Raw genomic sequence first — 111,828 nt, 5'->3', positions numbered from 1 at the left:
TGCTGCCGCCGATCCTGTCGCGCTTCGCCGCCACCCACCCGCAGGTCGAGGTCGAGCTGATCTGCGAGCAGACCACCTTCCTGGACCGGCGCCTGGCGGCCGGCGAGGTCGACCTGGCGGTGATCACCCGCGGTCCGGGCCGCGACGGTGAGCTGCTGCGGCGCGAGCCGCTGGTCTGGTTCGGGTCGCCGGACCATGACCCGCATCTGGAGCAGCCGCTGCCGGTCGCCCTCTACGAGCCCGGCTGCGTCGCCCGCGACGTCACGCTGCAGGCGCTGGCGGTGACGCAGCGCCCCTACCGCATCGCCTATTCCAGCCCCAGCCTGGTCGGCCTGCTGGCCGTGGTCCAGGCCGGGCTGGCCGTGGCGGTGGTGGTTGGCTGCAGCCTGCCCGCCGGGATGCGGGTGCTGGGCGAGCGCGACGGACTGCCGCCCCTGCCGGCGCTGGAGATCGGGCTGGCCTGGGGCGCCCGGCCGCGGACTCCGGCCGTGGTCCGGCTGGCCGAGCAGATCCACAACGCCGTCGGCCGGCCCGAAGCCATTGCCGCGTGAGCGCCGGTCTTTGCACCGCCCACATCGCGGCACGATTGCCCCAGCCGCGGGTTGATGATGCAATCAGCGGGCTCGCTCCGCTGCTCAAGGGGGATCGGATGCGTCGTTTCACCGGGCTGATCGTGGTCGTCGTCGTGGTCGTGCTGGTCGCGATCTGGGGCGGCAGCGCCTACAACCGCTTCCTGGCCGGCGATGAGACCGTCAAGGCCGCCTGGTCCGAGGTAGTGAATCAGTACCAGCGCCGGGCCGACCTGGTGCCGAACCTGGTCAAGACCGTGCAGGGCTATGCCAACCAGGAGAAGGACGTGCTGACCCAGGTCACCGAGGCCCGGGCCAAGGTCGGCAGCATCCAGGTGACGCCGGAGACGCTGAACGACCCGGCGGCGCTGCAGAAGTTCCAGGCGGCGCAGGGCGAGCTGTCCTCGGCCCTGTCGCGGCTGCTGGTGGTGACGGAGAACTATCCGCAGCTGAAATCCGACGCCCTGTTCCAGGACCTGATGACCCAGCTGGAGGGCACCGAGAACCGGATCGCCACGGCCCGCAACCGCTCGATCCAGGCGGTGCAGGACTACAATGTCAGCGTCCGCCGCTTCCCCGGCACCCTGATCGCCGGCGTGCTCGGCTTCAGCGCCAAGCCGAATTTCAGCGTCGAGAACGAGGCCGCGATCTCCACCGCGCCCAAGGTCGATTTCGGCACCTCCCCGGCCCCGAAGCCCTGAGGATCGGCGATGTGGCGCGTCCTGGCCCTCGCGATCGGGTTGTTTCTCGCCCTGCCGGCGATGGCGCGGCCGGTCGCCGTGCCGCCGCTGACGACCCATATCCTCGACCTGACCGGCACACTGACGGCTGACCAGAGCCGCATGTTCGAGGCCAAGCTGGCCTGGATCGAGCTCAGCATCGGCGCCCAGATCGCCATCGTGATCATACCGACCACCGGGCCGGAGAGCATCGACGCCTATGCGCTGCGGGCCTTCAACACCTGGAAGCTCGGCCGACGCGACATCAATGACGGCGTGCTGCTGCTGGTCGCCAAAAGCGACCGCACCGTGCGGATCGAGGTCGGCTTCGGCCTGGAGCAGGCGATACCGGATGCTACCGCCGTCGCGATCATCCAGGACAGGATGGTGCCGGCCTTCCGTGCGGGCGACTTCGCCGGCGGTCTGGCGGCGGCCGTCTCCGCGCTGATTCCCCTGCTTCGGGGCGCCGGCCTGCCTGCCCCTCGCAAGGGCGCGGATGCGGGACGGACCGCCACCCCTGCGCTGCGGGAGGCGGCATGATCGTTGCCATCCTCCCGAGGACGGGACGCATCCTGGCCGCGCTGATGCTGGTTCTGCAACTGGCCTTCGCGGCGACGGCCATGGCGCAGCAGCCGGTCGCGGTGCCGCAGCTGAGCACGCGCGTGACCGACCTGACCGGCACCCTGTCCGCCGCCGAGCGGCAGGCTCTGGAGACCAAGCTCACGGAGGTCGAACGGCGCAAGGGCGCGCAGATCGCCATCCTGATCGTGCCGACCACCGGCGCCGACACCGTCGAGCAATATGCCAGGCGGGTGTTCGATCAGTCGCAGCTGGGCCGCAAGGGTGTCGATGACGGCGTGCTGCTGCTTGTCGCCAAGAACGACCGCACCGTCCGGATCGAGCCCGGCTACGGGCTGGAGGGCGCGATCCCGGACATCGCCGCCGGCCGCATCGTGCGCGAGCAGATCACCCCGGCCTTCCGCCAGGGCGACTTCGCCGGCGGCCTGGGTGCTGCGGTCGACAGCCTGATCCGGCTGATCGATGGCGAGCCGTTGCCGCCGCCCCCGCCGGAGAGCCGGGACGAGGCGCCGCAGGATGTCTTCCAGATCGTCATCCTGGCGATCCTGGTCGGGGCCGCGGTCCGCGCCGGGCTGCGCGGCATCGGGCTGCCGATGCCGCTGCCGGCCGGCGGCAGCGCGCTGGTGGCCGGCGGCCTCGGCTGGGGTCTGTCCGGGATGATCTTCTTCGGCGCGTTCTGCGCCATCGGCGCGGTGATTCTCGGCGGCATCGGCGGCAGATTCGGCGGGCCGGGCGGCGGCTTCAGCACCCGCCGCGGCTCGGGAGGCTTCGGCGGCGGGTTCGGAGGCGGCTTCGGCGGCGGATCGCGCGGCGGCTCCGGCGGAGGCGGATCGGGCGGCGGGTTCAGCGGCGGCGGCGGATCGAGCGGAGGCGGCGGTGCATCCGGGAGTTGGTAAGACGCTGCGGCGGCTGCGCCCGGTCGCCGAATGGCATGGCCAGCGCCTGCTGCGCCGGCATTTCGGCGCGGCGGTGATGGCCCGGCTGCACGAGGCGATCCGCGGCGCCGAGCGCCGGCATCTGGGCGAGATCGTGATCGCGGTCGAGGCCGCGGCCCCGCCGCATCTGCGCGACAGCCGGCTTCGGGCGCTGGAGGTGTTCGGCCGGCTGTGCGTCTGGGACACGGCACAGGCGACCGGCGTGCTGCTGTACCTGCTGCTGGCCGATCATAAGATCGAGATCGTCGCCGACCGCGGCGTCACCGCCCGGGTCGACGACGCGGTGTGGCCGCGGATCTGCGTCATGCTGCGCGACCGATTCCAGGCCGGGCGGTACGAGGAGGGCGTGCTGGAGGCGCTGGCCGCGATCGACGCCGAGCTGCTGCGGGCCTGGCCGGCATCGCCCGGCGAAGCGAACGCCGAGGAGCTGCCGGACGGGCCGGTTATCCTGTGAAGGGTTACAGGTTCGTGCAACGATGCTTGTGAAAGCCGCACCGCCTATGATACGCCCGGCCTAGCGATTCCGGGAGCAGCGACGCGTGACGGCGATCCAGTCGGACCGGCCGACGGTCCTTATCCTCAACGGCCCCAACCTCAACATGCTGGGCGTGCGCCAGCCCGAGATCTATGGCCGCGACACGCTGGCCGATATCGAGCAGGCCTGCACCGACGAGGCCGAGCAGGTCGAGCTCGAAATCGACTTCCGGCAATCGAACCACGAGGGCGAGCTTGTCACCTGGATCCAGGAGGCCCGCACCGCCCATGACGGCATCATCGTCAATGCCGGCGCCTACAGCCACACCTCGGTCGCCATCCTCGACGCGCTGAACGCGGCGGAACTTCCGGTGATCGAAGTCCATCTCTCCAATATCTTCCGCCGCGATGCGTTCCGGCACCATTCCTATGTCTCGCTGGCGGCGACCGGGGTGGTGTGCGGGCTGGGCGTGCATGGCTATCTTCTGGCCCTGCAGGCGATGGCGCGGCTCCTTGAAACCGACCGGTGAAGACCAGATGAGCACCTTCAGCCTCGATCCCGAATTCGTCCGCAGCCTGGCCAAGCTCCTGGACGAGACGGGCCTGACCGAGATCGAGTTCTCGGAAGGCGACCGCCGCATCCGGCTGAACCGCCAGCCCGCGCCGGTGACCACCTATGCCGCGCCGATGGCCGCCCCGGCCGCCGCTGCCGCCGCGCCGGCGGCCGCGCCCGCCACCCCGGCCGGCCCGCCGAAGAACGCCGTGACCTCGCCGATGGTCGGCACCGTCTACCTGTCGCCCGAGCCCGGCGCCGCCGCCTTCGTCAAGGTCGGCGACAAGGTGGCCGAGGGCGCCACGCTGCTGATCGTCGAGGCGATGAAGGTGATGAACCCGATCCGCAGCCCGCGGTCCGGCACCATCAGCGCGATCCTGGTCGAGGACGGCCAGCCGGTCGAGTTCGCCGAACCCCTCGTCGTGATCGACTGATGTTCGAGAAGGTCCTCATCGCCAATCGCGGCGAGATCGCGCTGCGCATCCATCGCGCCTGCCGCGAGATGGGCATCCGCACCGTGGTCGTGCATTCCACGGCCGACAGCGACGCCATGGCCGTACGCTTGGCCGACGAGGCGGTCTGCATCGGCCCGCCGGCGGCGCGCGACAGCTACCTGAACATCCCGGCCCTGCTCTCGGCCGCCACCATCACCGGCTGCGACGCGATCCATCCGGGCATCGGCTTCCTGGCCGAGAACGCCCGCTTCGCCGAGATGGTGGAGGAGCACGGCTTCGCCTTCATCGGCCCGACCGCGCAGCACATCCGGGTGATGGGCGACAAGATCGCCGCCAAGGACGCGGTCAAGGCCGCCGGCCTGCCGGTCGTGCCCGGCTCCGACGGCGCCGTCGACACGGTCGACGAGGCCCAGGCGCTGGCCCGCGGCATGGGCTATCCGGTGCTGGTCAAGGCCACGGCGGGCGGCGGCGGCAAGGGCATGAAGGTCGCCATGACCGATGCCGAGCTGCCCGAGGCCTACAGCATGGCCCGCAACGAGGCCCGTGCCGCCTTCGGCAACGACAGCGTCTATGTCGAGAAGTATCTCGATCATCCGCGCCACATCGAGATCCAGCTCTTGGCCGACACCCACGGCAACGTGGTGCATTTCGGCGAGCGCGACTGCTCGATCCAGCGCCGGCACCAGAAGGTGATCGAGGAGGCCCCCTCGCCCGCCCTGAACGCCGAGGAGCGCGCCTTCATCGGTGGGCTGGCGGCGGAGACGGCGCGCAAGCTGGGCTATCGCGGCGTCGGCACGATGGAGTTCCTGTACCAGGACGGGGAATTCTACTTCATCGAGATGAACACCCGGCTGCAGGTCGAGCACCCGATCACCGAGGAGATCTCGGGCATCGACCTGGTGCGCGAGCAGATCCGCGTCGCCACCGGCGCGCCGCTCGGCTACACCCAGGACGACATCGTCTTCCAGGGCCACGCCATCGAGTGCCGGATCAACGCCGAGGACCCGGAGACCTTCACCCCCTCCCCAGGCCGGATCGACGGCTACCACGCGCCGGGGGGCCTGGGCGTGCGGGTCGACAGCGCGATCTATGACGGCTATCGCATCCCGCCGCATTACGACAGCCTGATCGCCAAGCTGATCGTGCGCGGCAGCACCCGCAACGAATGCCTGATGCGGCTGCGGCGGGCGCTGGAGGAGTATGTCATCGACGGGGTCAAGACCACCCTGCCGCTGCATGCCAGGCTGATCGCCGAGCCGGACTTCATCAACGGCGACTATGACATCCGCTGGCTCGAGAAGCTGATGGCGAAATAGGGCAGCGGCCTGAATTCAGCCCAAATCCATTAATAAGAATATGCCGTGTCCCGGGCGCCGCGCCCGGGATGGCGATCGAGGGGATGCGATCGCTGTCGCAGGCTGGCCTGCGGGTCCGGTGCCGCCCCGTTATGCGAGGAGATGCATATGAGCGTGTTTCGTGCTTCGACGGCGGCGGCCCTGGTCGCGCTGATCACCGCCCCGGCCTTCGCGGCCGAGGTCCCGTCCGACCCGGTCGAGCGCTGCAAGGGCCTGCTGACCCTCGCCCCGGCCGACTCGCCGATGCACAATGCCGAGGTCGGCACGGTCGAATCCTTCGGCGAATCCGGCTGCAAGTTCACCGACCTGAAGATGGTCGAGCCGGCCGACAAGGTGGCCGCGGGCAAGACCCCGACCACGGTGACGATCGAAGAGATCAGCTTCGACAAGCTCGACTTCGCCAAGGCCTATGAGGGCAAGCCCTCGGACACGCTGACGGCGCAGGCGACCGGCATCTCGATCGACAACCCCGAGGTCAAGGCCGTTCTCGGCGAAGAGCCGTTCGACGTCGCGCTCGACTACGCGCTCGACGCCGCCACCAAGCAGTTCACGCTGACCGAGTTCCAGCTCAGCGGCGACGCGCTCGGCGAGATCTCGCTGGACGGCGCGCTGGACGGCATCGATGCGACCAACCCGGCCGCCGCAGCCGACCCGATGCAACTGATGGGCACGGCCTCGCTGCGCAAGATCAAGCTGCATTTCGAGAACAAGGGCATCATCGACAAGGTGATCGCCTTCGCGACCGCCCAGGGCGAGGACCCGAAGACCGCGATCGAGCAGGGCAAGAGCCAGGCCGTGCTCGGCATGGCGGCGCTGTCGGCGATCGGCGTGCCCGAGGCCGCGGTGAAGAGCCTGATGTCCTTCGCCCAGGACTTCCCGGCGCCGAAGGGACCGCTGACCATCTCGCTCGACCCGGTCGCGCCGGTGCCGCTGGCGCAGCTGGCCACGATCAAGCCGGGCGAGGCCGCGTCGATGGACCTGGTGAAGAGCCTGAACGTCGCCGTCACCTACTGACCGGCACGCGAGGCCTGATCTGAAGCGATGGCCGGGGCGGCGACTCCCCGGCCATCACCGTCTCAGGAGACCGGCATGAAGACCATGGCGATCCTGGCGCTGGTGGCGGCTGCCCTGTCGGTGGCCCAGCAGGCGGCGGCGGCCCCCGTCCCGGCCGGCCCGGTGGAGCGGTGCCGGGGCATCCTGCAGGCGATCCCGCCCCTGACCGGTGCCGCCACGAAGGCCGAGCGGATCGAGCCAGTCGGCAGCGACGGCTGCAGGTTCACCGGCGTGACCGGAGAATCCGGCCGGCGAAAGATCTCGATCGGACTGATCCTGGCCGAACGCCTCGATTTCGGACGAATTTACGACGGCCGGCTGCCCGATGCGGTCACGCTCCGCGTTCAGGACATCCTGCTCCGGGGCGATGGGATGCCTTCCAGCGTCGGTCCCTTCGATTTCATCACCGACTACGATCTCGATGTCCGGGCCAAAGTGTTCACGCTGCGGGAGCTGACGCTCCGGGGCGCATCCCTCGGCGAGCTCACTCTGAGCGGCGAGGTCGAGGGCTACAGCCTGCCGGCCCATGGCGGGTTCTGGCCCGTCGCGGATCAGGACGCGGTTAGGCTGCGCCAGATCCGGCTCCGTGCCGTCGACAGAGGCTTCATCGGAATGCTCCTGCTCGGCCAGACTTCGTCGGGACGGGACGTCCAGGCGGCCGTCGATGACGTCAAGAGCGACATGTCGGCGAATCTGGGGAGATGGCCCGGCTTCGGCGTCCCCAAGCCGGCGGTCGAGGCGCTGACGGCCTATGTCGGAGATCTTCCCTCGCCACGGCGCCCGATCATGATCAGCGCGGCGCCGGCGATGCCGATCCCGGTGAACTGGCTCGATCCGTTCGATCCCAGGCTCCGGCAGACGATGGAACGCCTGAACCTGGTCATCACCTACTGACCGCACCCCTAAGCCGAGACGGGTACCGCTATGACCCGCATCCGCCGTGCTGCCGCTGTTGCGGCCATCGTCACGGGCCTCGCCCCGATGGCAAAAGCCGGGCCGGTCCCAGCCGACTCCGCCGACCGCTGCCGCGGCCTCCTGGAGATCGCGGCGGCGGTGGCCCGGATCGCCACGCCGGCGGCCGCCGGCGTCGAGCCGCTGGGAGCCGATGGCTGCCGCTTCTCTGAGTTGCACATCGATCTCGGCCCCGGCCGCAGTTGGACCGTTGGCAGCCTGTCGGCCGACGGGCTGGACTTCGACCGGATCTACCAGGACCGCCGACTGGAAGCGGCCTCGCTGCGGGCCAAGGACGTCCGGCTGAAGGACTCTGCGGTGACGGCGGCGCTCGGCCCCGGCCCGGTCAAGCTCGATGCGGCCCTCGACTACCGCTGGGATGCCGCGACCGCGCAGGTCGAGGTCGCCTCGCTGTCGCTGTCCGGCCCCGGGCTGGGCGAAGTGGCATTCAGCAACCGGCGCGGCAATGTCCGGCCCGACATCCTCGCCTTCGACTTCGGCCCCTGGTTCCTCATCCACACCCTGATCGGCGCCGGCGATCTCGAGGCCCTGTCGTTGCGCTTCCGCGACGACGGCCTTGTCGACCGCATCCTCACGACGGCAGCGTGGGGCCTGGCGGAGAAGGATCCTGGCCCCAACGAGGAGCGCAAGGCCGCGCTGCAGCAGGTGATCGAGCGCCAGGTCGCGGCCATGACCGGCAGCGATTTCCCCGCGTCGATGGTGTCGCTGCTGGCCTTCGTGCGCGGCTTCCCGGCCCCGCGGCCGATCACGCTGACGGCGGCGCCGACCAGGAGAGTGCCGATGCCGGCGCTGGTCTTCGGCGAGGAGGCCGGAGATGCGGCGACGCCCGGGGAGCTGTTCCGGCGCCTGAACCTGACCGTGACCTACTGAAACGGAGAGACCCATGATCCGCATCCGGATCGCCGCCTTCGTCGCAGCCGCGGGCCTCGCCCTGCCGGCCCAGGCCGCCCCGGTTCCGACGGATCCGGTGCAGCGCTGCCGCGATCTGATCCCGATGATCAGCAAGGCGACCGCGGAGGACCCGACGGTCGGGAACGTGACGCCGCTCGGCGACACCGGCTGCCGCTACACCGACCTGCAGATCGCGATCAGCCAGTACCAGGGCTGGATGGTGGGATCGCTGACCGTCGACCGGATCGACTTCAAGCGCTTCTACACCGACCAGTTGCCGCGGACCCTGTCGGTCCACGCCGAGGGCATCCGCTTCTTCGCGCCGGCCATGCCGGCGGCGACCGCCTATCAGATGAAGCTGGTCCAGAGGCCGATCGAAATCTCGTTCGACTATGACTATGACTACGACGCCGATGTCCTGACCATCCGGGACGCTACCTTCCGCGGCGACCGGATCGGCCACATCACCGTCACGGCGGCGCTGCGCGGCCCGGATCTCGACCAGATCGCCGTGGACACGCTGCCGGGCGACAAGGCCCTCGCCGGGCTGTCGCTGCAGTCCCTGACCGTGGATTTCGACAACCAGGGCATGTTCGAAGGCTATGCCCTGCTGCCGATGCTGCTGGCGCTGCCGGACGGCGAGACCGACCCTGAGGGCACGGTCGCCGCGGCCAAGGCGCAGGCCATGGCCCAGCTGGCCATCCTGGTCACGGCGGGGGTGCCGAAGGATTCGGTGGCGGCGATCGGCCGCTTCATCCAATCCATGCCGCAACCGCGGGGACCGTTCCGGCTGTCGATCGCACCGCAGCCGGCGCTCGCCTTCTCGGAGATGGCGGAGGCGCAGTCGGGCGATCCCGCCAAGCTGCTGGCTTTGGCGAAGCGGCTGAACCTGACCGCCAGCTACTGAATCGCGGCCTCACGGCCGGACCAGCCCGAACACGCCGCGCACCAAATCCAGAACCTGCGCCGCCTGCTGCCGCGCCGCTTCCGTGCCGCGGCGCAGGACGGCGCGGACCTCGCCGGGATCGCGCGCGAGCTGCACCCTGCGCTCGCGGATCGGGCCCAGCAGTGCCTGCAGCACCTCCTCCAGCCGGCGCTTCACCGCCATGTCCGGCAGGCCGCCGGCGCGGTAGCGGCGCTTGAGATCGGCCACCGTCGCCGGATCGGGGTCGAAGGCATCGAGATAGGCGAAGACGACGTTGCCCTCGACCTTCCCCGGATCCTCGACCCGGAGATGCTGGGGATCGGTGTACATGCGGCGGATCTTGGCGCGGATCGTGTCGGCATCGTCGCGCAGGTCGATGGCATTGCCGGCGGACTTGCTGGCCTTGCCCTGGCCGTCCAGCCCCGGCAGCCGCGGCGTGGTCGACAGCAGGATGCGCGGCTCCGGCAGCACCGCGGCGCCGGCCAGCCGGTTGACGGTGCGCACGATCTCCACCGTCTGCTCCAGCATCGGCGCCTGGTCGGCCCCGACCGGCACCAGCGTCGCCGCCACGGCGGTGATATCGGCCGCCTGGCTGACCGGATAGCACAGGAACCCCGCCGGCAGGTCGCGGGCGAAGCCGCGCTGGCGGATCTCGTCGCGCACCGTCGGGTTGCGCTCCAGCCGCGCCACGGTGACCAGGTTGAGGTACAGCATCGCCAGCTCGGCCATCTCCGGCACCGCCGATTGCAGCACGATGGCGCTGCGCGCCGGGTCGAGGCCGATGGCGAGGTAGTCGAGCGCCACCTCAATCACGTTGCGGCTGACCCGGCCGGGATCGGCGGCGTTGTCGGTCAGGGCCTGCAGGTCGGCGATCAGCACGAACTGCCGGCACAGGCGCTGCAGCCGCAGCCGGTTGGCCAGCGAGCCGGCGTAATGGCCGAGATGCAGCGGCCCGGTCGGCCGGTCGCCGGTCAGCACGACATCGGCTTCGCTGATCTCGGGCGCGGGTGGATGCGCCAGGGCAAGGTCGGACATGGGACGAATCCTTTCGAGCAGAGGAAAAAGCCGCTCGGATGGATCGCCGTCTCAGGACATGAAAAAGGCCGCTTCCATCGGAGCGGCCAGGGTGCAGGACGAAGCACGCGCAGCCGCCATCAGGCGCTGCGCCACCAATTCCGGAACAGGGTCGCGGGCTTCGTCATGGTCGGCACCATACAACAATCGGGCCACGCGGAAAAGACGGCGACGGGTGGACGCCGGCCCTGCCCTCCGCTATCGACGGGACATGAGCGCCGCCCATATTCCTGGGACCATGACCCGATCCCGGCCATGACCCGAGTCACGCCCCAGCTGCTGCTGCGCGCCTATGCCGCCGGGCTGTTCCCGATGGCGGAATCGGCGGACAGCCCGGAGCTGCACTGGTTCGACCCGCCGCGACGGGGCATCCTGCCGCTCGACCACGTGCATGTGCCGCGCCGCCTGGCCCGCACGGTCAAGGCCGGCCGCTTCAAGGTCACCGCCGACCACGCCTTCCATGCGGTGATCGCCGGCTGCGCCGCGCCCGCGCCCGACCGGCCAAGCACCTGGATCAACGACGAGATCGTCGCCCTCTACACCACGCTGCACCGGGCCGGCTTCGCCCACAGCGTTGAATGCTGGGACGGCGACACCCTCGTCGGCGGCCTCTACGGCGTGGCGCTGGGCGGCGCCTATTTCGGCGAGAGCATGTTCAGCCGCGCCACCGACGCCAGCAAGGTGGCGCTGGTCCATCTCGTCGCCCGGCTGCGCGCCGCCGGCTTCGCCCTGCTGGACACCCAGTTCGTGACCGACCACCTGGCCCGCTTCGGCACGGTCGAGATCGAGCGCGCCGAGTATCGCCGCCGCCTGGACGCCGCGCTGGTGCTGCGGCCGGACTGGGCCGGCGCCGACCCGGAGCCGGAGCTGGACTTGCTGCTGCATCGGCCGCCGGAGGAGCCATGACCACCCTGCCCCTGCACCGCCGGTCGGTGCCGGACGGCCCGATCGACGACGCGCTGATCGGCTTCATCGAGGCTCATCCGGTGCTGACCACCCCGTTCGATCCGCGCTGGGGCCTGTCGCGCCTCGTGACCGGCCCGGGCAGCATCATCGATGCAGTCGACGCCGGGGGGAGCCGGGTGGCGATCGCCGCCGTGGTCGACGCCTGCGTCAACGCGGCCAACTCGGCCAATCTCGTGCTGCTCTGCCTGCATCCCGGCATCGACCGCGACGCCCTCGCCGGCTTCCTGCTGGCGGAGGCCGAGGCGATCACCGCTGCGGGACCGCGCGGCCGGCTGGAGGTCGACGCCGAGGACCTGTTCCTGGATCGCGGGCCTGAGTTGGAGGCCCGCGGCTTCCGCGAGGCCTACCGCATGCATGCGATGCGCCGGCCCCTGGACGCCGCTCCGCCGCCGGTGCCGGCTTTGCCGGAGGGCCTGGTCTGGTCGCCGCCGACCGAGGCGACGATGCGCAGCCAGCATGAGGCGGTCAGCGCTGCCATGATGCCGGTGCCCGGCGCCAGCGTGCCGGATTTCGAGAGCTTCGCCGCCCGCGCCCGCGCGATGCCCGACCAGCACGGGCTGATCCTGCACGGCGACGCCGTCGCCGGCTTCCTGCGCGTGCATCCGCCCAAGACGGCGGGCGGCGAGGGCGACGTCGCCCTGATCGGGCGCCATCCGGAGCATCGCGGCGACGGGCTGGGCGACATCCTGGTGGCCGAGAGCCTGCGCCGGCTGCACGCGGCCGGGGCCAGCAGCGCCGCGCTGACCGTGGCGGCAGTGAACGACGCTGCCCTGGCCCTGTACCGCCGCCACGGCTTCGCGGTCGCCGAGACCATTCCGGTCTACGTCAAGGATTTCCCGGCCGCCGGATAGCGCTTTCCCGGCCGGCAGGCCATGGCGACAATGCGGCAGACGCTGCCGGAGTCGCCGTGATGAGCTTCGCCCTGTGGATGGTCCTGGCGGCCATCCTGCTGCCCTATCTGACCGTGGTGCCGGCCAAGGTGACGTCGCGGGTCGACAATCACGCCCCGCGCCGCGACATGGAGCGGCTGACCGGCTGGCAACAGCGGCTGGACTGGGCGCATCGCAACCATTTCGAGACGTTCCCGGCCTTCGCCGCAGCGGTGATCATCGCCGAGATGCGCGGCGCGCCACAGGGCTGGGCCGACTTGCTGGCCGGCCTCTTCATCCTGTTCCGGCTGGCCTATACCGGTGCCTATGCCGCCGACCGGCCGAGCCTGCGCTCGAACATCTGGTCGCTCGGCTTCCTCTGCGTGCTCGGCCTGTTTGCGCTGGCGGCTACTGCCGGCCCGGCGGCAGCGCCGGCGGGATGATCTTCATCTCTGGCAGCGGCAGCGGCGAGGCGTCCGGCACGTTCTCGTCGACCTCCTGCTGTGCCGCCGCGGCGGCCGGCGAGGTGTCGGTGCAGCTGACCACCCAGACGTCGTAGACCGGGTGGTCGAGCGCCGAGACGCCGGGCGAGGAGGCGAACATCCAGCCGCTGAACACCGTGGCCGCCGGCTTGCTGGGCGGGGTGTCGGTGATCTCGAGGAAGGCCGCGCTCTCCGGCGGGTCCTCCGGCGGCGCCTTGCGGCAGGCGCGGATGGTGATGCCGAGCGTGCCGAACTGCACCGTCTCGCCGACCTTGGCCTCGAGCGGCTGGGTCCGCGCCGTGATCTTGTCGAGACCGCGCAGCTCGGCGATCGGCTGGTCGATCGTGGCCGCGGCCTGGACGGCGCCCGGGAGGGACGCGGCGGCCAGCGCCGCGAGCGCGGGAAGCACGAGAAGGCTGCGCATGGTCCGGATCAATTCCCCAACATGCCGCCGGTGGGCTTGCCCTGCTGCGGCGCCTGCCCCTGGGCCGGGGCGGCGGAGCCACCACCGGTACCGGCCCCGCCGGCGCTGCCCTTGTCGCCGAGCTGGCCGATGCTGAAGATCACCTGGCCGAGCAGCTGCTCCAGGCTCGGATTCGACTGGGTGTATTCGATGGTGTCGCCGTCCTTCAGCCAGCCATTCGGGTCGTCCGGCCGGCCGCCGGGGCTGAGCGAGAGGCTGCGGCCGCCGAGCAGGCCGTCGCTGCTGATCGCCGCAGCGGTGTCCTGCGACAGCTTGACCGACGGGTCGATCGACAGCAGGACATCCGCCAGATAGCTCTCCGGGTTCAGGGTGATGCTGGTGACGGTGCCGACCTTGACGCCGCCGATCCGCACATCGGTGCCGGCGGCGACGCCGTCGGCCTGGTTGAACTGCGCCTTGAGCGTGTAGCCGGAGGCCGAGCTGAGATTGGCGCTGGTATAGGCGAATCCCAGGAAGACCAGGGCGACGGCCAGCACGACCGCACCCATGACCGTCTCGATGACGTTCCTGTGCATCGCTGTTCCTCAGACCCGCCCGGTCACGTCGGCGTCCAGGGCTCGTAGTCGCCGGTCGCCTTGGCGCGATGGCTGCCGCGCAGCGGATGGCCGGGCGGCAGATAGGCGTGGCCGGTGCCGGTCGGGTTGGCCTCGGGCGGCTGCTGCCAGGGGCGGCGGAACGGGCTGGTGTCGCCCGGCGGCTCCTGGAAGGTGTGGTGCAGCCAGCCATGCCATTCCGGCGGCACGCGGGTCGCCTCGGACTTGCCGCCGTCGAACACCACCCAGCGCCTCTCGCGGCCGCCCTGGGCGACCTTGCGGCTGCGGTAGTAGCGGCTGCCGAGGGCGTCCTGGCCGACCAGCTGGCCACGCCGCCAGGTGACGAAACGGAGATAGGCGCGGAGCCCGAATTCGGTCAGATCGAAGGCCATGGATTCCAAGGACATGCCGGATGACGGCCCCCGGCCGTCGAACGGCGCGGACTATGGCATCGCCGGCCCCGTCCGTCCAGCCCGCGTGCCGCCGCGGCCCGGGGCAATTTCAAGGCAGGCGATCTCCGGACGATCGGGCGCCGTCGGTCGTCGCCAGCCCGATGCCGGCCGCCACCGCGGCCAGCCCCGCCAGCAGCGGCCAGCCGAGCGGCTCGCCCAGCGCAAGGATGCCAAGCAGCGCTGCCACCACCGGGTTGATGGTGACCGAGATCGCCACCCGGGTCGGGGTGGTGCGGCCGAGGGCGAAGACCCAGAGGAAGAAGGTCAGCGCGCCGCCGATGACGCCGAGATACAGCACCGCGGCCCAGCCCGCCGAATCCAGCGCCGGCAGCGCCGCCGGCCCGGTCGCCAGCGCCAGCGCCGCCAGGCCGGCGGCGCCCGCGGCCATGCCGAGCGCGCTGAAGGCCAGGGACGAGGACCGCCGGACGAAAGGCCGCGACCACAGACTATAGAGAGTGCCGCATACCGCCGCCCCGACCATCAGCAGATCACCCCGCCAGGCGCCCGGCGGCGCACCCGCGAGGCCGGCGCCGAGCGCCAGCGCCACCCCGGCCATCGCCAGCAGCACGCCGGCCGCCTTGCGCGGGGTCAGCCGCTCCACCCCCAGCGCGGCGCCGGCGGCCAGGGTCAGCAGCGGCTGGGTCGACAGCGCCAGCGCCCCGCGGGCGGCGGTGGTGTGGGCCAGGGCGGCGTTGAACAGGAACGGGAAGGTGGCGAAGAACAGCAGGCCGAGCAGCGCCACCGCCGGCCAGTCGCGCCGCGGCGGCCAGGGCCCGCGCAGCACCGCCACCACCGGCAGCAGCAGCAGGCAGCCGATGCCGAAGCGGAACACTCCCAGCGTCGCCGGGTCCAGCCCGCCCATCAGGAAGCGCGTGGCCACCACCGAGGTGCCGCCGAGCGTGCTGGACGCCAGCGCCGCCGCCACACCCATGCCTTCGCGCGCCATCCCCACCCTCCTCCGCCGTGCAAGCGCAGGATAGGAACGGCTACCATCTTCACGGAAGCGCATAGCTATGATCTGCTGAATCACGAACTGTGATGGAGCGACGGATGCTCGACCCGGACCTGCTGCGCGCCTTCGTCGCCGTCGCCGATCATGGCTCCTTCACCCGCGGCGCGGCGGCGCTGAACCGGACGCAATCCGCAGTCAGCATGCAGATCCAGCGGCTGGAAGGCGCGGTCGGCGCCGCGGTGCTGGACCGCAGCCGCCGCGGCCTGCGCCTGACCCCGGCCGGCGAGGTGCTGCTGGGCTATGCCCGCCGCATCCTGTCGGTCTCGGCCGAGGCGATGGGCCGGCTGCGCGACCTGCAGGTCGAGGGCGTGGTGCGGCTCGGCGTGATGGAGGACTACGGCACAAGGCTGGTGCCGCCGCTCTTGGCCGGATTCGCCGCCGCCCATCCGCGCATCCAGGTCGAGATGGTGACCGGGCTGACGACGCCGATGCTGCCGCGGCTGGGCGAGCGCTTCGACCTCGTGCTGGCGATGCATGCGGCGGGCGACGGCGGCGGAACCTTCCTGCGGCGCGAGCAGGCGGTCTGGGCCGCGGGGCGCGACGTCGCCGTCGAGGAACGCACGCCCCTGCCCCTCGCCCTCTATCCGCAGGGCTGCCTGTTCCGGGCCTGGGCGATGGCGTCGCTCGACGCCGCCGGCCAGCCCTGGCGCCTCGCCTTCGTCAGCCACAGCCTGGCGGCCGTGACTGCGATCGCCGCCCAGGGCCTGGCCGTCACCGTGGTCAAAGCCGGGCTGCTGCCGCCGGAGCTGCGGCGCCTGAGCGACCGCGACGGCCTGCCACCGCTGCCCGAGGCCGATATCCGGCTGCACCGCGCCCCCGGCCTGGCGCCGGCCGGAGAGCTGCTGGCCCAGCATTTGGCCGACGGCCTGGCCCTGCCGGGTCACGCCGCCAGGGTGTGATGGTAATCACACTTAGCATAGTCCGGCGCCCAACCAGGATGCAGCCCCCGCCCAATCGGTTTGCACTGCAACAGGGGCGTTTATGGCGGAATTGCGACGAATTCCGGGATTCGAGGCGGAAGCTGGGCGGAGATGGCGCCCAAATGTCAGGCAATGCAGGCCATGCATTGCTGCGGTGCGATAGACAGGGGTGGATGCATGACTAAGGTAAGCGCATATATCGGCTCGTGCAAAGCAACGCACACCGCGCCGCGAACCTCTCGCTGGTCGCGGCACGTAAAGAAGGAAATGCTGAAGTGAACCTGATCAACAAGCTTGTCGCCGCCTGGGACCGTCGTCGTGCCTATGCTGCCCTGATGCAGCTCGATGACCGCCTGCTGGCCGATATCGGCATGAACCGCGGCACCATCTCGGAGCGCCTAACGCGCGCCGCCCGCGACATCAATGTCGCCCCGGCCCCCGTCGCCGTGCTGCGCCCGGCCGTGGCCGCCGCGAACGAAGATTCGGTCATCCGTCGCGCCGCGTGATCGGCTCGACCGGAGGCACCCGGTCCGTCTCCTCCCCCGGATCCGGGTCGCGAAAAACCCCGCCGAGCGCAAGCCGGCGGGGTTTTTCTTTGCCCATTCATCGGCCTTAACCGCCGCTCCGTCCGTCCGTGCCGAAATCGGACATCGCCGTCGACCGCGGACGCACCAGAGCGGGAACCTTGCGCGGTGGATGCGGCACCTCGGCGCCGGGCTTTGCCGCGTCGAAGGCCTGCCGCGACCGCTCGATCGCCGCGTTGTGCTCAATCGCCCAGGCGAACAGCAGCTTCAGCGGCTCGATCAGGGTCTGGCCGCGATCGGTCAGCGCATAATCCACCCGCGGCGGGATCGTCGGGAATACGGTGCGGGTCACCAGCCCGTCCCGCTCCAGCCCCCGCAAGGTCAGCGTCAGCATCCGCTGCGAGATGCCGCCGATGGTCCGGCGCAGCTCGTTGAAGCGCATCGGCCCGTCCGCCAGCAACCCGACCACCATCACCGTCCATTTGTCGCCGATCCGGGCCAGCACGTCGCTGATCGCCCGGCACTGGTTGTGGGCAGGGTCATGGCTGTTGCTCGGTTCCAAGAATGTGCCTCCTTGCGCGGCTCTCGGGCAGTCATCAATTTAGCTCCAGTCACTAAATGTGACTACCCCGAGGTCCGATCAACCCCGGGATGTTCCATCGGCCGGCCGGCCCATCCCCTGCCCCTCGACCATGAGGACCCGTTCTCGATGAGCCGAATTCTGTTCGTCACCTCCAGCCCGCGCGGCGCCGCCTCGCTGTCGACCAAGGTCGCGACTGCCCTGGTCGACCGGCTGCAGGCGCAGTCACCCGGCGCCTCGGTCGTTCACCGCGACCTGGCGGCGCAGCCGCTGCCCCATATCGGCGAAGACTTCCTGGCCGCCCAGGCGCAGCCGGCCGAGGCCCGCAGCCCGGCGCAGCAGGCGGCGCTGGCCCTGTCCGACACGCTGGTGCAGGAGCTGTTCGCCGCCGACACCATCGTCATCGCCTCGGCGATGATCAATTTCGGCCTCGCCTCGACGCTGAAGAGCTGGTTCGACTATCTGCTGCGCGCCGGCGTCACCTTCCGCTACGACGAGACCGGCGTGCACGGCCTGGTCAACGGCAAGACGGCGTATCTGGTCGAAGCCCGCGGCGGCGTCTATTCCGACGGCCCGGCCAAGGCCTTCGACTTCCAGGAGCCCTATCTGCGCCACCTGCTCGGCTTCATGGGCGTGACCGATATCGAGTCGATCGCGGTCGAGGGCGTCGCCTACGGCCCCGACGTGGCGGAGAAGGCCGTGGCGGGCGCGCTGGACAAGGTCTCGACGATCACGGCCCGGGCGGCGTGATTGCGGCTCCGGGATCGGCAGGAGGCCGGTCCCGGAGATCAGGGAGCAAGTTCCAGCCGACGCTTGATGCGTTGGACTTCTTCACGCAGACGGTCGATCTGTGCCTGAACATTGACGACGGTCTCGGCGTCGCCGGCCTGTTCGCGTCGGAGAGAGGCGATCCCCGATTCGATCGTCAGCAACCGCCGGCCATGCTCGGACTGCACCTCACGAAGCGAGTCGACCTGGGCCCGAATGTGGCGCAGGTGTTCCAGGATCACGCTTTCGACGTTCTGGTTCATAGCGCGATCCTACCACAAAGGCGTCGTCCGGGCAGGACCGTCGCAGGTTCCGTCCGGGCAGCCGATCCGATGCCAAACGCCACACCAGCGCGCTGGTGCCGCGTGTCTCCACCCAGAGCCCCCGGCCCGGTTTCGGCGCCTGCCCGGCCCGCACCACCTCCAGCTCGAAGGCGGCCGGGCCGGGCATGCCGAGCGCCGTCCAGCGGCGATAGGCGGCGTCGAGCCGCCGCACCGCCTCGGGCGAGCCGTAGCCGAGCAGCATTCCGGGCCGGCAGACCGCGACCGACCCGGCCGCCGCATCGACCAGGCCGAAGGATGATGCCGCCAGGTCATCGCCCGCCCCGTCGTCGAACACCGTGAAGCCGGGCTCGGTCTGGCCGAGGAACAGGCGGAAGGCATAGGCCGCGCCCGCGAAGCGGGCCGGATCCCGTGCCCCGAGCGACAGCGGCCGACGCGAAGTCGGCGTTGCGCCGATCCCGGGCCAGAACGGCAGCTCGTCGAACCGCCGGCGCTCGGCGCCCCGCTCCTGCCCCGGGCCGGTGAAGCGGACGAAGCGGCCGGGGACCGCCTCCAGTGCCCGGAACCGGTCGCCGTCCCGGCGCAGCACCGCCACATGGCAATCGCGGCCGGCGCCGCCTGCCAGCGCGATCGGCAGCAGCAGCCGGCCGCCCTCGGCCACCTGCTCGAACAGCGCCGCCGGCGGGTCCCAGACCGCGGCCGTGATCACGGCCCGGTCATAGGCCGCCCCGGCGGCGTGGCCGGCACTGCCGTCGCCCTCGACGATCGCAACATTGGCGATGCCCAGCGCCGCCAGGTCGCCCCGGCTGCGCCGTGCCAGATCCGCCAGGATCTCCACTCCGACAACGCTGCCGTCGCCGACCAGCCGGCCGATCACGGCGGCGAGCCAGCCCGAGCCGGAGCCGATCTCGAGCGCCCGATGCCCAGGCTCCAGCCCCAGCCGGTGCAGCAGCCACAGCACATAGCTGGGCTGGGAGTTGGTCGAATCGAGCGCCGCGTCGTCCGGCCCGAAATGAGCCAGCACCCGGTCGCTGTAGACGGCGGCGAGATGGCGCTCGGCGGCGAAATCCTCGACCGGCCCGGCCCGATCGGCCTGGAACCGATGCACGAAGCGATGCCGCGGCACGTCCCGCACCGCTCCCCGGAGCCGCTCCGGCAGGCCGTCCTCGCCACGGCGGCGGAAGGCCGTGTCGAGCATGGCCAGGAAGCGGGTGATGTGCGCCTCGATCTCCGGCTCCATGATCCCTCCGGTCCGGTTGCCTGCCGAGGAATGCGCAGGAGCCGACCAGCCGCGGACAAGAGATATTTTTCATCGCGCCTGTCCGCACCCGGCCACGGCGTGCGCATAGTGCAGCGGATGCAGGACACCTCGCCCCTCAAGCCGTGGATCACGCGTCAGGCCGTCAGCCGGACCGAGCAGGATCTCCGCCGCGCGCTCGCGGCGCTGTCGGAGCCGGACCTGCTGCGGCTGCAGGCGATCGCGCGGCTGCGCTGCCGCGGCCTGCCGGGGCTGGACTGGCAGGAGCTGCTGCACGAGGCCGTCCTGCGCGCCCTCGACGGCTCCCGCCCCTGGCCGCCCGACGTGGCGCTGATCGCCTTCCTGGCCGGCATCATGCGCAGCCTGCGCAGCGACCATTGGCGCCGCCACCGCGCCACGGCGGCCGCGCTGTCTGTGCAGGCGGCGGAGGTCGGCGATCAGGCGCCGGACCCGGAGCGCATCGCCGCCGCCACCCAGGCCCTGGCGGCGATCGACCGGCTGTTCGCCGACGACCCGGCGGCGCTGGCCGTCATCCTGGGGCTGAGCCAGGGCCTGTCGGCCGGGGAGATCCGACGGCGCGCGGGCCTGTCCGTGACCGAATACGAGTCCACGCGCAAGAGGATGAGGCGGGCGCTGCTGCGCCATGGCCTCATTGGGTCGCCATGACGCATCGCCCCGACCATGCGCTCGAAGATCTGCTGGACGCGCTGGAGGCCGAGCTCGCCGCCGCCCCCGAGGATGAGATCCGGCAGGCCGCCGCCAAGGCCGGGCGCAACGTCTCCTACAACGCCTGGGATGTCCGCGGCGTGATCCGGCGTGCCGAGGCCGCTTTGTCCCCGGCCGCTCCCGCTGCCCCTGTTCCACGGCCCTGGCTGCCGCCACCACGCTGGCACTGATCGGTCCAAGAGCGAAGTTCACAGGCCTGACCCGCGGCGACAAACCGTCTGGCGGAAGCGGTCCAAGCTGCTAGCCTGCGGCCGCAAACCCGACACACCGTCACCAACGGAGAGACTGCATGGAATACCGTCAGCTTGGCGGGTCCGGCCTCAAGGTTCCTGTGCTGAGCTTCGGCACCGGCACCTTCGGCGGCACCAACGAGTTCTTCCAGCGCTGGGGCAGCACCGATGTCGCCGAGGCCACCCGCCTGGTCGATCTGTGCCTCGAGGCCGGCGTCAACTTCTTCGACACCGCCGACGTCTACAGCCAGGGCGCGTCGGAGGAGATCCTGGGCCAGGCGCTGAAGGGCCGGCGCGACCAGGTGCTGATCTCGACCAAGGCCACCTTCGGCACGGGGCCGGGGCCGAACGACAAGGGGTCGTCGCGCTACCATCTGATCCGCGCCTGCGAGGCCAGCCTGAAGCGGCTGGGCACCGACCATATCGACCTGTATTTCATGCACGGCTTCGACGCGATCGCGCCGGTCGACGAGACGCTGCGGGCGCTCGACGACCTGACCCGCAGCGGCAAGATCGGCTATATCGGCGCCTCCAACTTTTCCGGCTGGCACCTGATGAAGGCGCTGGCGACGTCGGAGAAGTACGGGCTGGCGCGCTATGTCGCCTATCAGGGTTATTACTCGCTGATCGGCCGCGACTACGAGTGGGAGCTGATGCCGCTCGGCCTCGACCAGAAGGTCGGGCTGATGGTGTGGAGCCCGCTGGGCTGGGGCCGCCTGACCGGCAAGATCCGGCGTGGCCAGCCGGCCGGGGCGGGCCGCATCGCATCAGGCGGCAGCGCCGGCGGGCCGCCGGTCGACGACGAGTACCTGTACGACGTGGTCGACGCGCTCGACCGGGTGGCGCAGGAAACCAATAAGTCCGTCTCGCAGGTGGCGCTGAACTGGCTGCTGCAGCGGCCGACCGTCGCCAACATCGTGGTCGGCGCCCGCAACGAGGAGCAGCTGAAGCAGAATCTCGGCGCCGTCGGCTGGAACCTGACGCCGGAGCAAGTGGCGCTGCTGGACGATGCCAGCCACCGCACCCCGGCCTATCCCTACTGGCACCAGACCGGCTTCGACGAGCGCAACCCGAAGCCGACCGCCTGGGTGAAGCGGGAGGGGTGAGCGGGCGCGCTTTCCCTTTCTGTCATTGCCGGGCTTGACCCGGCAAATCCAGTGGGCGTCGACAGTCTCTGGATGTCCGGGTCAAGCCCACGGCTGTCCGCTTAAGCTTTTTGGGTTGCAGATCTAGGCGCTGACCTAAACTTTTATTGTCATTCCCGGGCTTGACCCGGCAATCCCAGGGGCCATCGAGAACTGCTTTGAAAGCCCCTGGATCCTCGGGTCAAGCCCGAGGATGACAATAAAATAGAATGCCGTCCTAGGATAAACACGCTGTGGTTGCGATTTTTCCATAACCGGACAGCCGTGGGTCAAGCCCGGGCATGACAGATGGGGGATGGGAGGCCGACCTATCTACGGCCGGCCGCCCCTACGACACCGCGGTCAGCTCCGGCCGGCCGGTGACGGTGCCGAACTCGCCGGGATGCAGCTCATGCGCGCCCGCCTGCTCGGCGCCGATGCCGAGGGCCGGGAACAGCAGCTCGGCGACGTTGTATGCCTCCTCCAGATGCGGGTAGCCGGAAGCGATGATGGTCTCGATGCCGAGGTCCTGGTATTCGCGCAGCCGCGCCGCCACGGTCGCCGGGTCGCCGACCAGAGCGGTGCCGGCGCCGCGCCGCACCAGGCCGATGCCGGCCCACAGGTTCGGCCCGACCAGCAGCTTGTCGCGCCGGCCGCCATGCAGCGCCGTCATCCGCTTCTGCCCGACCGAATCCGACCCGTCGGCCAGCTTCTTCTGGGCCTCGGCGATGGCGTCGTCGGAGACGTCGCGGATCAGCCGCTCCGCCACGCGCCAGGCCTCCTCCTCGGTCTCGCGCACGATCAGGTGGATGCGCATGCCGAAGCGGAGCGTGCGGCCGCGGGCCGCCGCGCGCGCCTTGGCCGCCTCGATCTTTCCGGCCACCTGGTCGAGCGGCTCACCCCAGGTCAGGTAGGTCTCGACCTGGTCGGCGGCGAGGTCGAGCGCCGCGTCGGAGGAGCCGCCGAACCACAGCGGCGGATGCGGCCGCTGCACCGGCGGGAAGGACAGCTTGCCACCCTTCACCTTCAGGAAGTCGCCGTCGAAATCGACCGTCTCGCCGGCCAGCAGGCGGCGCCAGATGGTCAGGAACTCCGCCGCCTGGGCATAGCGCGTGTCGTGGTCGAGGAAGACGCCGTCGCCGGCCAGCTCGGCCGGGTCGCCGCCGACCACGACGTTGAGCAGCAGCCGGCCGTTGCTGATCCGGTCCAGCGCCGCGGCCTGCCGGGCGAAGAAGGCGGGCGTCGCCACGCCGGGGCGGAGCGCCACCAGGAAGCGCAGCCGCTCGGTCGCCGTGGCCAGCGCCGTGGCGGTGATCCAGGCATCCTCGCAGCCGCGGCCCGTCGGCAGCAGCACGCCCTTGTAGCCCAGCCGGTCGACCGCGGTGGCGATCTCGCGCAGGTAGCGGAACTCGGCCGGGCGGTGCCGGTCCTGGGTGCCGAGATAGGGACCGTCGCCGCTGGTTGGGATGAACCAGAACAGGTCGAGCGGCTTGCGGGTGTCGGACATGGGATGAATTCCTGCTGTGGTCAGGCGCCGGTCCAGACGATGTCGCGGATCGCGATCGGCGCCGGGATCAGCCCCAGCGCGGCGAAGCGGTCGGCGATCTTCTGCTGCTGGGCCGCGATCTCCTCGGTCAGCGGAATGATCCGGAAGGTGGCGCGATCGACCGCGCGCTGCTCCGCCGCCAGGCTGATGCCGGTCTCGTCGGCGAACAGTTGCGCCACTTCGGCGTGGTGGGCATCGGCCCAGGCGCCGACCTCGCCCAGCGCCGCGACCAGGCTGCGCAGCGCGGCGGAATGGTCCGCAGCGAAGGCCTTGGAGGCGAGGAAGAAGGAGTTCTGCGGCTCGACATCGGCCGAGGTCGCCAGCACCCGCGCCTCTTCTTCAAGCTCGGCGATGGCATAGTACGGGTCCCAGATCGACCAGGCGTCCAGGCTGCCGCCGGCGAAGGCGGCGCGGGCATCGGCCGGGGCAAGGTAGACCGGCGTGATGTCCTGCCAGCCGAGCCCCGCCTTCTGCAGCGCCCCGACCAGGAAGTTGTGGGCGCTGGAGCCCTTGCCGACACCGACGCGCAGCCCCTTCACATCCGCGACGGACTTCGCCGCCGATTCCTTCGGGACGATCAGGGCCACGCCCTTGCCCTCGGTCGGCTGGGCCGCGGCGTAGACCAGCTCGGCCTGTGCCGCCTGGGCGAAGATCGGCGGGGTGTCGCCGGTGGCGCCGAAATCGATGCTGCCGGCGTTCAGCGCCTCCAGCAGCGGCGGGCCGAAGGCGAACTCGATCCATTCGACCGCGATGCCCTGCGGGGCGAAATGCTGATCCAGCGACTTGCGGGTCTTGGCGACCAGCAGAATGCCGTTCTTCTGGTAGCCGATACGGATGGCTTTCGGCGCCTCCTCCGCCCCGGCCGCGCGGCAGGCCAGAGGCGCGGCAGCGGCCAGGGCCAGGGTGGTCGACAGCAAGGTACGGCGGGAGAGCATGTCCGGTCCTCCGGGATGGGGCGGATAATTCTCAGCCGTTTGTGGAGTACGTCAACACGATTTTAGATACGGTATGTTGTTTATTTTATATAGCAGTATTTTTATGTATATAATGCAAATTCCGATACCCGCGCGATCCCTCCCCCGGTCATTGCCGGGCTTGACCCGGCAATCCAGAGAGCGTCGACATCCGCTGGATGCCCGGGTCAAGCCCGGGCATGACAGCAGGGAATTGCGGGGCGAACCCCGCCCCTGCCTGTGGTCACGCCGCCTCGGGCCGTTCCTCGGCGCAGCTTTCGGCGAGTTGCTCGGCCACGATCCGCACGGCCGGGGATGCGCCGGGCTGCAGCATGACGGCGAGCTCGCTGGGCGGGACCGCCGGGAACCCTTCCTCCGGCCGCAGGATGCGGAGGTCGTCGCGCACCGACCGCGCCACCAGGATGCCGATGCCGAAGCCGCAGGCGATCGCGGCCTGCACCGACGGCAGGTTCGAGCCGGTGAAGGCGATGCGCCAGCGCCGCCCGGCGCTTTCCAGCGAGTGGATCGCCCGGGCCCGGTAGATGCAGCCCTGGCCATAGGCGACCAGCGGCACCGGGTCGACCTCCGGCACGCCGTGGCGGCGGCTGGCGACCCAGACCAGCCGTTCGGGCCAGGCGGCGACGGCGGTGCCGAAGCCGGAATCGCGCTTGATCACGGCGATGTCGAGCTCGCCCTGGCCGAAGGCGCGGCGCAGCTCCGACCCCGCGTCGCAGCGGACGTCGAGCCGCAGCGCCGGGCGCAGCCGGGCCAGGCCGGACAGCGCCTCGGTCAGCCGCTCGGCCGCAAAGTCCTCGCCCAGCCCGACCCGAACCACCGCCAGCCCGTCCGGCCGGCGCAGCGCATCCTCGGCCTCGTCGCTCAGCGCCAGCAGGCGGCGGGCGTAGCCGAGCAGCCGCTCGCCCTCCTCGGTCGGCGCCACCCCCCGCCCCTGGCGGTGCAGCAGCGGCCGGCCGACCGAGTCCTCGAGCTTGCGAATCTGTTGGCTGACAGTGGATTGGGTGCGGTGCACCCGCTCGCCGGCACGGGTAAAGCCGCCGGCATCGACCACGGAGACGAAGCTGCGCAGCAGGTCGAGGTCGAGCATGGGACACCTATCGGCTTTTCCACTGTATCCCATTTAACCATTCAATTTCCAAATAGTCACGCCGGTCTCTATGGTGCAGCCGATCCGAAGGAGATCGACCATGCACGCCGCCTCGATCCCGGCCCCCGGCCGCAGCGCTCTGGTTCGCTGGGGAGCCCCCGCCCTGTTCGTGGTGCTGTGGGCCTCGGCCTTCACCGCCGCCAAGGTGGCGGTGACCTATGCCCCGCCCTTCCTGCTGCTGTCGACGCGGTTCCTGCTGGCCGGACTGGTGCTGGCCGGCCTGGCCCGGCTGTCGGGCCGGCGCTGGACCCTCGGCCCCGGCGCGGTGGCGCGCTTCGCCTTGCTCGGCATCGTCACCATGGCGGTCTACCTGGCCCTGTCCTATTTCGGGATACAGAGCGTGACCTCCGGCTTCGCGGCGCTGATCATCAGCATGAACCCGGTGCTGACCGCGGTGCTGGCGGCGCCGCTCCTGGGTGAGCGGCTGACCGGCACGAAGCTGGCCGGGCTGGCGCTCGGAATCGTCGGCGTCGGGATCGTGCTGCAGAGCCGTCTCGGCGGCGGCATCGAGGGGCCGGCCGGCGTGGCCTTCACCTTCGGCGCGCTGATCGCGCTGTCGGCCGGCACCATCCTGTACAAGCGGATCGCGCCGCCCTCGAACGGACCGTCCGGCGACCTCTGGTACGGCACCGCGGTCCAGACGCTGGCGGCCGGCATCGTGCTGCTGCCGCTGGGCTTGGCGCTGGAGCCGGTGTCGGCGATCCGCTGGACGCCGGAGCTCTTGGCCGGCTTCCTCTGGCTCGCCCTCGCCGTGTCGCTGTGCAGCTACCTGCTGTGGTTCGACATGCTGGACCGGCTCGGCGCCTCGACCGCCAGCGCGCTGCACTTCCTGGTGCCGCCGGTCGGGCTGCTGCTGGGCTGGGCGGTGCTGGGCGAGCATGTGCCGCCGCTCGACCTGCTCGGCGTGGTGCCGATCGCGCTCGGCATCCGCCTGGTCACCCGCCCCGCGCGGCGCACCACCTAACGGAGCGCCCGCAGGACCTCGCCCAGCACCCGCGTCGCCTCCAGCAGCCGGCGCTCGTCCGAGCCGCCGAAGCCGAGCAGCAGGCCGCTGCGCCGCGCCGGACCGGCATAGCAGGTGGACAGCGCCGTCGCCGTCAGGCCGCGCTCGCCCATGCGTCGGACCAGCTCGGTGTCGTCGCGCCCGTCGGGCAGCAGCACCGCGACATGCAGCCCGGCATCGGCGTTGTGAAGGACCAGACGGTCGCCGCAATGCCGCGCCAAACCGTCGAGCAGGGCCGCGCGCCGGGCCTGGTAGACACCGCGCATGCGGCGCAGATGCCGGGCGAAATGCCCCTCGGCCAGGAACTCGGCCAGCGCCGACTGGTAGAGCGTGGGCGGAAACAGGTCGAAGGCCAGCCGCGCGCGAACGGCATCCTCCACCAGCGACGACGGCACCACCAGGTAGCCGACCCGCAGCGCCGGAAACAACACCTTGCTGAAGGTGCCGATATAGATCACCCGGCCATGCGCATCCATGCCCTGCAGCGCGCCGAGCGGGCGGCTGACATAACGGTACTCGCTGTCATAGTCGTCCTCCAGCACCCAGGACTCCTCGCGCCGGGCCCAATCCAGCAACGCCAGCCGCCGCGCCGCGGTCATCGACATGCCGAGCGGATATTGATGCGAGGGTGTGACATAGGCGGCACGCACCCGGCCGGCGCGGTGCAGCGCTTCGATGTCCAGGCCCGCCTGATCGACCGGGACCGGCAGCAGCCGCGCCCCGCCGGCGGCCAGGGCCGCCCGCGCGCCGGCATAGCCCGGCTCCTCGATCGCCACGCCGTCGCCCGGTGCCAGCAGCATCGCGGCGGCGATGCGCAGCGCCGCCTGCGAGCCGGAGACGACCAGGATCTGCCCGGCATCGCATCGGACTCCTCGCGCGGCGCCAATATGGCCGGCGATCGCCGCGCGCAGCGCCGGCAGCCCCGCCGGATCGCCATAGGCCATGTGCGCCAGCGGCAGCCGCTGCGCATGCCGCGCCACCAGCCGCGCCCAGGCCGCATGTGGAAACCGGTCCAGCGCCGGCAGGCTGGTGCGGAACGGGGCCAGCCCGCCATAGTCGCGTTCCGGCGGGACCCGGGGCTCGGGCCGCGCCTCAGGTGGCGCCGGCCTCGATTCCAGCAGCTCGTCGGGCAGCGCCTGGCTGACATAGGTGCCCGACCCCGCCCGCCCATCGAGATAGCACTCGTGCAGCAGCTGCTCATAGGCCGCCAACACGGGCAGCCGCGAGACGCCCAGCTCGACCGCCAGGCCGCGGGTGGAGGGGATGCGCTGGCCCGGCCGCAGCGCGCCCGCCAGGATCGCCCCGCGGATGCCGTCATAGATCTGCCGGTGCAGCGGAAGGGTGCCGGACCGGTCGAGGGGCAGGTGCAGAGTGGTCATGGCATTTGCGGGCAAAGTGGTAATTTTCAGATGACCACTCTCTGCCTAGCGTGGCTCACCATCAAGATCAGGGAGAGCCCCATGCCGGCACCGCTCCACCCACGCTTCGCGAGCCTTCACCTCCTGCTAGCCGGCGCGCTCCTGCTTCCGCCGGCGGCACTGGCGCAGAATTCGGCCGCCCCGCCGGCCCCGCCTGATGGCCAGCACGATTTCGACTTCGAGATCGGCACCTGGAAGACGCAGATGAAAGTGCTGGCGGAGCCTCTCAGCGAGTCGCCGGACCAATGGCTCGAATTCGACGGCACCTCGACGGTCCGCAAGGTCTGGGACGGCCGCGCGAACCTGCTGGAGCTGGAAGCCGACAGCGCCGGCGGGCACCACATCGAGGGCCTGAGCCTACGCCTGTACAATCCGAAATCGGGGCAATGGAGCCTGCATTTCTCCAACGCTCGGGTCGGGAAGCTGACGCCGCCGGTGTATGGCGGGTTCAGCGATGGCCGCGGCATGTTCCAGGGCGAGGACTTCCTTGATGACGGCCGCGCCGTGCTGGTCCGCTTCGAGATCCTGCCCATGGCGCCCGATGTCTACCGTTTCGTGCAGTCCTTCTCCGCCGATGGCGGCCGGACCTGGGAGGAGAACTGGATCGCCACCGACACGCGGACGTCCCGCTGAGGCCTCGCCGGAGGTCAGGTGCGCATGACCTGGGTGATCGCCGCGTCCAGCAGCTCGACGCCCAGGTCGATCTCGGCATCGGTCGCCGTCAGCGGCGGCGCGATGCGCATGGTGCCGCCGGAGAGGCCGGCGCGGACGATGTTGGCGGACAGGCCGAGCTCCAGCGCCGTGTCGGTGACGGCGTCGGAGATCCAGGCGGCGTCGCGTCCGCCGGCATCGGTGAACTCCAGCCCCAGCAGCAGCCCGCGGCCGCGGACGTCGCCGATGCAGGGATGGCGCCGCTGCAGCCCGCGCAGGCCCTCCGCCAGCCGCGCCCCGGCCTCGCCCGCCCGGGCCGCCAGCCCGTCGCGCGCCACGATCTCGAGCACCTTCAGCCCGACCGCGGCGGGCAGCGGGTCGTTGACATGGGTGGTGTAGAACAGGAAGTCGCGCGCCTCGGCCTCGGCGGCGATCGCCTTGCTGGTCATCATCGCGGCCAGCGGCAGCCCGGCGCCGAGCGTCTTCGACAGCGTGAGGATATCCGGCACCACGCCGTCGCGCTCGAAGGCAAACATCGCGCCGGTGCGGCCGATGCCGGTCTGCGCCTCGTCCAGGATCAGCAGCATGCCGCGGGCCCGGCAATGCGCCTGCAGCGCCGCCAGATAGCCGGGCGGCAGGTCCAGCACGCCGCCGCTGCTGAGGATCGGCTCGGCGATGAAGGCGGCGAGGTTGCCGGTGCTCTGCCGGTCCAGCAGGTCGAAGGCATCATCCAGCTCCTGCCGCCAGTCGATGCCGGGGAAGCGCGGGCGATACGGGTTCGGCGCCGGGATCGCGAACTGGCCGGGCATCAGCGGGCCGGTGCCGCGCCGCCCGGCCTTGTAGGTGGCGGCCGCGGCGGCGCCGGTCATGCCGTGCCAGGACTGGGTGAAGCCGACGATCTCCCATTTGCCGGTGACCAGCTTGGCCAGCCGGATCGCCGCCTCGTTCGACTCGCCGCCGGTCGACAGCAGCATCACCTTCGGCAGGCCCGGCACCAGCCCGGCCAGGGCCTCGGCCAGGTCGACCACCGGCGCCGACAGCATCGACGAGAACAGGTGGTCGAGCCGCCCGACGCCGTCGCGCACCGTGGCCACGATCTCGGGGTGGGAATGGCCGAGGATGGCGCTCATCTGGCCGGAGGTGAAGTCCAGCACCCGGCGGCCGGCGGCATCCCAGAGGAACGCGCCCTCGGCCCGCACCGGCACGAAGGGCACGAAGTCGCCGCCATAGCGCAGCAGGTGGCGCCGGGCGCGGGTCCAGAAGGCGGTGTCGAGATCGGCGGGAATGGCGTCCATGGCGAAAGTCCCCCTGAAAGGCCTGTGCCATCCTCCGCCCCGGCCCGTCCTGCCGCAAACGCAGAGAATTCTCTGGACTCATGAGAAGGATTCACCATTCATCGGGCGATGAAGCGATCGCCCCTGCCGCTGCGCGCGCTCGCGGCCTTCGAGGCCGCCGCCCGCCTGGAGAGCTTCCGGGCGGCGGCGGCGGAGTTGGCGCTGACTCCGTCGGCGGTGAGCCATCAGGTTCGGATTCTGGAGGCGCGGCTGGGCCTGCGGCTGTTCGACCGGGTCGGCCGCGGCGTGGTGCTGTCGCCCGAGGGATCCGAGCTGTTCGGCCGGATCGGCGGCAGCTTCGACGCCCTGGCCGAGGCGGTCGAGACCGTCGCGCGGCGCGGCCGGCGCGCCCGCCGATCCGAGGTGGTGCTGCTGCGCACCCCGCCGTCACTGGCCGGAAGCTGGCTGCTGCCCCGCCTGCCCGCCTTCCTGGCCGAGCACCCGGAGATCGACATCCGGGTCCATGCCGATCTCCGCCTCGCCACCGAGACCGGCACCCGCTCCGAGGCGGACGGGGTCGACCTGGCGATCTGGTACGGCGATCACGCGCCCGCCGCGGCGGTGCCGCTGCTGACCGAGACGGTGCAACCGCTCTGCGCCCCGGCCCTGGCGGCCCGTGCCGACCTGCGCTCCCCGCGCGACCTGCCGGCGCTGCCGCTGATCGTCACCCGCGACAACCGCCTGTCCTGGGAGGGCTGGTTCCGCCGTCAGGGCGTGGCGCTGGACGACGGCTTCACCGGCACCATCCAGCTCGACCCGTCGCATGTCGCGATCGAGGCAGCGGTCAAGGGTCTGGGCGTGGTGCTGGAGGCCGACGTGCTGGCCGAGGACGCGTTGCGGGACGGCCGGCTGGTCGTCCCCTTCCCGGGGCTGGGCGTGACCTGGCCCGCCTATTGGCTGGGCGTCGCCCGCGGCTCGGCCGGAAGGGAGGGCGTGGCGATCGTGCGTGCCTGGCTGATGGAGAGCGCGGCGGCGGGCGGCTGATGCTTGAGCATCTGCCAACTATTCGCGTTGCCTCTCTCGCGTGGCGGGAGAGGTCGGACGTCCGAAGGACGGCCGGGTGAGGGCTGGCCCGGGCCTCGACAAAGGACCCTCACCCGGAGCCGCTTCGCGTCTCCGACCTCTCCGTAAACGGGAGAGGCACAGTGAGCTCTACGCCACCCGCAGCAGCGGCGCCGCCTTGGCCGGCGGGCGCAGCGCCTCCGGGATCCACTCGCCATGGGCGGCGAGCAGGTCGTCGACCAGCTTCCAGATCTGGTCGAGGTCCAGCTCCGCCGCCGTGTGCGGGTCCAGCATGGCGGCGTGGTAGATGTGGTCGCGGTTGCCGGTCATGAGCGCCTCGACCGCCAGCGACTGGACGTTGATGTTGGTCTGCATCAGCGCCGCCAGATGCGGCGGCAGCCGGCCGATGCCGATCGGCTGCACCCCGTTGCGGTCGACCAGGCAGGGCACCTCGACCGTGCAGTCTTCCGGCAGGTTCTCGATCAGCCCGCCATTCCGCACATTGCCGTAGATCACCGCCGGCTGGCCCGCCTCCTGGGCGCGGATGATGGTCGAGCCGTATTCGACGCTGCGCTTGATCTCCAGCGGCACCGACGGGTCCTGCAGCTGGGCCTTGAGCGCGCCCCATTTGTCGATCTGGCGCTCGCAGCGGGTGATGTACTCGTCGAGCGGGATGTTGAAGCGGTCGACGATCTCCTCGCGCCCCCGCTTGATGTACCAGGGCACGTATTCGCTGAAATGCTCGCTGGATTCGGTGACGAAGTAGCCGAGCCGCAGGAACATGTCGTAGCGGACCCGGTTCCACTCCGGCACCCGGCCCTCCTCCACCACCTTGCGGATCAGGGGCGTCAGGTCCTCGCCGTCGCGCTCGAACTTCAGGTAGAAGGCCATGTGGTTGATGCCGCCGCAGAGATAGCTGATCTCCTCGACCGGCACGCCGATATCCTCGGCGATCTCGGCGGCAGTGCCCTGCACGCTGTGGCACAGGCCGACGGTCTTGATCCTGGTGGCCCGGTTCAGCGCCCAGCAGTTCATCGCCATCGGGTTGGCGTATTGCAGATGGGTCACGTCGGGGCACAGCCGCTCCATGTCCCGGGCCTGCGCCAGCAGCACCGGCACGGTGCGCAGCGCCCGCATGATGCCGCCGATGCCGAGTGTGTCGGCGATGGTCTGGCGCAGCCCATAGGTCTTCGGCACCTCGAAATCGGTCACCGTGCAGGGCTTGTAGCCGCCGACCTGGATCATGGTGATGGCGTAGTCGGCGCCGTCCAGCGCCCGGGTGCGGTCGGTCGTCGCCTCGATCGTCGCCGGCGCCTTCAGCGTCTCGGCGATGCGCCGGGCCACGGTCTCGGAGGTGGCCAGCCGCTCAGGGTCGATGTCGTAGAGGGTGATGCGCGCATCCGCCAGCTCCGGATAGGACAGGATGTCGCCGATCAGGTTCTTGGCGAAGACCGTGCTGCCGGCGCCGATGAAGGTGATCTTGGGAGAAGTCATGCGGAGAGTCCCGGTTGGCGGATGGATTGAGAAAAGCGCGCTACTCGAACAGCGCGTTGACCTGGTCGTTCGCTTCCTTCAGCAGCGTCGCCACCGGAACGTCCTCGAGGAAGATCCGGTCGAAGGCCACGTTCATGGTCGACACGACCTGCGGCGAATAGTCGGTGATCGGGTACAGGAAGGTCTGGTCCGGCGTCGCCTCGCTGGTGAAGGCGGTGACGTCCTGGCCGCGGGCGGCGAAGGCGTCCTGCGCCATCTTCGCCGCCTCTGGGATCGCCGGGAAGACGACGCCGGCCTTGCCGATGATGCCCTGGCACTCCATTGATCCCAGAAACTTGACCCATTCCCAGGCCTCGTCCGAATGCTGGGTGCCGGTCCAGATCGAATCCCCCAGGCCGTTGAACATGCTCTTGCGGCCCTGCGGCCCTTTCGGCAGCGGCACGAAGCCGTAGGGGAAGGACACGTTCTGGGCATACCAGGTCGCGTTCCACGATCCGTCGGGGACGATCGCGCCCTTGCCGGCGCCGAGCAGCGCGGTGCCGCCGAGGCCGCCGACATCCTTCTGCGGCAGGGCATAGCCCTTCTTCAGCCACAGGTCGCGCAGCCAGGTCAGGGTCTCGGCCAGCACCGGGTCATCGTAGTAATACTTGGTGCTCCAGGGCCCGTCGGTGAACTTGAAGCCGGCGGAGACGGCCAGCCAGCTCCACTGCGTCTGGCCATAGGCGTCAGGCCCGATCTTGGGGGCGATCAGCCCGTACTGCACCACGCGCTTCGGGTCGAAACCGGGCTCGTCGCCGCGCTTGCCGTCGGCGTCGAGCGACAGCTTGGCCAGGATCTTCTCGAAGCTGCCCCCATCCTTCGGGTTCCAGGTCGCGGCGCGCAGTTCGTCGACCGTCACCCCGGCCTTGTCCAGCATGTCCTTGTTGTAGACCAGCGCCACCGTATCCCAGTCCTTGGGCATGCCGTAGAGCTTGCCGTCCCGGGTCCAGAGGTCGACCAGCCCGGGGCTGTAGATCTTGGTGTCGACCTTGTCGCGCTCGACCAACGGCGTCAGGTCCATGATCTGCTCGTTGGCGACGAATTCGGGGTATGAGCGCAGATGGTCGGCGAAGACGTCCGGCGCCTCGCCCGAGACGAACCCGGTCGACAGCGTGGTCCAGTAGTCGGTCCAGCCATACTGCGTCACCTTGACGGTGATGTCGGGATGCTTGGCGTGGAAGGCGTCGGCGCATTGCTGATAGTGCGGCGCCTGCAGCGCGTCCCACAGCCAGTAGTTCAGCGTGGTCTCGGCACGGGCGGCGGCGCCGGCCGCGGCCAGGGAAACGGTCGTTGCCGACAGAAGCAGGATCCTCGACAGGGTCACGCGCATCTCAGACCTCCTCCGATCTCGTTGTTGACACCGCGGGTCATTTCAGCCCGCTGAACTGCAGGGATTCGACGACGCGCCGGCCGAACAGCACCAGCAGGACGACCACCGGCACGATCGACAGCACCGTGGCGGCCGTCAGCCCGGTCCAATCCGGGTTGCCGCTCTGCTGCTGGGTCTTGAAGGCGGACAGCGCCACCGAGATGACCCGGACCTCGGCATCACGCCCGACCAGGAACGGCCAGAAGAAGTCGTTCCAGGCGTTGATCGACAGCAGGATCGCCAGCGTGGCGATGGCGCTCTTGTGCACCGGCAGCACCACGCTCCAGAAGGTCCGGAACGGCGAGGCGCCGTCGATCCGCGCCGCCTCCTCCAGCTCACGCGGAGTCGACAGGAAGAACTGGCGCAGGAAAAACACGGCGAAGGGCGACATCAGCAGCGTCGGCGCCACCATCCCCTGGAAGGTGTTCAGCCAGCCCAGCTGCCGGATCAGCACGAAGTTCGGGATGAACAGCACGATCGCCGGGATCATGGTGGCGGCGATGAACAGGTAGAAGATCACCGTCGACCCGATGAAGCGGATGCGGGCGAAGGCATAGGCGGCCAAGGCCGAGAAGAAGATCTGCCCGCCGACCGTCAGCAGCGTGAAGATCAGGCTGTTGCGCAGCGCGAGGGCGAAGTTGATCGGCGTCGATGGGGTCGCCGGATTGATCGGCGCCAGACCCAGGACGCGGCGGAAATTGTCCAGGGTCACCTCGACCGGCACCAGCAGCGTCGCCTGGTCGAACAGCGTCGCGCTCGGCACCAGCGCCGTCTTAAGCGTGATCCAGAGCGGGAACAGCGAGCAGACGATGAAGGCGGCCAGCACCACCCAGGCGACCATGCGGCCGAAGGACAGGCGCCGGACGGAGGGCAGCGGCAGGGCGAAGGTCGCGGTCATGATCCGTCCTTCACTCGAGATCCGAGCTGCCGGCGCGCAGCGCCCGCATCTGCAGCATGGTGATCAGGATCAGCACAGCGAACAGCGCCACCGACATCGCCGAGGCGTAGCCCATCTTCGAGAAGCGGAAGGCGCTTTCGTAGACGTACCAGATGATGGCGCTGGTCGAGTTTGCCGGCCCGCCCTGGGTGGTGACGGCGATGGTGTCGAACACCTGAAACGACCCGATCACGCTGGTCACCAGCACGAACACCAGCACCGGGCGCAACAGCGGCAGGGTGATGCGGCGGAACACCACCCACTCCCCCGCCCCTTCCAGCCGCGCCGCCTCGTACAGCGAGCGCGGGATCGCCTGCAGCCCGGCGTAGAACAGCAGCGCAGTGAGGCCGACATGGCGCCAGATGTTGATCCCGGCGATTGACATGATGGCGAGGTCCGGCGTCGCCAGGAAGGATTGGCGCGGCACGCCGATCAGCCCGAGGAAGGCGTTGGTCATGCCCAGCAGCGGATCCAGCAGCCACAGCCAGATCAGCGCGGCGATGACGTTGGACAGGAGATAGGGCGCGATCACCGCCGCCCGCACCGCCACCGATTTGCTCAGCCGGTCCATCATCACCGCCAGGGCCAGGCCCAGCACGGTCTGCAGCGGGATGTTGTACAGCACATAGGCGATGGTGATGCGGGCCGACTGCCAGAAGCGCGGGTCCCCGGCCAGCTTCACATAGTTGTCGAAACCGATGAATTTCGGCGCCCGCATCAGGTTCCAGTCGGTCAGGCTGATCTCGACCGCGCGCAGCGTCGGGTACAGGTAGAAGATCGCGAAGCCGATCAGCGCCGGCAGGATGAACAGCCAGCCGGTCAGGTTGCGCTGCAGCGCCGCCCGCAGCTTCGGGCGGGACCGCAGCCAGCCGGCGGCGGCCGCCGGCCTGCTCAATTCCGCTGCCACCATCCTCGACCATCCTCCCGGATCGGGCCCCGGCATCTCCTGGAAGCGGGGCTTCTGTCTGCGGATGACACGTGTCACTATCGTACTAACACGTGTTAGTTATAGTCAAACGAGATCCGGCCGGCTTGTCAAGCGCCGACCGGCATGGCACAGGGACGAGGCGCGCTCGACCGGCCGGGGGCCCGTGAAGCGGATGGACATGGAACGACGCAGGGTCACCAGCCACGATGTCGCCCGCCGGGCCGGGGTGTCGCGCGCCACCGTCTCGATGGTGCTGAACCGGTCGAAGGCGGTGGTGATCAGCGCCGAGACCCGGCAGCGCGTGCTGGAGGCCGCGGCGGCGCTGGGCTACCGGCCGAACTCGGCGGCGCGGATGCTGGTGCGCGGCGACACCGAGACCATCGGCCTGGTGGTGACCGACCCGCAGGTGCTGGCCGTCGACGGCTTCGTGCCGCAGCTGCTGTACGGCATCAGCCAGGCGACGAGCGAGAGCGGCTACCGCATCCTGTTGGAAGGGGTCGAACCCGGCGCCGGGCCGCACGCCTATGGTGAGCTGGTGGAGGGTCGCCGGATCGACGGGCTGATCGTGCTGAATCCGCCGACCGACGCGCCGCAGATCCATGCGCTGATCGATCAGGGCTTCCCGCTGGTGCTGCTCGGCTCGGTCCGCCATCCGCGCGAGCATGCGGTCAATTTCTCCACCCGCCGTGCCATCCGCCGCTCGATGGACCATCTGGTCGGGCTGGGACACCGGGCGATCGCCCATATTGGCTTCTCGCCGCCCGGCTTCGTCGCCACCGATGCGCGGCTGAACTCCTACCGCGAATCGCTGCGCGCCCACGGCATCGAGCCGGACGACCGGCTGGTCGCCTATGGCGCCTTCAGCGCCGAAAGCGGCCACCGGGCGATGCGCGAGTTGCTGGACCGCAAGCGACCGCGGCCGACCGCGGTCCTGGCCGGCAACGACACCATCGCGCTCGGCGCCCTGGCGGCGCTGACCGATGCCGGGCTGTCGGTGCCGGACGACATCGCCATCGTCGGCTTCGACGACCTGCCCTTCGCCGCCCTGCTGCGCCCGGCCCTGACCACGGTGCGCAACCCGGGGGTCGAACAGGGCCGCCAGGCGGCGCAGCTGCTGATTCGCCTGCTCAAGGGCGAGACGGTCGAGCAGCGCCGCATCGCCCTGCCGACCGAGCTGGTGATCCGCGATTCCTGCGGCGCCCGGCGGCGGGCGGTCAGAGGATGAAGTCCGACGCCGCCAGCTGCGTCAGGTCCCGAATCTTGATGGCGAGGTCGGCCACGCCATCGCCGTCGGCATCCGCCGAGACCAGGAGATCGCTGCCCACCGCCTCATAGCGCAGCTCGCCGGCCGCGCCGCTGAAGGCCGCCATGCCGATGAAGTCGAAGGCCTGGTCCCCCGCCGCCCCGAGATCCGCGTCGATGCGCGATAGGTCGATCCTGTCGCGGGACGTCAAATCGAGGATGGTGTCCTCCTGCCCCGGCAGGCTCTCGGCCAGCCGGTCGATCCGGATGATGTCGGCCCCCGGACCGCTCGACAGCCCGTCGGCGCCGAGCCCGCCGACCAGGACGTCGTCGCCGCCGCCGCCCTCCAGGCGGTCCGTGCCACCATGGCCGGATAGCAGGTCGTCGCCGCCCCAGGCTCGCAGCAGATTTCCTCCGTCCGTTCCGACGAGGATGTCGTGCCCGCCCGTGCCGCTCGCATCCTCGAAGTCCCGCACGGTCGTCTCGTAGAACACGTCCGGCTGATCCTTTGGGCCGACCAATGCGGTCCCGTTCTCGAGATGGACGAAGACGCCGCGGCCGAAGAAGGAGACCTCATCCTTGCCGTCGCCGCCGTCCAGCACGCTGCCCGGACCTTGCGCATAGATGCCGAGGGAGACGGAATCGTCGCCGGCCCCTCCCGTGAAAGTCAGATGCCCGATCCCGGCCTCGTCCCACAGGCTCACATGCTCGGATCCGGGTCCTCCATGGATCGTGTCTCCACCATCCTCGAGTTGGATGCTGACATTCCCCGTATTCCGCGGGTCCACCTCGATCAGATCCGATCCCGCATAGGCCTCGACGTAGTTCCAATAGTCGTTGGCCGGCACGACGAGATGATCGTCGCCGTCGGTTCCGTAGATGTTGAGATAGTCCCAGGTGCTGACGGCTTCTTGGAGCTCCGTCATGTGATGTCCTCCTTGCATGGCACCAAGTAAGTGTCTCCGACGGTCGGCCGTGACCGGTCAGAGGATGAAGTCGTCCTCCGCCATCGCGGTCACGCCCGTCACCGTGACGGCGAAGTCGGCGACCTTGTCGCCATTGGCATCCGCCGAGAGCCGCACGCCGTTCCACACGGCCTCATAACGCAACTCGCCGGCCGCGCCGTCGAAGCCGGCGGTGCCGATGAAGACGAAAGCCTGGTTGCCCGCCGTCGTCAGATCGGCGTCGATGCGCCACAGGTCGATCCGGTCCTTGACGCTGAACTTGGCGATGGTGTCCTCCTGGCCCGGCAGGCTGTCGGCGAGTTGATTGAACCGGATGACGTCGACGCCCCGGCCGCTGTCGAGCAGGTCGGCGCCGGTCCCTCCGACCAGCGTGTCGTTGCCCTCGCCGCCGGTCAGCTCGTCCGCGCCGCCGCGGCCGGACAGCAGGTCATGCCCGCCATAGCCTCGGAACAGCTCGTCGGCATCCGACCCGGCGAAGATGTCGTACCCCTCCGTGCCGTAGAGGCGCTCGAAATTGCGCACGGTCGCTTCGTAGAACAGGCCCGACCCGTCGTTGGGCGACAGATGCGCGATGCCGGTCTCCAGGTTGATGTACGCGGCGCGGCCGCGCGGCCAGAAATCGTCCACGCCGTCGCCGCCGTCCAGGACGTTGCCCGCGCCCGATCCGCCACCGCCGCCGGCAAAACCGACAGAATCGTCCCCGGCGCCGCCGGTGAAGGTGACGTTCTCGATCTTGCCGAGCGAATCGATGCCCAGATGGTCCTTGCCGGCCCCGCCGATGACCGTGTCGCCCCGTCCAGGAACGTGATGATGTTGTAGGTGGTGTTCTCTGGATCGACCTCGACCACATCCGCACCGGTCGACCCCTGAATGATATTGTATTCGCCGTTGTTGGGCACGATGATGTGGTCGTCACCCGCAGTTCCAGAGAATCTTGCCATTGCCGCACCCAGTCATAAGACATGGATCAGCAATATCTCACAGGGCTACGGGATGGTCATTTTCGTCATTTTAAGGAACTTATAAAATAATATTTGCCAATCAAGATAACATGACCGATCGATTACGATGAGGAGCAGCCCGGCCGGTCGAACAGCGTGGCCAGGCCGCAGGCCGAGGTCAGCATGCGGTCGCCGTCATGGCCGACGCCCTGGACCAGCAGCAGCTTCTGCCGGAACCCGTCCGGATGGCGGCCGCGCAGATACCGGACATAGGCCTCGCCGCGGGCGAGGCGGTAGGGGCCCTGCGCCTCCGCCATGCAGCTCTTGTCCAGCGCCGGATGGTTCGGATCGGTGTCGGCGGTGCCGAGCAGATAGGTGACGTCGCGGCCGAGATAGGCCTGCTCCAGCGCCGCCGGCGTCGCCGTCCCGGCATAGGCGGGCAGCTCGGCCATGCCGTATTTCCAGCGGTCGAATTTCGGGCAGGCGGCGGTGCCCGCGAAGGGGGCGAAGCCGCCCTCCCTGTCCGGCCGGTCGGCGCTGAAATAGGCGTAGGAGGACGGGTTGGCGACGACGTAGCGCACGGCGATGCCGACCGCGATCGGCACGGTCTCGCCCTTGCCGAGGATGGCGTAGCGCTGCACCACCTGGCCGCCGCCGGAATGTCCCGCCACCACGATCGTCGTCAGGTCCGGGAACACCTTGCGGTCGGCCAGCTTGGCCAGGATCGCGTCCAGCCCGGCGAAGGCGCTGATCGGTGCCGGGCCGCGGGCGTCGCCGCCGCCCTCCCAGCCCGTCGTGCCCCAGCGCAGGGTGTCGGCCGACAGATGATGGGCTTGCGCATCGACCTCCGAGAGGAACTGCGGCACCACCAGGATCGCCGCCTGGCCCGCCTCCCCCGCCGCCGCCAGCGCCTTCTCGGCCGAGGCGCGGTAGACATCGGCATTGCGCAGCCGGCCGTGGATGACGATCACCGCCCGGGTGACGCCCGGAAGCGGCCGCGACCAATCGCGCGAGACATACAGGGCCAATTCGCCGGTGCCGGCCGGCGTGGCCACCGTCAGGCGCTGGTCGGCCACCACCTTGACCGGCTTCTCCGGCGGGCTCTCATCGGCGGCCCGAAGCGGCGGCACCGACATGGTGGCCAGGGCTACTGCCGCGGCGAGGACACCGAGGACATATCGCAGGACCATGCCCGGGCCTTCCCGTAATCTCGAACCCTGCACGTGGAAAGGGCGGCGAACCGTCGGCCCGCCGCCCTTTGCTGTCACTCCGCCGGAGCGGGGACCGTGGCCTCTTCCGGCGCCGTCAGCGGGTCGCCGGCGAGGGCGGCCCGCAGCCGGTTCTCGTCGAGCGCGCCTTCCCAGCGGGCGACCACGACCGCGGCGACGGCGTTGCCGATGAAGTTGGTCAGCGCCCGGCATTCCGACATGAAGCGGTCGACACCGAGGATCAGCGCCATGCCGGCGATCGGCACGGTCGGCACCACCGACAGGGTCGCCGCCAGGGTGATGAAGCCTGAGCCGGTGACGCCGGCCGCGCCCTTGGAGCTGAGCATCGCCACCGCCAGCAGCAGGATCTCGTCGCCGAACGACAGATGCGTGTTCGTCGCCTGGGCGATGAACAGCGCCGCCATGGTCATGTAGATGTTGGTGCCGTCGAGGTTGAAGGAGTAGCCGGTCGGGATCACCAGACCGACCACCGGCTTGGCGCAGCCCGCCCGCTCCATCTTCTCCATCAGCGACGGCAGCGCCGCCTCGGACGAACTGGTGCCCAGCACCAGCAGCAGCTCGGCCTTGATGTAGCGGATCAGGGCCAGCACCGAGAAGCCGTTGTAGCGGGCGACGGCGCCGAGCACGACCACCACGAAGATGATCGAGGTCGCGTAGAAGGTGCCGACCAGGAAGGCCAGGTTGACCACCGATCCGATGCCGAACTTGCCGATGGTGAAGGCCATGGCGCCGAAGGCCCCGATCGGCGCCACCTTCATCAGGATGTGGACGACCTTGAACACCGCGGCCGACACCGACTTCAGGAAGTTCAGCACCGGCGCGCCCTTCTCGCCGGTCATGGCGAGGCCGACGCCGAACAGCACCGAGACGAACAGCACCTGCAGGATCTCGGGACCGGCCTTCAGGTCGGTGCCGACGAAGGCGCCGACCAGGCCTGTCGGAATGATGTTCATCAGGAAGCCGACGATCGACTGGTCATGCGCCTGGGTGGTGTATCGCTCCACCGCCTTCGGATCGAGCGTCGCCGGATCGATGTTCAGGCCCGACCCGGGCTGCACCAGGTTGGCGATCACCAGGCCGACGATCAGGGCCAGGGTCGAGAACACCAGGAAGTAGATCATCGCCTTGGCGCCGACCCGGCCGACCTTCTCCAGGTCGTGCATGCCGGCGATGCCGGTGACGACGGTCAGGAAGATGACCGGCGCGATGATCATCTTCACCAGCTTGATGAAGCCGTCGCCGAGCGGCTGCAGCGCCGTCCCGGTCTGCGGGTAGAAATGGCCGAGCAGGATGCCGATCAAGACCGCGATCAGCACCTGGACGTAGAGATGGCGGTAGAAGGGCACGGGTGGCCGCGGGGCGGCGTCGGCAGTGGCCATGGCACACACTCCTCGGGGCGCGGACCGCGATCACCGCGGCAACGCCGGCATGGGGTTTCCTGCCGCCCCGGGGGATGCCCCTTCTTACGGACGGCCTTCTGACATGTGCAATCGCTGTGCCAGCCGAGGCGGATTTGCGCAGTCTTCGCTATCCCTTTGAATGGGAAGGATCATTTCCGAATGCCCGGCGCTCACTCGGGTCGATGTGTGCGAAATCCCGCACAAGTGCCGATGGAGTCGGGCGGAGATCCGCACATCCCTTCGCCGCAGCCATTCCGGCCTTGCGGTGCTAGACTCGCCGGCATGACCGCCGTCGACCGTCCCCTGAGCGCCGCAGCCCCGGCCCGGCCCGCCGTCGCGGCGCCGGCCGCGCCGCATCGGTGGCGCAGCTGGGCGGTGTTCGCCGCGGTGGGCACCGCTCTGTTCGCCGCCGTGGTCTGGCTGGCCGGCCCGGTCGGGCGCGACCGGGCGCTGGACGAGATCGCGCGCTCGGCCGAGGCCGCCCTCGGCCTGCATGTGGCGATGCTGCGCAGCGAGCTGGAGAAGCAACGCTCACTCCCGTTCGTCCTGGCCCAGGACCCGGATGTGCGCGCCGCGCTGACCGCCGCCAACGACCGGCAGCGCCTGGACGGGATCAACGCCAAGTTCGAGGCGCTGAGCCGGGGCACGCGGGCGGCGGTGATCTATCTGCTGGACCGCGGCGGCACCGCGATCGCCGCCAGCAACTGGCGCGAGCCGATCAGCTTCGTCGGCCAGCACTACGCCTTCCGCGGCTATTACCAGCAGGCGGTCGAGACCGGCGGGGCCGAGTTCTTCGCCATGGGCACGATGAGCCGCAAGCCCGGCTCGTACCTGTCGCGCCGGATCGACGGGCCGAACGGGCTGCTGGGCGTGATCGTGGTCAAGGTCGAATTCGACGAGATGGAGGAGGCCTGGGGCCGCTTCGCCGAGACCGCCTTCGTCACCGATGAGCGCAACGTGGTGCTGCTGACCGACATGCCGGAGTGGCGCTTCCGCAGCTTCGGCCCGCTGCCGGAGGAAGAGCGCGCGGCGGTGCGCGAGAGCCTGCAATACGGCGGGGCGCCGCTCGATCCGCTGCCGATCGCGCCGGATTCGGCCTCGCCCCGGCCCGAGGCGGTGACCGCGACCCTGCCGGGCGCGCGGATGGCCGGGCGCTTCCTGGCCCTCGCCGCCCCGGTACCGACCACCGGCTGGACCCTGCACCTGCTGGCGCCGACCTCGCCTTCCGTCGGCCGCGCCATGATGGATACAAGGCTGATCGCCGGGCTGGTGACGCTGCTGGCCCTGGCCGCCGCGGCCGCCCTGCTGTACCGCCGCAACCGCGCCCTGACCAACACGGCGCGGCAGGCGGCGGCGCAGGCGGAGCTGGAGCGCCGCGTCGCCGAGCGCACCCGGGCGCTGAACGACGCCAATCTGCGCCTGACCGAGGAGATGGAGGAGCGGCGCCGCGGCGAGCAGCGCCGGCAGCAGTTGCAGGAGGAGCTGACCCAGGCCAACCGCCTGGCGATCCTCGGCCAGGTCGCGGCCAGCGTGGCGCATGAGATCAACCAGCCGGTGGCCGCGATCCGCGCCTATGCCGACAACGCCTCGGTGTTCCTGGAGCGCGACAAGCCCGCTTCGGTGCGCGAGAACCTGTCGACCATCGCCGGGCTGACCGACCGTGTCGGCACCATCACCCAGCATCTGCGCGCCTTCTCGCGCAAGGCGACCAACCGGATCGAGGCGACCTCCTGCGCCGATGCGGTCGAGGGCGCGCTGCTGCTGACCCGGCCGCGCATCCGCCGCCAATCGGTGCGGCTGGTGCAGGACCTGCCCCCGACCGATATCCGGGTGGTGGCGGAGCGGGTGCGGCTGGAGCAGATCCTGGTCAACCTGCTGCAGAACGCGCTCGACGCCGTCGACGGCCGGCCCGGCCCGGAAGTGCGCATCGCCGTGGACGCCGGAGACGAGGAGGTTAGGATCTCGGTTTCCGACACCGGCAAAGGCCTCGACCCCGATACGATGAAGGCGCTCTTCATCCCCTTCGCCACCTCCAAGCCGGCCGGGCTGGGCCTCGGCCTGGTGATCTGCCAGGACATCGCGCGGGACTTCGGCGGCAGCATCGCCGCGAACAACCGGGACGGCGGCGGGGCTGTCTTCACTGTCACTTTGAAACGGGCGCCATGAGCGCGGCGGGGCAAGTGGTCTTCGTCGATGACGAGGCCGAGATCCGGCACGCCAATGTCCAGAGCCTGGAGCTGGCCGGCTTCGAGGTCACGGCGCTGGACTCCGCCCGCGCCGCCCTGGACACGGTCGACCGCGACTTCCCGGGCGCCGTGGTCACCGACATCCGCATGCCCGAGACCGACGGCCTGGCGCTGTTCGACCGGCTGCGCGAGCTCGACCCCGACCTGCCGGTGATCCTGATCACCGGGCATGGCGACATCGCCATGGCGGTCGGCGCCATGCGGGACGGCGCCTATGACTTCCTGGCCAAGCCCTATCCGGCCGAACGGCTGGTCGACAGCGTCCGCCGGGCGGTGGAGAAGCGGCGTCTGGTGATCGAGAACCGCCGGCTGAAGGCGCAGCTCGAAGAGGCCGACGACCTTGCCTTCCTCGGCGACACGCCGGCGATGGAGCGGCTGCGCGACGCCGTGCGCAACGTCGCCGATGCCGATGTCGACGTGTTGGTGCTGGGCGAGACCGGGTCGGGCAAGGAGGTGGTGGCCGAGGCGCTGCACCGCTGGAGCCGGCGGCGATCGAAACCGCTGGTGGCGCTGAACTGCGGCGCGCTGCCGGAGAGCGTGATCGAGAGCGAGCTGTTCGGCCACGAGGCCGGTGCCTTCACCGGGGCGCAGAAGCGCCGCATCGGCCGGATCGAGCATGCCGATGGTGGCACCCTGTTCCTGGACGAGGTCGAGAGCATGCCGGCGGCGCTGCAGGTGAAGCTGCTGCGGGTGCTGGAGGAGCGGGCGGTCGAGCCGCTCGGCACCAATGAGCGCCGGCCGCTGGACCTGCGCGTCGTCGCCGCCACCAAGACCGACCTCGCCGCGGCATCGCAGGAAGGGAAGTTCCGGGCCGATCTCTACTACCGGCTCAACGTGGTGACGCTGCGGATCCCGCCATTGCGCGAGCGCCGGGCCGACATCCCGCTGCTGTTCGCGCACTTTCTGGCCCGCGCCGTCGAGCGCTTCCGCCGCGACCCGCCGCCGCTCGGCGACGCCGTGCGGCGCCACCTGCTGGACCATGACTGGCCGGGCAATGTGCGGGAGCTGGCGCATTTCGCCGACCGGGTGGCGCTCGGCCTCGGCGGGATCGACGCCCCGGCCCCGGCGGAGAGTCCGGCCAGCCTGCCGGAGCGGGTCGAGCGCTACGAGGCCGCTTTGCTGCGCGAGGCGCTGGCGGCGCAAAAGGGTGACGTCCGGGCCACCACCGAGGCCCTCGGCCTGCCTCGCAAGACCTTCTACGACAAGCTCACCCGCCACGGCATCGACCCGAACGAATACCGGGCCGAGCCGATCGGGAAAAGGGCGGGGTGAAAGGGCGGGAGTGTAGGTACGGATCAAGCGGTCGGCGGCAGATCCCGTAGCAGCCCGGCGAGATCGCGAACTCCGTGCAGCACACGAGCGATGATCGGCGGTCGGCTTTCGCAATCACAAATCAGGACGTAGGGAAAACCTGGCAGGGTCAAGAACCGATATCGCCGTCCCGCGAGATCAGGCCGGTGCGCACCAATATCAGGATGCGCGCCGATACGCCTCGCCCCACCCGTTGCCGTATCCCGTAGAGCTTGGGCGGCCGCAGGATTATCCGCTGCGATCCAGGCGGACCGCTTCCAAAAGGTCACGGCGCGCCCGTGTCGAGAATTCCGCTGCTTTCACCGTTTGGCGTCAGCGATGATCTGGTCGGCTTCCGCCATGACCTCGTCGAGCGAAACCGTACCTTCCCGGTCGATTTCCTCCTCGACCTCCCGCAACATCGCCCTGAAGGCGTGGCGGCGCTCCTCGGCCTCCTGCAACAGGCGCAGGCCGGATCGCACCACCTCGCTGACGTTGTTGTAGCGCCCCTCCTCCACGCATTGACGGGCGAAGCGCTCCAGCTCCGCAGTCAGATGAACGTTGGTTGCCATGGCCGAGTCTATGTCAAAGCTTGCCATAAGATGCGATCGAAACGGCCCTTGTACAAGCGGCGCGGATCACCGCCTCACGGCAGCTTGACGAAATCCGCGTCGATCGTGGTCTCGACCTTGCCGCTCACCGTCCGGGTGTAGTGCAGCGACAGCTTGCCGGGCGCAGTCAGGGTGCGGCGGTAGGCCTGGACCTCGGTCTGACCGCCGGACTTCGCCGTCAGCTCGGTGGTCAGCACCGATCCCTCCAGCCGCGCCTTGGCCTGGGCGCCGCTGTCCAGCTTGGCCGACCAGACATTCGGCGACTTGCCGGGCGCGAAGATTGCGGTGTTCTCGCGCATCTTGAGCTGGTCGTCATTGTCCGCGCCGTCGCGCGGTCCCTCGGCGCTGCGCCAGCGCAGGAACAGGCCGCCATCCGCCGAGGCGTCGATCACCAGCGCCGCGGCGCGGCGGGTATCGCTCTCGCCCTGGCTGGCGCCGACCCAGGAGCCGCGGAACGCCTCGATCCCGGTGACTGCTGCCGCCGGCGCCGCGGCCGGAGCAGCCACCGCAACGGGCGGCTTCGTCTCGCCGGATGCCGGAACGCAGGCGCCCAGCGCCGTGATCGCAGCCACCCCCAGGATGGCGTGCCGCAGCCTCATCGTGTCCCCCTTCCCGTCCCCACAGGATCGATTCGGCGGCCATCATCGCCGATGCGCCGCGCCTGCCGCACGGGAAATCGGCCCCGCACACAGGAAAACGGCCGTCCTGAGGATCGGACGGCCGTTTATTCAGAAACTGCGGAGAGGATCAGGCGCGGATCACGTTCGTGGCCGGCGTGTCGAGGCCGAGCGCGGCGGCGGCAGTGGCGACGATGTCCTGCGCCGACAGCGCCGCCTCGGCATATTGCAGCTCCGGCTTCTCATGGTCCTGGAACCGGTCCGGCAGCGTCATCGGCCGCATCTTCAGCCCGTGGTCCAGCAGGCCGGCGCGGGCCAGGTGGTGCAGGACGATGCTGCCGAAGCCGCCTTCTGCCCCCTCCTCCACCGTGATCAGCACGGCGTGGTGGCGGGCCAACTGGCCGACCAGATCGGTGTCGAGCGGCTTGGCGAAACGGGCGTCGGCGACGGTGGTCGACAGGCCCATCCCGCCCAGCACCTCGGCCGCCGCCAGGCATTCCTGCAGCCGGGTGCCGTAGCTGAGCAGCGCGATGGTGGTGCCCTCGCGCAGCACACGGCCCTTGCCGAGCGCCAGCGGCTGGCCGCGGGCCGGCAGCTCGACGCCGACGCCGTCGCCGCGCGGGTAGCGGAAGGCCGAGGGCCGGTCGTCCAGCGCGGCGGCGGTCGCCACCATATGCACCAGCTCGGCCTCGTCGGCCGCGGCCATCAGCACCATGCCGGGCAGGCAGCCGAGATAGGGGATGTCGAAGGCGCCGGCATGGGTGGCGCCGTCGGCACCGACCAGCCCGGCGCGGTCGATTGCAAAGCGCACCGGCAGGTGCTGGATCGCCACGTCGTGCACCACCTGATCGTAGGCGCGCTGCAGGAAGGTCGAGTAGATCGCGCAGAACGGCTTGAAGCCTTCGGTCGCCATGCCCGCAGCGAAGGTCACCGCATGCTGCTCGGCGATGCCGACGTCGAAGGTGCGGTTCGGGAAGCGCTGGGCAAACTTGTCCAGGCCGGTGCCGGACGGCATGGCGGCGGTGACGGCGACGATGCGCTCATCCGCCTCGGCCTCCTGGATCAGCGCCTGGGCGAAGACGCCGGTGTAGCTCGGCGCATTGCTCTTCGGCTTGGCCTGGGCGCCGGTGATGACGTCGAAGCGGCTGACGCCGTGATACTTGTCCGGCGCCGCCTCGGCCGGGCCGTAGCCCTTGCCCTTCTGGGTGACGACATGGACCAGCACCGGGCCGTCATCGGCGTCGCGGACATTCTCGAGCACCGGCAGCAGGTGGTCGAGATTATGTCCGTCGATCGGGCCGACATAGTAGAAGCCCAGCTCCTCGAACATGGTGCCGCCGGTGACGAAGCCGCGGGCGTATTCCTCGGCCCGCTTGGCGGCGCGCGCCACCGGCTTCGGGAACACCGCGGTGACGTCGCGCATCAGGTGGCGCAGCGAGCGGTAGGAGCGCGAGGAGATCAGCCGCGACAGATAGGCGCTCATGGCGCCGACCGGCGGGGCGATCGACATGTCGTTGTCGTTGAGGATGACGACCAGGCGGCTCTTCAGCGCGCCGGCGTTGTTCATCGCCTCATAGGCCATACCGGCGCTCATCGCGCCGTCGCCGATCACGGCGACGACTCGGAAGTCCTCGCCCTTCAGGTCGCGCGCGACGGCCATGCCGAGGCCGGCTGAGATCGAGGTCGAGCTGTGCGCGGCGCCGAACGGGTCGTACTCGCTCTCCGACCGCTTGGTGAAGCCGGACAGGCCGCCGCCCTGGCGCAGGGTGCGGATGCGGTCGCGCCGACCGGTCAGGATCTTGTGCGGATAGGCTTGGTGGCCGACATCCCAGATCAGCTTGTCCCGAGGAGTGTCGAACACCCGGTGCAGGGCAACGGTGAGCTCGACCACACCGAGTCCGGCACCGAGATGACCGCCCGTGGTCGAGACCGCGTCGATGGTCTCGGCCCTGAGCTCGTCAGCAACCTGCTTCACGTCGGAAGCCGGCAGGAGTCGGAGGTCTTCGGGGGTGTGGATGGTGTCGAGCAACGGCGTGACTGGCTTCATTCAGCTTCGCTTTCGGCAGGATTGGTCCGGCGGTTCGAGCGGCTTCGGCATCGGTCTCTCTCCCACCGTGACGGCAGACCTTCGGCCGAAGCACCCATCATTTTCCTGCCCCGTAGTCGTTCCAGCACTATAGAGGAGCGGTGGCGCGATCAAGAAAATCCGGTGACAAGGGCATGACCGGATGCCGATTTGCCACACCCTGAAGCCGCTGCGCCACGTCTTGGTCCGGACTGCGGCGGAGCCGGCCCGGACGGGCCGCGAGCCGTCATTGACAAGCCTGCTCCGTCCCCTTAGAACCCCGGACCGAGCGGCGCTGCCGCTCGACGGAGGGGTGGCCGAGCGGCTGAAGGCAACGGTTTGCTAAACCGTCCACGGGAGAAATCCCGTGCCCGGGTTCGAATCCCGGTCCCTCCGCCACCCTACGCCTAGCGGCTTCGGGTGGCAGGCCACGGCGGCATATCGCCGACTCCGACCAACAGCATGACGCCGCGTATGGGTTCGCGGTCCGGCGGCTTCCCCGCGTCAATGCGTGGCCGCCATCCGATTTCAGATCCGGTCCGCATCGGACCTTCGCCGCCGCGCCGTTGCGTAAACACCTAATCATCTAACCGGTTAGAAAGTTAGATTTCCCCCTCCATTCGGGGGGTGCCGTTGCTGGCCCCCGGTGATCGTATGGCGATCCCACCGCGGCGATGCCGCGGCCCGGGACGCGCCCACTCCCGATGCGCGCGCATCGGTCCCGCCACTCCCGCCGATCCGGTTCGGCGGGATGCTCCGGATCGCGGCGCACGCCGTTTGCGGACCGGGAGTGGGCGTCGACCTTTTGGCGATTGCAACGGAACGGATCTCACCCATGGCCACCTATACCGGCACCGAAGGCGCCGACACGCTCGCCGGCGACGGCGATCCCCTGAACGGCTTTCGCGACACCCTCTACGGCCTCGGCGGCAACGACACGCTCTATGGCGGCCTCGCCTCCGACATCGCGGTCGGCGGAGACGGCGCGGACCGGCTCGACGGCGGGTTCCAGGGCGACGTGCTGATGGGGGATGACGGCAACGACACCCTCCTCGGCGGCTCCGGCACCGATACCTTTGCCGGCGGCGCCGGCGCCGACTACATCCGGGCGGGCACCGGCGACGATATCGTCATGGTCGACGACCTGGCCGACGCCGCCGGCGACCAGATCGACGGGGGGCTCGGCTTCGACATGCTGATGCTCGACTATTCCGCCCAGGCGACGAGGGTGTCGTTCAGCGCGGTCGACCCGGCCGTCGGGCGCACGCTGCCCATCGGCGCCGTGGTGCTGGGCATCGAACGGTTCTACATCACCGGCACCGATCTCGCCGATGCGATGGCGGGCGGCCGCTGGACCGACATCTTCCTCGGCGGCGCCGGCCACGATGTGCTGGTGGGCAACGGCGGGTCCGACCAGTTGGACGGCGAAGACGGCAATGACATCCTCGAAGGTGGCGATGGCTTCGACGTGCTGATCGGCGGCGCCGGGGCCGATTCCGCGCGCGGCGGCAATGGCTGGGACTTCATCCAGGGCGATGCCGGGGCCGATTCCCTGGCCGGCCAAGCCGGCAACGACATGATCAGCGGCGGCGACGACGGCGACGTGATCGACGGCGGCGATCAGGACGACACCCTGTCCGGCGATGCCGGCGACGACCGGCTGATCGGTGGCAACGGCGCCGACAGCCTGAAGGGCGGGTTCGGCGCCGACCTGATCTATGCCGGGGCCGGCGACGACACCGCCACGGTGGCGATCGGCCAGGGTGCCGACCAGATCGACGGCGGCGCCGGCCTCGATCGGCTGGTCGTGACCGGCGTCACCGGCAATTTCATCGCCGACGCCTCCACGGTTCTCGGCCGTCTGTCCGACGGCACCCGCTTCGTCGGCTTCGAGGCTTATTCGATCACCGGCACCGCCGCCGCCAACGGGTTCCGCGGCCATGCCGGGAACGACGTTCTGAACGGGCTGGAGGGCAACGATACGCTCGGCGGCATGGATGGTGACGACGTGCTGGATGGCGGCAGCGGCGTCGATCTGCTGGACGGCGGCAATGGCGACGACCGGCTGATCGCCGGGGCCGGCGGCGCCGATACCATCCGCGCCGGCGCGGGCATCGACACGGTCGAGCTCGATCGCGGCGGCACCACCGCCGGGCTGACCTTCGCCTTCGCCGGCCGCACTGCCACCCTGTCCGACGGGTCGGTGATCACCGACGCCGAGATCTTCCGGATCACCACCGGCGCCGGCAACGACAGGCTCACGGCCGGGCCGGCGCTGCAGGTCAGCTTCACCGGCGGGGCGGGCAACGATACCCTCACCGGCGGAACCGGCGGCGACACATTGTCCGGCGGACTCGGCGACGACACCATCAGCGGCGGCGACGGCAACGACATCATCCGCGACGCCGGCGGCGTCAACAGCATCAACGCCGGGAACGGCGATGACGAGATCCATGTCGACGTGCAGGCGGCCAGCGCCAGCGGCAACAGCAGCGCCATCACCGCCGGCGCCGGGAACGACGAGATCTATCTCGGCGTCAACCCCGGCATCATCGCGACCTTCCGGGCGGATGGCGGCACCGGCACTGACTACGCCTGGATCGACCGCAACGACGGCACCGCGAACATGACCTTTACGCTCTCGGCCAACGCGGCGCTGGTCAATGGCGGCGTCACCCTGCTCAACATCGAGCGCGTGCACATCGAGACGGGCTCCGGCGCCGATCGGCTGACCGGCGGCGCGCTGGACGACGAGCTCAAGAGCTTCGGCGGCAACGATGTGCTGAGCGGTCTCGGCGGCAATGACACGCTCCAGGGCGGCGACGGGGCCGACACGCTCCAGGGCGGCGACGGCAACGACATGCTCTGGGCCCGCGATGCGACCAGCGACGCCTTCGCCGATACGCTCGACGGCGGTTCCGGCAACGACGCCCTGCACATCAACAAGGGCGACACCGCCACCGGCGGTGCCGGCACCGATCGCGTCTTCATCGATTTCTGGGAAGAGAATGCGGGCGTGACCTTCACCTTCTCCACCGGCACGGTGACCGTCGACGCCGGCACCCGCTTCAGCGGCATGGAGTCGCTGGAGTTCGAGGGCAGCCGCGGCAACGACACGGTCACCGCCGGGGCGCTGGACGATCGGCTGGAGGGCAATGCCGGAAACGACATTCTCCGCGCCGGCGCCGGCAACGACGTACTGTTCGACGGCGCCGGCGCCGATCAGATCGACGGCGGCACGGGTAATGACAGCTTCACCCGCGACTATGGAACGGGCCAGGGCGTCGACCGCTTCGCCGGCGGTGACGGCATCGATACCCTGTCCTTCCTGGGTGACATCAACCTGTCCGCCGTCGTCGACCTGGCCGACAGCAGCCGGAACAACGGGCTGGCCAAGGGGCTGGTCCTGTCGGGCTTCGAGATCGTCAACGGCACCGACAACGACGACGACCTGCGTGGCGCCGCGGCCGGGGAGTCGCTGTCCGGCGGCGGGGCCGACGACACGTTGGACGGCCGCGCCGGCGACGACACGCTCGAGGGCGGCTCCGGCGGCGACCTGCTGACCGGCGGCGCCGGCCGCGACCGCTTCGTCTTCGCCGACGATGCCACCGCCTCGGGCGACCAGATCACCGACTTCGCCCGCGGCACCGACCTGATCGTGATCGACCGGGCCGGCTTTGGGCTGGACGCGGGCTACCGCCTGTCCCTGGTCAGCGGCGCCGATCCGCAGGCCACCGGCACCGGTCCGCAGTTCCTGTTCGAGACCGACACCGGCCGGCTCTGGTTCGATGCCGACGGCGCCGGCACGGATCAGGAGGCAGGGCTGGTCGTCACCCTGACCGGCGTGACCGCGCTGGCACTGTCGGATTTCCTGCTGGTGTAGCCCGTATCCGGGCTGCCCCCGGCATGGCAGTGCGGCAACACCGCAAGCTCCGCAGACATCTCGGCGCAATCAGGCCCGTCGCCGCTGGACAGCGGCGGCGGGACTCGTTAGGGAATGGGCCGGCGCCGGATTAGCTCAGTCGGTAGAGCAGCGGTTTTGTAAACCGAAGGTCGCGGGTTCGACCCCTGCATCCGGCACCATTCAACGTGTTGATTGCGCACGCATTTTCGCACTGACACTGCGCAGTGCGTGCAAGCACATGCGTTCGGGGTCACGCGTGGGGTCACAGAACTGCATGTCTGCGCCGTTCTCTGCGCATGCCTGTGATTCGTCGAGCACCGCACGCCGATCCCGCGCGCAGCGCGACATGAGCCGACCATCGCACGCACTGCACAGCACAGCACCGCAAGGCGTGTCGTCACGTGCCTTGCTGTGTCCATGCCGCGCCGAGTCGCACCGAGCGCGCCGATGGGACCCATTGCAACGCGCTGCAGGTGTGGAATGCACCACCCCCACCCCCGGAAACAGACGGGCGGGCTGCGGGCGGGCGTCTCCCACGCGTAAATTTCCCCGAATTGGCACTCTGTGCTCGTACAACGTCAGCACGGACGCATGCACTGCACGTGCAGAGCGTCAGCAGCAGGCGGCCGGGTGCGTGTCTGTCTGTGTGTTTATGCCGCGCCGAAGGGCTTGCGTACGGATCGCGCATAACCGAACGTGCACTGTCAGCGCTCCGTCACATTCTGGACGCGCGGACTGAGTTTGCCTCGGATCGAGGGAGGATGAATTGCCGATTTATGATGTGTATTCCAAGAGAGCGAAACGTGCGGCAGGTGATTTCGGCGATGTGTTTCAGTACGAAACGATGCCGCAAGCACTCCGCGTACAGATACAGATGATATTCAAGGATGCACTCGGCCCGACAGTTGATTCATACAACGGCGTACCAGGCAAGTCTTGGAGTACAATACGAACCATCGTCTGTCGTGAGCACGGAATACACACACTTAATCAAAAAACAGATCCAGCGGATGATATTTTAAGTTGCCTGGAAAGTAAAAAGGAAATCATGTTGGTGCTCGATGTATTGGAGACCGGATTTTGGGCAATTGAGGCATTCTTCGCAAAATTTGATGCAACAGATCGCCAACGAAATGATATCAAGCAATCTGCGCGCGATGCGATAAGCGAAGCCAATCAGCGAATGCGAGAGGTCGCATTCGGGTTTCAGTACGAGTCCGGAAAGTTAATACGGGTTGACAGTCAATTCATTCATGCAGAGATCGTGAAACCTGCATTGAAATTGCTGTCTGACAAAAGATTTGAAGGAGCCGAAAAGGAATATCTCAACGCGCACGGACATTACCGGCATCTTGAATTCAAAGACGCGATCGTCGATGCAAACAACGCGTTTGAGAGCACTCTGAAGACAATTTGCGAACTGCGAAACTGGGAATTCAAGAGAGGGGCCAGAGCATCGGATCTTCTCAAGGTTGTTCGGAAGAATGGGCTCATGCCTGATTATCTGGACAATTCATTTGATCAACTTTACGCGACTCTTGTGAACGGACTTCCAGAAGTCCGGAACAACGAAGGCGGACACGGCGACGGATCGACACCCAAGCAGGTGCCGCAGCACGTCGCCGCGTACGCGCTTCATCTGGCAGCAACCAACATCGTTTTCATGGTCGAGGCGTTCCGCGCGCTGCCGCCGTCTTCGTGACGGACACCGGCACAAGCCGTGCATCGCTGCCGTAAAGCTGCATCGCGAGACGGTTCCGTGCCGCGACGGCATCCGCCACGTTGTTGAACCACCCGCCGTGGTACTGCCGTCCGTCGAACGTCACGCGTGCACGGTACCGCAGCCGTGTTCGGTCGAATGAAATGCCGTTCGGCAGCGCCTTGTAAGTGCTGTCTCTGCGTCGGTGCTGCCCGATCGCACGCCGTGGTGCATCAGACGGGTACAGAGCGTCCGTCATCACGTCACCGCCGCTTCGCCCGCACGTGCTCGGCAACCTGTGCCAGGAAACCGGCATTGCCGAGCAAGCCCGCGCGTTGCAGTGACGCCATGACGTTGAGCTTCGGATGCGCATCGGCAAGCGCGTTGAGGTAATCGACCACAAGGTCATCGTCTTCCTCCGACAGACTGCCGAACGCTGCACGCATCTGCACTTCCGTTGCCGGCTTGTCGCTGCGGAAGTGCTGCAACAGCGCGCCTGCCTGCTCTGGTTCGACACCTTCGGCCTGGAACATGCCCGCGATGGCGACAGCTTCATCAGCCGTGCTGCGTCCCGCGTGCTCGCGCAGTCCGTACGGAGCAAGCATCGCCTCACGCTCTGCGATCTGGCCCGCGCGGTTGCCGTCTGCACTGCCGTCGCTGATTTCGTCACGCACTGCGGTGCCGCCGTGGATGACGGTGGGCGTGCTTCCATGTCGCGCCTGCGGCGCTGGCACGACATCGCCCGCGCCCCACTGCTGCCGAGCGATGTTCTGCAGTTCTGCCACCTGCGTGTGCGACAGCATGCGGCCGTCCACAGCGTTCGCCTTGCTGATGCGTGCAAGCGCCACGTCGTAAGTCTCGACGGCTGCGGCGCTGGTGTTGTTGATGTCATCCATGGAATCTCTCCCTGATACGCTCCACTCTCGCCTTGATCTCTGCGCGCCGGAGCACGTATTGCACGCGCTTCTGTAAGCAGAAGTCATCCGATTTTTCCGCCTCGATCATCCGGCGCATCATTGCCTTGATCCGCCGCAACCGGGTTTGGATTGAAGGTGTTCGCTTTGCCATGTTACCACCTCAGTTGACTGCTTCACTCGGCCGAAGCCAGAACTGCTGTCCGTTCTCGCGCTCGACACGTCGCTCCATGCGCCGCATTGCTCCAGGGTTCAGCATCTCTTGCAGATGCCAAAGCAGCAGGTAATCGAGTGCTGCACGCGTGTAGAACAGGTTCGCACCGGGTGCGTTGTTCGTGACGAACCGCACAGCAGATGCGCCCGTGCCTTCGTCCACGTCACCATCGCGTAACTTGGACAGCAGCCGCACGAAGTCACTTGCTGTGCTGACAGTCGGCCCGCCGAGTGTTTCGAGCGGCCCCTGTCCGAACCGGTTGTACTGGCCGAACAGGAAATCACCCATGATGCCGGCACCGCCGCCTTGCACGAATGCTGCACCCCACGTTTTCGGGTCGGCTGTGTCGCGCGGTTCCCTGCCCTTCGCCAGATCCTTCGCAACCATGCTCGCGTAACCGAGCACCGTGGTTGTCGCGATCATGAATGCGATGCCGAAACCGTCGATGCCGTCGCGCTTCAACTCTCGGCCCCAATGCCGGCGCAGATACGTCATCGGGTACTGTTTGAACTGCATGAAAAAGCGCGCGCCCTCACCGGCCAGCGTGCCCGGCGCGCCAAACTGCGTCGTCCATGCACGTTCACGCGCGCCCGGCATCGTCATCGCCTCGCGCGCCTGATCGACGAAGTACGTTTGCAGCCGGCCGCGCATCTCCGCGTCGGCGATGCCCTCGCCGGTCAAGAATGCCTGGCCGTCCACGGTGCGCACACCGCTCGCACGGATCGCGTCCCACTGCGCAGCGTCGATGCCGTACCGCTGCAAGTTCACCTGCAACAGCCGTGGCAGCGAGTCGAACGCATCACCGGCACGCCGAGCGAGGTTTCGCGACAGCATCAGCCCGACGCCTGTGGACATGCTGTCTTGCCAGAACTCGGCAAGGTTCACCTTCATCAGCTTGCCGAGCATCGACGCCGCTGCACCGGGCGGGCCATCTGCTGCACTGATGCGCGATGCGATGTTGCCGAGCACGCCGTCGATGCCAACGCCGAGCGTGTCCGCGATCTCGCGCAGTTCGCCCTTCCCGCGTCCGCGCGCAAGCGATGTCACGCTGTCTGCGATGCCTTCGAGCAAGCCGACGCCGTTGTGACGCAGCACCGATGCACGCACGGCGATGTCCGGCAGTGCGGAGAGCGTCATGCCGCCGAGCCTCGACAGGCTTTGCAGGTTGCGCACGCCCTGCGCCCAATGTGCGAACGTCGGATTGCCCGGCACGTTCGCCTTGCCTGACACTGCGTCGAACACGTCGGCCAGCGTCGGTGACATGCCCGCTGTCTTCGTCTGCTCCAGCAGCCGCGCCGCTTCTGTCAGATCACCGGATGCCTTCGCGCGCTCGATCTCTGCGCGGATCACGGCATCGAACGTCGCCTGCGGGTTCGGACCGAACCGTTCCATCAACGCCACGTCACGCGCTGCTGTCTGGATGTTGCCGAACGCGCCCTCGAACGTGCCGCCCTGGCCGAACTGTTCCTGATACGCAAAGCCGTGCGTCGCATCTTTCGCGATCAGCACGCGCCGAGTGGACAGACGCGCGGCCATGCTGCGGGCATCCATCGCGGCATCCCAGCCAACAACGATGTCCTGGAACACGTCGTGCAGGATGTCGTCGACACGCGCCGCATCTGCATCCGGGAACGACTTCGCCATGTCGAAGTGCTCACGGATCGCCTGTTTCCACACTGCCTCACCAGCTTTGCGGATCTTCACCACGTCGTGAGACTGGTATCCGCTGTATCCGTCGATGCGGCCGATGAATGCACCCGCATCGTTGCGCGCGAGACGGGTTGCCTTGTCCCACTTCGCAAGGATGCTCCCAACAGCCCATGCATTCTTGTCACCGGTTGCCTGATCGACCTTGCTGCCGTTCGTAATGGCACGCTCGATTGCAACCTTCCGCTCGAACGCGACATCCCGGCCGAAGTCGAGCAAGCCATTGCGCAACCGTGCCTCGACACCGGCCGCACGCAGATCGTGCATCAGCCCGCCGATCCACGTCGCTTCGAGCGCATGCTTGCGCGCGTCAATGCTGTCACCAGCACCACGGGTGCCACCGACAGAGCCGGACAGGATCGTGTCGAGTTCGTCCGTCGCCTTCCGCCCGCTGTCCGCGATGCGCTGTTGCACGCCCTTGCGCTTCTGCACCTGCAAGATCGCGTGCCGCTTGCGCATCTTCGCCGCGAGCGTGTCGCGTTCGTTCAGCACGCGCGCAGCTTGGCCGAGCCGTGTCGTGCGCGAGCCGGCAGGATCACCGTTTGCCGCAGCACGTTCGATGTCATCGACGATGCTGGACACCTCGTCTGCCGACAGCTTGCCGGCCAGCGCCTCGACAACGGCGTTGATGCACCCTTGGAATTTGTTCGCTGCCATCACGCCGCTCCTGCCATGCACAGCGCTGCCTTGCCGCGCGCATCCGCAACGGTGTCAGTGCGTGCGATGTCTTCATCTGCTGTGCGGATTTCCGCTTCGTCCGCCGCGTCGATCACGCCGCGAGCGCGCATGTCGTCCAAGACAGCGCTGTCCTGTGCCAACAGCGCGTCGAGCTCGCTCACGTCCGCCGTCGCAGTGCCGATTGCCTGCTCCGGTGCACGGGCGCGCGGCTCCGGCACCGCATCCACGCGTGCATCTGCCGCCACCGATGCCGCAGCGTCCGCCGGATCGCTCCACCGCGTCGCCTGAGCACGGGCCCATGCGCCGATGAACGCCGGATCGCTTACATCCGCAGCGCTGGCCGTCATCACCGACACGCCTGCTGCAGTTGGCACCGCGTCACCGCTGCTCACAGTCGGCACGTCACGGCCGATGAACTGCGACAGGCGTTCCGGACGCTCACCCTTCGGCAGCACGCGCACATTCCAACGCTCGCCGCCGTCCGGTGTCGCCGTGCGCGTGATCGACAGCACGCGGTTGTCAGGCTCGCGCGTTACGGCCCATTCCGTGCGCGTCTCTGTCGAGCGAACAGGCGTCATCGTGGACGACACCGGACCGATCTTCTGCAAGTCATCCGGCAGCACCGCAACGCCAACATCACCGACGCGGCCCCACGTGATCTCAATCGGCCGTCCGTCTGGTCCCCGTCCGCCGACAGCGCCGACTTTCATCGCGTTGCGCTCGATCACCGGTTGTCCGCTCGGCCGCACCTGTGTCGATCGCGCGACGACATCCGCAGCACGTGCGGCGATGTCGTTCACCTCGCGTGATGCCGGCCGCAGCAGGTCCGTCGAATACGACAATGCGCGAGCGACAACCGGGCCGATGTCCACGGGCCGGCCTTCCATCACCTGTGACACCGCAGTGCGCAACGCCATGTCGCGCACCTCGATCGGCGCCGCTTCCATCGCCTGCGACAGCACCGGCATCGGCTCGCCAGTCGTGCGCATCCGTGCGTATCGCTCGATCCCGGCATGCAGACCGGCACCGGCAAGCGGTGTCAGCGCGCCGAACACGCCGCCAAAGGCGATGTCCATCAACGCATCCGCTGCGCCGTACTGCCGCCCTTCGCCCGGTGCGATTGCAGCAGTGATCGGTACCGCCAACGCAGTGCCGGCCGCGCCCTCCGCTGCACTGACAGCCATGCGGCCGGCCAGTGTCGAGCGCGCTGCGAAACCGGCACGTGCGAGCGCAGCACCGGGCAGCACACCAGCGGCGAGACTGACAGGATCAGCAGCAGCACCGACAAGCCCGGCTGCAAAGCGCGGGACGAAACCGATGCCCGCACGCTCTTGCATCGCCGCCCGCTGCTGCTGCTCCGCATGCAGTTGCGCCATCTCGCGCGCGGTGCCTTCCTGCATCGGGCCGTCGAATTTCAGACCGGATGCACCGAACCGCGCGTTGAGTTCGTCAGCAGACAGCACAGGCGATGGGTTCGTGCGCTCTTCGTATCCGCGCCCTGCCTCGCGCAGCAGTGTCGGCCCCGGTGCGCTCGCCAGACCTTCCGATGCGGCGGCGCCCATGCCCTGCCACCACGTGACCGGTGCATCTGCTGTCGTCGCTTCACCGGATGCGAGCGGTGAAGTCGGTTGCCATGTCAGCGCGACCATCACTCACCGTCCTGCAGCTTACGCCGCTGTTCTTGCCGCCTGCGTTCGTTCTCTTGCAGCACGTCGGCCGGCACGCCCGTGTTCTCTGGCGTCGGCACGAACTGTGTCGCTGCATCTGCACGCGGCGTGGCGACGGTCGGCGGCACTGCACGGCCTGGCACATGCACCGTCGTGTCCGGCTGCGCGGTGCGGATCGTGTCGAACGACAGAGCAACGGGCGTGCCGTCGCGTTTGAAGATGAACGAACCGTTCGGGTCCACCAGCACAAGACCGCTGCCGTCCGATGCCTGCACGAATGTCCCGGCCAGGAACCTGTTCCACGTCGCGGAGGCTCGCGCGTCGTCGCTCTCACCGGGCACAGACGGTGCGAGCAACTGCAAGTCGTTCAGCGTCAACGCTTCCCTGCGCAGCGCGTCGATGTCCGTCGCAGGTGCGCGAAGACCACGCCCCTTCATGCGCTCGCCGAGTTCCTGCGCACGCTCGCCGAGTCCCTTCGGCACCAGCGCGAGCATCGAACCGGGTTCGTCGACGACATCGTTGTCAGCGGTCAACATCTCGACAGCGCGTTTCGACGCTGCTGCGGTGTCGCCGCTGTAAAGCTGATACGACATCAGCTTGGCCGCATCCATCAGCGAGGCGACGGTGGACTGCGGTGCACCGCTCGCGTTCAGCACGCGCCGAACCGGCTCCATGTCAGCGTCAACGCGCGCGTCGAGACCGTCCGCGCCGTTCGCAGCCTCACCCACCGACTTCCGCCCGCTGCCCTTGTCCTCTTCCTCCGCAGCAAGCGCCTTCGCCAACACGGTCTGTGCGACAGGATCACCGCCGAGTGACGCAAGCACGGTGTTCAGCGGCGACAGCGCATGCTCGCCTGTCGTCAGATCGCGCAGCACCGCCGCCCCGCTCGGCGTGTTCAGCGAACGGAAGAACTCCGCACGCGCTCGCGGCGCCGTGCCCTGCACCTGCTGGACCAACTGCGCCCGGATGCGATCGGGCAACGCATGCGCAGCACTGCCGGCGATGCCGATCTGTGCTTGCGTCGCCAACGTCAGACCGGCAGCAGCGTCGAGTGCAGCCGGATCGTTCACGTCCACGCCCGCCCATGCCTGCCGCACCGCCGGGAACGTGTTCTGCACGAAGCCGGCCGGATCTTGCGCGCGTGCCTCTGCAATGCGGTTCGCAGCAGCGGATGCATCGGACCAGCCCTTCAATCGCACCGCGTAATCCGATGCGTTCGGATCGGTCGGACGCATTCCGGCCACCGTCTCCGCGATCTGTGCCGCCGGCATCGTGCGCAGCGTCGCCGTGGCCATACCGATGTCGCGCTTCGCGTCGTATTCGCTGAACGCCTGCGGTCCCTGCACGGGGCCGAGCGCGTCGATGAAGTCACCGCGTGTCAGCGGGTTCTGCACCGTGTCGCCGATGTCGAACGCCGCTTCGTGGTTCTCGACAACCGGCACCAGCGCTGCACGACGCTGCGCCTGCTGCTGCTTCACTTCCGTTTCGGCCTTGCTGCGCAGTGCAAGCAACTGGTCAGGCGACAGATCTTTGATCAGCGCCGGATCGATTGGTGCACCGCCGCCGAACGCCGCAGCGATGCTGTCAGCGTTCCTGCGCGACTGCTCCCACGTGACGGAACCGCGCGGATTGCCTTCGGACCATCCTTCGTTCCGTTCGAACCCGGCCGCAGCATCCACGGCTTCATCCAACGTCTTCGCGTTGCGCAGCCGCTCCGCCCATTTGCTCTCGCTGGTCTGCAACTCGCTGACAAGATGCTCCAACTGCACGCCAATCGTCTGCGAGTTGCCGCGTGCTTGCAGCGTCGTCTTGCGGTCGCCGAGCCATTGCGCGATGCCGGTTGCGCCGGATACCGGATTGACAGCGGACGGGTCGAACCCTGGCGCCTCGGTGGAGAGTGCCGACATCAATCCGGCCGTGCCGACCGGGCCGAGCACCGGCAACAGCCGATCCCAAATCACACGCGCGTTGGCATTGCTGCGGAACGCGTCGGCATCTGGTGCAACACCGAGGCGACGTGCAGCAGTCGCCGGGTCATGCTGGAGTTGTCCAGACAACGAGTACCACGAGATGTCCTGATCGACGCCGGTCTGCATTTTCGCAAGCACACCCGGATCAGCAGCGCCGCTCGACGCGTATTGGTCGGTGATGATCTTCGCGCGCTTGCGTGCTTCATCGGCATCAATGCTGCCCTGCGCAACGCCTGCCATGACGTTGTCGTATGCCGTGCCAAGATCCGCAGCAGTGCGCGCCCTCTTGGCGCCAAACTCCCAATCGATTGCAGTCGTGCCGTACTTCTGACGAAGCTGCGGCACCATTCGATCAAGGTAATGACGCGTTCGGCCACCAAACCCAGACAGCCATTTCTCGGTGCGCTTGTCGTAACTGCCGAGATACCGCTCACCGAAGCCGTTCGGATTTGCAATTGCCGCCTGACTCTGCTGCTGCAGATCCGCAGCGTCGTCGATTTCCTTCTGATTGATCGCCTTCGCTGCTTCGGCGCGCGCGCTGTCGTCGTCGATCTGCTCGACCAAACGCCCCGCACCCTGCAGTGCACCGCCGACAGCAGCCATGCCGGCGCCGGCTGACGTATCCACCGGCACGCGCTGCGACTGCATCTCCCCGGAAGCGGCAGTCTGTTGTTCGTATGGGAGAAGGCGCACGGCCATGTCACTGCCCTCCCGCTGCAGCGCTGTCGCGCAACTGCTGCACAGCCTCTCGGTTGATGCCGAACCACCAGGTAAGCGACTGCTCGACCAGATCGACGAAGTTCCGTGCGCGTCCCGGCTTGATCGTCGGATCATCAACAGGCAGCGGGCGCATCGCCGCATTCGCGATCAAGTCATGCAAGTTCGCATGCGCACCGTCCGGAGCACGGCGGCCGAGCGTGCGCAGCATCTCGTTGCCATGTCGATTGAAGGCGTCGAGCACTTCCAGATTGGCACCGCGTGTGAACCCGACCGGCTCGGCGAGTTCCAGGAAGCGCGGGACCATCGCAAGCGCGGTGTGATACCGCTCTTCGTCCTTCACCCGCTGCGCCTCAGCAGCCGCAAATTCTGCGCGTTCCTGGGCACGGACGAGTGCAAGGCGCGTCTCGTCCAACGTCGCCACAGTGGCGAGCATCCGCCGTCGCGCTTCGATCAACTGCGGAGTGTTGTAATCGTACTTGTCGGCAGCAAGCAGATCATCCACCACCGCCACGTGAGCATCGAACGCTTCCTTCTGATCACGTTCGGCTTTTGACAGCGCCGCTTGCACCTGTTCGACAGTTGGAAACAACGGAACAACGTTGCTCTTCTCACTCGCCTTCGCCATCTGGTCTGTTCCTGTACTTTGGGGCCGGCCTCTGGGTTTTGATAATTGTCCCTCTGTCCGGCCCCATTGTCAAATCAATGGCCCATTTCTTCTGGTACCACTCGACCTTTTACTTCACGGTTGGCCAATCTTCTCTCGTTCACAACACGCGTTGCGAACGTTGCTCCGCTTACGCATCATCGCCCTTGTCGAGATACTTTTTGCGTTCTTCTTCCGACAGCGACGCCCACCACTCGTCGTACTGCTGTTTCAACAGCGCATCGATACGCTTGCGCCACTGATGTTCGAACGCCGCTGCGCGCTTCTCCATCCGCTCGCAGAAATCCGGATCGATCAACATCGACAACTTGCGCAGCCAGTGCTGCTGTTCTGGTCGCAACTCGCTTGCAACCTGCGGATTGACGTGCCATTTCAGCGCATCAGCGTGATCGTACGATCCATGTCGCCGCATGACATGCATCGGCACGTTGTGGTCGAGCAATCCACCGCGCAGCGCTTCGACCTTTTCTTTCTCCAGACGGAACACGCCTGCGTCTTTGTCGAACCGTTTCGGCAGATACTCCGCCCATAAGTCGTACTCGTACCGCGTGTCGGTCGATCTCTCGAACCAGCGCGAGCCGCGCAAGTCGAGCGTGAGTTGACGCAACATCGCCATGTCGGTTGCGGAGATTTCGTACTTCTGAGTGCTCATTGTCAGCATCCTCTGTTGGTCCGGTGGGTTTCCCTGTGTCCCTTCGATGTTGCCCAGGGAAACCGACAAGGAAACGGGGCAACACCTTGATTTACCTGCACTTCTCTCCTCTGTTTCCCTTGTTTCCATTTAAGAGTGAGAAAAAGGTGGGTGGATGGATCTGTAAGTAAAAAGTTGTTCCCTTTTGGGGGAAACGACACAAACACCGGCCCGCTCACGATGGCAGCAGCAGGGTACAAACCCGCCGGCTCGGCCCGGTCACAGGCGCCGGGGCGGGCCGGGCACCCCTGACGAAGTGCTGTGCCACGTCACCCGGAGGCACCGCCCGCCAGAACTCCGGCTGCCGCGCTGCCCACAGCTTCGGCGTCTGGTTCGACCCGGTGCTCTTGACGCGGATCACGCCAAGGTCGGCCGCGCCGATGTCTCGCAACCACTGGCCGACCTTGTGCAGAGAGACGGTGAGACCGGTCGCGCCCTTTAAGTGATCCGCGATGTCCGGAACACTCACGATATCGCGCGCGAACGGGTCCGCACCGGCTGCAAGTGCGGCGTCCAGGTGCTGTTGCCATGGTGGCCGGCTCGCCTGCTGCGACAACGCCTTGTCATCCGACATCGGCGCTGGTGCGTTGCGATCAAACTCGCGGATGTCCCGGTGCCGCAGGAAGTACAACAGAGCCTCGGCACCGCCATGGTCGAACCAGTGCCAGAGACCGTCGTAATACGCACGATCACGCGGCGCCGCTTTGGAGTGATGCACGAAGATGCGCCGGTCGCTCTGCTCGACAGGCATTGCGTCTTCGTGGTTCGAGAACAGCATGAAGTTCGCAAACTGCCTGATCTTGCGTACCGGCTGGTGCTTCTCGTTGATCTGCATTTCGTCAGTCGTGATCAACTCTTTCAGAACGCCGGTAATCTCTGACTGCCTCGGGACTTTCAATTCGTTAACCCAGACGAACAGCGCGTCTTTCAACCATCCGTTGAACGGTGACAGCAGTTGTCGCGTCTCAATCGCTTTCGCGTGATCAACACCAACGACCTTTGCAAACATCTCGGCGATGGTTGACTTTCCGACACCGTGTTTCTGCGACGTGATCAGCACGGCGCTGCGCACTTTCTTGCTCGGGTGCTGCACGACATGTGCCATGAAGTCGAGCACATATCGAATGGCGACTTCATCACCATCGAGGATGTACCGTGCGTGCTCGACGAACGGTGTTACGTCGTCTTCAACCGCGCGAACCGTCGTCGGCCGCCAGAGGTTGAAGTACCGGACGCCGCGTTCATCGAAGAACTCGTCTTCCCCTGGCATGAACGAGATGTCGTCAGCATCCCAGCCGCAATGCCTCGCGTACATCGTTGCGGAAACCAGATCGTCGCTGCCGGGTACTTTCAACTTCGTTCTGGCAAAGGCAAGATCCAGTGCACGCGGTTCGACGAATGTCCGCATGCTCTGATCCCAAAACGCAGCACTTCTGATGATGAAGATGTATCGTGTCTTCAGTTTTGATTGTACCGATGCCGCGCTTGTGGCATCATTTTTCTTGCTCATGGCGACGGATCTTTCTGCATTGGTTCTGACCCTTGCGCGTTGCTTCGATCTCTCGTCTTCTTTGTTGGTACGTCACGTCGTCTGGCACCTGACCCCGGCTTGGCCCCCCCCCCCCAAGCCGGGGCTTTCTTTTGGCCGGTCCCCTGCCCGGCCGCCCCTGCCCGGCCGTCAGGTCGCGTGCTGTGAGCCGGCGGCGGGCTTCCGGGGCCGGTTGTCGGCCCACTCCTTCACCTCGCGGCGGTACCAGCCCACCGCGCGCGGGCCGAGCTTCACCTGTCGCGGGAACCGGCCTTCCTCGATCCAGCGGTACAGGGTGCTGACTGGCATGCCGGTGATCCTGACCACCTCGTCGACGCGGATGATCTCTTCCATCTCTGATGACCTCTGAGAATTACTGCACACCAGAAGGATGGGCCGAGCGCTCTTGAAGATCAATTCGAGAAGCCATGCAATAAAAGCATTGTGTACATTGTCTGCATTTTCATGCGGTTTCTGCAGACACTGTCCGCAATTGGCTCGTGCCTGCCGCAGCAACCTCTCTCCGTCGATGGTTCCATTGCACAAGTGCGTGCGGATCTTCAAGCGGGCGGGTACAATTCAAGGCACCACGCAACACGCGAGACGGATCACGAACGATGGCTGATCACAAAACAGAACGCGCTTTCGCAGCAGCGATACGCAAGGCGGTAAACCGTGCGGTGTCTGCGAAGGACAAGCGTCGTCGTCTCGAAGCCATCGCTGACAAGTTGGTCGAACAAGCGATGGAAGGCGAAAGCAGCGCCATCCAAGAGATTGGCAACCGTCTCGACGGCAAGGCGCGTCAGCAGATCGAATTGCAGGTTGAGAACCGCATGACGATCGTGATCGGCAGCAACATCAACGGTGTTGAGACAGACGGGCCGTTCTGTCTTGTGAACGGTGCGGAAGCGGCAGCGATGCGCGGCGTTGAACAGCACGGCGAGACGGAGGAAGCACCAGCAGTGCTGCCACCGCCGGAACCGTACGCGGGGTGAACTGCTCGCAAAAGAAGCCCGGTCGTTAAGCCGGGCTTCCTTGTTCCGGAGATGGTCAGATGGCGATCAGGGAGCGAAATCACCGGGTTGAACCTCTGCCATCTTTTTCTCTGAGGCAGATGTTAAGTCAGCCGCGGTCTTCCCCTTCGTTCGATTGAGTACACGACGCAATTGGTTCACCGCCGTCCTGTAAAGATCCTCTCGAATTTGGTGCAATGTTGCACCATCGGTCGCCACGATCCGAACTTTCACTGACGTGATGTGCGCAACGTCGCCTCCACCGACGAGCTTGTCATCTTCAACGAAAACGACGGTCCCAAATACCAGACCATCCGCGCCGGTCCGTTGGTTGATGTCCACAATCTCGAAATCGGATTCTCCAATCGGCATTCTTGCCTCCCGTTTAAATGGCGGTTGAAACGGGTGCAGCGTACCACGGATCGGCTCTGCATCAGCCTCCGCGCATCTCGATCGTGCAGTATTTGGGCTTCTGCAGACAGAAGATCATCCGCTCACGCTGCGTGGACAGCGGGCCGACATACCACGTCGGTTCGGCTTCAAGCGTCCACTTCACGATGACGATCGGCTCGGCCGTGGCAGTCTGCACATGCGCTGGCGCCGGTTCTGCTGTCTGCTCCTGCACCGGCCGGCCGGACACGCGTTCCTCGTACCCGTCACCTGCTCTGGGAAGGATCAGAGTAACAGGGATCACCAGAGCAGCAGACACGGCGACACTGGCGAGAAATGTCCGAAGCTCAGTTCTGCGCTCTTGCTCGATCATCGTTGAACATCCTTGAACAATTCATTGAGTAATTACAGTACAGAGCAACCCCAATTGTCAAATCCGGCGCTGGTCTCTGCCTCCCTGGCGCGGCATGGACATACAACAGACGCAATCACTGGCCCAAATCCACTCCACTGCACTTCACAACACGAGTTGCGAGTGGTGCCGGTGCCGACAAGACGGGTGCCGTCACGCTGTCACAGACAAAAAGCACCGCAAGATCAAGCACTTGCCGGAAATGACACCACGTTGTCGGTTTTGGGAGAGAGAAGGTGTTGCAGGTGCATTCCCCACACCTCCAAAGCACGCTTCTTCTCCACGTCGAACCTGTGCCGTGCGTACGTTGCCGTGATCCCGACGTGCCGGCGCTGCGAATGTGCCAGCACGGCGCCGATGACCATGAAGTCGATGCCGATGCGGGCCATTCCGGTTGCAGCGGTGCGACGCAGATCGTGCACTGTCCACTCAGGCATGGCCTGTGCATCGGCCGGGTCCGCCCCGTGACGCTTCATGTCCTCGCGTCGCGCGTCGAGAATGAGTTTGTCGATGCGTGACTTCGCCCGGCTCCACCCGCTGACAGGCGTTGTGCCGTTCGTGGTGAACACATGCACGCTGGGCTTGGGCGGGTTCGTGTCCGGCTGATGCATCATCGGTGCCGCCGCGAGTTCGGCCTGTCCCAGCGAGGACAACGCAATGACGTGCGGCAGGCCGGCTTTCATGCGTTCGGCCTTGATGACGATGCTCTCACCGTCCGGTGCAACCTCCGTGCGCTCCAGTTCTGCAATCTCGCTGCGACGTGCCGCCGTGACCATCAACAGACGGAACACATTGCCGAATGGCCAGCCCAGCTTGCCCGCTGCGTGCCAGACTTCCACAAGCTCCGCATCGGACAGCACACGGTCTTTCGCCGTCTCTTGCGTGACCGGTGCGACGCGCTTCACCACGTTCGTCGTCACGATGTCGCGCTCCATGGCCCAATCGAACAGCTTGTGGAGCACCGTGCGCGTGCGATTTGCCGACACGGGCGCGTGACTGAGCATGTCGTCCAACAGCGCGCGCACATCCGCAGCCGTCACGTCCTTGACCAGCTTCTTGCCGAGCACTGGCACGACGTTCTTGCGCAGCAGGCGTTCCGCTTCCGGTGCGCCGCCACGCATGTTGCGCTTGATGTGCTTCTCGGTGAAATCGTCCACCAACTGTGCGACGGTGACGGCTGTCCGTGCCGTCTCCGCTTCCGCCTTGCGTGCCGCAACGGGATCTTCGCCACGCTGCACCATCTTTGCTGCGTCGCCTGCATGCTCGCGTGCCAGCGCAACGCCCATGCCGGGCCACTGGCCGAGTGACAGACGCTTCTGTGCGCCGTTGATGCGATACACGAATGACCATGACCGGACATCCGTGCTCGACACGCGCAGCACCAGACCGGGCATCACTGCGTCGTACACCTGCACACGTCCCGTCTCCGGTGCGCGCATCTTCCTCACTGACTCTTCTGACAGCCGCTTGTTCGCCATGTCCGTCTTTCCCTCGGGGTCACACCTGGGGTCACATTTCGGTGCAGTGACCAGCGATGTTCCGTGTGAACTCGTGAGAGACAGATTGCGCTGGACATGGCGGATTGTCACGTGTTCGGCGCACGTCGTGCGATGCAGTGCGATGTCATGAAATACAAGAGCAGCGGTTTTGTAAACCGAAGGTCGCGGGTTCGACCCCTGCATCCGGCACCATTTTTGGCTTCCGCGGGCTGCGGCGGCGCTCTCTACGCTTTTCGCAGCGTCCCCATTTCTGGTGTAGGCTGGCCGACAGCCATCGACAGTTCTGGCCGATAGATGACCGACAAGCCCGACAACGTCGTTCTGGATCTGCTCCGTGCGATCCGCGGTGACATCGCCGAGGTCAAGACCGACCTCGGCGAACTGAAGGAACGCGTCGGCAATCTGGAGAGCCAGTATGCCAGCGTGTCCCGGCGGCTTGACCGGATGGCCGGTGACATCGAGCGGATCAAGAAACGCCTCGATTTGGTCGAGGTATAGGCCAGCCCTATCCTCGCCGGCGCCCCGTGCCGGGCGTGACAGATCAGGATCGGCCGCCTATCCTGCCCCCCGTGTTTCCAAGCATGTCCGGGAGTTTACAGGCGTTTCCGGGCACATCAGGTTTCCGGGGGGATTTTGATGCAGAATTCTACCATCCGCCGCGCCTGCTTCGTCTGCGGCTCGACCGAGGGCGAGACGGTGTTCGAGACGGCGATGTATGTCTGCGGCCTCGGCCGCGTCACCTACGCCCTGCGCTGCTGCTCCGATTGCGGCCTGACGCTGCAGGACCCCGCGGTGTCGCCCGAGACCATGCTGCGCCAGTACCAGACCTTCTCGAACTACACCGTCTTCGGCGGCGGCGAGCCACCGCTGATCGACACCGCCCGGCGGATGATCGCCATGATCCAGGCCGACGGCGTGCGGCCCGGCCGGATGTACGATGTCGGCTCCTCCAGCGGGTCGATGCTCTGGCATTTCCGCAAGCTGGGCTGGGCCGTCGCCGGCTGCGACCTGTCGCCCAAGGCGGTCGAGCAGGCGCGCGAGCGCAACGGCATCGAGGTCGATCTCGGCGGCGACGAGGAGGCGCTGCCGCATCGTCCCGGCCAGGATCTGATCACCTTCTCGCATGTGCTGGAGCACATCTACGACCCGGCGGCGACGCTGCGGCGGGTGCATGCGGCCCTGGCCGAGGGCGGGCTGCTGCTGCTCGAGGTGCCGTGCCTGGCCGCGCCGGAGGTGAACCCGCCCGGGCTGTTCATGATGGAGCACGTCAACTATTTCGACGAGACGTCGCTGGACAACCTGCTGGCCCGCAGCGGCTTCGGCATCCTGCAGGCGCCGGTCACGGTCGAGCACTACCCCTATCCCGTGATCACCGTGCTGGCCCGCAAGCAGGCGCCGCAGCCCGACCGGCCGCTGGTCGGCGGCTTCGAAAAGAACCGCGCCTTCTGCGAGGCCTATGGCCAGGTCGAGAAGCGGCGCTGGGGCGCAGTCGAGGAACGGCTGCAGGCCGGCATCCGGCCGGGCGAGGAGGTCTATGTCTGGGGCGCCGGGCTGCACACCTCGACCATGCTGGAACGCACCTCGCTGGAGCGCCATGCGCGGATCCTGGCGATCACCGACCGCGACACCCAGAAGCACGGCCACAGCGTCGGCCGCCATGCCGTGATCGCGCCCGACGACGTGCTGCGCAGCGGCCGCAAGGTGGTGATCTCCAGCTTCCCGTCCGAGCGCCAGATCGGCGAGGGGCTGCTGCAGGCGGGTGTGCCGCGGGACATGATCGTGTCGCCACACGGGCAGTTCGCGGGGTAGCCCTGACCCTCAGGCCGGACGCGGCGGCGGAGCGCGCCTGAGCCGCACCACGGCGGCGTCGAGCGCCGACAGGAAGGTGGATTTGTCCTTGGCCACCATCGGCTTGTTGCCGCCGCCGACCGTGCCCATGGCGCGCAGATCGGCCATCAGCGCCCGGCTGGCCAGGGCCATGCCGATCGATTCCTTGGTGAACGGCCGGCCGGTGTTGCCGATCACCGTGGCGCCCGACTTCAGGCAGCGGTCGGCCAGCAGGATGTCGGCGGTGACCACGATGTCGGTCGGCCCGCAGCGCTCGGCGATCCAGTCGTCGGCGGCGTCGAAGCCGTCGCTGACGATCACCAGTTGGATCCGCGGGTCGCGCGGCACCAGCACCCCGCCATTGGTGACGACGAAGACGTCCAGCCCGTAGCGCTCGGCGACGCGGTAGATCTCGGCCTTCACCGGGCAGGCATCGGCGTCGACGAGGATGCGGATCGGGTCGGTCACGGGCGGCGGCACGCTTGCGGTCGGGACCGGAACCATAGCGGCGGCGGGGCCGTTGGTCCAAGCGCTGTTCCCCGCTCCATTTCCAAGGTCCCAGCGTCTCCAGAATGGCCGACACCGCAGCCCCCGCCCCTTCTCCACCCGACGAGGCGCGGGCGAACGGGCTGCGCTATGTCTCCGACACCGATCCCGGCATAAGCCGGCGCCGGTCCGGCACGGGCTTCGCCTACCGCATGCCGGACGGCAGCCCGGTGCGCGACCGGGACACGCTGGCCCGGATCCGGAAACTGGCGATCCCGCCGGCCTACACCGATGTCTGGATCTGCCTGAACCCGCGCGGCCATCTGCAGGCCAGCGGGCGCGACCAGCGCGGCCGCAAGCAGTACCGCTACCATGCGCGCTGGAAGAAGGCGCGGGCGGAGACCAAGTACAACCGCATGCTCGCCTTCGGCCGCGCCCTGCCCCGCATCCGCAAGCGGGTCGACGCCGATCTCGCCGAGCGCGGCCTGACCCGCACCAAGGTGCTGGCCGCGATCGTGCGCCTGCTGGAGGCAACGCTGATCCGCATCGGCAACGACGAATACGCCAAGGCGAACAAGAGCTTCGGCCTGACCACCCTGCGCAAGCGCCATGTCGATGTCGAGGGCGGTGCCGTGCGCTTCGAGTTCAAGGCCAAGAGCGGCCGGCTGCACCGCGCCGCCTTCCGCGACCGCCGCATCGCCCGCATCGTCCGGTCCTGCCAGGACCTGCCCGGCCACCGGCTGTTCCAATATGTCGACGACGCGGGCGAGCGGCATGCGGTCGGCTCAGACGACGTCAACGACTATCTGCGCGAGATCGCGGGCCAGGAGTTCACCGCCAAGGACTTCCGCACCTGGGCCGGCACGCTGCTGGCGGCGCAGATCCTGGCCTCGGATGCGGAGCCGGAGGCGCCGCCGACCAAGGCCGCGGTGGTGCGCTGCATCGAGCAGGTGGCGGTCCAGCTGGGCAACACGCCGGCCGTGTGCCGGGCCTGCTACGTCCACCCCGGAGTGGTCGGCGCCTTCCTCGACGGCGACCTGGCCGCGACCCTGCGTTGGCCGCCCGGCGACGATCCGGACGGCCGCCGCGGCGAGGCCGCGCTGCTGCGCTTCCTGAAGCGGCTGGAGGTCGGGACCTCCGGCCGCGCATGACCTCTTCCTTACAAATCGTACAGGCCGGGGAAACGGCTTGACCGCTTCGCTCCGCGGCGCGATATCGCCTGGGTCGAGGCCAGTTCCCGACGCAACCAAGGACCCGCCGCTCCGATGAGCACGCCCAGTCGACCTAGCGCGACTTTGCCGGCGCCGACGCTGCGAGCCTGACCCTCCGGGTCCGGTTCACCCCGTCGCGCGGCCAAGCCGCGCCGGTGTGAGGTGAACCCGATGAAGCACCAGTCTTTCCACCATCATCCGTCCTATCGGCGCCTCTCCCTGGAGGGGAACGACCGAAGGCCAGTCTGACGCCGGCACATCGCCGGCCGTTCCGCACCGCGCGTCCCCGACGATGCGCGGCGATTGCGACTGCCTGCCTTCCGGACGGACATCATGGCCTTTCACACTCCCGCCCGCGTGGATCAAACCAGACGCGTGGCTTCCACGCGTCTGGATAATTTGATCCACAACTCAACAGTTGGTGGTTCGACTTGGGTCGAACCACGGGCCGAGCGTCCGCGCACCCTGCCCAATCTCTGGGACCTGGTGGCGTTCTCCCTCGTCTTCGGCGCCATCGTGCTGGTCGCCCATGGCGGCCGCGCCACCCTGGCGCCGCTGGCCGGCCTCGAGCAGACGCCGATCTCGCTCGACCCCCTGGCGCTGCCCGAATACGCGCTGCGCACCACGCTGCGCATGCTGGCGGCGATCGTCGCCTCGCTGGTCTTCACCTTCGTCTACGCCACCGCGGCGGCCAAGAGCCGGCGGGCCGAGATGGTGCTGATCCCACTGCTCGACATCCTGCAGTCGGTGCCGGTGCTGGGCTTCCTGTCCTTCACCGTGGTCGGCTTCATGGCCCTGTTCCCGGGCCAGGTGCTGGGCGTCGAGTGCGCCGCGGTGTTCGCCATCTTCACCTCCCAGGCCTGGAACATGACCTTCAGCTTCTACCAGTCGCTGAAGACCGTGCCGCGCGACCTGGACGAGGCCAGCCGCAGCTTCCGCCTGTCCTCCTGGCAGCGCTTCTGGCGGCTGGAGGTGCCCTTCGCCATGCCCGGCCTGGTGTGGAACACCATGATGTCGATGTCGGGCGGATGGTTCTTCGTGGTGGCGTCGGAGGCGATCTCGGTCGGCGACACCACGATCACGCTGCCCGGCGTCGGCTCTTACGTCGCCCGGGCGATCGACCAGCGCGACCTCGCCGCCGTCGGCTGGGCCGTGCTGGTGATGGGAGCGGTGATCCTGGCCTATGACCAGCTGCTGTTCCGGCCGCTGGTGGCCTGGGCCGAGAAGTTCCGGTTCGAGCAGTCGGCCGGCGCCACCCGGCCGCGCTCCTGGCTGCTGACCCTGGTGCAGCGCACCCGGCTGTTCCAGCTGGCGCTGTCGCCGATCGGTTTCGTGACCCGCACCGTGTCGCGCCGGCGCTTCGCCTTCATCCCGGCCGGGACCATCGACGACGGCATGATGGCCCGGATCTGGTCCAGCCGCTGGGCCGATCGGGGCTTCATCGCCCTGCTGCTGGCGGCCATCGCCTATGCGCTGTGGCAGATCGTCGGCTTCGTGGCGACGGAGCTGAGCTGGGGCGATGCCGGCGAGGCGCTGGTGCTCGGCACCTACACCCTGATCCGGGTGGTGGTGCTGATCGCGCTGGCGACGCTGGTCTGGGTGCCGATCGGCGTCTGGGTCGGCCTGCGCCCGCGCGTCGCCGAGCGGGTGCAGCCGCTGGCCCAGTTCCTGGCCGCCTTCCCGGCCAACATCGCCTTCCCCTTCGCGGTGGTGGCGATCGTCCGGCTGGGCCTGAACCCCGACATCTGGCTGGCGCCGCTGATGGTGCTGGGCACCCAGTGGTACATCCTGTTCAACGTCATCGCCGGCGCCAGCGCCTTCCCGACCGACCTGAAGGAGGCGGCGGCCAGCTTCCGCATCGGCGGCTGGAACTGGTGGCGCAAGGTGATCCTGCCCGGGATCTTCCCCTACTACGTCACCGGGGCGATCACCGCCTCGGGCGGGTCCTGGAACGCCAGCATCGTCGCCGAGGTGGCGAGCTGGGGCGACACCACGCTGACCGCGCATGGCCTCGGCGCCTACATCGCCCAGGCCACCGCCGCCGGCGACTATCCGCGCATCGTCCTCGGCATCGCCGTGATGTCGGTCTTCGTCTCGCTGTTCAACCGGCTGCTGTGGCGGCCGCTCTTCACCTTCGCCGCCCGCCGGCTGCGCCTCGACTGAGGGCCAAGACCATGTACCAGACCATTGCCAATACCCCGGCCACGCAGGTGGCCAACGACAACCCGGTGCTGATCGACATCGCCGGCGTCCGGCAGGCCTATCACAAGGGCGACAACGACCTGCTGGTGCTCGACGACGTGTCGATGAGCATCCGCGAGGGCGAGATCGTCGGGTTGCTCGGCCGCTCCGGCTCCGGCAAATCCTCGCTGCTGCGGATCATCGCCGGGCTGGTGCCGCCCAGCGCCGGCCGGGTCAGCTGGTGCGGCCGGCCGGTCGCCGGCCCGTCCGAAGGCTTGTCGATGGTGTTCCAGAGCTTCGCCCTGTTCCCCTGGCTGTCCGTGCTGCAGAACGTCGAGATCGGGCTGGAGGCCCAGGGCATCCCGGCGGCGGAGCGGCGGCGGCGGGCGCTGGAGGCGATCGACCTGATCGGCCTCGACGGCTTCGAGAGCGCCTATCCGAAGGAGCTGTCGGGCGGCATGCGCCAGCGCGTCGGCTTCGCCCGCGCCTTGGTGGTGCATCCTCGGCTGATGCTGATGGACGAGCCGTTCTCCGCGCTCGACGTGCTGACGGCGGAGACGCTGCGCACCGACCTGATCGACCTGTGGATGGAGGGCCGGCTGCCGATCAAGTCGATCCTGATGGTGACGCACAACATCGAGGAGGCGATCCTGATGTGCGACCGCGTTTTGATCTTCTCCGCCAACCCCGGCCGGGTGGCGGCGGAGATCCGGATCGACCTGCCGCATCCGCGCAACCGGCTGGATCCGGAGTTCCGGCGGATGGTCGACGACATCTACGCCCGGATGACCAACCGCAGCCCAGCGGAGAAGGCCGGGCCGAAAGCAGCCGGCGGCTTCCCCGGCACCGGCATCGGCATGGAGCTGCCGCATGTCTCGACCAACCTGATGTCCGGCCTGATGGAGGCGCTGGCCGCACCGCCCTATAACGGCCGGGCCGACCTGCCGGATCTGGCGGCGACGCTGCAGATGGAGGCGGACGAGCTGTTCCCGATCGCCGAGACGCTGCAGCTGCTGCGCTTCGCCGAGCTGGCCGACGGCGACATCCACCTGACCGAGCACGGCCGGCTGTTCGCGGAGTCCGACGTCGACCACCGCAAGCGGCTGTTCGCAGCGCATCTCCTGGCGCATGTGCCGATCGCGGCGCTGATCCGGCGGGTGCTGGACGAACGGCCGAGCCACCGCGCCCCCCGGCTGCGCTTCACCGAGGAGCTCGAGGATTTCATGTCCGAGGACCGGGCTGAGGAAACTCTTCGTGCCGCCGTCTCCTGGGGCCGCTACGCCGAGCTCTTCGCCTATGACGGCGAAAGCGGCCAATTCAGCCTGGAGGACCCGGTTTAGAGACGGCGCTCTTGCTTTGCTTCTCCCGTTTGCGGGAGAGGTCGGAAACGCGAAGCGGCTCCGGGTGAGGGCTCTTTGTCGAGGCCTGTGCCAACCCTCACCCGGTCTCGCTGCGCGAGCCCGACCTCTCCCGCCACGCGGGAGAGGTAACGCGAAGGACTGGATCTTCGGCTCCGGTCAGCGGCGGCGGCGGAAACCGCCCCCGCCGTCGAACCGGCCGCCGCGGTCGAAGCTGTCCAGTCGCTGCCCGCCGAGGTCGCGCGCGCCGCGCTGGCGGTCGAGGCCGCCGAGCTCGTCGTTGTTGCGCTGCACCGGCTGCCAGCCGTTGGAGTCGTGCTTCTGCCAGCCATCATCGGTGTGCTGGTAGACGTTGCCGTCATGGCCGGCATAGACGTTGCCGTCGTTCCAGGCCACGCCGGATCCGGTCTTGCGATCGACGACAGCGCCCTTGCTGTCGACCGACCGGTCGCCGTCCCGCACATTGCCCGTCACCGTGGTGCTGGCGGCCCCGGCCACGCCGGTCCGCGTGTTGACGCCGGCGACCTGGCGGCCGGCCTGGTAGTCGCCGGTGTCGACATTGCCGGTGATGCCGGCCCGGCCGGCGGCGGCGACGCCGGTCGAGGGGTTGGCGAAGGAGCCCTGCCGCCCCGCCGCATAGCCGCCGGTGTTCCAGTCGAACGCCCCGGCCCGGCCGGCCTGGCCATGGGCGCCGGTGTAGGGGTTGAAGCCGGAGACGTGGCTGCCGCTCCAGCTCGTGTCGGTCCAGCCGTTCCAGCCGCTGGCATGGGTGACCGTGCCCTCGCCCCAGCGGCCGTAGACATTGACCTGATTGACGTCGACATGACCCCAGTTGACGTAGTGGCCGTCATAGCCCCAATACGGACCCCAATAGGGCGAGGCCGAGCCCCACAGCGCCCCGGCCGCGAAGCCGAAGGCGAAGCCCGTCGCCGTGCCCAGGCCGAAGCCGGCGCCATAGCCATAGGTCGCCGGATAGCCGTACCAGACATCGCCCGCGACATAGGCCGGGTAGGCGTAGCCGGTGCCGTAGACCACGGTGCCGGCGGGGCTGACGACGACGCCGAGATAGCCCGGCGTGTAGCCGACCACGACCGCCTCCGGCGTCGCCGAGTAGATCCGGACATAGGTGACGTAGTGCAGCGGCGACGCCGCCGGGATGGTGTAGATCACCGCCGGCACCGCATCGGCCACGCGCCACGGCCCGGCCGGCACCAGGGCGACGAACCACACTCCCTTCGACACCGCGTAATAGTGCTCCGCATCGACCCGGATGACCGGCACCGGCGTGTTGGCGGCGTAGGCGAGCGGCGTGCCCGCGATCGGCCGGAACTCCGGCACGTCGCCGGCATAGGACACCCTGAGGCTCGCCTGGCTGCGCGAGACCGTTGCGGTCTGCGGAATGGAAGCCGCGATCGCCGCCTCCTTGGCCTGCGGCGTTCCGGCGACCGAGACCAGCACATCGGCCTTCGGGTCGTCGGGCGAGATCCTGGCGAAATCGGCCGGCAGCGAATCCGGCGGCACGAAGCGCCACGGCCCGTCCAGCCCGGTCGATTTGAACCAGCGGCCGGAGATCAGCACGTAAGTGCCGTTGCTGGACGGATCGACGAAGACGGCATGGTCGGCATTGGTCATGGTCAGCAGGCCGACCCCGGCCACGGGCGCGATCTGCGGCGGTCCGCTGGTGACGACCAGCTCGGTCGGCTGGGTGACGACCAGCAGGGAGGGCGGCGTCGCCGGCGGCTTGCCGTCCTCCGGCAGCAGCGGGTCGGGCGCGGCGGACTGGGCGGCTGCCTTCGCCGCCGCCTGCAGCGCGGCCGATGGCACTGCCGTCACCACCCAGGTGCCGCTCAGCGCCGATGCCGCATACCAGGACCCGGCGGCCTGCACATGGAAGGTCGTGCCCTCCTGCAGGATCAGGGCGCGGGCGTTCACCACCCGCTGATAGCCGGCCGCCCCTTCCACCGGGCGCAGCACCGGATCGCCGTCGATCGACACCAGCACGGTCGGTGTATTGGCGAAGACGATCCTCGGCGGGTCGTTCTGCACCGGCACGCCGGCCTGCTTGGCGATCTCCTGCTGCGCGGCGTAGCTGGTCTGCAGATGGTCGAGCGCGACGGTCATGCCGTCCGCCGGCAACCGGGCCTGCAGCGCCTTCTGCAGCTCCGGCGCCTTGTCGGGTGCGGTCGGCACCTCGACCGCGTCGATGGTGATGTCGCGCAGCCGGACCAGTCCGGCGGTCTTGTCGATGTCGGTGTCGGCGCTGAACCGGGCGACGCCGTAGACCGGCTGGCCGTCCTTGGCGCCGATGGCGATGGCGGCCCGGCCGGAGAGGCGGTCGCCGCTCCAGTTCTCGATCTGCGGCTGGTAGATCTCGACCCGCTGGTCGCCCTGGTCGAAGTCCCGCGGCCAGGACAGCTGGGTGGCGGTGTCCGGAGCGGCGGCATCCTGGGCCGAAGCCGGGATCGCGGCGAAGCTCAGAATCGCGGCCGTCACCGCCGTCATCAGCCAATATCGTGGCATGGCGTCCTACCCTGTTCGGTCACTATGGGCCCGGCCTCACGGGCGGGCGGGTCAAATCGATTCAGATTCGATTGATTGATTGTGACCGAACAGGATGGGTCCTGCATCCTTCCTTTTCGACCGGCGGTGCCGTCAGCGCGGGAAGCGCAGCAGCGACTCCAGCCCCTTCTGGCCGCGGGCCAGCAGCCGGGCCCGGGCGTCGCCCTGCGGCGGGTCGCCGGCGGCGCCGCGCAGCACGGCCAGCAGCCGCTCCAGCACCAACTGCGCCTCGCCGTCGTGCTGGTTGCAGGGGTCGAGGTAGACATAGCCGTGCTCGACCTCGTGGTCGCGGACGATCACCGGCGGTTCGCCGGCGGCCAGCCGGTCGGCCAGATCCCAGGCGGCGAGGCCGGCCTTGGCCGGATCGATCGTCACCTTGAGGCGGTCGAGCGGGTTGTCGGTCGGGTCCGGCTCGATCACCGCGGTCACGCCGGGCAGCCCGGCCAGGCCCTCGTGCCACAGCTTCAAGTGCCCGTCTTCGCGCGCCCGCGCCGCGGCGTGGTCGCGCTTCTCCCAGGCGTCGAGCGCGGCGATGGTGCCGACCACGCCCTCCTTGCCGACCTTCATCCCGCGGCCGATGCCCCGGTTCTGCAGGAAGGCGGCGCGCACCAGATCCTCGCGCCCGGCGACGATGCCCGCGGTCGGCCCGCCCAGGAACTTGTGCGCGCTGTAGATGACGAGGTCCGCGCCCTTGGCGAGGAAGCCGGTCAGGTCGTATTCCGAGGCGGCGTCGACGATCACCGGCACGCCCTTGGCGCGGCAGATCGCGGCGAACTCCTCGAGCGGGATCTGGCCGTACTGCACGACATGGTGCGAGACCACATAGAGCGCTGCGGCCGTGTGCCCGGTGATAGCGCCGTCCAGCTGGTAGCCCGCGGCCGCGGTGGCGGTGCCGACCGGCACCACTCTGGCGCCGGCCAGCCGCACCGCCTGGTCGACCGGGGCGCCGTAGCTGACCATGTGGCCGACCTGCAGCAGCACCTCGGTCTTCGGCAGGCCCGCCGTGTCCGGCAGCCGCTCGATCGCCAGCAGGTCGTCGCCGGTCATGGCGCCGGCCACGGCCAGGCTGATCCCGGCCGAGGCCGAGGCGGTGACGAAGCCGGCCTCGGTGGCGCAGGACTTCGCGATCCGGGCGCTGGCCTTGCGCTGCAGGTCGGTGATCTCGACGAATTGCGGCAGGATCTCGGCCACGGCCTGTACCGCCTCAGGCACCACGATCGAGGCGCCCAGCGAGGTCATGGTGCCGGAGACGTTGATTACCGGGCGCAGGCCCAGGCGGCGGCGGATATCCTCGTTCGACTTCATGGCTGCACTTCCTCGGGCGGTCTGGCGGACGGGATGGGTTCTGGCGCTACTCCCCCGCTGTCATTGGCGGGCTTGACCCGGCAATCCAGAAGATGTCGAGACCCTCTGGATGCCCGGGTCAAGCCCGGGCATGACAATAAAGGGGACCGGGTCAGGGCCATCGGCATCACCGAGCAAACTCGACGACGGCTTCGATCTCGACGGTGATCTGGCGCGGCAGCGACCCCATGCCGACGGCGGAGCGGGCATGGCGCCCGATCTCCGGCCCGAACAGCTCGACGAACAGGTCGGAGCAGCCGTTGATCACCTCGGGATGATGCTCGAATTCCGGCACGGCGTTGACCATGCCGAGCAGCTTGACGATGCCGGTGATGCGGTTGAGGTCGCCCAGTGCCTCCTGCATCACCGCGATCAGGTTGATCCCGGTCAGCCGGGCATGGCGATAGGCGGCCTCGCGGTCGACGGTGGCGCCGACCTTGCCGCGATGCAGGGTGCCGTCAGCCTCCAGCGGCCCCTGCCCCGACAGGAACAGGAGCTGGCCGGAGATCCGGTGGGTCTCGAAATTCGCGACCGGCGGCGGCGCCTTGGGCAGCGTGATGCCGAGCGCGGCAAGGCGGTCGTAGACGTTGGGCATGGTCAGTCCGTGGTCGTGTTCGTTTGATCGTTCAGTTCGGCGTCGCGGATGCAGGCGACGAAGCGCCCGGGCTCGCGCTCCGCCAGCGGCGGCACCGCCTGGGCGCAGGCCTCCACCGCCATCGGGCACCGGGTGCGGAAGACGCAGCCGGAGGGCGGGGCGATCGGGCTGGGGATGTCGCCCTTCAGGATGATGCGGTCGCGCTTCGCCCGCGGGTCGGGCACCGGCGCGGCCGACAGCAGCGCGTGGGTGTAGGGGTGGCGCGGCCGGTCGTAGACCAGCCGGGTCGGCCCCTTCTCCATGATCCGGCCGAGATACATCACCACGATCTCGTCGCAGAGATAATCGACCACCGCGAGGTCATGGGCGACGAACAGCAGGGTCAGGCCGAGGTCGCGCTGGATGTCCTGGATCAGGTTCAGCACCTGGGCCTGGACCGAGACGTCGAGGGCCGAGACCGGCTCGTCGGCGACGATGAAGTCGGGCTCCACTGCCAGGGCCCGGGCGATGCCGATGCGCTGGCGCTGGCCGCCGGAGAATTCGTGCGGGAAGCGGCGCTGGTGATCGGCGTTGAGGCCGACCCGCTCGAGCAGTTCGCCGATCCGCTGGCTGCGGCGGCCCTTGGCCAGGCCGTGGGTGTCCAGCGCCTCGCCCAGGATCTCGGCCACGCTCATGCGCGGGTTGAGGCTGGCATAGGGGTCCTGGAACACGATCTGCATCCGCCGGCGCCAGGCGCGGAAGGCGCGCTCCGGCAGGGCGGTGATGTCGGTGCCGTCGAACATGACGCGGCCAGCGGTCGGCTCGATCAGGCGCAGGATGGCGCGGCCGGTGGTGGTCTTGCCGGAGCCGGATTCGCCGACCAGCCCGACGATGCTGCCGCGCCGGATCGACAGGCTGACGTTTTCCACGGCACGGACGACACGGCCGCCGCCGATCGGGAAATGCACCGACAGGTTCTGCACGTCGAGCAGCGGCGCGGCGGGATCGATTTGGGTGCGGAGGGCGGCGGCAGTCACAGCAGGTCGGTCCTCCGGCAACGGGAGCGGTGGCCGGCCTGCACCGCGGCGAGGTCCGGCACCGTGGCCTCGCAGGCATTCTCGGTGAAGGGGCAACGCGGGGCGAAGGCGCAGCCGGGCGGCAGGGCCATGACGCTGGGCACCGTGCCCGGGATCGGCTGCAGCCGGGCGTCGTCATGCCGGCCGCCGGTGCGGGCGTTCGGGATGCAGGACAAGAGGCCGCTGGTGTAGGGGTGGCGCGGCCGGTCGAACAGGTCGAGCACCGGCGCCTCCTCGACCACCCGGCCGGCATACATCACGGCGACACGGTGCGCGATCTCGGCCACCACGCCCATATATTGTGGGTGACGAACAGGATCGACATGCCGATCTCGGCCTGCAGCCGGCGCAGCAGGTCCAGGATCTGGGCCTGGATGGTGACATCCAGCGCCGTGGTCGGCTCGTCCGCGATCAGCATCGAGGGGTTGCAGGACAGGGCCAGCGCGATCATCACCCGCTGGCGCATGCCGCCGGACATCTGGTGCGGATAGTCGTTCAGCCGCGACGCCGCCGCCGGGATCTCGACCAGGTCCAGCATCTCACGGGCCCGCGCCATCGCCTTCGCCCGGCCGGTGCCCTCATGCAATTGCACCGCCTCGGCGATTTGGTCGCCGATGGTGAACAGCGGGTTCAGGCTGGTCATCGGCTCCTGGAAGATCATCGCGATCTCGGCGCCGCGCAGCTTCCGCAGCAGCGACTGGGACGCCTGCGCCAGATCGTGGGTCGTGCCCTTGCTGTCGCGGAAGCGGATGGCGCCGCTCTCGATCCGCCCGGCCGGCTTGGGCAGCAGCCCCATGATCGACAGGCTGGTGACCGACTTGCCGGAGCCGCTTTCGCCGACGATCGCCAGCGTCTCGCCGCGCGCCAGGTCGAAGGAGACGCCGTCGACCGACTTGGCGACGCCGTCCCGGCTGTGGAACCAGGTCCGCAGATCCTCGACCGCGAGGACGATGTCGCGGCTGCTGGCGCTCATCCGTGGATCGCCGAGTCGAACAGCCGGGCCGCCCTGACCGATCTGGTGCCGAGGATGGCGTGGCGCGGCGCGAACAGCTTGTCGAGCGTGGCGCTGTCGCCGGAGGAATCCGGCAGCGTCACCGACGCATCCTCCAGCCCGAAGACGGTGAGGTCCGCCTCCGCCCCCACCTTCAGATTGCCTTCGGCCGGCAGCCCGACCACCGAGCGCGGGCGGGTGCTGGCGGCGGCCACGACCTCGGCGAAGGGCATGCCGACGGCCAGCAGCTTCGACATGGTGGTCGCCATGTCCCAGACCGGGCCTTCGATCGAGCGCAGATGCAGGTCGGTGGAGATCGAGAAGGGATGCAGCCCGCGCTCGATCCCGGCCCGCGCCACCTTGAAGGAGAAGGAGGCGCCGCCATGCCCGACATCGAGCCGCACCCCGGCCGCGGCCACCTGCTTGGCGATGCCGAACAGCTCCTCGTCCTCCAGGATGTTGCCGCCCGGCTTGCCGTGGAAGCAATGCGTGAGGACATCGCCGGGGGTCAGCACCTCCAGCACCTCCTCCAGCAGCGGCGGCGGCTCGCCGACATGGACCATCAGCGGCAGGCCGCTGATCTTCGCCACCTTCTTGGCGATCTTCACCGGGGTGATGCCCCAGGCACCGGTCACGGTGCTGCAGGCCCGGCACTTGATGCCGCGGATGATGTCGCGGTTGGCCTCGATCACCGCCAGCGTGCGGGTGATGTCGATCGAGCGCTGGTCGATCAGCTCGCTGACCCGGTTGCAGGCGACCAGGCCGATCGAGCCGATGTTGAGGAAGGCGACCACCCGCTCCGCCGCCGGCTCGGCGATGAACTCGCGGAAGCCGACGAAGTTGCCCTCGCCGGCCGAGCCGGCGTCGACGATGGTGGTGACGCCATGCGCCAGCCCGCCCTGGGACGGGCGGATCGAGATGTCGGTGCCGCCGTGATAGACATGGGCATGCAGATCGGCCCAGCCGGGCGACACCCAGCCGCCCTGGGCGTCGACGATCTCGGCCCCGGCAGGGGCGTCGATCCCCTGCCCCACCGCGGCCACCCGGCCATCGGCGATCAGGATGTCGATCGGGGTATCACCGGAGTGATCGGGGAAGCCGACCGGACGGGCGGCGCGGATCAGGACAGGCATCACAGTTCCTTGCGCAGGCGGGGGTCGAGGATGTCGCGCAGGCCGTCGCCGACCATCTGCAGCGACACCACCGACAGCACGATGGCGAGGCCGGGGAAGACCATCATCCAGTCGGCCGAACCCATGTATTGCTGGCCGGCATTGATCATGGTCCCCCAGGTGGGGATTTCGGGCGAGACGCCGACGCCGAGGAAGGACAGGCCGGCCTCGGCCAAAATGGCATAGGCGAAGATGAAGGTGCCCTGCACCAGGATCGGCGACCACAGGTTGCGCAGGACATGGGCGGTGACGATGCGCCAGGTCGAGACGCCGAGCGCCCGCGCCGCCTCGACGAAGGGCAGCTCGCGGATCACCAGGGTCGAGGCGCGGACGATGCGGGCCAGGCGCGGCGTGTAGACGATGCCGAGCGCGAGGATGACGTTGACCAGCGACGGCCCCAGCGCCGCGACCAGCGAGATCGCCAGCAGGATGTCCGGGAAGGCCATCATCGCGTCGATCACCCGGGCCACCACCTTGTCGGCCGGCCGGAAGAACCCGGCGACGAGACCGAGCACGATGCCCAGCACCGAGGACAGGATCACCACCGCGAAGCCGACGAACAGCGACAGCCTGCCGCCATAGACGGCGCGGGTGAAGACGTCGCGGCCGAACTCATCGGTGCCGAACCAATGCGCCGCGCTGGGCGGCTTCAGCCGGTTCACGATCGACAGCTTCTGCGGTGCGTAGCCGGTGATGTACGGCGCGAAGGCCGCGGCCAGGACCAGCACGACCAGGATGATCAGGCCGATCAGCGCGGTCTTGCGGCGGACCAGGAGGCGGGCGAGCTTCATGCGCTCGCCGGCAACCGAGATGGAGGCGGTGGCGGCCATCAGGTGCGCACCCTGGGGTCGACGAAGAGGTACAGCAGGTCGATGACGAGGTTGATCAGGACGTAGAGCGCCGCGATCACCAGCAGCGCCCCCTGGATCACCGGGTAGTCGCGCCGCAGCACGCCGTTGACCACGAGGTTGCCGACCCCCGGCAGGCCGAACACCGTCTCGGTCACCACCGCGCCGGAGACCAGCAGCGCCGTGGTCAGGCCGATCACGGTCAGGATCGGGATCAGCGCGTTCTTCAGCGCGTGCTTCAGCACCACCTTGCGCTCCGGCAGTCCCTTGGCCCGGGCGGTGCGGACATAGTCGTCGTTCAGCACGTCGAGCATGCTGGCCCGGGTGAAGCGGGTGATAAGAGCCGAATTGACCAGACCAAGCACGATCGCCGGCAGCACCAGATGGGTCATGCGGTCGAGGAAGCCGGCGCCCGGCCCGCCATAGCCGGCCACCGGAAACCAGCCGAGCTTGACCGAGAAGATCTGCATCAGGATCAGGCCCAGCCAGAAGCTGGGGATGCTGGCGGTGAGCATCGACACGGTCAGCACCGACTGGTCGAGCAGCGAACCGCGCCAGACGGCGGAGGCGATGCCGACCGGCAGCGCGATGGCGACCGCGATCAGCATCGACAGCAGGGTCAGCATCAGCGTCGGCTCGGCCCGGTCGCCGATCGCCTCCAGCACCGGCTGGTTCAGGAAGATCGACTGGCCCAGGTCGCCGACCGCGATCTGGCCGAGCCAGCCGACATACTGCACCGGCAGCGGCTGGTCGAGGCCGAGCTTGGCCCGCAGCTCGACGACATCCGACGGCTGTGCATCCGGCCCCAGCATCACCGCGGCGGGGTCGCCCGGCGTCACCCGGATGATGACGAAGACGACCGTCGCCACGATGAACATCACCGCGACCATGCCGATCAGGCGATTGACGATGTAGGAGAGCATGAGGTCAGCGCCCTCCGGGGAGCGTGAAACGCCCCTCCTCTCCTGTCATTGCCGGGCTTGACCCGGCAATCCAGGGGCCACCGAGAGCGGCTCTTGCCGCCCTGGATGCCCGGGTCAAGCCCGGGCATGACAGGAAAAAGAAATGGCGCGACACCAGAACAGACCTCACTTCTCCACGTAGGCGTTCCAGAAATACGGCCACGGGGCCGGGGTCACGCCCTGCAACGCCTTGGACTTGGCCGAGAGGGCGTTGAAGTCGCCGACCTTGATCAGCGGCACCTCGTCGGCCATCACCTGCTGCACGCCGGCCCAGAGCTTCACCCGCTCGTCCTGCGTCAGCGCCTGGTTGAAGGCGCCGACCGCCTTGTCCTTGGCCGGCGTGTCCCACCAGCCCGGCGAGCCCTTGGCCAGGGCGCCGATCAGCGCCGGCTCCGGCAGGAACGGGCTGTGGCTGATGTAGATCTCCCACAGGGCCGGGTCGGTCCGGCGCTGGGTCAGCGTCGCCCAGTCGGTGACGTCGACCTGGACCTGGAAGCCTGCGGCCTTCAGGTATTCCGCCGCCACCAGCGCCATCTTGTAGTGGAACTCGTATTGCCGGCTGGTCAGGATTCGGATCGGCGTCTTGCCGTCATAGCCGGCCTCCTCGAGCAGCTTCTGCGCGCCCTCGGCGTCGCCCTTGTTGTAGATTTCGGTGCCGACCTCGCTCCGCCACGGATAGCCCTCCGGGTACATCGCGGCGTCGAGGGTGTAGAAATCGGTGCTGCCGAAGGCGGCGGCCAGCATGTCCTCCTCGTTCAGCGCCAGCTGCACGGCGCGACGCAGCTTCAGGTCGCTGAGCAGGCCCTGCTTGGTGTTCATGACGAAGACCGGCCAGCCGAAGGGCTTCAGGATGATCGGCTCCGACGCGCCGGCCTTGATCTTGTCGACGGCCTCGACCGGCAGGGAATCGGTGTAGTCGAACTGGCCGGCCACCGCGCCTTCGATCCGGGTGTTGGCGTTCGGCACCGGGGTGAAGCGGATCTCGTCGAGATACTGCTTGCGGGCGCCGCCATAGCCGTTCGGGTCGCCCTCGCGCGGCTTGTAGCCGTCGAAGCGGACCAGCTGGATGTACTGGTCCGGCACCCGCGCCTTCAGCATGTAGGGGCCGCTGCCGATCGGGTCCTTCATCTCCGGCGCGATCTTCTCCGACGGCACGATCACCGCCGCGCTGTTGTTGAAGGCCAGCAGCGCCAGCAGCGGTGCGAAGGGCTGCTTCAGCGAGATTCTGATGGTGGAGGCGTCGACCTTCTCGATCGCCTCGATGTTGCCGGCGGCCAGCTTCCCGCGCGACGCCACCTCGGTCCAGCGCTTCAGCGAGGCGACGACGTCGTCGGCGTCCAGCGCCGAGCCGTCATGGAAGGTCAGGCCCTGGCGGATCTTGATGGTGTAGACGCGGCCGTCGGCGCTGATTTCCGGCATGGCATCGGCGACCAGCGGCGTGACGCCCCAATTGGCGTCGAAGGTGTAGAGCGTCTCGAAGATGTGCTGGGTGATGATGCCGACCAGGTCGGCGGTGCTGACCATCGGGTCCAGCGTCGGCGGCTCGCCGATCGTGGCCACGGTGATCGTCCCGCCCTTGGCCGGCGCAGCCATGGCGCCTGAGGATATCGGCAGGATCGCGAGCGCGATCAGGCCCAGAATTCCCGACGTCATTCGCAGCATTGACTCCCCCTGTCGTGAGTTTCTACTATTCCGTTATTAGGAAGCATCATCTTCCGTTGCGGAATACGCTAGGACCATCGCGACAGGGACGTCAACCCCATCCGATCGAGGCGAGCGGCGGAAAGGCTCGGAGATTGACCGCCATGCAAGGCAAAGCCTAGCTTCAGACAAACGAGAGCTATACCACTCGGCCGGAGCATCGGCCGGGAGAGACGGGACGGGAATCATGGTGGAAGCAGCGGCTGCCAAGGCCGACAGGGCGAGCGAGCGCAGCCGGGTCAGCGGCATCGAGCGCGCGGTGCAGATCTGCGATCACCTGCTGGCCATGGGCCGCCCCCTCACCGCCTATGACGTGTCCAAGGCGCTGGGCGCGCCGATGTCGACGATCTACGGCGTGGTCGATTCGCTGCTGCGCCAGGACCTGCTGTCGCGCGACGGCGACGGCCTGTTGTGGTTCGGCCCCCGCCTCTACCATTACGGCTTGGCCTATGGCCGCAGCCTGAACCTGCTGGAGACCGCGTCGCAGGAGATGCGGGAGCTCAGCCGGCTGCTGGGCGAGACCGTGCAGGTCTGCGGCCGCGACGACGGCCATATGGTGGTGCTGGCCATGGCCGAGCCGTCCGGGCACTTCCGGGTGTCGTCCAAGGTCGGCACCCGGGTGCCGCTGAACTGGACCGCCTCCGGCCGCCTCCTGATCGGCCACCTGCCCTGGCCGGAGCGGATCGAGCTGATGCGCCGGGTCGCCCAGCCCTCGCCCACCGGCATGGCCGAGACCGACCCGGAGGCGCTGTGCCGGATCGCGGAGGCGGCGCTGGCCGAGAAGCTGGCGATCCAGCTGAGCGAATCCGACTTCGCCGTCGCCTGCATCGCCGCGCCGATCTGCACCCCGAACGGCGATTGCGACGCCACGATCAGCGTCGTGCTGCCCGAGCAGAAGGCGCGCGAGCGCGAGCGCACCTACAGCGTCGCGGTGCAGGAAGCGGCGAGCCGGATCGAGCGGCTGCTCGGCTGGACCGCCTGAGCCGGCGGGCTAGCGGTGCCGGGCGGCGAGGTCGCGGGCGACCGGGTCCACCGTCTGGTCGAAGGCCGCGGCCTCCGCCACCGCGGTGCGCAGCGCGCGCCGCTTCTGGGCGATATAGGCCGCGCCGGTGATGCCGGATGGAGCGGCCGGGTCGTCGTGGCGGAAGGCCCGTTGCGCCCGGCTGGCCGCCTGCGCCGCCTGCTTGGCCCGCGCCACCTGGCGTGTGAAATCGCGATCCATGGCGATCTCTCCCTCGGTTCGGGATGCGGCTGCAACCGCATCGGATCGAATTCGGCAATCGGGGAACGCACGCCCCGGCGGCGGGGTTCCCCGACGGGACCTTGGCATCGACGGTGGCGGAAGTCGAGCCACGCCCACGAAGTCCCGCCGCGACCTCCGCAATTGCCCGATCCGGCCTCCGCGGAAAAAAATCAATAATTAAGATAATTTGCCTACAAACAATTTCCAAGCTCTCTAAACATCATACATCTTATTTTATGTGAGATGAATTTTCTGACGCAAAGACTGTCAGAAAATTCTAATATCCGTTTGCGATCAACAGCGGTAAGCGCGACTTGCTAGCTGAATGGCAGCCGCGCCGCGCATTTTTGTTGAACATCGCGAGAAGAAATGCCCAACTGTAGCGCCCACTTCATATCGGGCCCAGATCATAGTGGGGAGGAATATTCATGGCCACCTTTACCGGCAGCAACAGCGCCGAAGTGCTACCCGATCTCATCATCGGCCCGGTCCAGGGCCTCGGCAACGACTTCGTCGACGCGCTCGGCGGCGATGACGTCGCCATCGGCTGGTCCGGCGACGACGTGATCCGCGGCGGCGCCGGGGCGGACGTGATCATCGGCGGCCTGCTCAACGCGGCCGGCATCATCACGCTCTCGGGTATCGATGCGGCGGACTACACCACTTCCCTCGATGGCGTGACCATCGACCTTTCGACCCTCGTCAGCCTGACCCTGCCGATCCTGGGCATCAACATCCAGCTCACCGGCGCCTCGGAGGGCTTCGGCGGCGACGCCCAGGGCGACTATCTGGTCGGCATCGTCAACCTGATCGGCTCCAACACCGGCGGCGACAACCTCAGCGGCAGCGCCGCCGCCAACACCATTAACGGCCAGGGCGGCAACGATACGCTCGACGGACAGGGCGGGAACGACATCCTCCTCGGCGGCGCGGGGGACGACACGCTCATCGGCGGCGGCGGTGCCGATTCGCTGCAGGGCGGCGCCGGCACCAACGACACCGCGGACTATTCCGGGTCGGCCTCGCCGGTCACCGTCAACCTGACCACCGGCACCGGCACCGGCGGCGATGCCCAGGGCGACACCCTGACCGGCATCGAGCGCGTGATCGGGTCGGCGGACAACGACACCCTCATCGGGTCGGCCGGCGACGACACTCTCATTGGCGGTGCCGGGGCCGACGCGATCACCGGCAACGGCGGCGTCGACACGGCCGACTATTCCGGCTCGGGCGCCGGCGTGACCGTCGACCTGACCGCCGGCACCGGCGTGGGCGGCGACGCCCAGGGCGACACGCTGAGCGGCATCGAGAATGTCGACGGCACGGCCTTCGTCGACCACCTGTACGGCAATGCCTCGGACAACACCCTCAACGGCCGCGAGAGCAACGACACGCTTCGCGGTGGCGCCGGCGCCGATGTGCTGAACGGCGACGCGGGCTCGGACTTCGCCAATTACCAGGGCTCGGCGACTGCGGTTACCGTCAACCTGCTGGCCGACACCGCCAGCGGCGGCGACGCCACCGGCGACCAGCTCAACAGCATCGAGAACCTGTACGGCTCCAGCAACGACGACTTCCTGACCGGCGACAACGCCCGCAACATCATCGGCGGCGAGCTCGGCAACGACACGATCGTCGGCAATGCCGGCGACGACGCGCTCGCCGGCGAGGGGGGCAACGACAGCCTCGACGGCGGCGACGGTGCCGATCGCCTGGTCGGCGGCGACGGCGCCGACATCGCCAATGGCGGAGCCGACAACGACTCGGTCGACGGCGGTACCGGTGACGACACCCTCAATGGCGGCGCCGGGGACGACACCATCACGGGCGGCGCCGGCATCGACACGATCAACGGCAATGACGGCAACGACTACATCGAGGGCGGAGCCGGGGCCGACACGATCGATGGCGGCGCCGGCATCGACACGGCGTCCTACGCCAATTCTACCGAGGGTGTGGTCGTCCACCTCCAGGCCGGCACCGGCCTCTTCGGCGATGCCGATGGCGACACCCTGGTCGGGGTCGAGCAGGCGATGGGATCGGGCTTCAACGACACTATCGCCGGCACCGCAGGCAACAACACGCTCTGGGGCCTGGCCGGAAACGACCAGCTCAATGCCGGAAACGGTGCCGACACGCTGAAGGGCGGCGCCGGCAACGACACCTTTGTCTATACCAGCATCGGCGAGAGCACCGTGGCGGCGTCGGGCAGGGACACGATCACGGACTTCACGACCGGCGACAAGATCGACCTGTCCGTGATCGACGCGAATGGTGCCGGCCCGGGCGACACCGCCTTCACCTTCGGCACCGGCGCCTTCACCGGCGCGGCTGGCGAGATTCGGGTGGTGGCGTTGTCCAACGGCTACCAGGCCGTCTATGGCGACACCACCGGCGACAAGCTCCCGGACTTCGCCATCGTCGTCTTTTCCGACCACGCGCTGACTGCCAGCGACTTCGCGCTCTGAGTCCCCTCGGGCATACCCCCCCATCCTGCCTCCGGGCAGGATGGGGTCTTTTTTTGCTCGCCTCCCGCCGCCGCGACGATATGGGCGGCTTGGCCCGCGCCGGTTCGAGGGCGATACTCGGCTGCGGGGAAGCCGGCACCGACCGGCCGGAACAGGCGGATCAGGATGCGGCTCACATCGGCTCTGATTGCGGGCGCGCTCCTCGCCCTCTCGGCCCTGGCCGCCTCGGCGGCGGCGCCGCTGCTGCCCGGGCTCGGCCCCGACGACCGGCGCATGCCGGTGGACGGCACCGCCGCCCCCTGGCGCAGCCTGGTCAAGGTGCAGACCGGGATCGCGAGCCGCTGCACTGGCGCCCTGATCGGCCCCCGCCGCGTGCTGACCGCGGCGCATTGCCTGTTCAACCCGCGGACCCGCCGCTTCCTGCCCACCGTCTCACTGCATGTGCTGTTCGGCTATGAACGCGGGGATTTCATCAAGGACACCCCTCCGGTCGTCGAGGTGATCCGGGCCGATTCCTACGACCCGCTGCGGCCGCGCGAGGAATATGCGGCGGACTGGGCGATCCTGGTGCTGGCCGCCGACGCCCCGCCGCAGGCGCCGCCGCTGGCGGTGTCGGAGTCGCCGCCGCCGCCGGGCACGGCGGTGGTGCTCGGCGGCTACAGCCAGGACAAGGCGCAGATCATCACCGCCGACACCGCCTGCATGGTGCTGGGCACCGACCGCACCACCAAGGGCCCGGTGCTGATCCATGACTGCAACGGCACGCGCGGCACCAGCGGCAGCCCGCTGCTGGCGCTGCAGGAGGGCGAATGGCAGGTGGTCGGCATCGCCGTCGCCGGATCGACCGACCGGCTGACCCTGAACTTCGCGGTCCCGACCTCCGCCTTCGCGGCGGCGCTGCGGTAGCGGCCTTTCCCGCGCAAGGGCCTTCGGCTACAGAGGCCCGATGTATCTCTCGATTTCCACGACTCATAATCCGGCCACCGATCTCGGCTTCCTGCTGCACAAGCATCCGGACCGGGTGCATGAGACCGAACTGTCCTTCGGCAAGGCCCATCTGTTCTATCCCGAGGCGACGGCGGCGCGCTGCGAGGCGGTGCTGCTGCTGGAGATCGATCCGGTCGGGCTGGTGCGCGGCCGCGGCCCGGCCGAGGGCGAGGTCAACCAGTATGTCAACGACCGTCCCTATGCCGCCTCGTCCTTCCTCTCGGTCGCGCTGATCCGCAGCGTGAAGACAGCGATGGCCGGCATCTCGAAGGACCGGCCGGAGCTCGCCGCCGCGCCGATGCCGCTGGAGGCGCGGATCAGCCCCCTGCCCGCGCGCGGCGGCGAGGCCATGGTGCGCCGACTGTTCGAACCGCTGGGCTGGACGGTGCGGGTCGAGCCCGTGCCCGGCCCCGACGGCGCAGCCAGCCCTCGCTACCTCACCTTGACCCTGTCGGGCACCGCACGGCTGAGCGCGCTTCTGAACCACATCTATGTGCTGGTCCCGGTGCTCGACGACGACAAGCACTACTGGGTCGGCGAGGACGAGGTGGCGAAGCTGCTGGCCCGCGGCGAGGGATGGCTCGGCGGCCACCCGGCGCAGGAGCTGATCGTCCGCCGCTACCTGGCCCACCAACGGTCCCTCGCCCGTCAGGCCCTGGCCCGGCTGGTGCCGGAGGAAGCGTCCCAGGCGACCGGGCCGGAGGGCGCCGCCAGCCGCGAGGAAGCGCTGGAGGCGCCGATCCGGCTGCACGACCAGCGGCTGGCGACGGTGGCGGTGACGCTGCAGGCCAACGGCGCCCGGGTGATCGCCGATCTCGGCTGCGGCGAGGGCAAGCTGTTGTCCCTGCTGGCGCGGGAGCGCTGGGTCGAGCGCCTGATCGGCGTCGACGCGTCGACCCGCGACCTCGATCGGGCGCAGCGCCGGCTCAAGCTCGACCAGCCCGGCGGGCCGCCCGAGGGGCGCATCACCCTGCTGCACGGCGCCCTCACCTATCGTGACCGGCGCTGGGCCGAGGCCGACACGGCCGTCCTGGTCGAGGTGATCGAGCATCTCGATCCCGACCGGCTGCCGGCGCTGACCCGAATCGTCTTCGGCGAGGCCCGGCCGCGGCTGGTCGTCGTGACCACGCCGAACGCCGACTACAACGTGCTGTTCCCGACCCTGAGCGCCGGCGCCTTCCGCCACGCCGATCACCGCTTCGAATGGAGCCGCGCCGAGTTCCACGCCTGGGCCGCCGCCGTGGCCGGGGCGCATGGCTATGCCGCGGAGCTCGGCGACATCGGCCCCGCCGATTCCGAGCATGGCGCGCCGAGCCAGATGGCGGTGTTTACCCGATGAAGGCCGCCGATCCCTCCCGCATCGACATTCCCGATTTCGCCCTGGTCGTCCTGATCGGCGCCACCGGGTCGGGCAAGTCGAGCTTCGCCGCGCGGCACTTCCGGCCGACCGAGATCATCTCGTCGGACCGCTGTCGCGGCCTGGTGTCGGATGACGAGACCGATCAGGCGGCGACGGCCGACGCCTTCGACCTGGTCCGCACCATCGCCGAGAAACGCCTCAAGAACCGGCGCCTGACGGTGATCGACGCCACCAATGTCCGCGCCGCCGACCGCAAGGACTGGGTCGCGCTGGCCCGGCGCTGGCACGCCTTGCCGGTGGCGATCGTGCTCGACCCCGGCATCGACCTCTGCATCGAGCGCAACAAGGCCCGGCCCGACCGGCCCTTCGGCCCGCAGGTGGTGGTGCGGATGATGTCGGAGATCCGGCGCGGCCTTGGCGGGCTGCAGCGCGAGGGCTTCCGCCAGGTGTGGCGGCTGGGAACCGCCGAGGGCATCGACGCCGCGACGGTCGAGCGCCGGCCGCTGTGGACCGACAAGCGCGACGATGCCGGCCCGTTCGACATCATCGGCGACGTCCATGGCTGCGCCGACGAGCTCGCGGCGCTGCTGCGCCGCCTGGGCTATTCGGTCGACTGGCAGGAGGCCGAGGGCGGGCGCCAGGTCACGGTGACGCCGCCGCCGGGCCGCAAGGCCGTGTTCGTCGGCGATCTGGTCGATCGCGGCCCGCGCACGCCCGACGTGCTGCGCATCGCCATGAGCATGGCGGCGGCCGGTACCGGCCATGTCGTCAACGGCAACCACGACCGCAAGCTGGCGCGGTGGCTGGACGGCCGCGACGTCAGGATCGCGCACGGCCTGCAGCAGTCGATCGACCAGCTCGAGGCCGAAGGGCCAGCCTTCAAGGCCGCGATCAAGCCGTTCCTGGACGGGCTGCTGAGCCATGTCTGGCTGGACGGCGGCAAGCTGGCGGTCGCCCATGCCGGGCTGAAGCCGGAGATGATCGGCCGCGCCTCGCCCGCGGTTCGCGAATTCGCCCTGTATGGCGAGACCACCGGCGAGACCGACGAGTTCGGCCTGCCCGTCCGGCTGGACTGGGCGGCGGCCTATCGCGGACCGACGGCGATCGCCTATGGCCACACGCCGGTGCTCGACCCGGAATGGGTCAACAGCACCATCTGCCTCGACACCGGCTGTGTCTTCGGCGGCCGGCTGACCGCCCTGCGCTGGCCGGAGAAGGAGCTGGTCTCGGTGCCGGCCGAACGGGTGTGGAGCGAGCCGGTCCGCCCGCTGGCACCGCGCGCCGACGAACGCAGCGCCCAGGCCGAGGCCGACGATCTGCTCGACATGGAGGACGTGGTCGGGCGGCGCTGGGTCGAGACGCAGCTGCGCGGCCGGATCGAGGTCGCCGCCGAGAACGCGGCCGCGGCGCTGGAGGTGATGAGCCGCTTCGCCATCGCGCCGCAATGGCTGGTCTACCTGCCGCCGACCATGTCGCCGGTCGAGACCAGCGCCCGGGAGGAGTGGCTGGAGCGGCCGGAGGAAGCGTTCGAGCATTTCCGCGGGCGCGGCGTGGCCGAGGTCATGTGCCAGGAGAAGCACATGGGCTCGCGCGCCGTGATCGCGCTGTGCCGCGACGCCGCCACCGCCCGGGCGCGGTTCGGCGTGACCGGAGACGGGACCGGGGCGATCTGGACCCGGACGGGCCGCGCCTTCTTCGCCGACCCGGCGACCACCGAGGCCGTGCTCGAACGGCTGCGGGCGGCGGCGGACGAGGCCGGTCTATGGTCGGAGCTGGACACCGGCTGGCTGCTGTTCGACGCCGAGATCATGCCGTGGTCGGCCAAGGCCGGCGCCCTGATCGAGAGCCAGTACGCCCCGGTCGCCGCCGCCAGCCTGGCCGGGCTGACGGCAGCCGGCGACGCGCTGGCCCGGGCGGTCGGGCGCGGCCTGCCGCTGGCGGATCTGCAGCAGCGCGTCGCCGGGCGGCGCGACCGGGCCGAAGCCTATGGCCGGGCCTGGGCGCCCTATGTCTGGCCGGTCTCCGGCATCGACGATCTGCGCATCGCCCCCTTCCACCTGCTGGCGGCCGAAGGGCGCGTCTGCTTCGACCAGGACCACGCCTGGCACATGGGCGTCGCCGACCGGCTGGCGCAGGCCGGGGGCCCGGCCGTGGCCGCGACGCGCTGGCGGCGGGTCGATCTGGCGGACGAGGCCGCCTGCGCCGAAGCGGTCTCCTGGTGGGAGGCGATGACCGCGGCGGGCGGCGAAGGCATGGTGGTGAAGCCGCGCGACTTCATCGCCCGCGGTCCGAAGGGCCTGATCCAGCCGGCGGTGAAGGTGCGCGGCCGGGAATACCTGCGCATCATCTACGGTCCGGAATACGACCTGCCGGAGAACCTGGTCCGGCTGCGCGAGCGCAAGCTGGGGGGCAAGCGCAACCTGGCCCTGCGTGAATTCTCCCTCGGCCACGAGGCGCTGCGGCGCTTCGTGTCGCGCGAGCCGCTGCGCCGGGTCCATGAATGCGTCTTCGGCGTGCTGGCGCTGGAGAGCGAACCGATCGACCCGCGGCTTTAGCCTTCGGCGTGCCGCCGGTCGCAGACGATCTTGAGATAGCGGCCCTCGCCCAGCTCCGGCCCCAGCGCGGTGCTGGCCAGCATCGCCTGGCCGGTGAAGCCGCAGCCGAGCGGCGTCGGCGCCACCGGGCCGGCGACCACATCGACCGCGGTGTTCCGGTTGCAGTCGCTCTGCGGCAGCGCCGTGGCGCAGACGAGAATGAGGGTGGTGAACACGTCCATCTTCCGCTCCCTGGGTTGTGCACCACCCGGGGGCTTCCTCCGGCAGACCCGTTCGCCGGTGCCTGCGTCAGAACATTGTGCACTGCAACATAGAGCTCCGGCAAGCCCATCCCGGCGGCACTATGCCGACCGCGACGCCGGGTCGCGCCAGCTGTAGCGCGGCTCGTAGCCCAGCATCCGCCGCGCCTTCTCGATCGACAGCAGGGTCTCGTTCGGGCCGAAGGAGCGCTTCCGCGGCACGCCGGGATAGACGGCGTCGAGCAGCGTGTCGTTCGGCTGGCTCATCACCGAATCGGCATTAGCGATGACGAAGACATCGGCGCCGCTCAGCTTCGAGTCCAGCGCCAGCCGGATCGCCTGGGCGGCGTCGCGCGCGTCGATATAGGCCCACAGGTTCCAGTTGCGCTTGCGCGGGTCGTCATCGAAGCCCGGGAACTCGGCATAGCGCTCCGGGTCCATGACGTTGGACAGGCGCAGCCCGATGATCTTGGTCTCCGGGTCCCAGCGGCAGAACTGCTTGGCCATCTCCTCGCCCATCAGCTTGGACAGGGAATAGGCGGTCTCCGGCCGCCCTGGATACTCCTCGTCAACCGGCACATAGGGCGGCGGGTCGGCGAAGGGCAGGCCCAGCACGGTCTCGCTCGAGGCCCAGACGATGTTGCGGATCTTCAGCTGCCGCGCCGCCTCGAACACATTGTAGGTGCTGACGGTGTTGGTTTCGAAGATGACGTGGTTCGGCGCCAGGCCGGGGGCGCGGATCGCCGCCAGATGAACGATGCCGGTGACCTGCGACACCCGGTCGTCGATCGCCGAGAAGGCGGCGATGGTCTGGCCGTAATCGGTCAGGTCGACCCGGCTGTGCCGGACTGACGGGTCGGCCGGCGGCGCCAGGTCGACCGAGCAGACGTCGTGGCCATGCGCGATCAGGTCCTTCAGGCAGGCGCGGCCCGCCTGGCCGCTGCCGCCGGTGACGATGATCATCCGCTCCTCCCGTGATGGATTATTGTCTGACAATATAAATCAGGGATCGAGCTCGGGATAGTGGCGGAAGATGCCCATCTGGTTGAACGGGATGCGCCGCGGCGAGGCCAGATAGGTCTTCACGCGCGGCAGCGCCGCCACGAGATCGTGCAACGCCACCAGGCGCCGATGCTTCGGCTCGATCCGCGCCATCGCCTTCGGGAAGGCGTAGCGCAGCCCGGCGATGATCTGGAACATCGACAAATCGGCACTGGTGATTTCGGCCCCGACCAGATGCGCGTCGCCGGCCGGGTTGCGCGCCATCACCCGCTCGAAATAGCCGAGATATTTCGGCACGCGATGGGCCAGGAAATCCTCGGCGCGGCGCTTCGCCTCCGGCTTCTGGTCCTCATAGTACAGGCCGCTGCCCACCGGGTGATGGGTGTCGTGCACCTCGACCACGAGGTCGGCGATGGTGAGCTGCAGCTGGTGCGTCCATAGCCGCCCCGCCTCGTCCGCCGGTGCCAGCCCGTGCCGGTCGCCCAGGAACAGCAGGATGTTGGCGGTCTGGCCGATCAGCAGGTCGCCGGCCTTGAGATAGGGCGGCGCGAAGGGCGGCTGCGGCACCGCCCCATCCTGCATGTAGTGCATCAGCCCGGGCAGGTCGTCGTCCTCCTCGCGGGCGACATCGACATACTCGGCGCCGGCCTGCTCGAGCGCCAGCCGGACGAACTCGCCGCGACCCTGGATCTCGGGCCAGTAGTAGAGCTCATAGGTCATCCGCAAGATCCTTTCGTTGCGCGTTGCGGTCGCGAAACGAATTCACGTTCGATTCACGCTGGTTGGTTACGATGGCCATACTGTCCCACCGGATGGTACGCCCATCGAGCCTGAGGCGGCCTTGATTTGAATTGGGGATCATATTCGGAGCGTCGATAGTCAAACGGGCATATTCTGTTCGCCCGCAATCAGCAGCTCGATGGGCGTCTTACGGCGACCCAGCGGACCACCGGACAGGGATGGTAGAGCGACGGGAGACGGGGGCGGGTTCGCCCCCGATCTCGTTTCAGCCCGATCTTATGTCAGCCCGGTCTCGTATCAGCCCGCTCGTTTCAGGACGTCGGCCCCATGCCGAGGGCCAGCGGCGCCTCCGCCGGCTCGTCCCGCGACCGCAGCCATTTCGCCACGGCGCTGTACACCCCGCCGCACACGATCAGGGCCGCCCCGATCAGGCTGAGGGTCGCGATCTCCTCATGGAAGACCAGGACGCTGAACGCCGCCGCCCAGGCGAAGATCGAGTAGTCGATCACGGCGACGTCGGAGACGCCGCTGAGCCGCAGCCCGCCGATATAGAGCAGGTTGGCCAGCCCGCCGGCCAGACCGACGCCGATGAAGGGCAGACAGTCATCGGCGGTCGGCCAGACCCAGCCCGAGTGCAGGATCATGGCCGCGGAGGCTATCACCATCACGGTGTTGCCCCAGATCGCGGTCACGATCGGCGGGTCGGCCTGCCCGGCCCGACGCGTCGCGACCACACCGAGGGCGTAGAACAGCGCCGACACCACCGCGATCACGGCATAGAAATTCATCCCGTCGGTGGGCCGCACGATCAGCAGGCCGCCGGCCAAAGCGATGGCGATACTGACATAAGTCTCGCGGCCTGCCGGCTCGCGCAGCACGGCGATGCCGAACAGCGCCATGAACACCGGCGCGGCCAGGGAGATCGCGGTCGCGTCGGCCAGCGACAGGCCGGACAGGCTGAGGAAGAAGGTGGCGCCGGCCGCCAGCACGAAGCCGCCGCGCAGCAGCTGCAGCAGCGGCTTGCTGGACCGCACCGCCTGCATCCCACGCACGGTGCCCATGCGGTACTGGACCAGGATCGGCAGGTATCCGAACAGGGCGCGGATCAGGATGATCTCGGCGACCGGGTAGCTGCCGCTGAGATATTTGGCGAAGGCATCCATCGTCGCGAAGGCGCCGACGCCCAGGGCATACAGCGCGAGTCCCTGCATCTGACGGGGAGAGGTGCGCACGGTGAATGAGCCTTCTGAAATACGACTGCTGCCGAGTCGGCACGAATGACGTCATCACAGCAGGCAATCATGGCCGCATTCGCGCCGGGCGGCGCCGGAATCGCGCCGAATTGCGGTCTTACCGTGGCGGAAGGCCTAGAACAGGCTGAGCTGCCGGTCGGCCGGGCGGCGCCGCGCCGGGTCCGGGCGGCGGTGGGCCAGCAGCTCGGCCTCGATCTCGCCGAGGAAGGGCGATGCCTCCAGCCGCACCGTGCCGCCGCGCCAGCGCCGCTCGCGCGCCCGGCACAGGAACAGCCGGTCCATCGCCCGGGTCATGCCGACATAGAACAGCCGCCGTTCCTCCGCCGTCGCCGCCGGGTCGGCCTCGCCGAAGCGCAGCGGCAGCACGCCGTCCTCCAGGCCGAGGATGAACACCACCGGGAACTCCAGCCCCTTGGCGGCGTGCAGGGTCAGGAGCGAGACCCGGTCGGCGCGCGGATCCCAGAAATCCGCCTCGGTCGCCAGCGCCACCGCGGCCAGGAAGCAGGTGCGATCGTCCGTGTCCTGCCGGGACGCGATCAGCGCCAGGCGCTGCAGCGCCGCCGTGGTCGTGGCCGGGTCTGCGCCGTCACGGACCAACCGCTCGGCTGCTCTCTGCAGCTGCTGCGGCAGCGGCCCCTCCTCCGGCTCCAGCGCCGCCAGCAAGGCGCGGACCGCCGGGTCCTCGGCCAGGGGCGCCAGCGAGCTCTTCTTGAACGGCATGCCGCCGCGGGCCAAGGCCTCGGCCACCGCCTCGGCCTGGGCGTCGGTGCGGTACAGCACGGCGATGTCGGAGAAAGAAAGCTGGTCGTCCGCGCGACCGTCCGACCGGCCGCTGTCGATCGAGAAGAAGCTGTGGCCGCCCAGCAGCGCCTCGATCTCGGCCACCACGAACTCGGCCTCGGCCTTGTCGCTGGCGGCGGCGTGGACCGAGATGCGGTCCTGCATCGCCCGCACGATCTCGGCTGCCGGCTCCGTGCGGCCATCGGCGCCGATGAAGCGCGAGGCGGCGGTGACGATGGTGCCGGTCGAGCGGTAGTTGCGCCGCAGCCGGATCACGGCGGCGCCGGGATGATCGCGGTGGAACCGGTCGAAGCAGGAGGCGTCGGCGCCGCGGAAGCCATAGATCGCCTGGTCCGGGTCGCCGATGACGCAGAGATTGCCGCCGGACGGCACCAGCAGCGACAAGAGGCGCACCTGGCTGTCGTCGACATCCTGGAACTCGTCGACCGAGACGTGGCGGAACCGGTCGCGGGTCAGCGCCACCAGGCCGGGATCGCCTTCCAGCGCCTCGATGGTCTTGCCGACCAGGTCATCGAAATCGATCCAGCTGCGCAGCGCCAGCGCCTCGTCGTAGCGGGCCAGCGCCTCGGCCAGGTCCAGATCGGCCGGCGCCCCGGTGCGCTTCGCCCGCGAGATCGCGCGCAGCAGACGCTCCGCCTTGGTGCGCGATACCTCCAGCACCTCCTGCAGCTGGGCCGCGCGCTCCGCCTCCCCCGCCACCCGGAATTCGCGGTGCAGTCCGACAGTCTCGCCATGCTCGCGCAGGAAGGCGAGGCCGAGCGAATGGAAGGTGTGGATCGGCATCCGCGCCGCAGCACCTGGCAGCAGCGCCTCCAGCCGCTCCCGCATCTCCGCCGCCGCCCGGCGGGTGAAGGTGATGGCGAGGCAGGAGTCGGGCGCCGCGCCACCGGCGATCAGATGGGCGATGCGGTGGGTCAGCGTCCGGGTCTTGCCCGATCCAGGCCCGGCGACGATCAGCAGCGGCCCCTCGCCCCGTTCCGCCGCCGCCCGCTGGTCGGGATCGAGCCGGTCGAGGAGGCCGGTGGAGTCGGCCGCTTGTGTGCCTCTCCCGCTTGCGGGAGAGGTCGGAGCCGCGTTGGCGGCTCCGGGTGAGGGCTCTTCGTCGAGGCCCGGGCCAGCCCTCACCCGGGCGTCCTGCGGACGCCCGGCCTCTCCCGCCGGGCGGGAGAGGTTACGCACCGTTCCGGCAGCCTCTGTCGTTGCCTCCGCCCTCCTCAGCGGCAGGTCGAACAGCAGCCCGCCCGCGGTGCGGCTCCTCAGCTCCTGCGGCTCGAACAGGCGGATCACGCCGTATTCGCCGTCATAGCCGGCGTCGCGGATCACCTGCCCTTTGCGCAGCCGCGTCACCGCCTCCGCCAGCAACTCGCTCTCGGCCCGGGCGATGTCCTCGACCGGCACCTCGCCGAGGATCCCTAGCTCCGATCCCAGCGTGCCGACCAGCCGGTCGTAGCTGCGCTCCACCGTCTTGCTGGCCGGGCCGCTCGACAGCAGCTCGGACAGGATCTCGGGCAGCGGCACCAGGCTCGAGATCTCGCCGGCCGTCGGCGGCGGCACCACCTCTTCCTCGCTGCGGTCGGCCAATGTCTCGATCCGGTGCAGCACGCCGACCGTGACCGGCTGGCCGCAGACCGGGCAGCGCCCGTCCAGCGCCAGCGTCTCCTGCGGGCTCAGTCGGACATCGCATTTGCGGTGGCCGTCGGCGTGGTACTTGCCCTCCTCCGGGAAGAACTCGACGGTGCCGACATAGCCATCGCCGATCTCCAGCGCCCGGCGGATGGCGTGGTAATCCGGGTCGCAATCGAAGGCGGTGGCCTCCCGCCCCAGCTTGCCCGGCGAATGCGCGTCGGAGTTCGAGGTCAGCCGATAGCGGTCGAGGAAGGAGATCCGCCAGTTCATCGCCGGGTCGGAGGACAGGCCGGTCTCGACCGCGAAGATATGGTCCGACAGGTCGCCATAGCATTCGGCGATCGAATCGAAGCCGGATTGCGACCCCAGCGCCGCGAACCACGGCGTCCAGATATGCGCCGGCACCAGATAGGCGTCAGGCCCCGAGGCCAGCGCGATCTCCAGCAGGTCGCGGGAATCGAGGCCGAGGATCGGCCGCCCGTCCGAGGCGATGTTGCCGATCCGCGCCAGGCTGGCCTGCAGCCGGTCGATCGTGGCGAAATCCGGCCCGTAGATCAGGTGGTGGATCTTCCGGGTGCGGTCGCCCTTCTTGTAGATGGTCGAGATCTCGGTCGACAGCATGAAGCGCACCGGGGTGCGGCACGGCGCCGGCAGCGTCGCCATCACCCCGGCCTCGAGGTCCGGCCGCAGCCGGAATAGCCCCGGCGTGTCCGGCACCAGCTTGTCCTTCAGCTCGGCCAGCCAGACCGGGTGCACGCAGTCGCCGGTGCCGACCACGCCGATGCCCTTGCGCGCCGCCCAATGTGCCAGATGCTCCAGGTCCAAATCCCGGCTGGTCGCCCGCGAATGCTTGGAATGGACGTGCAGATCGGCGTGAAAGCGCATCTCGGCCCCGTGTCGCCGCGCCCCCATGTCTCGCACCAATGATCGCCGTGCAGACTCGGGCGCCGATCCGGGGATGATAGGACGCGGGGCCGGGGCGGCAAATGCGGGATGGCGACGGGCTTCTAGACGCGGGACACGGCCAGGCCATCCATCACATAGGGCGCGTGGCGGAAGTCGCGGATTGCCGCGATCCGCCCATCCGTCCAGTCGAGTAGAACGATGTAGCGCACTGCCGCTGCCGGATCGGCGGGGTCTTGGACCAGCAGTGCCGGCCGCCCCTCGGCCATGCCGGCTGTGACGAACCAGTCGGACAGGCGCTCGTAGCGGCCGAAATAGACCGAGACATCCCGGCGCCCGGCCAGGCGGGTCTGGCCCACGACCTCCAGCCGCACGTCCTCGGCCAGCAGGTCGCGCAAGGCATCGAAGTCGCGGGCGTTGAACCGGTCGGCATAGGCGCGCAGCCGGTCCCGTTCCGCCGCGGCCAGGCGGGGCGCCGGGGCGTCGGGCATCGCGGCCAGCCGCTTGAGCCGCGTCCTCCCGCGATGCAAGGCGGCCTTCACGGCCGGCACGCTGAGGTCGAGGATGGCCGCGGTCTCGGCCGGGGAATGACCCAGCACATCCATCAGCACCAGGCACGACCGCTGCGCCACGGGCAGGCGCAGCAGCATCTCCAGGCCAGCCGCCGCGGCCACGCGCGCATCGGCGGCAGCGGGATCGGCCAGGCCGGCCAGGACATGGTCGGACGGGATCTCCGCCCGGCGCCGGCGGCGGCGCAGGGCATCGAGCGCGGCGTTGTGGGCGATGCGGAACAGCCAGCCCTCCGGCCGGGCGATCGAGCCGGCCGCCGGGAACGCCTCCGCCGCTTTGGCGAAGGCTTCCTGCACTACATCCTCGCCCTCGATCGCCGATCCGACCATGCGGGCGCAGTAGCGGTGCAGCCGCGGGCGCAGTTCCGCCATCAGCCGGCCGAAGGCATCCGTGTCAAAGCTTCCGTCGGGCATCGCGGCCTCACTGTGTCCGGCCCCGGACGAAGGGCCCCGTCCCAAGGACGACCGACCCCCGCCAAAGGATGCACCACCGCAAAAAATTATTTCGGCCACATCCTTTGCGTCCGGCGCGGCGTCCTGGATGTCGACGACGCGCATCTCGCGCGTCGTCCGAGACGAGGACCGGATCCGATGCCGAGACTGACCCTGGTGCGCTATGCGACCAAGCCCGAATTCGCCGCCGAGAACGAGGCCCTGGCCCGAGCCGTGTTCGCCGAGCTGAAGGCCGCCAGGCCGGAGGGCGTGGCCTATCTGCTGTTCCGCAGCGGCGAGGAGTGGATCCACCTGTTCGTCAACACCCGGTCGGACGACGGCTCCGTGCTGACCGAGCTGCCTGCCTTCAAGGCCTATTCCCGGGATGTGAGCCAGCGATGCACCACCCCGCCGGAGGCAGCCCGCTACGCGTTCGAGCTGCTGGAGTCCTACGGCTTGGCCGACGGCTGACCAGGGTCGGGGTCTTCAGTCCGCCGAGACCGGCAGGAACCGCGCGAAGGATTCTTCCACCGTCCGCCGCAGGATGTCGCGATATCGGGCGTGGCAGGCATGGTCGGCGACGATGCGGCCGAACTCCGGCGCGCCGGCCGCCGCCATCGGCACCAGCACGATCGGCGACGCCACCGGCGTCAGCTGCGATCCGGGGCCGGCCTGCAGCGTGGTCAGGATGCCGTGCATCTCGCCGGTGATGGTCGGCCGGCCCAGCACCGCCATGCGGTACTGCCCGTGGGTGTTGGTCACCAGGTAGATATGTCCGGATTGGTGCGGCACCGAGACGGTGCCGTGCTGGGTGAAGGCGGCGTCGACCCGCTCGGCCTCATGGAAGGCCAGGTGCGACCCGGCGTCGTTCCAGCGGATCTCGGTGCGGTAGGCGTAGATCGCCCGGCGGTCGCCGAAGGACGGCCGCAGCGTCAGATACTCGCCCTCGATCCAGGACACGGCCGGCCGGGAATAGGAGCCGAGCCCCTCCGGCGCCACGCCGACCGGCCCGGCCAGCCTTACAGGCGCGGTGGGGGCGGCCGGTTTCGGCTCCGGATGGCGCAGCTTCACGCCCAGCGCCTCCTCCAGCCGGATCAGCGTCGCCAGGGTGAAGGGCCGGCGCCCGGATAGCGCCTTCTCCAGCGTCGACAGGCTGATCTTCGCCTGGTCGGCCAGGAACTGGCGCGAGATGCGGCGGCGCGCCAGCTCCTCCCGCACCAGGCCGGCGACGGCGTGGCTCTGCTCCTCCGACAGCTCGTGGTCCGCCGGGTGCGTCGACAAGCCGACCAAGGCGCCCTCCTCCGCACAGATCCGCACCGATCCGCACAGAGCGGTGCGCAGCAAGACCTATCCCGGCCACCGCCTGCGGAACAAGCCGGATCATCACCGTGGCCGGACAACGCCCCCCGGACCGACAAAAACTCAGGCCGATGGGGATCGGCCGAGGTCCACGGAGGGTTCGATGAATTCCATGACGAGGGAGACGCCGGCGGGGCTGCGGTCGGCGCTCCAGTCCCGGTTCGGGCACGCGGCGCCGCTGCTGCTGCTGTCGCTGCTGCTGGCCGTGTTGACGGTGGCCGTCGGCGGGCGTGCCGCCCGGGCCGAGGCGGCGCTGGTGACGCCGGGCGAGATGCAGTCCGGCGCGCTGCTGTTCCGCGCCAATGAGAAGGGCCGCTATGTCGAGGCGCCGCGCCTCGGCACCGATGTCGACCTCACGGTCAGCGGGCCGACGGCGCGGGTCCATGTCACCCAGGTGTTCCAGAACCCGACCGACCAATGGGTCGAGGCCGTCTATGTCTATCCGCTGCCGGAGGACGGCGCGGTCGACACGTTGAAGATGGTGGTCGGCGACCGCGTCATCACCGGCGACATCGCCGCCCGCGAGGAGGCCCGCCGCACCTATGAGGCGGCGAAGCAGGCCGGCCGGACCGCCGGGCTGGTCGAGCAGGAGCGGCCGAACCTGTTCACCACCTCGGTCGCCAATGTCGGCCCGGGCGAGACCGTGCTGATCCGCATCGAGTACCAGGAGACCGTGCGCCAGTCGGGCGACCGGTTCTCGCTGCGCGTGCCGCTGGTGGTGGCGCCGCGCTACACCCCGGCGCCGGTGGCGCAGTCGGTCGACTTCAAGCCCGGCCAGGGCTGGGGCCGGACCATGACCGACCCGGTGCCGGGCCGCGACCGCATCACCCCGCCGGTGCTGGACCCGCGCGACAACGCGCCGGTCAACCCGGTGACCCTGACGGTGAAGCTGCAGGCCGGCTTCCCGCTCGGCGAGGTGGTCAGCGCCAACCATGCGGTCGATGTCGAGACCCAGGGTCCCGACAGCCGCGTGATCAGGATGAAGGGCCCGGTCCCGGCCAACCGCGACTTCGAGCTGAGCTGGACCGCGGCGGCCGGTGCCACGCCTTCGGTCGGGCTGTTCCGCGAGCGGGTCGCCGGCGAGGACTACCTCCTGGCCTTCGTCACCCCGCCCGCCCTGCAGCAGGCCGAGGACAAGCGGCCGCGCGACGTGGTCTTCGTGATCGACAATTCCGGCTCGATGGGCGGCGCCTCGATGGACCAGGCCAAGTCCAGCCTGCTCTATGCCCTCGGCCGGCTGTCCCCCGCCGACCGCTTCAACGTGGTGCGCTTCGACGACACGCTCGACGTGCTGTTCCCCGACGTGGTGCCGGCCGATGCCGAGCATGTCGGCCGTGCCAGATCCTTCGTCTCCGGCCTGGAGGCCTCGGGCGGCACCGAGATGGTGCCGGCGATGCAAGCGGCCCTCGCGGAGCACGGAGATGACGGCCGCGCCCGCCTGCGCCAGGTGGTGTTCCTGACCGACGGCGCCATCGGCAACGAGCAGCAGCTGTTCGACACCATCGCCGGCATGCGCGGCCGGTCGCGGGTGTTCATGGTCGGCATCGGCTCCGCCCCCAACACCTTCCTGATGAGCCGCGCCGCCGAACTGGGCCGCGGCACCTTCACCCAGATCGGCGCGCCGGATCAGGTGGAGGAGCGGATGCGCACCCTGTTCGAGAAGCTGGAGAGCCCGGTCGTCACCAACCTGTCGGCCAGCTTCTCGGCCGGCGGCGCCGATGCGACGCCGGAGACGCTGCCCGACCTGTATCGCGGCGAGCCGGTGGTGCTGGCGGCCAGGCTGGCCGCGCTGTCCGGCACGATCGAGGTCAAGGGCATGATCGGCGACCGGCCCTGGATCGTCACCCTGCCGGTGGCCCAGGCGGCGAAGGGCGAAGGCCTGTCCAAGCTGTGGGCCCGGCGCAGGATCGCCGATGCCGAGGTGGCGCAGACCCTGGGCCAGATCGATGCGGAGCAGGCCGACCAGCGGATCCTGTCGCTGGCGCTGCAGCACCATCTGGTGACGCGGCTGACCAGCCTGGTCGCCATCGACCGGACGCCACGCCGGCCGGACGGGGCGACGCTGAGCCGCAACGACATCCCGCTCAACCTCCCCGCCGGCTGGGATTTCGACAAGGTCTTCGGTGCCAGGCCCAAGCCCGAGTTCCGCCAGGCCAGCCTGCTGCTGCCCGCCGCCGCCCGCTTCAACGCCCCAGCTGCCGCGAACAACCCGGTGCCGGTCGAGGATGTGGTGCTGCCGCAGACCGCGACCGACGCCGAGCTGCGGATCATCGCCGGCCTGTTGCTGCTGCTGGCCGGGATGACGGTGTTCGGCTTCGGCCGCCGGTCGACGGGAGGCCGGGCATGAACGCGACCCTGCCGCTGTCCCACCCGCTCGCCGGGCAGAACCTGCCCCGTGGCCAGCGCGCGCAGCGCCCGCCTCGCCAGCGCCGGCCGACGTCCCGGTTCGTCGCTCTCCTCCTCGTCCTGGCCGGTCTGTTGCTGGCCGGCCAGGGCCTGTGGATCCACGCCAAGGCGATGCTGGCGCAGGTGCTGCTGGACCACGCCTTCGCCGAGACCCTGGCGACCGGCCGGGCGGTGAAGCCCTGGCCCTGGGCCGACACCTGGCCGGTGGCGCGGATCGAGCTGCCCCGGCTGGGCGAGAGCGCCATCGCCCTGGCCGGCGCCAGCGGCCAGGCCCTGGCCTTCGGTCCCGGCCATGTCCAGGACACGCCGGAGGCCGGCGATCCCGGCACCGCGGTCTACGCCGCCCATCGCGACACCCATTTCCGCGTCCTGCGCAACGTCAAGCCGGGCGACGAGATCGCCGTCACCCGGCGCGACGGGCGCCGTCTCACCTTCCGGGTGACCGGCACGCGGGTGGCGGTCTGGGATGTCTCGGGCATCGACCCCCGGGCGCCCGGCCGCAATCTGGTGCTGGCCACCTGCTGGCCCTTCGACGCCACGACGCGAGGCCCCTACCGCTACCTGGTGGAAGCGGAGGAGATCCGCCAGCCCGGCCCGGTCGTCGCCGACGCGTCTATGGCCCCATGACGGCCAGGGCGTTGCCGAGGGCGGCGAAGGCGGCGGTGTTGTCGAAAATGCACCAGGCCGGAACGCCTGCCGCCCGATGCGTCTGCAGCCGCCGCCGCATCCCGGCCAGCACGGCTTCGTCGTAGTCGGAGTAATAGATCCGCGGCGAGCCGTGCAGCCGGTAGTAGACCAGCCCGTCCCAGCCGCCCGGCTCTCCGTCCCCGGGCGCCCGGACGGGATCGGCGGCGACGCGGGCGACCCGCAGCGCCGCCAGCAGCGTCTCCGCCTCCGGCCCGAACCAGCTGGCATGCCGCGGCTCACAGGCGGCAGGCGCATCGATCCGGCGGCGCAGCTCGGCGAAGAATCCCTCCACCGTCGCCGCCTCGAAGGCCAGGCTCGGCGGCAGCTGCACCAGCACCACCCCGAGCTTCAGCCCCAGCCCCGCCACCTCGGCGGCGAAACGGTCGAGCCGGTCGCCGCAATCCTTCAGGCGGCGCTCCTGCGTCATGGTCCGCGGCAGCTTCACCGCGAAGCGGAATTCCGCCGGCACGCTCGCGGCCCAGCGTTCATAAGTCTCGCGTCGATGCGGACGGTAGAACGAGGTGTTGATCTCCACCGCGTTCAGTCGCCGGGCATAGCGATCGAGATGCGAACCCTCGGCCGGAAACCGGTCCGCATAGCGCGACGGCACGCTCCAGCCGGCGGTGCCGATATAGATCGGGATGTCGGTCATCCTCTGGAGAACACGTCGGAGAGAAATTCCGTCGGCGCGGTGCAGTATCAGCCCTCATTGCCGATGACACATGTCCCTCGCCACGACGAGGGAGGGGCCGGAGAGTCGACCTCGATAACGACTGGTGTAATGTGCCGCAAGCGCGAGGAGGAGCGGCTTGGCGACAGAGGCGGAGACCACCGATCGGCGCGCCGCCGCCACCCGGCGCCGCACCATCCCCCTGTCCGGCACGCTGGCCGTGGTGATGGCCGGGCTGGTGGCGTTGACCGCGATCGACGTGCTCGCCGTGTTCTGGTTCATGACTGCCGGCACCACCCGCGACCTGCTGGCGCGGGCGGCGCAGCTCGGACTCGATTCGGTCCAGGCGCGGATCGCCGACCGTTTCACCCCGGTCGAGGACCAGCTGGCCTTCCTGTCGCGCGAGATCGCGTCCGGGGAGGTGGACCCGACTGGCGGCGCGGCGCTGGACCGGCTGATGACCGGCGCCCTGGCCGGGACGCCCCAGGTCCGGGTGCTGTCCCTGACCGCCGCCGACGGCGCAATCCGCAGCGTCACCCAGGGCCCGCACGGTGTCTTCGCCTCCACCGACACGATCCACCGCGACGACGAGCGGCAGGAGATCGAGGCGGCGCGCGGGCGCCGGGACGCCTATTGGGGGCCGGTCCATTTCGTGCCGGCCGAGGTGATGCGCACCTCGGTCGCCAACCTGCACCGGCCGGTCCATGCCGCGGGCCGATTCGTCGGCGTGCTGACCGCCACGATCACCATCGACGCGCTGTCCGACCACCTGAGGACGATCTCAGAGGCCAATCCCGGCACCACGCCCTTCATCCTCTACGGCCGCGACCGGGTGCTGGCGCATCCGGCCATGGCGGAGCAGCGGCCGGCGCTGTCGCCCGGGCATCCCTTGCCCACGCTGGACGAGGTCGGCGACCCGTTCCTGGCGGCGCTGTGGACCGAGGCGAAGCGCGAGACGGTGGGCGAGATCGACCTGGAGGCCCGCGTCGTGCGCCTCGGCGGCGATGGCCGCGTCATCCTGACCCGCACGGTCGAGGGCTATGCCCCGCAGCCGCTGATCGTCGGCGTCGAGGTGCCGGTCGCGGCCCTGGACAAGCCGACCGACGACCTGCTGCATGCCGCGCTGGCCGGCCTGGCCGTTCTGGCCATCGCCATCCTGGCCGCGATCGTCGTCAGCCGCGCCATCGCCCGCCCGGTCGGCGCCATGGCGCGGGAGGTGCGCGCCGTCGGCTCGCTCGACTTCGCCGCGCTGCGCCCCCTGCCCGGCAGCCTGTTCTCCGAGCTGAACGAGCAGGCCCGCGCCTACAACACCATGCTGACCGGGCTGCGCTGGCTCGAGACCTATGTGCCGAAATCGCTGGTGCGGCGCCTGCTGCGCAGCGGCGGCAGCGGCGAGATCGCGTCGGCGGAGCGGGTGGTGACGGTGATGTTCACCGACATCGTCGACTTTACCGCGGTGGCGGAGCGGATGCCGGCGGCCGAGGTCGCTGCCATGCTGAACGCCCATTTCGACCTGCTGGGCCGTTGCGTCGAGGCCGAGGGCGGTACCATCGACAAGTTCATCGGCGACTGCGTCATGGCCTTCTGGGGCGCGCCCGACGACCAGCCGGACCATGCCGACCGCGCCCTGCGCGCCGCCCGCGCCATCGCCGCGACGGTGGCGGCCGACAATGCCGCCCGGCGTGGCCACGGCCTGGCGCCGCTGCGCGTCCGCATCGGCCTGCACAGCGGCCCGGTGGTGGCCGGCAACATCGGCATGAGCGGCCGGTCCGGCTACACCATCGTCGGCGACGCGGTGAATCTCGGCAACCGGCTGGAGCAACTGGGCAAGGCGGTGGCGCCGGCCGACGAGGTCGTGGTGCTGGCCAGCGGCGAGACGGTGGCGCTGGCGGTGGGCGAGCGGTCGGACTTGCACAGACTCGGCCCCCACGCCGTGCCGGGCCGCCGGACGGAGATCGAGATCTTCCGGCTGCAGGCTTCGCCTCCGCCCGGTCAGCCCTGAGGCCCGCCATGCTCGACCATGTCTCGATCACCGTCTCCGACCTCGCCGCGGCGGAGCGCTTCTACGACGCGGTGCTGGCGGCGATCGGTGTCACCAAGGTCGGCATCCTTCCGGACGAGGCCTGGATCGGCTACGGCGAGCGCAGCGACGCCGGCCATCCGGAACGCAGCTATCTGTCGATCCGCCTCGGCCCACGGCCGGAGGACGCGCCGCGCCGCCACTGGTGCTTCAAGGCGCCGAGCCGGACGGCGGTGGAGGCATTCTGGCGCGCCGGCCTGGCCCAGGGCGGCCGCGACAACGGCGCCCCGAGCCTGCGGCCGGAGTACCACCCGAGCTACTACGCCGCCTTCCTGCTCGACCCCGACGGCAACCGCGTGGAGGCGGTGTGCCATCGGGCAGGGTGATCACGACGGGAGAGCGGAGAGCCGGCCGCGTCCTCAGCTCTGCGCCAGGGCGATGCCGATGTCGCACCCTCCCGCCCCCGTGGTGACGCTGGAACTGAACATGTAGGGAGCGTTGTCCGCACTGTAGGGATAGGTCGCGAAGTCGCCGGAACAGGTGACGGAAGAGCAATAATTCGACCCGGCGGTCGCGCTCCAGACCGTCGTGCCGTCGGGCGTCGTCACCGTCACCGAGGCATCGGGCTTGCTATCGTGGCCGTTCTTGACCGAGAAGAGAACCGCGCTCTGGTAGCCGAAGGGCGGCAGGGTCAAAGTCATGCTGCCGGGACCATTCAAGCCGATCTCGGCGTCGTTCGCTTTCAGCGCGATGCTCAGCGTCGTGCTCGTGTAGTTCCGGAACATCAGAATGGTCTGGTTGTTGGTGAGCCACTTCTCCCCCGACGCGAATCCACTCCATCCGGCCAGCCTTCGATAGAAATTGAACCACCGGACGCTGCTGTTCTTGCTCAGGAAATCCATCGTCGCCTGGCCAGGATAACCGGCGTCGTGGCTTGCGACCGAGGCGATCCAGTAGACCGTGGAGGCGCCGCCGGAGCCGGCTTGCGAATTGATCTCCTCATCCCAGATGCAATAGCTGGGAGCCGTCGGCGGCGGGATGCTGTCGAAATTCGTGTTGCTCTGAACCGAACCCTGGATCCAGGTTCCGGTATAGATCTGATACTTGGTCGGCAGCAGCGCCTGCAGCACCCCGACCTCGTAGCCCGGCACGATGCGGGGGATCAGCGTCACCCCCTGCTCCGGCGGCCAGAACAGCGAGTTACCGCCGCTGGGCAGCGCCGCCATCGCCGCGACGGTGCGTGTCTTGAAGCTGTCGCCCAGGATGGCGGACTCCATCGCCGCCAGGGCGTTGCCGACGGCCTCGAAGCTGTCGACCAGGAATTGCTGGACCTGGGCGACCTCTCCCTCGAAATCGTAGAAGATCTCCTCGTCCTTCTCCTTCTGCGCGTTCTGCGCCTTGGACTGCCTGTACGACGACACCGTGTTCACGCCGGTCTGGTAGAGGTTGGCGATGACGGGCAGCAACATGCCCAGCCCCTTCGCGACCTCGCCCTCGCCGGGTATCAGCGACCCCGCGGACAGGATCGTGTAGATCAGCCCCTCGAAGATCGCGGCCGAACTCACCTTGACCGCCTGCTGGGATTGGGTGTCGATCGCGGCGTCGGCGATGACGGCCGATGTCGCGTTCGTCGCCACGATGGCCAGTTCGGCATGGAACATGGTCAGCTGCTGGAACAGCTGCTGCACGGCCTGGGCCGCGGTCAGCTCCTCGCTCAGCACGCCCGCCACCGTCACCATGGCGTCGGTGTCGGGCAGGTCCGCCGGCGGGTTCTTGTCCTTCGGCGAATGCTGCAGGACGACCGCGGTCGCGATCATATTGACACGGGACTGATAGCCGGCCAGCGGCGCGGCGAGGTTGCCGTATTGCGACCTCAGATCGGTCCCGAGTTTGGTGAGCCCCAACTGGCCGTTGAGATAGGTATAGGCCGCGAGCTCGCTGCCGGTGAAGGCCGGATAGCCCACCGACGGCTGCGCCAGCAGGACTTCGAGAGGATAGGTCGGGCTGACGCTCCAGAGCTGGGTCTGATCGGTCGGATCCGGCGGCACCAGTTGCAGCGGGTCCTTGTTGCTGGTGCCGGAGATGGCGAGCGCCTGCATGCTCTGCTGATTGACGATCAGGTAGGTTCCCGCCTGCGCGTCGACCTGGACGAACGACCATTGCTGGAAGCTGGCGCCAGCGTCCAGCGGCTGCTTCGGATAGGTGGCCACGCCATTGGCGCTGCCGCTCCCGACCGAGGCATTGACGTTGAGGCTGAGGGCGAGGCCGGGGTTGACCGAGCTGAGCAGGAACCCGTCCTCCGTGTAGGTCCAGACGATATTCGGAGAGTTGGGCTGGGC

102 protein-coding genes and 2 tRNA genes (2 of these 104 running past the window's edge) are annotated in these 111,828 nt (G+C 68.9%); 47 read left to right on the top strand and 57 right to left on the bottom strand.

Annotation, left to right across the window (positions count from 1 at the left end; genetic code table 11):
• From QFZ27_RS23750 to QFZ27_RS23695, 12 genes are all read left to right on the top strand, one after another.
• On the top strand, positions 1-551 hold the 3' portion of the coding sequence (locus QFZ27_RS23750; RefSeq protein ID WP_429228942.1) for a LysR substrate-binding domain-containing protein. Its footprint begins 319 nt before the window's first position; 551 of the gene's 870 nt are visible here — the last part of the coding sequence; its start codon lies beyond the left edge, outside the window; its stop codon occupies positions 549-551.
• Positions 552-649: 98 nt separating this feature from the next.
• The gene (locus QFZ27_RS23745; RefSeq protein WP_429228941.1) at positions 650-1,270 is read left to right on the top strand and encodes a LemA family protein; all 621 of its coding nucleotides are present in this window, start codon (positions 650-652) and stop codon (positions 1,268-1,270) included.
• 9 nt (positions 1,271-1,279) lie between these two features.
• Entirely contained in the window at positions 1,280-1,828 is a 549-nt protein-coding gene (locus tag QFZ27_RS23740; protein WP_429228940.1) for a TPM domain-containing protein, read from the top strand.
• Entirely contained in the window at positions 1,825-2,763 is a 939-nt protein-coding gene (locus QFZ27_RS23735) for a TPM domain-containing protein (RefSeq protein ID WP_429228939.1), read from the top strand. Before QFZ27_RS23740 ends, QFZ27_RS23735 begins: the two co-directional genes overlap by 4 nt.
• Positions 2,744-3,256: a TPM domain-containing protein gene (locus tag QFZ27_RS23730; RefSeq protein WP_429228938.1), complete on the top strand. Its 513-nt coding sequence runs from the start codon at positions 2,744-2,746 to the stop codon at positions 3,254-3,256. Before QFZ27_RS23735 ends, QFZ27_RS23730 begins: the two co-directional genes overlap by 20 nt.
• An 85-nt stretch (positions 3,257-3,341) precedes the next feature.
• Positions 3,342-3,806: a type II 3-dehydroquinate dehydratase gene (gene aroQ, locus QFZ27_RS23725; protein WP_429228937.1), complete on the top strand. Its 465-nt coding sequence runs from the start codon at positions 3,342-3,344 to the stop codon at positions 3,804-3,806.
• Positions 3,807-3,813: 7 nt separating this feature from the next.
• Positions 3,814-4,263, top strand: coding sequence for an acetyl-CoA carboxylase biotin carboxyl carrier protein (gene accB / locus QFZ27_RS23720; protein WP_429228936.1), 450 nt, complete (start codon positions 3,814-3,816; stop codon positions 4,261-4,263).
• Positions 4,263-5,600: an acetyl-CoA carboxylase biotin carboxylase subunit gene (gene accC / locus QFZ27_RS23715; RefSeq protein ID WP_429228935.1), complete on the top strand. Its 1,338-nt coding sequence runs from the start codon at positions 4,263-4,265 to the stop codon at positions 5,598-5,600. The genes accB and accC overlap by 1 nt, the downstream gene beginning before the upstream one ends.
• Before the next feature lie 147 nt (positions 5,601-5,747).
• Entirely contained in the window at positions 5,748-6,653 is a 906-nt protein-coding gene (locus QFZ27_RS23710; protein ID WP_429228934.1) for a hypothetical protein, read from the top strand.
• 84 nt (positions 6,654-6,737) lie between these two features.
• A complete protein-coding gene (locus QFZ27_RS23705; RefSeq protein WP_429228933.1) occupies positions 6,738-7,586 on the top strand; it encodes a hypothetical protein in 849 nt (282 codons plus the stop codon).
• Between the two features lie 30 nt (positions 7,587-7,616).
• Entirely contained in the window at positions 7,617-8,534 is a 918-nt protein-coding gene (locus QFZ27_RS23700; RefSeq protein ID WP_429228932.1) for a hypothetical protein, read from the top strand.
• 13 nt (positions 8,535-8,547) lie between these two features.
• Complete coding sequence (locus tag QFZ27_RS23695; RefSeq protein ID WP_429228931.1) at positions 8,548-9,462, top strand: hypothetical protein; 915 nt, start codon at positions 8,548-8,550, stop codon at positions 9,460-9,462.
• Positions 9,463-9,471: 9 nt separating this feature from the next.
• Here the strand turns inward: QFZ27_RS23695 and trpS are convergent, their stop codons facing one another.
• The gene (trpS, locus tag QFZ27_RS23690; protein WP_429228930.1) at positions 9,472-10,515 is read right to left on the bottom strand and encodes a tryptophan--tRNA ligase; all 1,044 of its coding nucleotides are present in this window, start codon (positions 10,513-10,515) and stop codon (positions 9,472-9,474) included.
• Between the two features lie 294 nt (positions 10,516-10,809).
• Here trpS and aat point away from each other — a divergent pair, with 294 nt between their 5' ends.
• Genes aat through QFZ27_RS23675 form a run of 3 tightly spaced genes read left to right on the top strand, consistent with a single transcriptional unit; the run spans position 10,810 to position 12,832 of the window.
• Positions 10,810-11,460 (top strand): leucyl/phenylalanyl-tRNA--protein transferase, encoded by a 651-nt coding sequence (gene aat, locus QFZ27_RS23685; protein ID WP_429228929.1) that lies wholly within the window; start codon positions 10,810-10,812, stop codon positions 11,458-11,460.
• Positions 11,457-12,371 (top strand): GNAT family N-acetyltransferase, encoded by a 915-nt coding sequence (locus QFZ27_RS23680; protein ID WP_429228928.1) that lies wholly within the window; start codon positions 11,457-11,459, stop codon positions 12,369-12,371. Before aat ends, QFZ27_RS23680 begins: the two co-directional genes overlap by 4 nt.
• 59 nt (positions 12,372-12,430) lie before the next feature.
• Positions 12,431-12,832: an MAPEG family protein gene (locus tag QFZ27_RS23675; RefSeq protein ID WP_429228927.1), complete on the top strand. Its 402-nt coding sequence runs from the start codon at positions 12,431-12,433 to the stop codon at positions 12,830-12,832.
• On the opposite strand, the gene QFZ27_RS23670 is transcribed toward QFZ27_RS23675, so the two are convergent.
• The 4 genes from QFZ27_RS23670 to QFZ27_RS23655 form a co-directional block, all read right to left on the bottom strand.
• Positions 12,798-13,295 carry a DUF2155 domain-containing protein gene (locus QFZ27_RS23670; protein ID WP_429228926.1) on the bottom strand — a complete coding sequence of 166 codons (498 nt, stop codon included), beginning with the start codon at positions 13,293-13,295 and terminating at the stop codon, positions 12,798-12,800. The two genes, QFZ27_RS23675 and QFZ27_RS23670, sit on opposite strands and share 35 nt — an antisense overlap.
• Before the next feature lie 8 nt (positions 13,296-13,303).
• Positions 13,304-13,870 carry an outer membrane lipid asymmetry maintenance protein MlaD gene (gene mlaD, locus QFZ27_RS23665; protein WP_429228925.1) on the bottom strand — a complete coding sequence of 189 codons (567 nt, stop codon included), beginning with the start codon at positions 13,868-13,870 and terminating at the stop codon, positions 13,304-13,306.
• Between the two features lie 23 nt (positions 13,871-13,893).
• Entirely contained in the window at positions 13,894-14,280 is a 387-nt protein-coding gene (locus tag QFZ27_RS23660; RefSeq protein WP_429228924.1) for an NADH:ubiquinone oxidoreductase subunit NDUFA12, read from the bottom strand.
• A 109-nt stretch (positions 14,281-14,389) separates the two neighbouring features.
• A complete protein-coding gene (locus tag QFZ27_RS23655; protein WP_429228923.1) occupies positions 14,390-15,286 on the bottom strand; it encodes a DMT family transporter in 897 nt (298 codons plus the stop codon).
• Positions 15,287-15,390: 104 nt separating this feature from the next.
• Here QFZ27_RS23655 and QFZ27_RS23650 point away from each other — a divergent pair, with 104 nt between their 5' ends.
• Positions 15,391-16,251 carry a LysR family transcriptional regulator gene (locus QFZ27_RS23650; RefSeq protein ID WP_429228922.1) on the top strand — a complete coding sequence of 287 codons (861 nt, stop codon included), beginning with the start codon at positions 15,391-15,393 and terminating at the stop codon, positions 16,249-16,251.
• Between the two features lie 296 nt (positions 16,252-16,547).
• The gene (locus tag QFZ27_RS23645; RefSeq protein WP_429228921.1) at positions 16,548-16,778 is read left to right on the top strand and encodes a DUF1127 domain-containing protein; all 231 of its coding nucleotides are present in this window, start codon (positions 16,548-16,550) and stop codon (positions 16,776-16,778) included.
• 106 nt (positions 16,779-16,884) lie between these two features.
• On the opposite strand, the gene QFZ27_RS23640 is transcribed toward QFZ27_RS23645, so the two are convergent.
• Positions 16,885-17,358, bottom strand: coding sequence for a winged helix-turn-helix transcriptional regulator (locus QFZ27_RS23640; RefSeq protein ID WP_429228920.1), 474 nt, complete (start codon positions 17,356-17,358; stop codon positions 16,885-16,887).
• Positions 17,359-17,505: 147 nt separating this feature from the next.
• Here QFZ27_RS23640 and QFZ27_RS23635 point away from each other — a divergent pair, with 147 nt between their 5' ends.
• Positions 17,506-18,126, top strand: a complete 621-nt coding sequence (locus QFZ27_RS23635; RefSeq protein WP_429228919.1) for an FMN-dependent NADH-azoreductase — start codon at positions 17,506-17,508, stop codon at positions 18,124-18,126.
• A 38-nt stretch (positions 18,127-18,164) separates the two neighbouring features.
• On the opposite strand, the gene QFZ27_RS23630 is transcribed toward QFZ27_RS23635, so the two are convergent.
• Entirely contained in the window at positions 18,165-18,407 is a 243-nt protein-coding gene (locus QFZ27_RS23630; RefSeq protein ID WP_429228918.1) for a hypothetical protein, read from the bottom strand.
• Positions 18,334-19,665, bottom strand: a complete 1,332-nt coding sequence (locus tag QFZ27_RS23625) for a protein-L-isoaspartate O-methyltransferase family protein (protein ID WP_429228917.1) — start codon at positions 19,663-19,665, stop codon at positions 18,334-18,336. The genes QFZ27_RS23630 and QFZ27_RS23625 overlap by 74 nt, the downstream gene beginning before the upstream one ends.
• Before the next feature lie 117 nt (positions 19,666-19,782).
• Between QFZ27_RS23625 and QFZ27_RS23620 the strand changes: the two genes are divergently transcribed.
• From QFZ27_RS23620 to QFZ27_RS23610, 3 genes are all read left to right on the top strand, one after another.
• Positions 19,783-20,349, top strand: coding sequence for an RNA polymerase sigma factor (locus QFZ27_RS23620; protein WP_429228916.1), 567 nt, complete (start codon positions 19,783-19,785; stop codon positions 20,347-20,349).
• Positions 20,346-20,579 carry a hypothetical protein gene (locus QFZ27_RS23615; protein ID WP_429228915.1) on the top strand — a complete coding sequence of 78 codons (234 nt, stop codon included), beginning with the start codon at positions 20,346-20,348 and terminating at the stop codon, positions 20,577-20,579. The genes QFZ27_RS23620 and QFZ27_RS23615 overlap by 4 nt, the downstream gene beginning before the upstream one ends.
• 119 nt (positions 20,580-20,698) lie before the next feature.
• Positions 20,699-21,745: an aldo/keto reductase gene (locus QFZ27_RS23610; protein ID WP_429228914.1), complete on the top strand. Its 1,047-nt coding sequence runs from the start codon at positions 20,699-20,701 to the stop codon at positions 21,743-21,745.
• A gap of 367 nt (positions 21,746-22,112) precedes the next feature.
• On the opposite strand, the gene ssuD is transcribed toward QFZ27_RS23610, so the two are convergent.
• The 3 genes from ssuD to QFZ27_RS23595 all read right to left on the bottom strand — a co-directional run bounded on the left by ssuD (position 22,113) and on the right by QFZ27_RS23595 (position 25,367).
• Entirely contained in the window at positions 22,113-23,270 is a 1,158-nt protein-coding gene (ssuD, locus tag QFZ27_RS23605; RefSeq protein WP_429228913.1) for an FMNH2-dependent alkanesulfonate monooxygenase, read from the bottom strand.
• A gap of 20 nt (positions 23,271-23,290) precedes the next feature.
• Positions 23,291-24,244 (bottom strand): aliphatic sulfonate ABC transporter substrate-binding protein, encoded by a 954-nt coding sequence (locus QFZ27_RS23600; protein WP_429228912.1) that lies wholly within the window; start codon positions 24,242-24,244, stop codon positions 23,291-23,293.
• Between the two features lie 262 nt (positions 24,245-24,506).
• The gene (locus QFZ27_RS23595; protein WP_429228911.1) at positions 24,507-25,367 is read right to left on the bottom strand and encodes a LysR substrate-binding domain-containing protein; all 861 of its coding nucleotides are present in this window, start codon (positions 25,365-25,367) and stop codon (positions 24,507-24,509) included.
• Positions 25,368-25,467: 100 nt separating this feature from the next.
• Here QFZ27_RS23595 and QFZ27_RS23590 point away from each other — a divergent pair, with 100 nt between their 5' ends.
• Entirely contained in the window at positions 25,468-26,391 is a 924-nt protein-coding gene (locus QFZ27_RS23590; RefSeq protein WP_429228910.1) for a DMT family transporter, read from the top strand.
• On the opposite strand, the gene pdxR is transcribed toward QFZ27_RS23590, so the two are convergent.
• Entirely contained in the window at positions 26,388-27,809 is a 1,422-nt protein-coding gene (gene pdxR, locus QFZ27_RS23585) for a MocR-like pyridoxine biosynthesis transcription factor PdxR (RefSeq protein ID WP_429228909.1), read from the bottom strand. The genes QFZ27_RS23590 and pdxR overlap by 4 nt on opposite strands.
• 81 nt (positions 27,810-27,890) lie before the next feature.
• On the opposite strand from pdxR, the gene QFZ27_RS23580 reads away from it, so the two are divergent.
• Positions 27,891-28,481: a hypothetical protein gene (locus QFZ27_RS23580; protein WP_429228908.1), complete on the top strand. Its 591-nt coding sequence runs from the start codon at positions 27,891-27,893 to the stop codon at positions 28,479-28,481.
• A 14-nt stretch (positions 28,482-28,495) separates the two neighbouring features.
• Here QFZ27_RS23580 and QFZ27_RS23575 read toward each other — a convergent pair whose 3' ends face one another.
• Positions 28,496-29,794 (bottom strand): aspartate aminotransferase family protein, encoded by a 1,299-nt coding sequence (locus QFZ27_RS23575; RefSeq protein WP_429228907.1) that lies wholly within the window; start codon positions 29,792-29,794, stop codon positions 28,496-28,498.
• A gap of 108 nt (positions 29,795-29,902) precedes the next feature.
• Between QFZ27_RS23575 and QFZ27_RS23570 the strand changes: the two genes are divergently transcribed.
• On the top strand, positions 29,903-30,817 hold the full coding sequence (locus tag QFZ27_RS23570; protein ID WP_429228906.1) for a LysR substrate-binding domain-containing protein: 915 nt from the start codon (positions 29,903-29,905) through the stop codon (positions 30,815-30,817).
• Positions 30,818-30,985: 168 nt separating this feature from the next.
• On the opposite strand, the gene melA is transcribed toward QFZ27_RS23570, so the two are convergent.
• From melA to QFZ27_RS23550, 4 genes are read right to left on the bottom strand one after another with little or no spacing between them, the layout of a single operon-like run.
• Positions 30,986-32,329 (bottom strand): alpha-glucosidase/alpha-galactosidase, encoded by a 1,344-nt coding sequence (gene melA / locus QFZ27_RS23565; protein ID WP_429228905.1) that lies wholly within the window; start codon positions 32,327-32,329, stop codon positions 30,986-30,988.
• 40 nt (positions 32,330-32,369) lie between these two features.
• Complete coding sequence (locus tag QFZ27_RS23560) at positions 32,370-33,698, bottom strand: ABC transporter substrate-binding protein (protein WP_429228904.1); 1,329 nt, start codon at positions 33,696-33,698, stop codon at positions 32,370-32,372.
• Between the two features lie 37 nt (positions 33,699-33,735).
• Positions 33,736-34,635, bottom strand: a complete 900-nt coding sequence (locus tag QFZ27_RS23555; RefSeq protein WP_429228903.1) for a carbohydrate ABC transporter permease — start codon at positions 34,633-34,635, stop codon at positions 33,736-33,738.
• Between the two features lie 10 nt (positions 34,636-34,645).
• A complete protein-coding gene (locus tag QFZ27_RS23550; protein ID WP_429228902.1) occupies positions 34,646-35,584 on the bottom strand; it encodes a carbohydrate ABC transporter permease in 939 nt (312 codons plus the stop codon).
• 196 nt (positions 35,585-35,780) lie between these two features.
• On the opposite strand from QFZ27_RS23550, the gene QFZ27_RS23545 reads away from it, so the two are divergent.
• Positions 35,781-36,827: a LacI family DNA-binding transcriptional regulator gene (locus tag QFZ27_RS23545; RefSeq protein ID WP_429228901.1), complete on the top strand. Its 1,047-nt coding sequence runs from the start codon at positions 35,781-35,783 to the stop codon at positions 36,825-36,827.
• Here QFZ27_RS23545 and QFZ27_RS23540 read toward each other — a convergent pair.
• The 4 genes from QFZ27_RS23540 to QFZ27_RS23525 all read right to left on the bottom strand — a co-directional run bounded on the left by QFZ27_RS23540 (position 36,817) and on the right by QFZ27_RS23525 (position 41,358).
• On the bottom strand, positions 36,817-37,770 hold the full coding sequence (locus QFZ27_RS23540) for a M10 family metallopeptidase C-terminal domain-containing protein (RefSeq protein ID WP_429228900.1): 954 nt from the start codon (positions 37,768-37,770) through the stop codon (positions 36,817-36,819). The genes QFZ27_RS23545 and QFZ27_RS23540 overlap by 11 nt on opposite strands.
• Positions 37,771-37,827: 57 nt before the next feature.
• Entirely contained in the window at positions 37,828-38,436 is a 609-nt protein-coding gene (locus QFZ27_RS23535; protein WP_429228899.1) for a M10 family metallopeptidase C-terminal domain-containing protein, read from the bottom strand.
• A gap of 436 nt (positions 38,437-38,872) precedes the next feature.
• Positions 38,873-39,940, bottom strand: a complete 1,068-nt coding sequence (locus QFZ27_RS23530; RefSeq protein ID WP_429228898.1) for a hypothetical protein — start codon at positions 39,938-39,940, stop codon at positions 38,873-38,875.
• A gap of 74 nt (positions 39,941-40,014) precedes the next feature.
• Positions 40,015-41,358 (bottom strand): dicarboxylate/amino acid:cation symporter, encoded by a 1,344-nt coding sequence (locus QFZ27_RS23525; protein ID WP_429228897.1) that lies wholly within the window; start codon positions 41,356-41,358, stop codon positions 40,015-40,017.
• A gap of 303 nt (positions 41,359-41,661) precedes the next feature.
• Between QFZ27_RS23525 and QFZ27_RS23520 the strand changes: the two genes are divergently transcribed.
• On the top strand, positions 41,662-43,545 hold the full coding sequence (locus tag QFZ27_RS23520) for an ATP-binding protein (RefSeq protein ID WP_429228896.1): 1,884 nt from the start codon (positions 41,662-41,664) through the stop codon (positions 43,543-43,545).
• Complete coding sequence (locus QFZ27_RS23515) at positions 43,542-44,897, top strand: sigma-54-dependent transcriptional regulator (RefSeq protein ID WP_429228895.1); 1,356 nt, start codon at positions 43,542-43,544, stop codon at positions 44,895-44,897. Before QFZ27_RS23520 ends, QFZ27_RS23515 begins: the two co-directional genes overlap by 4 nt.
• A gap of 23 nt (positions 44,898-44,920) precedes the next feature.
• Here the strand turns inward: QFZ27_RS23515 and QFZ27_RS23510 are convergent, their stop codons facing one another.
• The 4 genes from QFZ27_RS23510 to dxs form a co-directional block, all read right to left on the bottom strand.
• Complete coding sequence (locus QFZ27_RS23510; protein WP_429228894.1) at positions 44,921-45,205, bottom strand: type II toxin-antitoxin system RelE/ParE family toxin; 285 nt, start codon at positions 45,203-45,205, stop codon at positions 44,921-44,923.
• A 30-nt stretch (positions 45,206-45,235) separates the two neighbouring features.
• A complete protein-coding gene (locus QFZ27_RS23505; RefSeq protein WP_429228893.1) occupies positions 45,236-45,487 on the bottom strand; it encodes a type II toxin-antitoxin system ParD family antitoxin in 252 nt (83 codons plus the stop codon).
• Positions 45,488-45,561: 74 nt separating this feature from the next.
• The gene (locus QFZ27_RS23500) at positions 45,562-46,125 is read right to left on the bottom strand and encodes a hypothetical protein (protein ID WP_429228892.1); all 564 of its coding nucleotides are present in this window, start codon (positions 46,123-46,125) and stop codon (positions 45,562-45,564) included.
• Between the two features lie 148 nt (positions 46,126-46,273).
• A complete protein-coding gene (dxs, locus tag QFZ27_RS23495; RefSeq protein WP_429228891.1) occupies positions 46,274-48,190 on the bottom strand; it encodes a 1-deoxy-D-xylulose-5-phosphate synthase in 1,917 nt (638 codons plus the stop codon).
• A 325-nt stretch (positions 48,191-48,515) separates the two neighbouring features.
• On the opposite strand from dxs, the gene QFZ27_RS23490 reads away from it, so the two are divergent.
• The 4 genes from QFZ27_RS23490 to QFZ27_RS23475 all read left to right on the top strand — a co-directional run bounded on the left by QFZ27_RS23490 (position 48,516) and on the right by QFZ27_RS23475 (position 53,814).
• Positions 48,516-48,607: transfer RNA gene (locus tag QFZ27_RS23490), tRNA-Ser, on the top strand.
• 436 nt (positions 48,608-49,043) lie between these two features.
• A complete protein-coding gene (locus tag QFZ27_RS23485; RefSeq protein ID WP_429228890.1) occupies positions 49,044-52,091 on the top strand; it encodes a calcium-binding protein in 3,048 nt (1,015 codons plus the stop codon).
• Between the two features lie 124 nt (positions 52,092-52,215).
• Positions 52,216-52,291, top strand: a tRNA-Thr gene (locus QFZ27_RS23480).
• A 587-nt stretch (positions 52,292-52,878) separates the two neighbouring features.
• Positions 52,879-53,814, top strand: a complete 936-nt coding sequence (locus tag QFZ27_RS23475) for an abortive infection family protein (RefSeq protein ID WP_429228889.1) — start codon at positions 52,879-52,881, stop codon at positions 53,812-53,814.
• 260 nt (positions 53,815-54,074) lie between these two features.
• Here the strand turns inward: QFZ27_RS23475 and QFZ27_RS23470 are convergent, their stop codons facing one another.
• The 8 genes from QFZ27_RS23470 to QFZ27_RS23435 all read right to left on the bottom strand — a co-directional run bounded on the left by QFZ27_RS23470 (position 54,075) and on the right by QFZ27_RS23435 (position 64,918).
• Entirely contained in the window at positions 54,075-54,707 is a 633-nt protein-coding gene (locus QFZ27_RS23470; protein ID WP_429228888.1) for a hypothetical protein, read from the bottom strand.
• A gap of 181 nt (positions 54,708-54,888) precedes the next feature.
• Positions 54,889-57,303: a hypothetical protein gene (locus QFZ27_RS23465; RefSeq protein ID WP_429228887.1), complete on the bottom strand. Its 2,415-nt coding sequence runs from the start codon at positions 57,301-57,303 to the stop codon at positions 54,889-54,891.
• Positions 57,303-58,973: a hypothetical protein gene (locus tag QFZ27_RS23460; protein WP_429228886.1), complete on the bottom strand. Its 1,671-nt coding sequence runs from the start codon at positions 58,971-58,973 to the stop codon at positions 57,303-57,305. Before QFZ27_RS23460 ends, QFZ27_RS23465 begins: the two co-directional genes overlap by 1 nt.
• Positions 58,973-61,660: a phage tail tip lysozyme gene (locus QFZ27_RS23455; RefSeq protein WP_429228885.1), complete on the bottom strand. Its 2,688-nt coding sequence runs from the start codon at positions 61,658-61,660 to the stop codon at positions 58,973-58,975. Before QFZ27_RS23455 ends, QFZ27_RS23460 begins: the two co-directional genes overlap by 1 nt.
• A gap of 1 nt (position 61,661) precedes the next feature.
• Positions 61,662-62,306 carry a hypothetical protein gene (locus QFZ27_RS23450; protein WP_429228884.1) on the bottom strand — a complete coding sequence of 215 codons (645 nt, stop codon included), beginning with the start codon at positions 62,304-62,306 and terminating at the stop codon, positions 61,662-61,664.
• Between the two features lie 169 nt (positions 62,307-62,475).
• Positions 62,476-62,997, bottom strand: a complete 522-nt coding sequence (locus tag QFZ27_RS23445) for a hypothetical protein (protein WP_429228883.1) — start codon at positions 62,995-62,997, stop codon at positions 62,476-62,478.
• Between the two features lie 214 nt (positions 62,998-63,211).
• Positions 63,212-64,546, bottom strand: coding sequence for a primase-helicase family protein (locus QFZ27_RS23440; RefSeq protein ID WP_429228882.1), 1,335 nt, complete (start codon positions 64,544-64,546; stop codon positions 63,212-63,214).
• A gap of 168 nt (positions 64,547-64,714) precedes the next feature.
• Positions 64,715-64,918: a helix-turn-helix transcriptional regulator gene (locus QFZ27_RS23435; protein WP_429228881.1), complete on the bottom strand. Its 204-nt coding sequence runs from the start codon at positions 64,916-64,918 to the stop codon at positions 64,715-64,717.
• Positions 64,919-65,181: 263 nt separating this feature from the next.
• Between QFZ27_RS23435 and QFZ27_RS23430 the strand changes: the two genes are divergently transcribed.
• Complete coding sequence (locus QFZ27_RS23430) at positions 65,182-65,559, top strand: hypothetical protein (protein WP_429228880.1); 378 nt, start codon at positions 65,182-65,184, stop codon at positions 65,557-65,559.
• Positions 65,560-65,625: 66 nt separating this feature from the next.
• Here QFZ27_RS23430 and QFZ27_RS23425 read toward each other — a convergent pair whose 3' ends face one another.
• The 3 genes from QFZ27_RS23425 to QFZ27_RS23415 form a co-directional block, all read right to left on the bottom strand.
• On the bottom strand, positions 65,626-65,949 hold the full coding sequence (locus QFZ27_RS23425; protein WP_429228879.1) for a hypothetical protein: 324 nt from the start codon (positions 65,947-65,949) through the stop codon (positions 65,626-65,628).
• Between the two features lie 61 nt (positions 65,950-66,010).
• Positions 66,011-66,340 (bottom strand): hypothetical protein, encoded by a 330-nt coding sequence (locus QFZ27_RS23420; RefSeq protein WP_429228878.1) that lies wholly within the window; start codon positions 66,338-66,340, stop codon positions 66,011-66,013.
• A 224-nt stretch (positions 66,341-66,564) separates the two neighbouring features.
• Positions 66,565-67,857 carry a tyrosine-type recombinase/integrase gene (locus QFZ27_RS23415; protein WP_429228877.1) on the bottom strand — a complete coding sequence of 431 codons (1,293 nt, stop codon included), beginning with the start codon at positions 67,855-67,857 and terminating at the stop codon, positions 66,565-66,567.
• A 315-nt stretch (positions 67,858-68,172) separates the two neighbouring features.
• Here QFZ27_RS23415 and QFZ27_RS23410 point away from each other — a divergent pair, with 315 nt between their 5' ends.
• The gene (locus QFZ27_RS23410; RefSeq protein ID WP_429228876.1) at positions 68,173-68,376 is read left to right on the top strand and encodes a hypothetical protein; all 204 of its coding nucleotides are present in this window, start codon (positions 68,173-68,175) and stop codon (positions 68,374-68,376) included.
• 138 nt (positions 68,377-68,514) lie between these two features.
• Positions 68,515-69,687, top strand: coding sequence for a class I SAM-dependent methyltransferase (locus QFZ27_RS23405; RefSeq protein ID WP_429228875.1), 1,173 nt, complete (start codon positions 68,515-68,517; stop codon positions 69,685-69,687).
• Between the two features lie 9 nt (positions 69,688-69,696).
• Here QFZ27_RS23405 and QFZ27_RS23400 read toward each other — a convergent pair whose 3' ends face one another.
• On the bottom strand, positions 69,697-70,161 hold the full coding sequence (locus QFZ27_RS23400; protein WP_429232485.1) for a YaiI/YqxD family protein: 465 nt from the start codon (positions 70,159-70,161) through the stop codon (positions 69,697-69,699).
• 116 nt (positions 70,162-70,277) lie between these two features.
• Between QFZ27_RS23400 and QFZ27_RS23395 the strand changes: the two genes are divergently transcribed.
• The 3 genes from QFZ27_RS23395 to QFZ27_RS23385 all read left to right on the top strand — a co-directional run bounded on the left by QFZ27_RS23395 (position 70,278) and on the right by QFZ27_RS23385 (position 74,923).
• A complete protein-coding gene (locus QFZ27_RS23395; protein ID WP_429228874.1) occupies positions 70,278-71,342 on the top strand; it encodes a DNA topoisomerase IB in 1,065 nt (354 codons plus the stop codon).
• 546 nt (positions 71,343-71,888) lie between these two features.
• Entirely contained in the window at positions 71,889-73,565 is a 1,677-nt protein-coding gene (locus tag QFZ27_RS23390) for an ABC transporter permease (protein WP_429228873.1), read from the top strand.
• An 11-nt stretch (positions 73,566-73,576) separates the two neighbouring features.
• A complete protein-coding gene (locus tag QFZ27_RS23385) occupies positions 73,577-74,923 on the top strand; it encodes an ABC transporter ATP-binding protein (RefSeq protein WP_429228872.1) in 1,347 nt (448 codons plus the stop codon).
• 177 nt (positions 74,924-75,100) lie between these two features.
• Here QFZ27_RS23385 and QFZ27_RS23380 read toward each other — a convergent pair whose 3' ends face one another.
• The 10 genes from QFZ27_RS23380 to QFZ27_RS23335 all read right to left on the bottom strand — a co-directional run bounded on the left by QFZ27_RS23380 (position 75,101) and on the right by QFZ27_RS23335 (position 86,120).
• Positions 75,101-77,443: a hypothetical protein gene (locus QFZ27_RS23380; RefSeq protein ID WP_429228871.1), complete on the bottom strand. Its 2,343-nt coding sequence runs from the start codon at positions 77,441-77,443 to the stop codon at positions 75,101-75,103.
• Positions 77,444-77,593: 150 nt separating this feature from the next.
• Complete coding sequence (locus QFZ27_RS23375) at positions 77,594-78,805, bottom strand: aminotransferase class V-fold PLP-dependent enzyme (protein ID WP_429228870.1); 1,212 nt, start codon at positions 78,803-78,805, stop codon at positions 77,594-77,596.
• Positions 78,806-78,971: 166 nt separating this feature from the next.
• Positions 78,972-79,439: a RidA family protein gene (locus tag QFZ27_RS23370; protein ID WP_429228869.1), complete on the bottom strand. Its 468-nt coding sequence runs from the start codon at positions 79,437-79,439 to the stop codon at positions 78,972-78,974.
• Positions 79,440-79,441: 2 nt separating this feature from the next.
• Complete coding sequence (locus tag QFZ27_RS23365) at positions 79,442-80,455, bottom strand: ABC transporter ATP-binding protein (protein WP_429228868.1); 1,014 nt, start codon at positions 80,453-80,455, stop codon at positions 79,442-79,444.
• The gene (locus tag QFZ27_RS23360; RefSeq protein ID WP_429228867.1) at positions 80,452-80,781 is read right to left on the bottom strand and encodes an oligopeptide/dipeptide ABC transporter ATP-binding protein; all 330 of its coding nucleotides are present in this window, start codon (positions 80,779-80,781) and stop codon (positions 80,452-80,454) included. The genes QFZ27_RS23365 and QFZ27_RS23360 overlap by 4 nt, the downstream gene beginning before the upstream one ends.
• The gene (locus QFZ27_RS23355) at positions 80,751-81,467 is read right to left on the bottom strand and encodes an ABC transporter ATP-binding protein (RefSeq protein WP_429228866.1); all 717 of its coding nucleotides are present in this window, start codon (positions 81,465-81,467) and stop codon (positions 80,751-80,753) included. The genes QFZ27_RS23360 and QFZ27_RS23355 overlap by 31 nt, the downstream gene beginning before the upstream one ends.
• Positions 81,464-82,618: an amidohydrolase/deacetylase family metallohydrolase gene (locus QFZ27_RS23350; protein WP_429228865.1), complete on the bottom strand. Its 1,155-nt coding sequence runs from the start codon at positions 82,616-82,618 to the stop codon at positions 81,464-81,466. Before QFZ27_RS23350 ends, QFZ27_RS23355 begins: the two co-directional genes overlap by 4 nt.
• Complete coding sequence (locus QFZ27_RS23345; protein WP_429228864.1) at positions 82,618-83,487, bottom strand: ABC transporter permease; 870 nt, start codon at positions 83,485-83,487, stop codon at positions 82,618-82,620. The genes QFZ27_RS23350 and QFZ27_RS23345 overlap by 1 nt, the downstream gene beginning before the upstream one ends.
• Entirely contained in the window at positions 83,487-84,428 is a 942-nt protein-coding gene (locus QFZ27_RS23340) for an ABC transporter permease (RefSeq protein WP_429228863.1), read from the bottom strand. Before QFZ27_RS23340 ends, QFZ27_RS23345 begins: the two co-directional genes overlap by 1 nt.
• A 165-nt stretch (positions 84,429-84,593) precedes the next feature.
• Entirely contained in the window at positions 84,594-86,120 is a 1,527-nt protein-coding gene (locus QFZ27_RS23335) for an ABC transporter substrate-binding protein (protein ID WP_429228862.1), read from the bottom strand.
• Between the two features lie 235 nt (positions 86,121-86,355).
• Between QFZ27_RS23335 and QFZ27_RS23330 the strand changes: the two genes are divergently transcribed.
• Positions 86,356-87,150 (top strand): IclR family transcriptional regulator, encoded by a 795-nt coding sequence (locus QFZ27_RS23330; RefSeq protein ID WP_429228861.1) that lies wholly within the window; start codon positions 86,356-86,358, stop codon positions 87,148-87,150.
• Positions 87,151-87,159: 9 nt separating this feature from the next.
• Here QFZ27_RS23330 and QFZ27_RS23325 read toward each other — a convergent pair whose 3' ends face one another.
• On the bottom strand, positions 87,160-87,390 hold the full coding sequence (locus QFZ27_RS23325) for a hypothetical protein (RefSeq protein ID WP_429228860.1): 231 nt from the start codon (positions 87,388-87,390) through the stop codon (positions 87,160-87,162).
• Between the two features lie 449 nt (positions 87,391-87,839).
• On the opposite strand from QFZ27_RS23325, the gene QFZ27_RS23320 reads away from it, so the two are divergent.
• From QFZ27_RS23320 to QFZ27_RS23305, 4 genes are all read left to right on the top strand, one after another.
• On the top strand, positions 87,840-89,879 hold the full coding sequence (locus QFZ27_RS23320) for a calcium-binding protein (RefSeq protein ID WP_429228859.1): 2,040 nt from the start codon (positions 87,840-87,842) through the stop codon (positions 89,877-89,879).
• Positions 89,880-90,044: 165 nt separating this feature from the next.
• Positions 90,045-90,785: a trypsin-like serine peptidase gene (locus QFZ27_RS23315; RefSeq protein WP_429228858.1), complete on the top strand. Its 741-nt coding sequence runs from the start codon at positions 90,045-90,047 to the stop codon at positions 90,783-90,785.
• 40 nt (positions 90,786-90,825) lie between these two features.
• Entirely contained in the window at positions 90,826-92,205 is a 1,380-nt protein-coding gene (locus QFZ27_RS23310; RefSeq protein WP_429228857.1) for a 3' terminal RNA ribose 2'-O-methyltransferase Hen1, read from the top strand.
• Positions 92,202-94,781: a polynucleotide kinase-phosphatase gene (locus tag QFZ27_RS23305; RefSeq protein WP_429228856.1), complete on the top strand. Its 2,580-nt coding sequence runs from the start codon at positions 92,202-92,204 to the stop codon at positions 94,779-94,781. The genes QFZ27_RS23310 and QFZ27_RS23305 overlap by 4 nt, the downstream gene beginning before the upstream one ends.
• Here QFZ27_RS23305 and QFZ27_RS23300 read toward each other — a convergent pair.
• The 6 genes from QFZ27_RS23300 to QFZ27_RS23275 form a co-directional block, all read right to left on the bottom strand.
• On the bottom strand, positions 94,778-95,002 hold the full coding sequence (locus QFZ27_RS23300) for a hypothetical protein (protein ID WP_429228855.1): 225 nt from the start codon (positions 95,000-95,002) through the stop codon (positions 94,778-94,780). The genes QFZ27_RS23305 and QFZ27_RS23300 overlap by 4 nt on opposite strands.
• 120 nt (positions 95,003-95,122) lie before the next feature.
• Positions 95,123-95,983, bottom strand: coding sequence for an NAD-dependent epimerase/dehydratase family protein (locus tag QFZ27_RS23295; RefSeq protein WP_429228854.1), 861 nt, complete (start codon positions 95,981-95,983; stop codon positions 95,123-95,125).
• Between the two features lie 39 nt (positions 95,984-96,022).
• On the bottom strand, positions 96,023-96,742 hold the full coding sequence (locus tag QFZ27_RS23290) for a glutathione S-transferase (RefSeq protein WP_429228853.1): 720 nt from the start codon (positions 96,740-96,742) through the stop codon (positions 96,023-96,025).
• A 332-nt stretch (positions 96,743-97,074) separates the two neighbouring features.
• Positions 97,075-97,995, bottom strand: coding sequence for a DMT family transporter (locus tag QFZ27_RS23285; RefSeq protein WP_429228852.1), 921 nt, complete (start codon positions 97,993-97,995; stop codon positions 97,075-97,077).
• A 135-nt stretch (positions 97,996-98,130) separates the two neighbouring features.
• The gene (locus QFZ27_RS23280; RefSeq protein WP_429228851.1) at positions 98,131-101,328 is read right to left on the bottom strand and encodes a UvrD-helicase domain-containing protein; all 3,198 of its coding nucleotides are present in this window, start codon (positions 101,326-101,328) and stop codon (positions 98,131-98,133) included.
• 122 nt (positions 101,329-101,450) lie between these two features.
• Complete coding sequence (locus QFZ27_RS23275) at positions 101,451-102,329, bottom strand: sigma-70 family RNA polymerase sigma factor (RefSeq protein ID WP_429228850.1); 879 nt, start codon at positions 102,327-102,329, stop codon at positions 101,451-101,453.
• A gap of 177 nt (positions 102,330-102,506) precedes the next feature.
• Between QFZ27_RS23275 and QFZ27_RS23270 the strand changes: the two genes are divergently transcribed.
• Positions 102,507-102,818 carry a hypothetical protein gene (locus QFZ27_RS23270; RefSeq protein WP_429228849.1) on the top strand — a complete coding sequence of 104 codons (312 nt, stop codon included), beginning with the start codon at positions 102,507-102,509 and terminating at the stop codon, positions 102,816-102,818.
• 15 nt (positions 102,819-102,833) lie between these two features.
• Here the strand turns inward: QFZ27_RS23270 and QFZ27_RS23265 are convergent, their stop codons facing one another.
• Complete coding sequence (locus QFZ27_RS23265) at positions 102,834-103,691, bottom strand: helix-turn-helix domain-containing protein (RefSeq protein ID WP_429228848.1); 858 nt, start codon at positions 103,689-103,691, stop codon at positions 102,834-102,836.
• Between the two features lie 118 nt (positions 103,692-103,809).
• Between QFZ27_RS23265 and QFZ27_RS23260 the strand changes: the two genes are divergently transcribed.
• Positions 103,810-106,053, top strand: a complete 2,244-nt coding sequence (locus tag QFZ27_RS23260) for a marine proteobacterial sortase target protein (protein ID WP_429228847.1) — start codon at positions 103,810-103,812, stop codon at positions 106,051-106,053.
• A complete protein-coding gene (locus tag QFZ27_RS23255) occupies positions 106,050-106,739 on the top strand; it encodes a class GN sortase (RefSeq protein WP_429228846.1) in 690 nt (229 codons plus the stop codon). Before QFZ27_RS23260 ends, QFZ27_RS23255 begins: the two co-directional genes overlap by 4 nt.
• Here QFZ27_RS23255 and QFZ27_RS23250 read toward each other — a convergent pair.
• Positions 106,726-107,451, bottom strand: coding sequence for a DUF72 domain-containing protein (locus QFZ27_RS23250; protein ID WP_429228845.1), 726 nt, complete (start codon positions 107,449-107,451; stop codon positions 106,726-106,728). The genes QFZ27_RS23255 and QFZ27_RS23250 overlap by 14 nt on opposite strands.
• Before the next feature lie 157 nt (positions 107,452-107,608).
• Here QFZ27_RS23250 and QFZ27_RS23245 point away from each other — a divergent pair, with 157 nt between their 5' ends.
• Positions 107,609-109,471, top strand: coding sequence for an adenylate/guanylate cyclase domain-containing protein (locus QFZ27_RS23245; protein ID WP_429228844.1), 1,863 nt, complete (start codon positions 107,609-107,611; stop codon positions 109,469-109,471).
• Between the two features lie 8 nt (positions 109,472-109,479).
• Entirely contained in the window at positions 109,480-109,875 is a 396-nt protein-coding gene (locus tag QFZ27_RS23240; protein ID WP_429228843.1) for a VOC family protein, read from the top strand.
• 33 nt (positions 109,876-109,908) lie between these two features.
• Here the strand turns inward: QFZ27_RS23240 and QFZ27_RS23235 are convergent, their stop codons facing one another.
• Positions 109,909-111,828, bottom strand: the 3' portion of a protein-coding gene (locus QFZ27_RS23235) for an RICIN domain-containing protein (protein WP_429228842.1). Its footprint extends 588 nt past the window's final position; the window shows 1,920 of its 2,508 coding nt (coding positions 589-2,508); the start codon falls outside the window, past its right edge; its stop codon occupies positions 109,909-109,911.

The sequence above is a fragment of the Inquilinus ginsengisoli genome, assembly GCF_050434925.1.
In the GTDB taxonomy this organism is placed as follows: Bacteria; Pseudomonadota; Alphaproteobacteria; order DSM-16000; family Inquilinaceae; genus Inquilinus; species Inquilinus ginsengisoli_B.
This window is presented reverse-complemented; position numbering and strand designations above follow the sequence as displayed.

What these genes read in the sequence shown, in the direction of transcription:
- QFZ27_RS23745 (WP_429228941.1), top strand. Translation starts at nt 650, where the DNA reads ATGCGTCGTTTCACCGGGCTGATCGTGGTCGTCGTCGTGGTCGTGCTG.
- QFZ27_RS23740 (WP_429228940.1), top strand. Translation starts at nt 1,280, where the DNA reads ATGTGGCGCGTCCTGGCCCTCGCGATCGGGTTGTTTCTCGCCCTGCCG.
- QFZ27_RS23735 (WP_429228939.1), top strand. Translation starts at nt 1,825, where the DNA reads ATGATCGTTGCCATCCTCCCGAGGACGGGACGCATCCTGGCCGCGCTG.
- accB (WP_429228936.1), top strand. Translation starts at nt 3,814, where the DNA reads ATGAGCACCTTCAGCCTCGATCCCGAATTCGTCCGCAGCCTGGCCAAG.
- accC (WP_429228935.1), top strand. Translation starts at nt 4,263, where the DNA reads ATGTTCGAGAAGGTCCTCATCGCCAATCGCGGCGAGATCGCGCTGCGC.
- QFZ27_RS23710 (WP_429228934.1), top strand. Translation starts at nt 5,748, where the DNA reads ATGAGCGTGTTTCGTGCTTCGACGGCGGCGGCCCTGGTCGCGCTGATC.
- QFZ27_RS23705 (WP_429228933.1), top strand. Translation starts at nt 6,738, where the DNA reads ATGGCGATCCTGGCGCTGGTGGCGGCTGCCCTGTCGGTGGCCCAGCAG.
- QFZ27_RS23700 (WP_429228932.1), top strand. Translation starts at nt 7,617, where the DNA reads ATGACCCGCATCCGCCGTGCTGCCGCTGTTGCGGCCATCGTCACGGGC.
- QFZ27_RS23695 (WP_429228931.1), top strand. Translation starts at nt 8,548, where the DNA reads ATGATCCGCATCCGGATCGCCGCCTTCGTCGCAGCCGCGGGCCTCGCC.
- trpS (WP_429228930.1), bottom strand. Translation starts at nt 10,515, where the DNA reads ATGTCCGACCTTGCCCTGGCGCATCCACCCGCGCCCGAGATCAGCGAA.
- aat (WP_429228929.1), top strand. Translation starts at nt 10,810, where the DNA reads ATGACCCGAGTCACGCCCCAGCTGCTGCTGCGCGCCTATGCCGCCGGG.
- QFZ27_RS23680 (WP_429228928.1), top strand. Translation starts at nt 11,457, where the DNA reads ATGACCACCCTGCCCCTGCACCGCCGGTCGGTGCCGGACGGCCCGATC.
- QFZ27_RS23675 (WP_429228927.1), top strand. Translation starts at nt 12,431, where the DNA reads ATGAGCTTCGCCCTGTGGATGGTCCTGGCGGCCATCCTGCTGCCCTAT.
- QFZ27_RS23670 (WP_429228926.1), bottom strand. Translation starts at nt 13,295, where the DNA reads ATGCGCAGCCTTCTCGTGCTTCCCGCGCTCGCGGCGCTGGCCGCCGCG.
- mlaD (WP_429228925.1), bottom strand. Translation starts at nt 13,870, where the DNA reads ATGCACAGGAACGTCATCGAGACGGTCATGGGTGCGGTCGTGCTGGCC.
- QFZ27_RS23660 (WP_429228924.1), bottom strand. Translation starts at nt 14,280, where the DNA reads ATGGCCTTCGATCTGACCGAATTCGGGCTCCGCGCCTATCTCCGTTTC.
- QFZ27_RS23655 (WP_429228923.1), bottom strand. Translation starts at nt 15,286, where the DNA reads ATGGCGCGCGAAGGCATGGGTGTGGCGGCGGCGCTGGCGTCCAGCACG.
- QFZ27_RS23650 (WP_429228922.1), top strand. Translation starts at nt 15,391, where the DNA reads ATGCTCGACCCGGACCTGCTGCGCGCCTTCGTCGCCGTCGCCGATCAT.
- QFZ27_RS23635 (WP_429228919.1), top strand. Translation starts at nt 17,506, where the DNA reads ATGAGCCGAATTCTGTTCGTCACCTCCAGCCCGCGCGGCGCCGCCTCG.
- QFZ27_RS23630 (WP_429228918.1), bottom strand. Translation starts at nt 18,407, where the DNA reads ATGAACCAGAACGTCGAAAGCGTGATCCTGGAACACCTGCGCCACATT.
- QFZ27_RS23625 (WP_429228917.1), bottom strand. Translation starts at nt 19,665, where the DNA reads ATGGAGCCGGAGATCGAGGCGCACATCACCCGCTTCCTGGCCATGCTC.
- QFZ27_RS23620 (WP_429228916.1), top strand. Translation starts at nt 19,783, where the DNA reads ATGCAGGACACCTCGCCCCTCAAGCCGTGGATCACGCGTCAGGCCGTC.
- QFZ27_RS23615 (WP_429228915.1), top strand. Translation starts at nt 20,346, where the DNA reads ATGACGCATCGCCCCGACCATGCGCTCGAAGATCTGCTGGACGCGCTG.
- QFZ27_RS23610 (WP_429228914.1), top strand. Translation starts at nt 20,699, where the DNA reads ATGGAATACCGTCAGCTTGGCGGGTCCGGCCTCAAGGTTCCTGTGCTG.
- ssuD (WP_429228913.1), bottom strand. Translation starts at nt 23,270, where the DNA reads ATGTCCGACACCCGCAAGCCGCTCGACCTGTTCTGGTTCATCCCAACC.
- QFZ27_RS23600 (WP_429228912.1), bottom strand. Translation starts at nt 24,244, where the DNA reads ATGCTCTCCCGCCGTACCTTGCTGTCGACCACCCTGGCCCTGGCCGCT.
- QFZ27_RS23595 (WP_429228911.1), bottom strand. Translation starts at nt 25,367, where the DNA reads ATGCTCGACCTCGACCTGCTGCGCAGCTTCGTCTCCGTGGTCGATGCC.
- QFZ27_RS23590 (WP_429228910.1), top strand. Translation starts at nt 25,468, where the DNA reads ATGCACGCCGCCTCGATCCCGGCCCCCGGCCGCAGCGCTCTGGTTCGC.
- pdxR (WP_429228909.1), bottom strand. Translation starts at nt 27,809, where the DNA reads ATGACCACTCTGCACCTGCCCCTCGACCGGTCCGGCACCCTTCCGCTG.
- QFZ27_RS23580 (WP_429228908.1), top strand. Translation starts at nt 27,891, where the DNA reads ATGCCGGCACCGCTCCACCCACGCTTCGCGAGCCTTCACCTCCTGCTA.
- QFZ27_RS23575 (WP_429228907.1), bottom strand. Translation starts at nt 29,794, where the DNA reads ATGGACGCCATTCCCGCCGATCTCGACACCGCCTTCTGGACCCGCGCC.
- QFZ27_RS23570 (WP_429228906.1), top strand. Translation starts at nt 29,903, where the DNA reads ATGAAGCGATCGCCCCTGCCGCTGCGCGCGCTCGCGGCCTTCGAGGCC.
- melA (WP_429228905.1), bottom strand. Translation starts at nt 32,329, where the DNA reads ATGACTTCTCCCAAGATCACCTTCATCGGCGCCGGCAGCACGGTCTTC.
- QFZ27_RS23560 (WP_429228904.1), bottom strand. Translation starts at nt 33,698, where the DNA reads ATGCGCGTGACCCTGTCGAGGATCCTGCTTCTGTCGGCAACGACCGTT.
- QFZ27_RS23555 (WP_429228903.1), bottom strand. Translation starts at nt 34,635, where the DNA reads ATGACCGCGACCTTCGCCCTGCCGCTGCCCTCCGTCCGGCGCCTGTCC.
- QFZ27_RS23550 (WP_429228902.1), bottom strand. Translation starts at nt 35,584, where the DNA reads ATGGTGGCAGCGGAATTGAGCAGGCCGGCGGCCGCCGCCGGCTGGCTG.
- QFZ27_RS23545 (WP_429228901.1), top strand. Translation starts at nt 35,781, where the DNA reads ATGGAACGACGCAGGGTCACCAGCCACGATGTCGCCCGCCGGGCCGGG.
- QFZ27_RS23540 (WP_429228900.1), bottom strand. Translation starts at nt 37,770, where the DNA reads ATGACGGAGCTCCAAGAAGCCGTCAGCACCTGGGACTATCTCAACATC.
- QFZ27_RS23530 (WP_429228898.1), bottom strand. Translation starts at nt 39,940, where the DNA reads ATGGTCCTGCGATATGTCCTCGGTGTCCTCGCCGCGGCAGTAGCCCTG.
- QFZ27_RS23525 (WP_429228897.1), bottom strand. Translation starts at nt 41,358, where the DNA reads ATGGCCACTGCCGACGCCGCCCCGCGGCCACCCGTGCCCTTCTACCGC.
- QFZ27_RS23520 (WP_429228896.1), top strand. Translation starts at nt 41,662, where the DNA reads ATGACCGCCGTCGACCGTCCCCTGAGCGCCGCAGCCCCGGCCCGGCCC.
- QFZ27_RS23515 (WP_429228895.1), top strand. Translation starts at nt 43,542, where the DNA reads ATGAGCGCGGCGGGGCAAGTGGTCTTCGTCGATGACGAGGCCGAGATC.
- QFZ27_RS23505 (WP_429228893.1), bottom strand. Translation starts at nt 45,487, where the DNA reads ATGGCAACCAACGTTCATCTGACTGCGGAGCTGGAGCGCTTCGCCCGT.
- QFZ27_RS23500 (WP_429228892.1), bottom strand. Translation starts at nt 46,125, where the DNA reads ATGAGGCTGCGGCACGCCATCCTGGGGGTGGCTGCGATCACGGCGCTG.
- dxs (WP_429228891.1), bottom strand. Translation starts at nt 48,190, where the DNA reads ATGAAGCCAGTCACGCCGTTGCTCGACACCATCCACACCCCCGAAGAC.
- QFZ27_RS23485 (WP_429228890.1), top strand. Translation starts at nt 49,044, where the DNA reads ATGGCCACCTATACCGGCACCGAAGGCGCCGACACGCTCGCCGGCGAC.
- QFZ27_RS23470 (WP_429228888.1), bottom strand. Translation starts at nt 54,707, where the DNA reads ATGGATGACATCAACAACACCAGCGCCGCAGCCGTCGAGACTTACGAC.
- QFZ27_RS23465 (WP_429228887.1), bottom strand. Translation starts at nt 57,303, where the DNA reads ATGGCAGCGAACAAATTCCAAGGGTGCATCAACGCCGTTGTCGAGGCG.
- QFZ27_RS23460 (WP_429228886.1), bottom strand. Translation starts at nt 58,973, where the DNA reads ATGGTCGCGCTGACATGGCAACCGACTTCACCGCTCGCATCCGGTGAA.
- QFZ27_RS23455 (WP_429228885.1), bottom strand. Translation starts at nt 61,660, where the DNA reads ATGGCCGTGCGCCTTCTCCCATACGAACAACAGACTGCCGCTTCCGGG.
- QFZ27_RS23450 (WP_429228884.1), bottom strand. Translation starts at nt 62,306, where the DNA reads ATGGCGAAGGCGAGTGAGAAGAGCAACGTTGTTCCGTTGTTTCCAACT.
- QFZ27_RS23445 (WP_429228883.1), bottom strand. Translation starts at nt 62,997, where the DNA reads ATGAGCACTCAGAAGTACGAAATCTCCGCAACCGACATGGCGATGTTG.
- QFZ27_RS23440 (WP_429228882.1), bottom strand. Translation starts at nt 64,546, where the DNA reads ATGAGCAAGAAAAATGATGCCACAAGCGCGGCATCGGTACAATCAAAA.
- QFZ27_RS23435 (WP_429228881.1), bottom strand. Translation starts at nt 64,918, where the DNA reads ATGGAAGAGATCATCCGCGTCGACGAGGTGGTCAGGATCACCGGCATG.
- QFZ27_RS23430 (WP_429228880.1), top strand. Translation starts at nt 65,182, where the DNA reads ATGGCTGATCACAAAACAGAACGCGCTTTCGCAGCAGCGATACGCAAG.
- QFZ27_RS23425 (WP_429228879.1), bottom strand. Translation starts at nt 65,949, where the DNA reads ATGCCGATTGGAGAATCCGATTTCGAGATTGTGGACATCAACCAACGG.
- QFZ27_RS23420 (WP_429228878.1), bottom strand. Translation starts at nt 66,340, where the DNA reads ATGATCGAGCAAGAGCGCAGAACTGAGCTTCGGACATTTCTCGCCAGT.
- QFZ27_RS23415 (WP_429228877.1), bottom strand. Translation starts at nt 67,857, where the DNA reads ATGGCGAACAAGCGGCTGTCAGAAGAGTCAGTGAGGAAGATGCGCGCA.
- QFZ27_RS23410 (WP_429228876.1), top strand. Translation starts at nt 68,173, where the DNA reads ATGACCGACAAGCCCGACAACGTCGTTCTGGATCTGCTCCGTGCGATC.
- QFZ27_RS23405 (WP_429228875.1), top strand. Translation starts at nt 68,515, where the DNA reads ATGCAGAATTCTACCATCCGCCGCGCCTGCTTCGTCTGCGGCTCGACC.
- QFZ27_RS23395 (WP_429228874.1), top strand. Translation starts at nt 70,278, where the DNA reads ATGGCCGACACCGCAGCCCCCGCCCCTTCTCCACCCGACGAGGCGCGG.
- QFZ27_RS23385 (WP_429228872.1), top strand. Translation starts at nt 73,577, where the DNA reads ATGTACCAGACCATTGCCAATACCCCGGCCACGCAGGTGGCCAACGAC.
- QFZ27_RS23380 (WP_429228871.1), bottom strand. Translation starts at nt 77,443, where the DNA reads ATGACGGCGGTGACGGCCGCGATTCTGAGCTTCGCCGCGATCCCGGCT.
- QFZ27_RS23375 (WP_429228870.1), bottom strand. Translation starts at nt 78,805, where the DNA reads ATGAAGTCGAACGAGGATATCCGCCGCCGCCTGGGCCTGCGCCCGGTA.
- QFZ27_RS23370 (WP_429228869.1), bottom strand. Translation starts at nt 79,439, where the DNA reads ATGCCCAACGTCTACGACCGCCTTGCCGCGCTCGGCATCACGCTGCCC.
- QFZ27_RS23355 (WP_429228866.1), bottom strand. Translation starts at nt 81,467, where the DNA reads ATGAGCGCCAGCAGCCGCGACATCGTCCTCGCGGTCGAGGATCTGCGG.
- QFZ27_RS23350 (WP_429228865.1), bottom strand. Translation starts at nt 82,618, where the DNA reads ATGCCTGTCCTGATCCGCGCCGCCCGTCCGGTCGGCTTCCCCGATCAC.
- QFZ27_RS23345 (WP_429228864.1), bottom strand. Translation starts at nt 83,487, where the DNA reads ATGGCCGCCACCGCCTCCATCTCGGTTGCCGGCGAGCGCATGAAGCTC.
- QFZ27_RS23340 (WP_429228863.1), bottom strand. Translation starts at nt 84,428, where the DNA reads ATGCTCTCCTACATCGTCAATCGCCTGATCGGCATGGTCGCGGTGATG.
- QFZ27_RS23335 (WP_429228862.1), bottom strand. Translation starts at nt 86,120, where the DNA reads ATGACGTCGGGAATTCTGGGCCTGATCGCGCTCGCGATCCTGCCGATA.
- QFZ27_RS23330 (WP_429228861.1), top strand. Translation starts at nt 86,356, where the DNA reads ATGGTGGAAGCAGCGGCTGCCAAGGCCGACAGGGCGAGCGAGCGCAGC.
- QFZ27_RS23325 (WP_429228860.1), bottom strand. Translation starts at nt 87,390, where the DNA reads ATGGATCGCGATTTCACACGCCAGGTGGCGCGGGCCAAGCAGGCGGCG.
- QFZ27_RS23320 (WP_429228859.1), top strand. Translation starts at nt 87,840, where the DNA reads ATGGCCACCTTTACCGGCAGCAACAGCGCCGAAGTGCTACCCGATCTC.
- QFZ27_RS23315 (WP_429228858.1), top strand. Translation starts at nt 90,045, where the DNA reads ATGCGGCTCACATCGGCTCTGATTGCGGGCGCGCTCCTCGCCCTCTCG.
- QFZ27_RS23310 (WP_429228857.1), top strand. Translation starts at nt 90,826, where the DNA reads ATGTATCTCTCGATTTCCACGACTCATAATCCGGCCACCGATCTCGGC.
- QFZ27_RS23305 (WP_429228856.1), top strand. Translation starts at nt 92,202, where the DNA reads ATGAAGGCCGCCGATCCCTCCCGCATCGACATTCCCGATTTCGCCCTG.
- QFZ27_RS23300 (WP_429228855.1), bottom strand. Translation starts at nt 95,002, where the DNA reads ATGGACGTGTTCACCACCCTCATTCTCGTCTGCGCCACGGCGCTGCCG.
- QFZ27_RS23295 (WP_429228854.1), bottom strand. Translation starts at nt 95,983, where the DNA reads ATGATCATCGTCACCGGCGGCAGCGGCCAGGCGGGCCGCGCCTGCCTG.
- QFZ27_RS23290 (WP_429228853.1), bottom strand. Translation starts at nt 96,742, where the DNA reads ATGACCTATGAGCTCTACTACTGGCCCGAGATCCAGGGTCGCGGCGAG.
- QFZ27_RS23280 (WP_429228851.1), bottom strand. Translation starts at nt 101,328, where the DNA reads ATGCGCTTTCACGCCGATCTGCACGTCCATTCCAAGCATTCGCGGGCG.
- QFZ27_RS23275 (WP_429228850.1), bottom strand. Translation starts at nt 102,329, where the DNA reads ATGCCCGACGGAAGCTTTGACACGGATGCCTTCGGCCGGCTGATGGCG.
- QFZ27_RS23270 (WP_429228849.1), top strand. Translation starts at nt 102,507, where the DNA reads ATGCCGAGACTGACCCTGGTGCGCTATGCGACCAAGCCCGAATTCGCC.
- QFZ27_RS23260 (WP_429228847.1), top strand. Translation starts at nt 103,810, where the DNA reads ATGAATTCCATGACGAGGGAGACGCCGGCGGGGCTGCGGTCGGCGCTC.
- QFZ27_RS23255 (WP_429228846.1), top strand. Translation starts at nt 106,050, where the DNA reads ATGAACGCGACCCTGCCGCTGTCCCACCCGCTCGCCGGGCAGAACCTG.
- QFZ27_RS23250 (WP_429228845.1), bottom strand. Translation starts at nt 107,451, where the DNA reads ATGACCGACATCCCGATCTATATCGGCACCGCCGGCTGGAGCGTGCCG.
- QFZ27_RS23240 (WP_429228843.1), top strand. Translation starts at nt 109,480, where the DNA reads ATGCTCGACCATGTCTCGATCACCGTCTCCGACCTCGCCGCGGCGGAG.